The 107,906-nt window shown below is 53.0% G+C and carries 122 protein-coding genes, 3 tRNA genes, 9 pseudogenes and 1 riboswitch (1 of these 135 running past the window's edge); of the genes and pseudogenes, 53 read left to right on the top strand and 81 right to left on the bottom strand.

The genetic code is table 11. The annotated features are described in order from the left end of the window. The 3 genes from Q9I99_RS02930 to Q9I99_RS02940 form a co-directional block, all read left to right on the top strand. On the top strand, positions 1 to 803 hold an 803-nt coding region (locus tag Q9I99_RS02930; protein WP_304666180.1), incomplete at its 5' end, for a glycosyltransferase family 8 protein. A 59-nt stretch (positions 804 to 862) separates the two neighbouring features. Continuing rightward, on the top strand, positions 863 to 1,873 hold the full coding sequence (locus tag Q9I99_RS02935) for a glycosyltransferase family 2 protein (protein WP_301666990.1): 1,011 nt from the start codon (positions 863 to 865) through the stop codon (positions 1,871 to 1,873). Between the two features lie 18 nt (positions 1,874 to 1,891). Beyond that, the gene (locus Q9I99_RS02940) at positions 1,892 to 2,698 is read left to right on the top strand and encodes a glycosyltransferase family 25 protein (RefSeq protein WP_301666989.1); all 807 of its coding nucleotides are present in this window, start codon (positions 1,892 to 1,894) and stop codon (positions 2,696 to 2,698) included. A 779-nt stretch (positions 2,699 to 3,477) separates the two neighbouring features. Here the strand turns inward: Q9I99_RS02940 and Q9I99_RS02945 are convergent. Together Q9I99_RS02945 and Q9I99_RS02950 are read right to left on the bottom strand one after the other, a co-directional pair. Beyond that, a complete protein-coding gene (locus Q9I99_RS02945; protein ID WP_003708978.1) occupies positions 3,478 to 3,636 on the bottom strand; it encodes a hypothetical protein in 159 nt (52 codons plus the stop codon). A gap of 84 nt (positions 3,637 to 3,720) precedes the next feature. Continuing rightward, positions 3,721 to 4,446, bottom strand: a complete 726-nt coding sequence (locus Q9I99_RS02950) for a 16S rRNA (uracil(1498)-N(3))-methyltransferase (RefSeq protein ID WP_301666988.1) — start codon at positions 4,444 to 4,446, stop codon at positions 3,721 to 3,723. Positions 4,447 to 4,549: 103 nt separating this feature from the next. Between Q9I99_RS02950 and Q9I99_RS02955 the strand changes: the two genes are divergently transcribed. Continuing rightward, on the top strand, positions 4,550 to 5,344 hold the full coding sequence (locus tag Q9I99_RS02955) for an inositol monophosphatase family protein (protein ID WP_301666987.1): 795 nt from the start codon (positions 4,550 to 4,552) through the stop codon (positions 5,342 to 5,344). A 216-nt stretch (positions 5,345 to 5,560) separates the two neighbouring features. Here Q9I99_RS02955 and Q9I99_RS02960 read toward each other — a convergent pair whose 3' ends face one another. The 18 genes and pseudogenes from Q9I99_RS02960 to Q9I99_RS03045 form a co-directional block, all read right to left on the bottom strand. Next, positions 5,561 to 6,046: a YchJ family protein gene (locus Q9I99_RS02960; RefSeq protein ID WP_301666986.1), complete on the bottom strand. Its 486-nt coding sequence runs from the start codon at positions 6,044 to 6,046 to the stop codon at positions 5,561 to 5,563. Positions 6,047 to 6,110: 64 nt separating this feature from the next. Next, positions 6,111 to 6,857 (bottom strand): 3-oxoacyl-ACP reductase FabG, encoded by a 747-nt coding sequence (gene fabG / locus Q9I99_RS02965; protein WP_301666985.1) that lies wholly within the window; start codon positions 6,855 to 6,857, stop codon positions 6,111 to 6,113. A 61-nt stretch (positions 6,858 to 6,918) separates the two neighbouring features. Then, complete coding sequence (guaA, locus tag Q9I99_RS02970) at positions 6,919 to 8,484, bottom strand: glutamine-hydrolyzing GMP synthase (protein WP_301666984.1); 1,566 nt, start codon at positions 8,482 to 8,484, stop codon at positions 6,919 to 6,921. Positions 8,485 to 8,583: 99 nt separating this feature from the next. Beyond that, positions 8,584 to 10,449: a lipid A export permease/ATP-binding protein MsbA gene (gene msbA, locus Q9I99_RS02975; RefSeq protein WP_301666983.1), complete on the bottom strand. Its 1,866-nt coding sequence runs from the start codon at positions 10,447 to 10,449 to the stop codon at positions 8,584 to 8,586. A 138-nt stretch (positions 10,450 to 10,587) separates the two neighbouring features. Beyond that, the gene (gene fabD, locus Q9I99_RS02980) at positions 10,588 to 11,514 is read right to left on the bottom strand and encodes an ACP S-malonyltransferase (protein WP_301666982.1); all 927 of its coding nucleotides are present in this window, start codon (positions 11,512 to 11,514) and stop codon (positions 10,588 to 10,590) included. Positions 11,515 to 11,539: 25 nt separating this feature from the next. Next, complete coding sequence (locus Q9I99_RS02985; protein WP_301666981.1) at positions 11,540 to 11,911, bottom strand: DUF1294 domain-containing protein; 372 nt, start codon at positions 11,909 to 11,911, stop codon at positions 11,540 to 11,542. A gap of 46 nt (positions 11,912 to 11,957) precedes the next feature. Then, complete coding sequence (locus tag Q9I99_RS02990) at positions 11,958 to 12,920, bottom strand: beta-ketoacyl-ACP synthase III (RefSeq protein ID WP_301666980.1); 963 nt, start codon at positions 12,918 to 12,920, stop codon at positions 11,958 to 11,960. A gap of 26 nt (positions 12,921 to 12,946) precedes the next feature. After that, positions 12,947 to 13,150, bottom strand: coding sequence for a hypothetical protein (locus Q9I99_RS02995; protein ID WP_301666979.1), 204 nt, complete (start codon positions 13,148 to 13,150; stop codon positions 12,947 to 12,949). Positions 13,151 to 13,169: 19 nt separating this feature from the next. Then, positions 13,170 to 13,587 (bottom strand): annotated as a pseudogene (locus tag Q9I99_RS03000) (DUF6911 family protein). A gap of 27 nt (positions 13,588 to 13,614) precedes the next feature. Further along, a pseudogene (locus tag Q9I99_RS03005) lies at positions 13,615 to 13,749 on the bottom strand (MafI family immunity protein); the annotation flags it as partial. 1 nt (position 13,750) lies between these two features. Beyond that, positions 13,751 to 14,179: pseudogene (locus tag Q9I99_RS03010) on the bottom strand (hemagglutinin repeat-containing protein); the annotation flags it as partial. Further along, the gene (locus Q9I99_RS03015; RefSeq protein ID WP_301666977.1) at positions 14,167 to 14,547 is read right to left on the bottom strand and encodes a hypothetical protein; all 381 of its coding nucleotides are present in this window, start codon (positions 14,545 to 14,547) and stop codon (positions 14,167 to 14,169) included. The pseudogene Q9I99_RS03010 and the gene Q9I99_RS03015, both read right to left, overlap by 13 nt. Before the next feature lie 23 nt (positions 14,548 to 14,570). Continuing rightward, positions 14,571 to 14,771 (bottom strand): hypothetical protein, encoded by a 201-nt coding sequence (locus Q9I99_RS03020; protein WP_301666976.1) that lies wholly within the window; start codon positions 14,769 to 14,771, stop codon positions 14,571 to 14,573. Between the two features lie 44 nt (positions 14,772 to 14,815). Further along, positions 14,816 to 14,932, bottom strand: a pseudogene (locus Q9I99_RS03025) (MafI family immunity protein); the annotation flags it as partial. Positions 14,933 to 15,110: 178 nt separating this feature from the next. Then, on the bottom strand, positions 15,111 to 16,166 hold the full coding sequence (gene plsX / locus Q9I99_RS03030) for a phosphate acyltransferase PlsX (RefSeq protein WP_301667002.1): 1,056 nt from the start codon (positions 16,164 to 16,166) through the stop codon (positions 15,111 to 15,113). Between the two features lie 89 nt (positions 16,167 to 16,255). Further along, positions 16,256 to 16,783, bottom strand: coding sequence for a phosphoribosyltransferase (locus Q9I99_RS03035; RefSeq protein ID WP_301666975.1), 528 nt, complete (start codon positions 16,781 to 16,783; stop codon positions 16,256 to 16,258). Positions 16,784 to 16,957: 174 nt separating this feature from the next. Further along, complete coding sequence (gene rpmF, locus Q9I99_RS03040) at positions 16,958 to 17,137, bottom strand: 50S ribosomal protein L32 (protein WP_002214744.1); 180 nt, start codon at positions 17,135 to 17,137, stop codon at positions 16,958 to 16,960. Between the two features lie 33 nt (positions 17,138 to 17,170). Beyond that, complete coding sequence (locus Q9I99_RS03045) at positions 17,171 to 17,671, bottom strand: YceD family protein (RefSeq protein WP_301666974.1); 501 nt, start codon at positions 17,669 to 17,671, stop codon at positions 17,171 to 17,173. A gap of 147 nt (positions 17,672 to 17,818) precedes the next feature. Between Q9I99_RS03045 and Q9I99_RS03050 the strand changes: the two genes are divergently transcribed. Together Q9I99_RS03050 and Q9I99_RS03055 are read left to right on the top strand one after the other, a co-directional pair. Beyond that, positions 17,819 to 18,409: a Maf family protein gene (locus Q9I99_RS03050; RefSeq protein WP_301666973.1), complete on the top strand. Its 591-nt coding sequence runs from the start codon at positions 17,819 to 17,821 to the stop codon at positions 18,407 to 18,409. A gap of 61 nt (positions 18,410 to 18,470) precedes the next feature. After that, positions 18,471 to 19,181 (top strand): SAM-dependent methyltransferase, encoded by a 711-nt coding sequence (locus tag Q9I99_RS03055; protein WP_301667001.1) that lies wholly within the window; start codon positions 18,471 to 18,473, stop codon positions 19,179 to 19,181. A gap of 80 nt (positions 19,182 to 19,261) precedes the next feature. Here the strand turns inward: Q9I99_RS03055 and yidC are convergent, their stop codons facing one another. The 4 genes from yidC to rpmH form a co-directional block, all read right to left on the bottom strand. Continuing rightward, positions 19,262 to 20,908 carry a membrane protein insertase YidC gene (yidC, locus tag Q9I99_RS03060; protein WP_301666972.1) on the bottom strand — a complete coding sequence of 549 codons (1,647 nt, stop codon included), beginning with the start codon at positions 20,906 to 20,908 and terminating at the stop codon, positions 19,262 to 19,264. A gap of 172 nt (positions 20,909 to 21,080) precedes the next feature. Beyond that, a complete protein-coding gene (yidD, locus tag Q9I99_RS03065; protein ID WP_002214730.1) occupies positions 21,081 to 21,302 on the bottom strand; it encodes a membrane protein insertion efficiency factor YidD in 222 nt (73 codons plus the stop codon). 64 nt (positions 21,303 to 21,366) lie between these two features. Beyond that, on the bottom strand, positions 21,367 to 21,732 hold the full coding sequence (gene rnpA, locus Q9I99_RS03070) for a ribonuclease P protein component (RefSeq protein WP_301666971.1): 366 nt from the start codon (positions 21,730 to 21,732) through the stop codon (positions 21,367 to 21,369). A 2-nt stretch (positions 21,733 to 21,734) separates the two neighbouring features. Then, positions 21,735 to 21,869, bottom strand: a complete 135-nt coding sequence (gene rpmH, locus Q9I99_RS03075) for a 50S ribosomal protein L34 (protein ID WP_002214728.1) — start codon at positions 21,867 to 21,869, stop codon at positions 21,735 to 21,737. A 426-nt stretch (positions 21,870 to 22,295) separates the two neighbouring features. Between rpmH and dnaA the strand changes: the two genes are divergently transcribed. Further along, a complete protein-coding gene (gene dnaA, locus Q9I99_RS03080) occupies positions 22,296 to 23,852 on the top strand; it encodes a chromosomal replication initiator protein DnaA (protein ID WP_118792443.1) in 1,557 nt (518 codons plus the stop codon). Positions 23,853 to 23,931: 79 nt separating this feature from the next. After that, positions 23,932 to 25,035: a DNA polymerase III subunit beta gene (gene dnaN, locus Q9I99_RS03085; protein ID WP_301666959.1), complete on the top strand. Its 1,104-nt coding sequence runs from the start codon at positions 23,932 to 23,934 to the stop codon at positions 25,033 to 25,035. Between the two features lie 203 nt (positions 25,036 to 25,238). Here dnaN and ppk1 read toward each other — a convergent pair whose 3' ends face one another. The 3 genes from ppk1 to Q9I99_RS03100 all read right to left on the bottom strand — a co-directional run bounded on the left by ppk1 (position 25,239) and on the right by Q9I99_RS03100 (position 28,430). Then, on the bottom strand, positions 25,239 to 27,296 hold the full coding sequence (gene ppk1, locus Q9I99_RS03090; RefSeq protein ID WP_301667000.1) for a polyphosphate kinase 1: 2,058 nt from the start codon (positions 27,294 to 27,296) through the stop codon (positions 25,239 to 25,241). 168 nt (positions 27,297 to 27,464) lie between these two features. Beyond that, positions 27,465 to 27,908: a murein L,D-transpeptidase gene (locus Q9I99_RS03095; protein WP_301666958.1), complete on the bottom strand. Its 444-nt coding sequence runs from the start codon at positions 27,906 to 27,908 to the stop codon at positions 27,465 to 27,467. 6 nt (positions 27,909 to 27,914) lie between these two features. Continuing rightward, positions 27,915 to 28,430 carry an outer membrane protein assembly factor BamE gene (locus Q9I99_RS03100; protein ID WP_301666957.1) on the bottom strand — a complete coding sequence of 172 codons (516 nt, stop codon included), beginning with the start codon at positions 28,428 to 28,430 and terminating at the stop codon, positions 27,915 to 27,917. Between the two features lie 266 nt (positions 28,431 to 28,696). Here Q9I99_RS03100 and leuS point away from each other — a divergent pair, with 266 nt between their 5' ends. Further along, on the top strand, positions 28,697 to 31,327 hold the full coding sequence (gene leuS, locus Q9I99_RS03105) for a leucine--tRNA ligase (RefSeq protein ID WP_301666999.1): 2,631 nt from the start codon (positions 28,697 to 28,699) through the stop codon (positions 31,325 to 31,327). Positions 31,328 to 31,423: 96 nt separating this feature from the next. On the opposite strand, the gene Q9I99_RS03110 is transcribed toward leuS, so the two are convergent. After that, positions 31,424 to 31,633 (bottom strand): FliH/SctL family protein, encoded by a 210-nt coding sequence (locus tag Q9I99_RS03110; RefSeq protein WP_301666956.1) that lies wholly within the window; start codon positions 31,631 to 31,633, stop codon positions 31,424 to 31,426. On the opposite strand from Q9I99_RS03110, the gene Q9I99_RS03115 reads away from it, so the two are divergent. Both Q9I99_RS03115 and Q9I99_RS03120 read left to right on the top strand, forming a co-directional pair. Further along, complete coding sequence (locus Q9I99_RS03115) at positions 31,565 to 32,380, top strand: M48 family metallopeptidase (RefSeq protein ID WP_373325189.1); 816 nt, start codon at positions 31,565 to 31,567, stop codon at positions 32,378 to 32,380. The two genes, Q9I99_RS03110 and Q9I99_RS03115, sit on opposite strands and share 69 nt — an antisense overlap. 36 nt (positions 32,381 to 32,416) lie before the next feature. Next, entirely contained in the window at positions 32,417 to 32,731 is a 315-nt protein-coding gene (locus tag Q9I99_RS03120) for a hypothetical protein (RefSeq protein WP_301666954.1), read from the top strand. Here the strand turns inward: Q9I99_RS03120 and Q9I99_RS03125 are convergent. Next, the gene (locus Q9I99_RS03125; protein ID WP_301666953.1) at positions 32,700 to 33,011 is read right to left on the bottom strand and encodes a helix-turn-helix domain-containing protein; all 312 of its coding nucleotides are present in this window, start codon (positions 33,009 to 33,011) and stop codon (positions 32,700 to 32,702) included. The genes Q9I99_RS03120 and Q9I99_RS03125 overlap by 32 nt on opposite strands. After that, the gene (locus Q9I99_RS03130; protein ID WP_301666952.1) at positions 33,008 to 33,376 is read right to left on the bottom strand and encodes a type II toxin-antitoxin system RelE/ParE family toxin; all 369 of its coding nucleotides are present in this window, start codon (positions 33,374 to 33,376) and stop codon (positions 33,008 to 33,010) included. The genes Q9I99_RS03125 and Q9I99_RS03130 overlap by 4 nt, the downstream gene beginning before the upstream one ends. A gap of 78 nt (positions 33,377 to 33,454) precedes the next feature. Between Q9I99_RS03130 and Q9I99_RS03135 the strand changes: the two genes are divergently transcribed. Next, entirely contained in the window at positions 33,455 to 33,775 is a 321-nt protein-coding gene (locus Q9I99_RS03135; RefSeq protein ID WP_301666951.1) for a hypothetical protein, read from the top strand. Between the two features lie 365 nt (positions 33,776 to 34,140). Here the strand turns inward: Q9I99_RS03135 and Q9I99_RS03140 are convergent. The 3 genes from Q9I99_RS03140 to tpiA all read right to left on the bottom strand — a co-directional run bounded on the left by Q9I99_RS03140 (position 34,141) and on the right by tpiA (position 35,370). Further along, positions 34,141 to 34,226: transfer RNA gene (locus tag Q9I99_RS03140), tRNA-Leu, on the bottom strand. Between the two features lie 13 nt (positions 34,227 to 34,239). Then, positions 34,240 to 34,590, bottom strand: a complete 351-nt coding sequence (gene secG, locus Q9I99_RS03145) for a preprotein translocase subunit SecG (protein ID WP_301666950.1) — start codon at positions 34,588 to 34,590, stop codon at positions 34,240 to 34,242. Between the two features lie 6 nt (positions 34,591 to 34,596). Continuing rightward, the gene (tpiA, locus tag Q9I99_RS03150) at positions 34,597 to 35,370 is read right to left on the bottom strand and encodes a triose-phosphate isomerase (protein WP_301666949.1); all 774 of its coding nucleotides are present in this window, start codon (positions 35,368 to 35,370) and stop codon (positions 34,597 to 34,599) included. A 158-nt stretch (positions 35,371 to 35,528) separates the two neighbouring features. Here tpiA and Q9I99_RS03155 point away from each other — a divergent pair, with 158 nt between their 5' ends. The 3 genes from Q9I99_RS03155 (at position 35,529) to Q9I99_RS03165 (ending at position 37,218) form a co-directional block, all read left to right on the top strand. Then, entirely contained in the window at positions 35,529 to 36,056 is a 528-nt protein-coding gene (locus Q9I99_RS03155) for a free L-methionine (R)-S-oxide reductase MsrC (RefSeq protein ID WP_301666948.1), read from the top strand. Positions 36,057 to 36,158: 102 nt separating this feature from the next. Continuing rightward, entirely contained in the window at positions 36,159 to 36,815 is a 657-nt protein-coding gene (locus Q9I99_RS03160; protein WP_188210741.1) for a protein-L-isoaspartate O-methyltransferase family protein, read from the top strand. A 76-nt stretch (positions 36,816 to 36,891) separates the two neighbouring features. Further along, a complete protein-coding gene (locus tag Q9I99_RS03165) occupies positions 36,892 to 37,218 on the top strand; it encodes a rhodanese-like domain-containing protein (protein WP_301666998.1) in 327 nt (108 codons plus the stop codon). 54 nt (positions 37,219 to 37,272) lie between these two features. On the opposite strand, the gene Q9I99_RS03170 is transcribed toward Q9I99_RS03165, so the two are convergent. The 9 genes from Q9I99_RS03170 to fba all read right to left on the bottom strand — a co-directional run bounded on the left by Q9I99_RS03170 (position 37,273) and on the right by fba (position 45,956). Then, positions 37,273 to 39,291 carry a prolyl oligopeptidase family serine peptidase gene (locus tag Q9I99_RS03170; protein ID WP_301666947.1) on the bottom strand — a complete coding sequence of 673 codons (2,019 nt, stop codon included), beginning with the start codon at positions 39,289 to 39,291 and terminating at the stop codon, positions 37,273 to 37,275. Positions 39,292 to 39,387: 96 nt separating this feature from the next. Further along, positions 39,388 to 40,698 carry an amino-acid N-acetyltransferase gene (gene argA / locus Q9I99_RS03175; protein WP_301666946.1) on the bottom strand — a complete coding sequence of 437 codons (1,311 nt, stop codon included), beginning with the start codon at positions 40,696 to 40,698 and terminating at the stop codon, positions 39,388 to 39,390. Then, positions 40,695 to 41,129: an MJ0042-type zinc finger domain-containing protein gene (locus Q9I99_RS03180; protein ID WP_301666945.1), complete on the bottom strand. Its 435-nt coding sequence runs from the start codon at positions 41,127 to 41,129 to the stop codon at positions 40,695 to 40,697. The genes argA and Q9I99_RS03180 overlap by 4 nt, the downstream gene beginning before the upstream one ends. Positions 41,130 to 41,202: 73 nt before the next feature. Further along, entirely contained in the window at positions 41,203 to 41,844 is a 642-nt protein-coding gene (pyrE, locus tag Q9I99_RS03185; protein WP_301666944.1) for an orotate phosphoribosyltransferase, read from the bottom strand. 61 nt (positions 41,845 to 41,905) lie between these two features. Further along, positions 41,906 to 42,649 carry a uracil-DNA glycosylase family protein gene (locus tag Q9I99_RS03190; protein WP_301666943.1) on the bottom strand — a complete coding sequence of 248 codons (744 nt, stop codon included), beginning with the start codon at positions 42,647 to 42,649 and terminating at the stop codon, positions 41,906 to 41,908. Beyond that, positions 42,643 to 43,083, bottom strand: a complete 441-nt coding sequence (rimI, locus tag Q9I99_RS03195) for a ribosomal protein S18-alanine N-acetyltransferase (protein WP_301666942.1) — start codon at positions 43,081 to 43,083, stop codon at positions 42,643 to 42,645. The genes Q9I99_RS03190 and rimI overlap by 7 nt, the downstream gene beginning before the upstream one ends. Continuing rightward, a complete protein-coding gene (tsaB, locus tag Q9I99_RS03200) occupies positions 43,080 to 43,757 on the bottom strand; it encodes a tRNA (adenosine(37)-N6)-threonylcarbamoyltransferase complex dimerization subunit type 1 TsaB (protein WP_301666941.1) in 678 nt (225 codons plus the stop codon). The genes rimI and tsaB overlap by 4 nt, the downstream gene beginning before the upstream one ends. Before the next feature lie 138 nt (positions 43,758 to 43,895). Beyond that, positions 43,896 to 44,735 carry a factor H-binding protein gene (locus Q9I99_RS03205; protein WP_301666940.1) on the bottom strand — a complete coding sequence of 280 codons (840 nt, stop codon included), beginning with the start codon at positions 44,733 to 44,735 and terminating at the stop codon, positions 43,896 to 43,898. Positions 44,736 to 44,891: 156 nt separating this feature from the next. Next, positions 44,892 to 45,956 carry a class II fructose-bisphosphate aldolase gene (gene fba, locus Q9I99_RS03210; protein ID WP_050895686.1) on the bottom strand — a complete coding sequence of 355 codons (1,065 nt, stop codon included), beginning with the start codon at positions 45,954 to 45,956 and terminating at the stop codon, positions 44,892 to 44,894. 196 nt (positions 45,957 to 46,152) lie between these two features. Between fba and xerC the strand changes: the two genes are divergently transcribed. Continuing rightward, complete coding sequence (xerC, locus tag Q9I99_RS03215; protein ID WP_301666939.1) at positions 46,153 to 47,070, top strand: tyrosine recombinase XerC; 918 nt, start codon at positions 46,153 to 46,155, stop codon at positions 47,068 to 47,070. An 84-nt stretch (positions 47,071 to 47,154) separates the two neighbouring features. Beyond that, on the top strand, positions 47,155 to 49,068 hold the full coding sequence (gene dxs / locus Q9I99_RS03220) for a 1-deoxy-D-xylulose-5-phosphate synthase (RefSeq protein ID WP_301666938.1): 1,914 nt from the start codon (positions 47,155 to 47,157) through the stop codon (positions 49,066 to 49,068). 177 nt (positions 49,069 to 49,245) lie between these two features. Here the strand turns inward: dxs and Q9I99_RS03225 are convergent, their stop codons facing one another. Beyond that, positions 49,246 to 50,214, bottom strand: coding sequence for a hypothetical protein (locus tag Q9I99_RS03225; RefSeq protein ID WP_301666937.1), 969 nt, complete (start codon positions 50,212 to 50,214; stop codon positions 49,246 to 49,248). A 79-nt stretch (positions 50,215 to 50,293) separates the two neighbouring features. Here Q9I99_RS03225 and Q9I99_RS03230 point away from each other — a divergent pair, with 79 nt between their 5' ends. After that, complete coding sequence (locus tag Q9I99_RS03230) at positions 50,294 to 51,586, top strand: DD-carboxypeptidase/endopeptidase Mpg (RefSeq protein ID WP_301666936.1); 1,293 nt, start codon at positions 50,294 to 50,296, stop codon at positions 51,584 to 51,586. A gap of 447 nt (positions 51,587 to 52,033) precedes the next feature. Here Q9I99_RS03230 and Q9I99_RS03235 read toward each other — a convergent pair whose 3' ends face one another. Together Q9I99_RS03235 and queF are read right to left on the bottom strand one after the other, a co-directional pair. Then, the gene (locus Q9I99_RS03235; RefSeq protein ID WP_101096927.1) at positions 52,034 to 52,720 is read right to left on the bottom strand and encodes a 7-cyano-7-deazaguanine/7-aminomethyl-7-deazaguanine transporter; all 687 of its coding nucleotides are present in this window, start codon (positions 52,718 to 52,720) and stop codon (positions 52,034 to 52,036) included. A 75-nt stretch (positions 52,721 to 52,795) separates the two neighbouring features. Then, entirely contained in the window at positions 52,796 to 53,269 is a 474-nt protein-coding gene (queF, locus tag Q9I99_RS03240) for a preQ(1) synthase (RefSeq protein WP_301666935.1), read from the bottom strand. A gap of 3 nt (positions 53,270 to 53,272) precedes the next feature. Further along, a riboswitch (PreQ1 riboswitch) is annotated at positions 53,273 to 53,317 on the bottom strand. 313 nt (positions 53,318 to 53,630) lie between these two features. Between queF and Q9I99_RS03245 the strand changes: the two genes are divergently transcribed. From Q9I99_RS03245 to rpmG, 5 genes are all read left to right on the top strand, one after another. Further along, positions 53,631 to 53,840, top strand: a complete 210-nt coding sequence (locus tag Q9I99_RS03245; RefSeq protein WP_118820146.1) for a hypothetical protein — start codon at positions 53,631 to 53,633, stop codon at positions 53,838 to 53,840. Positions 53,841 to 53,985: 145 nt separating this feature from the next. Beyond that, on the top strand, positions 53,986 to 55,140 hold the full coding sequence (gene farA / locus Q9I99_RS03250) for a fatty acid resistance MFS efflux transporter adaptor subunit FarA (protein ID WP_301666934.1): 1,155 nt from the start codon (positions 53,986 to 53,988) through the stop codon (positions 55,138 to 55,140). Positions 55,141 to 55,163: 23 nt separating this feature from the next. Then, positions 55,164 to 56,690 (top strand): fatty acid resistance MFS efflux transporter permease subunit FarB, encoded by a 1,527-nt coding sequence (gene farB, locus Q9I99_RS03255; RefSeq protein ID WP_301666997.1) that lies wholly within the window; start codon positions 55,164 to 55,166, stop codon positions 56,688 to 56,690. A gap of 254 nt (positions 56,691 to 56,944) precedes the next feature. Continuing rightward, positions 56,945 to 57,178, top strand: a complete 234-nt coding sequence (rpmB, locus tag Q9I99_RS03260) for a 50S ribosomal protein L28 (protein WP_002216391.1) — start codon at positions 56,945 to 56,947, stop codon at positions 57,176 to 57,178. Between the two features lie 28 nt (positions 57,179 to 57,206). After that, the gene (gene rpmG / locus Q9I99_RS03265; protein WP_002212306.1) at positions 57,207 to 57,362 is read left to right on the top strand and encodes a 50S ribosomal protein L33; all 156 of its coding nucleotides are present in this window, start codon (positions 57,207 to 57,209) and stop codon (positions 57,360 to 57,362) included. A 211-nt stretch (positions 57,363 to 57,573) separates the two neighbouring features. Here rpmG and ubiM read toward each other — a convergent pair whose 3' ends face one another. The 3 genes from ubiM to rplU form a co-directional block, all read right to left on the bottom strand. Beyond that, positions 57,574 to 58,758: a 5-demethoxyubiquinol-8 5-hydroxylase UbiM gene (gene ubiM, locus Q9I99_RS03270; RefSeq protein ID WP_301666929.1), complete on the bottom strand. Its 1,185-nt coding sequence runs from the start codon at positions 58,756 to 58,758 to the stop codon at positions 57,574 to 57,576. A gap of 235 nt (positions 58,759 to 58,993) precedes the next feature. After that, positions 58,994 to 59,266 carry a 50S ribosomal protein L27 gene (gene rpmA / locus Q9I99_RS03275; protein WP_002212328.1) on the bottom strand — a complete coding sequence of 91 codons (273 nt, stop codon included), beginning with the start codon at positions 59,264 to 59,266 and terminating at the stop codon, positions 58,994 to 58,996. Between the two features lie 24 nt (positions 59,267 to 59,290). Further along, on the bottom strand, positions 59,291 to 59,599 hold the full coding sequence (gene rplU, locus Q9I99_RS03280) for a 50S ribosomal protein L21 (RefSeq protein ID WP_002216394.1): 309 nt from the start codon (positions 59,597 to 59,599) through the stop codon (positions 59,291 to 59,293). A gap of 223 nt (positions 59,600 to 59,822) precedes the next feature. On the opposite strand from rplU, the gene ispB reads away from it, so the two are divergent. From ispB to pilB, 4 genes are all read left to right on the top strand, one after another. After that, on the top strand, positions 59,823 to 60,797 hold the full coding sequence (gene ispB / locus Q9I99_RS03285; protein ID WP_301666925.1) for an octaprenyl diphosphate synthase: 975 nt from the start codon (positions 59,823 to 59,825) through the stop codon (positions 60,795 to 60,797). Positions 60,798 to 60,800: 3 nt separating this feature from the next. Beyond that, on the top strand, positions 60,801 to 61,247 hold the full coding sequence (locus Q9I99_RS03290; protein ID WP_301666924.1) for a DUF441 domain-containing protein: 447 nt from the start codon (positions 60,801 to 60,803) through the stop codon (positions 61,245 to 61,247). A 20-nt stretch (positions 61,248 to 61,267) separates the two neighbouring features. After that, positions 61,268 to 61,339: transfer RNA gene (locus tag Q9I99_RS03295), tRNA-Arg, on the top strand. A gap of 437 nt (positions 61,340 to 61,776) precedes the next feature. Then, positions 61,777 to 63,453 carry a type IV-A pilus assembly ATPase PilB gene (gene pilB, locus Q9I99_RS03300; protein ID WP_301666923.1) on the top strand — a complete coding sequence of 559 codons (1,677 nt, stop codon included), beginning with the start codon at positions 61,777 to 61,779 and terminating at the stop codon, positions 63,451 to 63,453. An 84-nt stretch (positions 63,454 to 63,537) separates the two neighbouring features. Here pilB and Q9I99_RS03305 read toward each other — a convergent pair whose 3' ends face one another. The 5 genes from Q9I99_RS03305 to Q9I99_RS03325 form a co-directional block, all read right to left on the bottom strand. Beyond that, positions 63,538 to 63,747, bottom strand: coding sequence for a DNA gyrase inhibitor YacG (locus tag Q9I99_RS03305; protein WP_301666922.1), 210 nt, complete (start codon positions 63,745 to 63,747; stop codon positions 63,538 to 63,540). After that, entirely contained in the window at positions 63,740 to 64,372 is a 633-nt protein-coding gene (gene coaE, locus Q9I99_RS03310) for a dephospho-CoA kinase (protein WP_301666921.1), read from the bottom strand. Before coaE ends, Q9I99_RS03305 begins: the two co-directional genes overlap by 8 nt. 1 nt (position 64,373) lies before the next feature. Beyond that, positions 64,374 to 65,234: a prepilin peptidase gene (locus Q9I99_RS03315; RefSeq protein ID WP_301666920.1), complete on the bottom strand. Its 861-nt coding sequence runs from the start codon at positions 65,232 to 65,234 to the stop codon at positions 64,374 to 64,376. Positions 65,235 to 65,307: 73 nt separating this feature from the next. Then, on the bottom strand, positions 65,308 to 66,540 hold the full coding sequence (pilG, locus tag Q9I99_RS03320; RefSeq protein ID WP_003710974.1) for a type 4 pilus assembly protein PilG: 1,233 nt from the start codon (positions 66,538 to 66,540) through the stop codon (positions 65,308 to 65,310). A 240-nt stretch (positions 66,541 to 66,780) separates the two neighbouring features. Beyond that, complete coding sequence (locus tag Q9I99_RS03325; protein WP_301666919.1) at positions 66,781 to 68,100, bottom strand: MFS transporter; 1,320 nt, start codon at positions 68,098 to 68,100, stop codon at positions 66,781 to 66,783. Positions 68,101 to 68,417: 317 nt separating this feature from the next. Here Q9I99_RS03325 and pgi point away from each other — a divergent pair, with 317 nt between their 5' ends. The 4 genes from pgi (at position 68,418) to fabI (ending at position 72,032) form a co-directional block, all read left to right on the top strand. After that, on the top strand, positions 68,418 to 70,061 hold the full coding sequence (gene pgi / locus Q9I99_RS03330; protein WP_301666918.1) for a glucose-6-phosphate isomerase: 1,644 nt from the start codon (positions 68,418 to 68,420) through the stop codon (positions 70,059 to 70,061). Next, positions 70,031 to 70,261, top strand: a complete 231-nt coding sequence (locus Q9I99_RS03335; RefSeq protein WP_301666917.1) for a hypothetical protein — start codon at positions 70,031 to 70,033, stop codon at positions 70,259 to 70,261. Before pgi ends, Q9I99_RS03335 begins: the two co-directional genes overlap by 31 nt. Before the next feature lie 9 nt (positions 70,262 to 70,270). After that, complete coding sequence (dapD, locus tag Q9I99_RS03340) at positions 70,271 to 71,092, top strand: 2,3,4,5-tetrahydropyridine-2,6-dicarboxylate N-succinyltransferase (protein ID WP_301666916.1); 822 nt, start codon at positions 70,271 to 70,273, stop codon at positions 71,090 to 71,092. A 154-nt stretch (positions 71,093 to 71,246) separates the two neighbouring features. Continuing rightward, positions 71,247 to 72,032 (top strand): enoyl-ACP reductase FabI, encoded by a 786-nt coding sequence (gene fabI / locus Q9I99_RS03345; RefSeq protein ID WP_002212340.1) that lies wholly within the window; start codon positions 71,247 to 71,249, stop codon positions 72,030 to 72,032. Here the strand turns inward: fabI and Q9I99_RS03350 are convergent. The 6 genes from Q9I99_RS03350 to Q9I99_RS03375 form a co-directional block, all read right to left on the bottom strand. Beyond that, positions 71,999 to 72,229: a hypothetical protein gene (locus Q9I99_RS03350; RefSeq protein ID WP_301666914.1), complete on the bottom strand. Its 231-nt coding sequence runs from the start codon at positions 72,227 to 72,229 to the stop codon at positions 71,999 to 72,001. The genes fabI and Q9I99_RS03350 overlap by 34 nt on opposite strands. After that, positions 72,216 to 73,214 carry a branched-chain-amino-acid transaminase gene (gene ilvE / locus Q9I99_RS03355; RefSeq protein WP_301666913.1) on the bottom strand — a complete coding sequence of 333 codons (999 nt, stop codon included), beginning with the start codon at positions 73,212 to 73,214 and terminating at the stop codon, positions 72,216 to 72,218. Before ilvE ends, Q9I99_RS03350 begins: the two co-directional genes overlap by 14 nt. A gap of 81 nt (positions 73,215 to 73,295) precedes the next feature. Then, positions 73,296 to 74,099, bottom strand: a complete 804-nt coding sequence (locus tag Q9I99_RS03360; protein ID WP_301666912.1) for a LicD family protein — start codon at positions 74,097 to 74,099, stop codon at positions 73,296 to 73,298. Between the two features lie 113 nt (positions 74,100 to 74,212). Continuing rightward, positions 74,213 to 74,941 carry an NTP transferase domain-containing protein gene (locus Q9I99_RS03365; RefSeq protein WP_301666911.1) on the bottom strand — a complete coding sequence of 243 codons (729 nt, stop codon included), beginning with the start codon at positions 74,939 to 74,941 and terminating at the stop codon, positions 74,213 to 74,215. After that, positions 74,938 to 75,816, bottom strand: coding sequence for a DMT family transporter (locus Q9I99_RS03370; RefSeq protein ID WP_301666910.1), 879 nt, complete (start codon positions 75,814 to 75,816; stop codon positions 74,938 to 74,940). Before Q9I99_RS03370 ends, Q9I99_RS03365 begins: the two co-directional genes overlap by 4 nt. Further along, positions 75,816 to 76,724 (bottom strand): choline kinase family protein, encoded by a 909-nt coding sequence (locus Q9I99_RS03375; RefSeq protein ID WP_301666909.1) that lies wholly within the window; start codon positions 76,722 to 76,724, stop codon positions 75,816 to 75,818. Before Q9I99_RS03375 ends, Q9I99_RS03370 begins: the two co-directional genes overlap by 1 nt. A gap of 168 nt (positions 76,725 to 76,892) precedes the next feature. Here Q9I99_RS03375 and Q9I99_RS03380 point away from each other — a divergent pair, with 168 nt between their 5' ends. The 4 genes and pseudogenes from Q9I99_RS03380 to Q9I99_RS03395 form a co-directional block, all read left to right on the top strand. Next, positions 76,893 to 77,207: a LapA family protein gene (locus Q9I99_RS03380; RefSeq protein ID WP_301666908.1), complete on the top strand. Its 315-nt coding sequence runs from the start codon at positions 76,893 to 76,895 to the stop codon at positions 77,205 to 77,207. Between the two features lie 10 nt (positions 77,208 to 77,217). Continuing rightward, positions 77,218 to 78,387, top strand: a complete 1,170-nt coding sequence (gene lapB / locus Q9I99_RS03385) for a lipopolysaccharide assembly protein LapB (RefSeq protein ID WP_301666996.1) — start codon at positions 77,218 to 77,220, stop codon at positions 78,385 to 78,387. A 23-nt stretch (positions 78,388 to 78,410) separates the two neighbouring features. Continuing rightward, positions 78,411 to 78,827 carry a lactoylglutathione lyase gene (gene gloA, locus Q9I99_RS03390; RefSeq protein ID WP_301666907.1) on the top strand — a complete coding sequence of 139 codons (417 nt, stop codon included), beginning with the start codon at positions 78,411 to 78,413 and terminating at the stop codon, positions 78,825 to 78,827. 53 nt (positions 78,828 to 78,880) lie between these two features. Next, positions 78,881 to 78,988: pseudogene (locus tag Q9I99_RS03395) on the top strand (IS5/IS1182 family transposase); the annotation flags it as partial. Between the two features lie 117 nt (positions 78,989 to 79,105). Here the strand turns inward: Q9I99_RS03395 and tspA are convergent. Further along, complete coding sequence (gene tspA, locus Q9I99_RS03400; RefSeq protein WP_301666906.1) at positions 79,106 to 81,934, bottom strand: FimV/HubP family polar landmark-like protein TspA; 2,829 nt, start codon at positions 81,932 to 81,934, stop codon at positions 79,106 to 79,108. A gap of 288 nt (positions 81,935 to 82,222) precedes the next feature. Here tspA and Q9I99_RS03405 point away from each other — a divergent pair, with 288 nt between their 5' ends. The 7 genes from Q9I99_RS03405 to dusA all read left to right on the top strand — a co-directional run bounded on the left by Q9I99_RS03405 (position 82,223) and on the right by dusA (position 86,673). Next, entirely contained in the window at positions 82,223 to 82,753 is a 531-nt protein-coding gene (locus Q9I99_RS03405; RefSeq protein WP_118802056.1) for a septation protein A, read from the top strand. A 2-nt stretch (positions 82,754 to 82,755) separates the two neighbouring features. After that, a complete protein-coding gene (locus tag Q9I99_RS03410; protein WP_301666905.1) occupies positions 82,756 to 83,046 on the top strand; it encodes a YciI family protein in 291 nt (96 codons plus the stop codon). Then, positions 83,046 to 83,324, top strand: coding sequence for a BolA family protein (locus tag Q9I99_RS03415; RefSeq protein WP_002212349.1), 279 nt, complete (start codon positions 83,046 to 83,048; stop codon positions 83,322 to 83,324). The genes Q9I99_RS03410 and Q9I99_RS03415 overlap by 1 nt, the downstream gene beginning before the upstream one ends. Before the next feature lie 48 nt (positions 83,325 to 83,372). Next, positions 83,373 to 84,239, top strand: a complete 867-nt coding sequence (locus Q9I99_RS03420; RefSeq protein WP_301666904.1) for a peptidyl-prolyl cis-trans isomerase — start codon at positions 83,373 to 83,375, stop codon at positions 84,237 to 84,239. 69 nt (positions 84,240 to 84,308) lie between these two features. Beyond that, positions 84,309 to 85,067: a peptidylprolyl isomerase gene (locus tag Q9I99_RS03425; RefSeq protein ID WP_301666903.1), complete on the top strand. Its 759-nt coding sequence runs from the start codon at positions 84,309 to 84,311 to the stop codon at positions 85,065 to 85,067. Positions 85,068 to 85,140: 73 nt separating this feature from the next. Further along, positions 85,141 to 85,632: a D-aminoacyl-tRNA deacylase gene (dtd, locus tag Q9I99_RS03430; protein ID WP_301666902.1), complete on the top strand. Its 492-nt coding sequence runs from the start codon at positions 85,141 to 85,143 to the stop codon at positions 85,630 to 85,632. A gap of 30 nt (positions 85,633 to 85,662) precedes the next feature. Further along, positions 85,663 to 86,673 (top strand): tRNA dihydrouridine(20/20a) synthase DusA, encoded by a 1,011-nt coding sequence (gene dusA, locus Q9I99_RS03435; RefSeq protein WP_301666901.1) that lies wholly within the window; start codon positions 85,663 to 85,665, stop codon positions 86,671 to 86,673. A 69-nt stretch (positions 86,674 to 86,742) separates the two neighbouring features. On the opposite strand, the gene gluQRS is transcribed toward dusA, so the two are convergent. Further along, positions 86,743 to 87,630, bottom strand: a complete 888-nt coding sequence (gluQRS, locus tag Q9I99_RS03440; protein WP_301666900.1) for a tRNA glutamyl-Q(34) synthetase GluQRS — start codon at positions 87,628 to 87,630, stop codon at positions 86,743 to 86,745. 16 nt (positions 87,631 to 87,646) lie between these two features. Further along, positions 87,647 to 87,856 (bottom strand): annotated as a pseudogene (locus Q9I99_RS03445) (hypothetical protein); the annotation flags it as partial. A 196-nt stretch (positions 87,857 to 88,052) separates the two neighbouring features. Here Q9I99_RS03445 and Q9I99_RS03450 point away from each other — a divergent pair. After that, the gene (locus Q9I99_RS03450) at positions 88,053 to 88,514 is read left to right on the top strand and encodes a hypothetical protein (RefSeq protein WP_004467569.1); all 462 of its coding nucleotides are present in this window, start codon (positions 88,053 to 88,055) and stop codon (positions 88,512 to 88,514) included. 358 nt (positions 88,515 to 88,872) lie between these two features. Here the strand turns inward: Q9I99_RS03450 and tal are convergent, their stop codons facing one another. Continuing rightward, entirely contained in the window at positions 88,873 to 89,928 is a 1,056-nt protein-coding gene (gene tal, locus Q9I99_RS03455; RefSeq protein ID WP_301666897.1) for a transaldolase, read from the bottom strand. 96 nt (positions 89,929 to 90,024) lie between these two features. On the opposite strand from tal, the gene Q9I99_RS03460 reads away from it, so the two are divergent. The 6 genes from Q9I99_RS03460 to Q9I99_RS03485 all read left to right on the top strand — a co-directional run bounded on the left by Q9I99_RS03460 (position 90,025) and on the right by Q9I99_RS03485 (position 93,765). Beyond that, complete coding sequence (locus Q9I99_RS03460) at positions 90,025 to 90,999, top strand: KpsF/GutQ family sugar-phosphate isomerase (RefSeq protein ID WP_301666896.1); 975 nt, start codon at positions 90,025 to 90,027, stop codon at positions 90,997 to 90,999. Between the two features lie 64 nt (positions 91,000 to 91,063). Further along, positions 91,064 to 91,600 carry a KdsC family phosphatase gene (locus Q9I99_RS03465; protein ID WP_301666895.1) on the top strand — a complete coding sequence of 179 codons (537 nt, stop codon included), beginning with the start codon at positions 91,064 to 91,066 and terminating at the stop codon, positions 91,598 to 91,600. Next, positions 91,597 to 92,178, top strand: coding sequence for an LPS export ABC transporter periplasmic protein LptC (gene lptC, locus Q9I99_RS03470; protein ID WP_107819055.1), 582 nt, complete (start codon positions 91,597 to 91,599; stop codon positions 92,176 to 92,178). The genes Q9I99_RS03465 and lptC overlap by 4 nt, the downstream gene beginning before the upstream one ends. Continuing rightward, positions 92,159 to 92,689: a lipopolysaccharide transport periplasmic protein LptA gene (lptA, locus tag Q9I99_RS03475; protein WP_301666894.1), complete on the top strand. Its 531-nt coding sequence runs from the start codon at positions 92,159 to 92,161 to the stop codon at positions 92,687 to 92,689. Before lptC ends, lptA begins: the two co-directional genes overlap by 20 nt. A 73-nt stretch (positions 92,690 to 92,762) precedes the next feature. After that, on the top strand, positions 92,763 to 93,497 hold the full coding sequence (gene lptB / locus Q9I99_RS03480) for an LPS export ABC transporter ATP-binding protein (protein ID WP_301666995.1): 735 nt from the start codon (positions 92,763 to 92,765) through the stop codon (positions 93,495 to 93,497). 192 nt (positions 93,498 to 93,689) lie between these two features. Beyond that, positions 93,690 to 93,765: transfer RNA gene (locus Q9I99_RS03485), tRNA-Phe, on the top strand. 18 nt (positions 93,766 to 93,783) lie between these two features. Here Q9I99_RS03485 and Q9I99_RS03490 read toward each other — a convergent pair. Genes Q9I99_RS03490 through aroE form a run of 3 tightly spaced genes read right to left on the bottom strand, consistent with a single transcriptional unit; the run spans position 93,784 to position 95,446 of the window. Beyond that, the gene (locus Q9I99_RS03490) at positions 93,784 to 93,915 is read right to left on the bottom strand and encodes a hypothetical protein (RefSeq protein ID WP_301666893.1); all 132 of its coding nucleotides are present in this window, start codon (positions 93,913 to 93,915) and stop codon (positions 93,784 to 93,786) included. 17 nt (positions 93,916 to 93,932) lie between these two features. Next, entirely contained in the window at positions 93,933 to 94,634 is a 702-nt protein-coding gene (mtgA, locus tag Q9I99_RS03495; protein WP_301666892.1) for a monofunctional biosynthetic peptidoglycan transglycosylase, read from the bottom strand. A gap of 2 nt (positions 94,635 to 94,636) precedes the next feature. Then, a complete protein-coding gene (gene aroE, locus Q9I99_RS03500; RefSeq protein WP_301666891.1) occupies positions 94,637 to 95,446 on the bottom strand; it encodes a shikimate dehydrogenase in 810 nt (269 codons plus the stop codon). Positions 95,447 to 95,749: 303 nt separating this feature from the next. Here aroE and glnA point away from each other — a divergent pair, with 303 nt between their 5' ends. From glnA to Q9I99_RS03515, 3 genes are all read left to right on the top strand, one after another. Further along, a complete protein-coding gene (gene glnA / locus Q9I99_RS03505; protein WP_107862902.1) occupies positions 95,750 to 97,168 on the top strand; it encodes a type I glutamate--ammonia ligase in 1,419 nt (472 codons plus the stop codon). 148 nt (positions 97,169 to 97,316) lie between these two features. Further along, positions 97,317 to 98,600, top strand: a complete 1,284-nt coding sequence (locus tag Q9I99_RS03510) for an MFS transporter (RefSeq protein ID WP_301666890.1) — start codon at positions 97,317 to 97,319, stop codon at positions 98,598 to 98,600. Then, the gene (locus Q9I99_RS03515) at positions 98,597 to 98,872 is read left to right on the top strand and encodes a GIY-YIG nuclease family protein (RefSeq protein WP_301666889.1); all 276 of its coding nucleotides are present in this window, start codon (positions 98,597 to 98,599) and stop codon (positions 98,870 to 98,872) included. The genes Q9I99_RS03510 and Q9I99_RS03515 overlap by 4 nt, the downstream gene beginning before the upstream one ends. A 459-nt stretch (positions 98,873 to 99,331) precedes the next feature. On the opposite strand, the gene Q9I99_RS03520 is transcribed toward Q9I99_RS03515, so the two are convergent. From Q9I99_RS03520 to Q9I99_RS03535, 4 genes are all read right to left on the bottom strand, one after another. Beyond that, on the bottom strand, positions 99,332 to 99,787 hold the full coding sequence (locus tag Q9I99_RS03520) for a hypothetical protein (RefSeq protein WP_301666888.1): 456 nt from the start codon (positions 99,785 to 99,787) through the stop codon (positions 99,332 to 99,334). Positions 99,788 to 99,858: 71 nt separating this feature from the next. After that, the gene (locus Q9I99_RS03525; protein ID WP_275895540.1) at positions 99,859 to 99,987 is read right to left on the bottom strand and encodes a hypothetical protein; all 129 of its coding nucleotides are present in this window, start codon (positions 99,985 to 99,987) and stop codon (positions 99,859 to 99,861) included. 6 nt (positions 99,988 to 99,993) lie between these two features. Next, entirely contained in the window at positions 99,994 to 101,127 is a 1,134-nt protein-coding gene (locus Q9I99_RS03530) for a hypothetical protein (RefSeq protein ID WP_301666887.1), read from the bottom strand. A 119-nt stretch (positions 101,128 to 101,246) separates the two neighbouring features. Next, positions 101,247 to 101,741: a hypothetical protein gene (locus tag Q9I99_RS03535; RefSeq protein ID WP_301666886.1), complete on the bottom strand. Its 495-nt coding sequence runs from the start codon at positions 101,739 to 101,741 to the stop codon at positions 101,247 to 101,249. Between the two features lie 15 nt (positions 101,742 to 101,756). On the opposite strand from Q9I99_RS03535, the pseudogene Q9I99_RS03540 reads away from it, so the two are divergent. Next, a pseudogene (locus Q9I99_RS03540) lies at positions 101,757 to 101,870 on the top strand (IS5/IS1182 family transposase); the annotation flags it as partial. 124 nt (positions 101,871 to 101,994) lie between these two features. On the opposite strand, the gene Q9I99_RS03545 reads toward Q9I99_RS03540, so the two are convergent. The 11 genes and pseudogenes from Q9I99_RS03545 to mafA form a co-directional block, all read right to left on the bottom strand. Continuing rightward, entirely contained in the window at positions 101,995 to 102,330 is a 336-nt protein-coding gene (locus tag Q9I99_RS03545; RefSeq protein WP_301666885.1) for a hypothetical protein, read from the bottom strand. Positions 102,331 to 102,341: 11 nt separating this feature from the next. After that, entirely contained in the window at positions 102,342 to 102,701 is a 360-nt protein-coding gene (locus tag Q9I99_RS03550) for a hypothetical protein (RefSeq protein ID WP_301666884.1), read from the bottom strand. A 2-nt stretch (positions 102,702 to 102,703) separates the two neighbouring features. Further along, positions 102,704 to 102,781: pseudogene (locus Q9I99_RS11540) on the bottom strand (restriction endonuclease fold toxin); the annotation flags it as partial. Between the two features lie 140 nt (positions 102,782 to 102,921). After that, entirely contained in the window at positions 102,922 to 103,377 is a 456-nt protein-coding gene (locus Q9I99_RS03555) for a hypothetical protein (RefSeq protein WP_101132494.1), read from the bottom strand. 187 nt (positions 103,378 to 103,564) lie between these two features. Beyond that, positions 103,565 to 103,843, bottom strand: a pseudogene (locus Q9I99_RS03560) (polymorphic toxin-type HINT domain-containing protein); the annotation flags it as partial. Between the two features lie 35 nt (positions 103,844 to 103,878). Next, positions 103,879 to 104,256, bottom strand: coding sequence for an immunity 41 family protein (locus Q9I99_RS03565; RefSeq protein ID WP_002241088.1), 378 nt, complete (start codon positions 104,254 to 104,256; stop codon positions 103,879 to 103,881). A gap of 30 nt (positions 104,257 to 104,286) precedes the next feature. Next, positions 104,287 to 104,685, bottom strand: coding sequence for an immunity 41 family protein (locus Q9I99_RS03570; RefSeq protein WP_002251920.1), 399 nt, complete (start codon positions 104,683 to 104,685; stop codon positions 104,287 to 104,289). 5 nt (positions 104,686 to 104,690) lie between these two features. Further along, entirely contained in the window at positions 104,691 to 105,368 is a 678-nt protein-coding gene (locus tag Q9I99_RS11425) for a polymorphic toxin-type HINT domain-containing protein (RefSeq protein ID WP_308447938.1), read from the bottom strand. Between the two features lie 144 nt (positions 105,369 to 105,512). Then, entirely contained in the window at positions 105,513 to 105,743 is a 231-nt protein-coding gene (locus Q9I99_RS03585) for a hypothetical protein (protein WP_002259487.1), read from the bottom strand. Beyond that, on the bottom strand, positions 105,731 to 107,005 hold the full coding sequence (locus Q9I99_RS03590) for a MafB family polymorphic toxin (RefSeq protein WP_373325188.1): 1,275 nt from the start codon (positions 107,003 to 107,005) through the stop codon (positions 105,731 to 105,733). The genes Q9I99_RS03585 and Q9I99_RS03590 overlap by 13 nt, the downstream gene beginning before the upstream one ends. A gap of 3 nt (positions 107,006 to 107,008) precedes the next feature. Next, on the bottom strand, positions 107,009 to 107,906 hold the 3' portion of the coding sequence (mafA, locus tag Q9I99_RS03595) for an adhesin MafA (RefSeq protein WP_301666883.1). It continues 44 nt past the right edge of the window; only the last 898 of its 942 coding nucleotides appear in the window; its start codon lies off the right edge, out of view; the stop codon is at positions 107,009 to 107,011.

Here is a 107,906-nt window from a genome sequence, read left to right on the forward strand (position 1 = left end):
CCCGCAAATTGGCCGCCAATTTGCGGGGGGGGGGGGGTAATATCCGCTTTATAGACGTAAACCCCGAAGATTTCGCCGGCTTCCCCTTAAACATCAGACACATTTCCATTACGACTTATGCCCGCCTGAAATTGGGCGAATACATTGCCGATTGCGATAAAGTCCTGTATCTGGATATAGACGTATTGGTCAGGGACAGCCTGAAGCCCTTATGGGATACCGATTTGGGCGGCAACTGGCTTGGCGCGTGTATCGATTTGTTTGTCGAAAGGCAGGAAGGCTACAAACAAAAAATCGGTATGGCGGACGGCGAATATTATTTCAATGCCGGCGTATTGCTGATCAACCTGAAAAAGTGGCGGCAGCACGATATTTTCAAAATGGCCTGCGAATGGGTGGAACAATACAAGGACGTGATGCAATATCAGGATCAGGACATTTTGAACGGGCTGTTTAAAGGCGGGGTGTGTTATGCGAACAGCCGTTTCAACTTTATGCCGACCAATTATGCCTTTATGGCGAACAGGTTTGCGTCCCGCCATACCGACCCGCTTTACCGCGACCGTACCAATACGGCGATGCCCGTCGCCGTCAGCCATTATTGCGGTCCGGCAAAGCCGTGGCACAGGGACTGCACCGCGTGGGGTGCGGAACGTTTCACAGAGTTGGCGGGCAGCCTGACGACCGTTCCCGAAGAATGGCGCGGCAAACTTGCCGTCCCGCACCGTATGTTTCCGACAAAGCGTATGCTTCAAAGATGGCGCAGAAAGCTGTCTGCCAGATTCTTACGCAAGATTTATTGACGGGGCAGGCCGTCTGAAGCCTTCAGACGGCATCGGATGTGTCGGAAAGGAGAAACGGATTGCAACCTTTAGTCAGCGTATTGATTTGCGCCTACAACGCAGAAAAATATTTCGCCCAATCATTAGCCGCCGTCGTGAATCAGACTTGGCGCAACTTGGAGATTTTGATTGTTGATGACGGCTCGACGGACGGCACGCCCGCCATTGCCCGGCGTTTCCAAGAACAGGACGGCAGGATCAGGATAATTTCCAATCCCCGCAATTTGGGCTTTATCGCCTCTTTAAACATCGGGCTGGACGAATTGGCAAAGTCTGGGGGGGAATATATTGCACGCACCGATGCCGACGATATTGCCGCCTCCGATTGGATTGAGAAAATCGTGGGCGAGATGGAAAAAGACCGCAGCATCATCGCAATGGGCGCGTGGCTGGAAGTTTTGTCGGAAGAAAACAATAAAAGCGTGCTTGCCGCCATTGCCCGAAACGGCGAAATTTGGAAAAACCCCCTGACCCATCAGGAAATCGTGTCTGTCTTTCCCTTCCGCAACCCCATACACAACAACACGATGATTATGCGGCGCAGCGTCATTGACGGCGGTTTGCGGTTCGACCCCGCCTATATCCACGCCGAAGACTATAAGTTTTGGTACGAAGCCGGCAAACTGGGCAGGCTGGCGAATTATCCCGAAGCCTTGGTCAAATACCGCTTCCATCAAGACCAGACCTCTTCCAAATACAACCTGCAACAGCGCAGGACGGCGTGGAAAATCAAAGAAGAAATCAGGGCGGGGTATTGGAAGGCGGCAGGCATAGCCGTCGGGGCGGACTGCCTGAATTACGGGCTTTTGAAATCAACGGCATATGCGTTGCACGAAAAAGCCTTGTCCGGACAGGATATCGGATACCTCCGCCTGTTCCTGTACGAATATTTCTTGTCGTTGGAAAAGTATTCTTTGACCGATTTACTGGATTTCTTGACAGACCGTGTGATGAGGAAGCTGTTTGCCGCACCGCAATATAGGAAAATCCTGAAAAAAATGTTACGCCCTTGGAAATACCGGGGCTATTGAAACCGAACAGGGAAAATCATGCAAAACCACGTTATCAGCCTAAGCTCCGCCGCAGAACGCAGGGCGCACATTGCCGATACCTTCGGCAGGCACGACATTCCGTTTCAGTTTTTTGATGCACTAATGCCGTCTGAAAGGCTGGAACAGGCAATGGCGGAACTCGTCCCCGGTTTGTCGGCGCACCCCTATTTGAGCGGAGTGGAAAAAGCCTGCTTTATGAGCCACGCCGTATTGTGGAAACAGGCGTTGGACGAAGGCACGCCGTATATCGCCGTATTTGAAGACGACGTTTTACTCGGCGAAGGCGCGGAGCAGTTCCTTGCCGAAGACGCTTGGCTGGAAGAGCGTTTTGACCCCGATTCCGCCTTTATCGTCCGTTTGGAAACGATGTTTATGCACGTCCTGACCTCGCCCTCCGGCGTGGCGGACTACTGCGGGCGCGCCTTCCCGCTGTTGGAAAGCGAACATTTTGGTATGGCGGGTTATATCATTTCCCGAAAGGCAATGCGTTTCTTCTTGGACAGGTTTGCCGTTTTGCCGTCTGAACGCCTGAAGGCGGTGGATTGGATGCTGTTCAGCAGTTTTCTCGACAAAGGGGGGATGACGGTTTGCCAACTGACCCCTGCCTTGTGCATCCAAAGCGAAACCCTGCCCAGCCAACTGAAAAACGGCAGGCAGGAATCGTACCGCAACCGCCGCTCCCCGAAGGTTTTGTTGAAACGCGCTTTGGGAAAAATCGGCAGGGAAATCGAAAGGGCGAGAGAACGGAAACGTCAGAAAAAATTGGAAAAACAACTTGGGCGGCACGTCGTCCCGTTTGAATAGGTTTTGGCCTTTCCTTATTTGGCGGGTGTGCGCTGTCCCTAAATTTATGTTGGGGAATCCGGTTTGTTCGGTTTCACTTGTTTTCGGGTAAGTCCTAATTCATTATTCCCACGAAAACAGAAAACCAAAAACAGAAATCTAAAATTTCGTCATTCCCGCGCAGGCGGGAATCCAGTCCGTTCGGTTTCGCTTGTTTTAAGTTTCGGGTAACTTCCACTTCGTCATTCCTACGAAAGTGGGAATCCAGTCCGTTGAGTTTCAGTCATTTCCGATAAATCACCGCAACGTTAAATTTCTAGATTCCCGCCTGCGCGGGAATGACGGCAGGGGGATTTCTGTTTTTCCGACAAATTCCTAAAACTTAAAATTTCGTTATTTCCGCGAAAACAGAAAACCAAAAACAGAAACCTAAAATCTCGTCATTCCCGCAAAAACAGAAAACCAAAAAACAGCAACCTAAAATTCGTCATTCCCGCGCAGGCGGGAATCCAGTCCGTTCGGTTTCGCTTGTTTTAAGTTTCGGGTAACTTCTACTTCGTCATTCCCGCGAAAGTGGGAATCCGGTTCGTTGAGTTTCAGTCATTTCCGATAAATCACCGCAACGTTAAATTTCTAGATTCCCGCCTGCGCGGGAATGACGGCACGGGAAATCTTATTTGTATAATCTTGCCCTACTATTCAAACAAGGCATTGCCTTGTGAGTGCAAAGGCGTTGGAACTAAGTTTACCCAAGGTTGCACTTACTCAAATTTAAAGCCCCTGCTTGTTAGCGGGTGCTTTTATAAAATATAAAAGATAAAAGTTAATATAGCACCTAGCAATAATGCACCTAGTATTTTTAATTTACTTTTTGTATCTTTCTCTTGCCACGGTTTTTCATCAAAAAGTTCACTAAAAAAATCAAAGACAGTGTGCCAAATAGCTTTCCATAGTTCCATTTTGTTTCTTCAATAAAATTTTGAACCTACTATCTTAATCGGCTGCAAAATGCCGTCTGAACGGGTTTCAGACGGCATTTCTGTTTATACAAAATCGCCCCAAAGCGTCTGCATGGCGGCGATGGCGGCGAGTGGGGCGGTTTCTGTGCGTAAAATCCGTTTGCCGAGTGTAACCGCCTGAAAGCCGGCTTCAAATGCCTGTTGTTCTTCCTGTTCTGTCCAGCCGCCTTCAGGGCCGACCATAAAGACGATTGTGCCGGACGGGTGGCGGATGTCGCCGAGTTTGCAGGCGCGGTTGATGCTCATAATCAGCTTGGTGCTTTCAGACGGCATTTTGTCGAGTGCTTCACGGTAGCCGATGATGGGCAGTACGGGGGGAACGGTGTTCCTGCCGCTTTGTTCGCACGCGGAGATGACGATTTCCTGCCAGCGTGCGAGGCGTTTGGCGGCGCGTTCTCCGTCGAGGCGGACGATGCAGCGTTCGCTGATGACGGGCTGTATGGCGGTTACGCCGAGTTCGACGCTTTTTTGCAGGGTAAAGTCCATACGTTCGCCGGAGGAGATGGATTGTATCAGTGTGATGTTGAGCGGGGACTCGTTGTCGGTTGTGTCTTCGTGCAGGATTTCGGCTTCGGCGCGGCGTTTTTCCAAAACGGTCAGCTGTGCGGCGTGTGCCTTGCCTTTGCCGTCGAAGAGGGTGATGTTTTCGTTGGGGCGGACGCGCAGGACGTTGAGGTGGCGGACGATGTTGTCGGGCAGGGCGACGGTTTGTCCGACGGAAAGGTTTTCGGGCAGGTAGAATCGGGGCATAGTTTTTGGCGGTTCGGACGGTTATAATCTGTCGCAGCGGCGTGATGGAAACGGACATTATACGTTTGCGCGCCGCAAGTTCAAAATATGAGGACAGTGGGAAGTGTTGCACCGTTTGCAGAAAGTCGTGCGCCATATCGCGCAAACCGAAATTATGCCGCGTTTTTTGAATACGCCGTCCCACCGCAAGGAAGACGGTTCGATGTTGAGCGAGGCGGACATTGCCGCGCAGACGGCTTTTGCCGCCGCGTTGCCGCTTCTGATCGATTGCCCGATGTTGGGCGAGGAAATGTCGCGGCAGGAACAGTCGGCTTTGTGGGAACAATATTCGGGGGAAAAGGGGCTGTGGATTGTCGATCCGATAGACGGGACGAACAATTTTGTCAACGGGCTGCCGCATTTTGCCGTGTCGGTGGCGTTTGTCCGTAACGGGCGTGCCGAGTTGGGCGTAATCTACAACCCGGTCAGCGGCGAATGTTTTTATGCCGAACGGGGGCAGGGGGCGTTTTTAAACGGGACGCGCCTGCCTTTGCGTTTGGTCGAAAAAAAACTCAATGAGGCGATTGCGGGCGTGGAAATCAAATATCTGCGTTCCGGCAAGCTGTCCAGCCGGATGAGCACGCTCGCGCCTTTCGGGACGGTGCGGAGTATGGGCAGCAGTACGCTGGACTGGTGCTATCTGGCGTGCGGGCGTTATGATGTTTATGTCCACGGAGGGCAGAAGCTGTGGGATTATGCCGCCGGCGCGTTGATTTTCGAGGAGGCGGGCGGCAGGCTGACGACTTTGGAAGGCGACGGGTTTTGGAGTGGTGAACACGTGTTCAAACGCTCGGTCGTCGCCGCGCTCGAACCGAAGCTGTTTGAACGCTGGGTCGGGTGGATACGGGAAAACCAATAGGTTCAACAGGTTTGTTAATATATTTTCACGATTAACGTTTCTTAACATTAATTCGGGTACAATCCTTTCCGCTGATTACCGCTGCCGTTTCTCCCTTTTCGGCAGTGCAGCAAGTAAGACGTTTTCCCGCAATGTATTGACCATTCATACTTACCCTTGGTATGAATGGTTTTTTTTGCGCGTTAAAAATGCCGTCTGAACGTTCAGACGGCATTTTTATGCGACAGGTTGCAGATATTTGCCGCAGCAGGCTTTGAATTTTTTGCCCGATCCGCAAATGCAGGGTTGTTTCATCGCAGGATGCGGAACGGTGGGATCGATAAAATACCATTGTCCGCCGATGTTGACGAAGCCGGACAGTTCGTGATGCGCGGATCGGTGTTGTCCGTCTCGGAAGTAGGCTTCAAATTCGACTTGGGCGTGCTGTTTGCCGAAGTTGCGGTGTGCGATGACATTCAAGCCCAGCCATTCGGTTTCGCTGCTCCACTGCATCAGTTCGGCGGCATCGAGGAATGCCTGTTGTGCCGGCACGGTGGTGGCGATGATGTAGTCGATAAGGTGCAGCACATACGCGCTGTACCGCGAACGCATGAGGGCTTCGGCGGTGGGCGGCAGGATTCGGCGAAGGTGCAATGGGCGGCAGCAGCCGGCATAGCTTGTGCCTGAGCCGCAGGGGCAGGGCAGGTGGTGGTGAGTGTTCATTTTGTTTGGGAATGCAAATGCCGTCTGAAAGGGCTTCAGATGGCATTGCCGGTACGGCTGCCCGTCAGGGCATCAACATGCCGCCGTTGACGTGCAGCGTTTGACCGGTAATGTATTTTGCTTGGTCGGAAGCGAGGAACAGAACCGCATCGGCGATGTCTTGCGCGTCGCCGAATCTGCCCAAGGCGGTTTGGGCGGTAAAGGTTTGGCGGGTTTCTTCGGACAGGGCGCGGGTCATGTCGGTGTCGATAAATCCCGGGGCGACGCAGTTGACAGTAATGCCCCGACTGCCGACTTCGCGCGCCATAGATTTGGCAAAACCGATCAAGCCTGCTTTTGCCGCGGCATAGTTGGTTTGCCCGGCATTGCCCATTACGCCGACGACGGAGGTGATGTTGATGATGCGGCCGGAACGTTGTTTCATCATACCGCGCAAGACGGCTTTGGAGGCGCGGAAGACGGATTTTAGGTTGACCTGCATGATGTCGTCCCACTCTTCTTCTTTCATGCGCATCAGGAGGTTGTCGCGGGTGATGCCGGCGTTGTTGACCAGAATATCCAGTTTGCCGAATGCTTTTTCGATGTCGGCAATCAGGTTTTCGATGGTTTCAGGTTCGGCGGAATCCAATGTACGACCTTCGCCGCCCCATTGCGCCAACCGCTCGCTAATCGCCGCAGCCCCGCTTTCGCTAGTCGCCGTACCGATGACTTTGGCACCGGCTGCCGCCAGTGTGTCGGCAATCGCTGCACCGATACCGCGCGATGCGCCTGTTACCAAAGCGATTTTGCCGCTTAAATCTTGTGTGCTCATATTTTTTCCTTTTTTCCGATAATCGAAGGGCTGTACCGTATTGAACAGCACAGTCGGCCGTTTATTCCCATTCAATCGTGGCAGGCGGTTTGCCGCTGACATCGTACACCACGCGGTTGATGCCTTTGACTTCGTTGATGATGCGGTTGGACACGCGTCCGAGCAGTGAGTAAGGCAACTCAGCCCAATGCGCGGTCATAAAGTCGCTGGTAATGACGGCGCGCAGTGCGACGACGTAATCGTAAGTGCGTCCGTCGCCCATCACGCCGACGGATTTCACAGGCAGGAAGACGGCGAAGGCTTGGCTGGTCAGATCGTACCAAGACGTGCCGTTTTCATCGGTGGTGTTGCGTAATTCTTGGATGAAAATATCGTCTGCCTGACGCAATAAGTCGGCGTATTCTTTTTTCACTTCGCCCAAGATACGCACGCCCAAACCGGGACCCGGGAACGGATGGCGGTACACCATTTCGCGCGGCAAGCCCAAAGCAACGCCCAGTTCGCGCACTTCGTCTTTGAACAGGTCGCGCAACGGTTCAAGCAGCTTGAGCTTCATGTTTTCAGGCAGGCCGCCGACGTTGTGGTGCGATTTGATGGCGTGGGCTTTTTTGGTTTTCGCGCCTGCGGATTCGATTACGTCAGGGTAAATCGTGCCTTGCGCCAGCCATTTGGCGTTGGTAAGTTTTTTCTCTTCGGCATCAAATACTTCGATAAATTCCGCGCCGATGATTTTGCGTTTTTTCTCAGGGTCAGTAACGCCGGCGAGTTTCGCCATAAACTGCCCTTCGGCATCGACGTGTATCACTTTCACGCCCAAGTTGCGGGCGAACATATCCATCACCATTTTGCCTTCGTTCAGGCGCAACAAACCGTGATCGACGAACACGCAGGTCAGTTGGTCGCCGATGGCGCGGTGAATCAGCGCGGCAGCTACGGAAGAGTCCACACCGCCCGACAAACCCAAAATCACTTCGTCGCTGCCGACCTGTTCGCGGATTTTGGCAACGGCTTCTTCGATGTAGTTCGGCATTGTCCAGCCCGGTTGCGCGCCGCAGATGTCCAAGACAAAGCGGTTCAACAGGGCGCGGCCTTGTTTGGTGTGGGTAACTTCGGGGTGGAACTGGATGCCGTAGAATTGTTTTTCGGCGTTTTCCATCATGGCAATCGGGCAGGACGGAGTGTCGCCGATGACGGCGAAACCGTCGGGCAGTTTGGACACTTTGTCGCCGTGGCTCATCCAAACGTCGAGCGTATTAGGCGCATCGTCTTGAATACCGCGTGTCAGCTCGCTGTCAATGGTTTTAACTTGCGCATAACCGAATTCGCGTTGGTTGCCCGGGCTAACTTCGCCGCCCAAGTGGTGCGCCATAAATTGCATGCCGTAGCAGATGCCCAAAATCGGAATGCCCAAATCAAAGATACCGGTATCGGCTTGATAGTCGGATTCGTAAACGGAATTAGGGCCGCCGGAAAGGATAATGCCTTTCGGATTGAAGGCTTTGATTTCGTCCAAAGGCATATCGAAGGAATGCAGTTCGCAGTAAACGTGGGCTTCGCGCACGCGGCGGGCGATGAGCTGGGTAACTTGCGAACCGAAGTCGAGGATGAGGATTTTGTCTTGGGTCATAATGGGTTTTACGGTGATTGAAGATAATCGGATGGGGCGGCGGATATGATGCCGTCTGAAGGGGTCGGGGCGATTGTACCATTTCAGACGGCATTTTGTTTATGCCGTCTGGACGGCGGCATCTTTGTTTGAGATATTGCGTAACATCGTGTAGTAGCCGTTTTGGGACATCAGTTGTTCGTGTGTGCCTTGTTCGATGATTTTGCCGTCGTCCATCACGATGATGCGGTCGGCCCCTTCGATGGTGGTCAGGCGATGGGCGACGATGATGCCGGTGCGGTTTTCCATCAGGCGTTCGAGCGCTTGTTGGACGAGGCGTTCGGATTCGTTGTCCAATGCGCTGGTGGCTTCGTCCAATAATAATATCGGCGCGTCTTTCAAAATGGCGCGGGCAATGGCAACGCGTTGCCGCTGTCCGCCGGATAAGTTGCTGCCGTTCGATCCGATGGGCTGGTGCAGCCCGAGCGGGGAGCTGTCGATCAGGCTTTGCAGGTTGGCGGCTTGGAGGGCGGACAGGACTTCGGATTCGCTTGCATCGGGACGGCTGTATCGGACGTTTTCAAAAAGGGTGTCGTCAAACAGGAAGACGTCTTGGGAAACGAGGGCAAATTGGGCGCGCAGGCAGTCGAGTTTGATGTCGGCGATGTCGATACCGTCTATGCAGATGTTGCCGGCAGACGGTTCGACAAAGCGGGGCAGCAGGTTGACGACGGTGGATTTGCCGCTGCCGGAACGTCCGACAAGGGCGACGCGTTCGCCTTGTCTGATGTCGAGGTTGAAGTTGTCGAGGGCTTTGATGCCGTCTGAACGGTATTCGACATCGACGTTTCGGAAGCTGATGCGCCCTTCGACGCGTTGCGGCGCGAGCGTGCCTTTGTCCTGTTCGGGCGGGGTGTCGAGAAATGCACATACGCCGTCGGCGGCGAGGAACATCGTCTGCATAGGGATGCTGATGTTGGCAAGGCTTTTGATGGGGGAGTACATTTGCAGCATCGCGACGATAAATGCCATAAATTCGCCGATGGTGGTGTAGCCGTTTTGGCTTTGCCACAGGGCGATGAAGATGACGACGGCGAGAGCGATCGAGGCAATCAGTTCGCTGAACGGGGAATGCGCCGCCGTTGCCTGCGTGATTTTTTTGCTGAGGCGGACGATGGTGCGGTTGACCGCGTCGAACCGGTTTGCCGCCTGCGCCTGCCCGTTGAACAGCTTGACGACGCGGTGTCCCTGATGGGTTTCGGCAATCACGTTGTTCATCGTGCCTATGCTTTTTTGCGAGTCGGAAATGACGTGTTTCAGACGGTCGCGGTAGTAGCGCGAGAGCAGGGAGAGCAGGGGGAACATCAGGACGACGATGAGGCTGAGCTGCCAGTTGAGGTAAAGCAGGACGATGGTCAGGCCGGTAACGATCATCGTGTCGCGCGTGAGGACGGTGAAGATGTCGCTGGCGTTGCTGACCGACTGTTCGGTCAGGTTGAGCATATTCATCAGTACGGTGCCGGACGGCGTTTCCTGATGGTAGCGGGAGGAAAGGGTCAGCATTTTGGCAAACATATCTTTGCGGATTTTGCTGATGGTCATTACGGAGACCCAAGTCATCAGGTAGGTGCTGGTAAAGCGGCAGATGCCCCGGATGACGACGAGGATGATGAGGAAGAGGGGGACGGTCCAGATTTTGTTTTCCGTCCCCCAAACCATATAGGTAAACTGTTCGCGCCAGTTTTGCAGGGTGGAAATGATGCCGGCGGCGGCAGACAGTTCGGGCGGCGCAGCGGGCGCGGAAAAGCCGTGGTTGATCAGGGGGGAGATGAAGGCGGCAAGATAGCTTTCGGTGGCGGCAACGCCGAAAATGGCAATCAGTGCGGCAACGATGCGGATTTTGTAGGGGCGGACGTATGCCATCAGGCGCATAAAGCTGCGCGCGTCTTCTTTTTTAAACAGTCCGAAAGTCAGTTTTTCTATCATATTGGTGGGGCGGGAACTGCAATGGCAGCCGCTGTCGGTGGTTTGGTCGGGATGGATTATAGCGTAAATATGCGGCTGTTTGCCGTTCGGACGTGAAAAGCAGCCTGAGGCATGCAGGCTGCTTTTTGCGGAACGAAGTCAGTGCGCTTCGATAAAGGCGGCAACCTGTCCGGCATCAGTCAGCGCGCTGCACGCGGCGGCCTTGTTGATGCGTTTTGCCAAGCCCGCCAACACTTTGCCCGGGCCGCATTCGGCGGATTCGGCAATGCCGTCTGAAACAAGGGCGTTGACGGTTTCCGTCCAGCGTACGGGGCTGTAAAGCTGGCGGACGAGTGCGTCTTTGATTTTGTCGGCATCGTCGTAGGCTGCAACGTCGGCGTTGTGGATGACGCGGATTTGCGGCTGCTTGATTTCGACGGTTTTCAGGGCTTCGGCAAGTTTGTCGGCGGCGGGTTTCATCAGGCTGCAATGGGAAGGTACGGATACGGGCAGCGGCAGGGCGCGTTTGGCTCCGGCTTCTTTGGCGGCGGTCATGGCGCGCTCGACGGCGGCGGCGTTGCCTGCAATCACGACTTGCCCGGGCGAGTTGAAGTTGACGGCTTCGACCACTTCATCCTGTGCGGATTCGGTGCAAATCTGCCTTACCTGTTCATCTTCCAAACCCAAAATTGCCGCCATTGCGCCCACGCCTTGCGGTACGGCGGACTGCATCAGTTCGGCGCGCAGGCGCACGAGTTTGACCGCGTCGGCGAAATCCAATGCGCCGGCGGCGACAAGCGCGGTATATTCGCCGAGGCTGTGTCCGGCAACGGCGGCAGGCGTTTTGCCGTCAGCTTCCAAATAGGCGCGGTAAACGGCAATGCCGGCGGCGAGCATAATGGGCTGGGTATTGACGGTTTGACCGATGATTTCGGCATCGCTGCCGTTAATCATCGCCCACAAGTCCTGCACCAATATGGCGGATGCTTCGTCAAAGGTATTTTTGACGATGGCGTGTTCGGCAAAGCCGTTCATCATGCCGAGACTTTGAGAGCCTTGTCCGGGGAAGAAAAATGCGAAAGACATGGTATTCCTTTGTTTGGTTGGATTGTCAGAGATGTTGCCCGAGTTTTACAAAAAGTTCGGGCGGAACGAAATAATCAATCAGGATGCAGGTAGCCAGGACATTGCCCGAAACAGTCAGACGGAACAGCACAACAAAACGCTTTTTCGCGGTTTTATGCCTGAACATCCTGCTGCCCAAGTATGCGCCCGTCCAACCGCCGAACAAGGCAGGCAGGAGCAGGCGGTATTCGGGAATACGGTACTTTCCCTGTACGGCACGCCTTTTGTCTATGCCGTAAAGTACAAACGTGTAGAGGGATAATATTGAGTAACACGCACCTAATATGGGGAAAAACATCGAGACGGCAGGTAAAAATACCGCACACGCAATCGGTTTGAGGAGGGTTGGCTGCTTCATGGTAAGGGAAATGCCGTCTGAAAACCTGCTTCAGACGGCATGGCATTCAATATTGCAGCAATACCGCGCCCCACGCGAAACCGCCGCCGATGCCTTCGAGCAGCAGGTTTTGCCCGCGTTTGATCTGCCCGTTGCGGATGCCCGCGTCCAGAGCCAGCGGAATGGATGCGGCGGAAGTATTGCCGTGGTCTTGGACGGTTAAGATCACTTTGTCCATGCTCAGCCCCAAATGTTTCGCAGTGGATTCGATAATGCGGCGGTTTGCTTGATGGGGAACAATCCAGTCGATTTGTTCGGCGGTATAACCGGCTTCGCTGATGACTTCGTCGGCGATTTTTGCCAGCATTTTGACGGCAAACTTGAACACGCCGGGGCCGTCCATTTTGACGTAAGGAGAGCCGCAGATTTTTCCTTCGGCGATTTTCCCGGGGGCGTTGAGTAGGTTCAGATAATTGCCGTCGGCTTTGAGTTTGGCGTGGATGATGCCTGGTTCGTCCGACGCGCTCAAAACCACCGCGCCTGCGCCGTCGCCGAACAGCACGCAGGTTGTGCGGTCGTTCCAATCCACGATGCGGCTGAAGGTTTCCGCGCCGATGACCAGCGCGTTTTTTGCCATGCCGCTTTTGATGTAGGCGTTTGCCGTAGTCAGCGCGTACATAAAGCCCGCACACACTGCCTGTACGTCAAACGCGGGACAGCCGTTGGTTATACCCAATTTTTGCTGCACGATGGTCGCAGTAGACGGAAACTGCATATCCGGCGTTGCCGTTGCCACAATAATCAAATCGATTTCGCCGCTGTCCAATCCGGCAGCATCCAGGGCACGGCGGGCCGCTTCGGCTGCAAGATCGCTGGTTTTCTCGTTTTCGGCTGCAATATGGCGGAACTTAATGCCCGTGCGCGCGGTAATCCACTCGTCAGAGGTATCTACCTTTTGAGCAAGGTCGTCATTGCTGACGCGGTTGGCAGGAAGATAGCTGCCCGTGCCGGAAATTTTGGCATACTGCATGGGAACGGCCTTTTTAGAGAGTTGGTTCAGATTCGGCTATTGTAAGCGAAAAACCGATGATTGCCCAATACGGGCAGGGTGCAAATGACGGAAACAGGGATGGGGGTGTGGTTTGGGATACAGATGGTTTTCAGATGCAGATTGCCGTGGACAGGCGGGGCGGGGTTGCCGATATGCTGTTTTAAGCGAAGGAAATGCCGTCTGAAAACCCAAGCTGCTTCAGACGGCATTTTGATTGTTGGGTTTCCATCAAATTATTGGTGCCGGTGTTTGTTTTTGTATCATAAATTCAGAAATGATATTTTGAATTGCGGAAATATTTTTAGAGGTATGCTCAATAGGGTAGAAGTCTCCCCAAATTTCCATTGTATTTCCACTATAATTTTCTGTTTTAAGGTTTTTGACTTCAATATCCCCGTCTTCTAAAATTGTTTGAATCATTGGCAAATAACATCCTTCTTCAAAATAGATAGTTAATTCGGTATTGCCAAATTTGGGTTCAGGAATAATTCTGAAAACAAGGACGCCGGCTTTTTTCTCAAAATTTGATACGGAAAAAAAAGTGATTGATTTCCCTAATGTCAGGATTTTCCAAAACGGGGATTTGGATTCGCTCCCCGTTGTCTGCCATAAAAAATCCGCCAAAAACAACCGTCGATGTTTTCATGTTTATCAACCCATTGGCTTTATTTGGTTAATCGGACGTGCTTTCTATCTCAAATTCCTTGTTGATAAAAGAAATTTCCCGGGATTCTTGTTCCGTCAGCCGGACATCGAAATCTTCGATATAAGTACACAGGATTTCAAAAGCCAAAAAACGTTCCGAATGCGGCTTCGTCACTGATTTGGATATTTTGGGTGTTGATGCCGCTGCGGGTGATGCTGTTTTGGCTGTCGTTGTCCTTGCCGTAACCTATGCTGGCAGATAGACCGTCTTTGGCGTTACCCATCCAGCCACCTTTGACATTGCCATCGGTGCCAATACCGAAACTTTCGCCTTCGTAATGGCTGTGGTTTTGGATGTCTCTGAAGCTGAGTGTGTCGGTGGCGAATTGGTTTCTGCCGTTATCTTCCGCGCTTTGGGTGGAGGTGATGAGTCCGCCTTTGAGGTCGGTGTGTCCTTTGATGTTGATTTGATAACCGTCTTCACCCGCAAATATGCCGCTTTGCTCATTCACAGACGCATAATCCGCATTCACTTTGGACTTGCTATAACTCGCACTGCCTGAAACGCCGTAACCCATTATTACCATTTTGTTGAATATCCTTTATTATTAAGCATACATCTTGCATTATCCCCAATACAATTTATCGATTTGACTGCATTATCATTGTATTTATTATCATAATATTTTTTTATAATATATTGATAATTACCCTTTTCATCAGGTAATTGATATAATTTATATATTTCAGGACAAGCAACGGAAAGGCAACTTCTGAAATCATCAATTCGTTGTTCGTTAGTCGTATTATTTTTAACAAAATATTCAATATCGTTGTTTGCTTTTGTCGTCATATCATCAAAAGGATAATGACAAGACGAAGTTGCAAAAAAGCAAGGATTACAAGAAGTTGTCATTACCATTATAAAAACAATAATGACAACTTTAATATAGCATTTCATAACAACCACCAATATATAGATAATCAATGACCAGTAATTTTCATAATCGCTTGGATAAAATCCTGATCGACTATATCAGCAATAGCAAACGGTGCGGCGACAGGAATGGCGACGGCGGCTGTTACTGATGAACTTATTGCGTCTTTTTTGTTAGTAGTTCTTCGGTCAAGAGTGGTATTACCCTGTTCATAGCCTGCGTCTTTTCCACGATAAAAGCCCCACATTTGACCGCCCATAAAATCGTGTGTTCCAGCAAAACCCTCTACAAATGAATATAATCCAATGCGGATTCAATCAGGCGGGCATCAAGCCTGCCTTCAAGGGATTTTCCTAACTTCATCATCCGTTTGTCTAGAGCTTTCATCCGTTTTTCTAATGTCTTCATTTTTCAAATACTCCTTATTTTACAAGGCGATATTTGGGAAGTGCCGGACAGGCGCATCGCCGTCCGCACCCACAGGTTTGGGCAGGTGCCGGATGCGGATGGAAGCGGATGTTTCAATTGGCGAGGCGGGCGGATGCCGTCTGAAAGGGGCGGGGGCGTTCAGACGGCATCGTGCGTGTTACAGACCGCCGGCGGTTTCGTTTTGGACGGCTTTGGCGGCTTCGAGTGCGGCGAGCTGTTCGGCTACGCCCTGTTCGATTTTTGAAGGGCCGGCGGACTTGGCTTCATGGTAGGCTTCTTCAAGCGCGTAGCGGAAACCGGTTTCGTCTGTGCCGCCGTGGCTTTTGATGACGATGCCGCGCAGCCCGAGCAGGATGGCCCCGTTGAATTTGCGCGGGTCGAGTTTGTTTTTCAACCCTTTGAGGGCGGGTAGGGCGGCGATGGCGGCAAGTTTGTTGAATAGGTTGCTTTGGAATTCGCGGCGGATGGCTCCGCTCATGAATTTGACTGCGCCTTCGATGGTTTTAAGCATGACGTTGCCGACAAAGCCGTCGGCGACGACGACATCTGCTTCGCCATACAGGATGCCGTTGCTTTCGATGTTGCCGATAAAGTTGAGTTTGCTGTTTTGCAGCAGTTTGTAGGTTTGTTTGACGGTATCCGTACCTTTGATGTCTTCTGTGCCGACGTTGACCAGCCCGATGCGCGGCTGTCCTTTTTGAGGATGGAGTGCATGGACGAGTTCGCTGCCGATAACGGCAAATTGGGCGAGCTGTTCGGGGGTGCAGTCGACGTTCGCGCCAAGGTCGAGTGCAAGGGTAACATGGTCGGTGTCGGACGGGAGGAATTTGGCGATGGCGGGGCGTTCGATGCCGGGTATGGTCTTGAGGACGAAACGTGCGGTTGCCATGAGCGCGCCCGTGTTGCCTGCGGATACGGCGGCTTGGGCTTTGCCTTCTTTGACCTGGTTGACGGCGACGCGCATGGAGGAGTCTTTTTTGTTTTTCAGGGCGGATTGCGGCGCTTCGTCCATGCCGACGACTTGGGTGGTATGGCAGATGTCGATGCGTTCCATCGGTGCGCCTGCCGCAGTCAGGGCTTGGCGCAGTTGCGCTTCATCGCCGGTCATAATCAGGCGGACATCGGGGTGTGCTTGGAGGAATGCGGTTGCGCCGGGTACGGTAACGGCAAGTCCTTGATCGCCGCCCATGGCATCTACGGCCAATGTAATCATAGGGGTTTCTCCGGTAGTTTTTCGGTCTGCGGCAGGGGTTGTGCGGGCTTCAGACGGCATCGGTTCGGAAAATATGCCGTCTGAAAAGGTCAGCCTCGGCCGGCCTCGGCAAGGCGGTTGTGTTCGTCGATGTCGAGTGCGTCCCACGGATAGTTGATCCACCAGTCTTCTACGGTAATGCCGCTGAAATAGGGAATGCCTTCGGGGATTTTGCCTGCTTTGGCTTTGATTTTTTCGTGCAGGACGGCGACGCCGATGGTGCCGAAGTCTTCCTTGAGCAGTTCTTTCAGGCAGAACTCCATGGTTACGCGGCTGTCGTCCACTTCATCGACGACGAGTACGTTTTTGCCCCGCAGGGCTTCGGGAACGGGGTCGAGCCATTGGACTTTTTTGACTTCTTCGGTAACTTGTCCTTCGTTATCGCTGTCGTAATAGGCGGTGGTTACGGCATAAATCGGAATTTCCAGAAAACAGCGCAGCATACGTGCCGGAATAAAGCCGCCGCCGCCGATGGCGATCATGGCATCGTATTTGATGCCGGAGTTCCGTATTTTTTCTGCCAATGCTTTGATGACGCGGTGGATGTCATCGTAGGTGTACCAGATTTTCTGTTTCATCGGAATTTCCTTGGTGGTTGGGGCTTTTGGAATATTTTCACGGGGTATTATACGGAACGCTTTGCCCCTGTGTGTTGACGTATGGCGAAAGTTTGGACGGATGGTGCGTCCAATGCAAAAAAAGCCAGTAATTGCATGGCAATGTTCTGGCTTTTTCAGTCAGTCGAATAGGGATTATTCGCCTTTGGCTTTGACCACTTTGCGGCCGCGGTACATACCGTTGGGGGAGATGTGGTGCGGGCGGTGCACTTCGCCGGTTGTGCTGTCGACGGACAGTGCGGGCGCGGTCAGTGCGTCGTGCGAACGGTGCATACCGCGTTTGGAAGGGGATTTTTTGTTTTGTTGAACGGCCATTTCAAGCTCCTAGATAAATAAACTGTGTCCTAATTAACTGCTTTTCAAACCTGCCAAAACAGCAAAGGGGTTGGGTTTGTCTTGGTTGGAGGATTCCGGAAGGGTATTGCCGCAGTGTCCGTGTCGCGGCGAAAAGGGCAGGGACATCAGGATTTGGTCTTCTACCAATGCGCGCACGTCGAGTTCTTTTTCAATCAGTATGCCTTCGAGTTCTTCGTCGGCAAGCATGGATTCGTCCAAGGACTCTTCGTCGGAAAACAGGACGATACGGCTGCTTTCATCGAGCATGAACGGCATGGGTTTGATACATCTCTGGCAAATCAGGGGTATATCGGCTTTGACGTTCAGGTCGAGGAACAGGCGTTGCAGCCGGTCGCGGCCGCCGGTCAGTGTAAACGATATTTTGGTCTGCCTGTCGGCGGGATAATCGTGCAAACTGACTCGCTCGTCCAATTCTTCCAGCAGAAAACTGCCTTGCAGGTTCTGCCCTTCGGCGGCAAAAATTTCCGGGTCAATCAAATTAGGGTCTGACATAAACGGGCTATGATATAATTTAGATGTTCTAACGTCAATATTTTTAAGAAAAATGTTGCGGTACGCCGAAGGCGGGTGTCCGTGTTTCGGCGTATGGCTGGATTTTACCGCCCCTTCGGGCGTGTTTTCAACGGTAAGGAGGATGGGATGGGTTTGGAACTGCCTTTGATTTTGGGTACGAGTTCGGTTTTCCGCCGCGAACAGATGGAAAGGCTCGGCATTGCCTTTCAGGCGGCATCCCCCGATTTTGACGAAACGCCGATGTTGGGGGAGTCTGCCCCTCAGACGGCATTACGCCTTGCCGAGGGTAAGGCGAGGTCGTTGGCAGGGCGTTTCCCCGAGGCGTTGATTGTCGGTGCGGACCAGGTGGCGTGGTGCGACGGCAGGCAGTGGGGCAAGCCGATGAACCTTGCCAACGCGCAAAAGATGCTGATGCATTTGAGCGGCAGGGAGATTGAGTTTTACAGCGCGGTCGTGCTGTTGAATACGGTTACGGGCAGGATGCAGCGGCATATCGATAAGACGGTGGTCGTGATGAGGCAGTTGGACGAGCTGCACATCCTCCGCTATTTGGAGCGCGAGCCGGATGCGGTTTATTGTTCGTGTGCGGCGAAAAGCGAGGGTTTGGGCGCGCTGTTGATCGAACGGATTGAAAGCACCGATCCGAATGCTTTAATCGGTTTGCCGGTTTTCCGTCTGGTCGATTTTTTGAAGAATGAGGGCGTGGAGGTTCTGTAACTGCCCGTTTGTGCCGTCTGAAGGGTTCGGACGGCATTTTTAACCGATGAGTGAGGGAATGATGGCTGCTGTTTTGTATTTGATTCCTACGCCTTTGGGTACGCCGGACACGCCGTGCCTGCTGCCGCATGAACAACGGGCGGTTGTCGGGCTGACGGATTTTGTCGTGGAAGCGGAAAAAACGGCGCGTGCGCACTTGAAACATTTGGGCGTGACTACGCCTATCCGCGAACTGAATCTGCAAACGCTGAATGAACACACGGATTTGAAGACTTTGCCGGAATTGCTGAAGCCTTTGCAGGAAGGGCGCAGTATGGGCATCGTCAGCGAGGCGGGTTGTCCGGCCGTTGCCGATCCGGGTGCGAATCTGGTGGCGTTGGCGCATAAACACGGTTTTGAAGTGCGTCCGCTGGTCGGGCCTTCCAGCCTGCTGCTGGCTTTGATGGCTTCGGGTGCGAACGGGCAGAACTTTGCGTTTAAAGGCTATCTGCCGTCTGAAAAAAACGAGCGGATTCGGAGTTTGAAGACTTTGGAACAGCGTTCGCGGCAGTGCGGCGAGACGCAGATTTTTATTGAAACGCCTTACCGCAATGATGCGCTGCTTGCCGATGCGGTGGAAAACCTGCATCCTGAAACGCGCTTGTGCACGGCGACGGATCTGACGTTGCCGACTCAGTCGGTGGTCAGTAAAACGGTTGCGGATTGGCGCAGGATGAAGGAAATGCCCAATCTGAAAAAACGTCCGACGATTTTTGTGATGTATGCGGGTTGAAGATTTCCGCCCCGATAGGGGGTGAACAATAAAAATGCCGTCTGAACAGGTTTCAGACGGCATTTTTCATGCTGCGGCATCTAGGAAACAACTTCGCCTTGGGCGCGTTGTTTTTCGATGCTGCGGTTGATGTGCCACTGCTGGGTGATGGTTAAGAGGTTGTTGACCACCCAGTACAAAACCAAACCGGCAGGGAAGAAGAAGAACATCACGGAGAAAACCAAAGGCATGATTTTCATCATTTTCGCCTGCATCGGGTCGGTCGGCGGCGGGTTGAGGAATGTTTGGGCAAACATGGTTACCGCCATAATCACGGGCAGGATGTAGTAGGGGTCGGAGCGGCTAAGGTCGGTAATCCAGCCCAGCCAAGGTGCCTGACGCAATTCTACGGAGGCGAACAATGCCCAGTACAAGCCGATGAAGACGGGGATTTGCAACAACATAGGCAGACAGCCGCCCAGCGGATTGATTTTTTCGTCTTTGTAAAGCTGCATCATCGCTTGTTGTTGCGCCATACGGTCGTCGCCGTATTTCTCTTTGATGGCTTGCAGTTTGGGTGCGGCGGCGCGCATTTTTGCCATCGAGCGGTAGGATGCGTTGGTCAGTGGGTAGAGGACGGCTTTGACGATGATGGTCAAAACGACGATTGCCCAGCCCCAGTTGCCGATGATGTTGTGCAGTTGGTTCAGGAGCCAGAAGAGTGGGGAAGCGAACCAGTGTACTTTGCCGTAGTCTTTTGCCAGTTGCAGGTTGTCGGCGATGTTTGCGATGACGGATGTGGTCTGCGGGCCGGCGTAGAGGTTGATGGAGGCTTCGGATTTCGCGCCGTTTTGGATAGCGGCTAAAGGCACGCTGACGCTGGTGCTGTACAGGTTGTCGTTGCGGCGTTTGATGTCGATACGGCAGTCGCCAGCGGCGCAAACGCTTTGTCCGCCTTTGGGTTGGAGGATCCAGGTGGACATGAAGTGGTGTTCAATCATGCCGAGCCAGCCGGTTTGGGTTTTGCGGGCGTATTCGGCTTCGTTTTTGCCGGATTTCGCATCGTCGTCCAAGTCGGAGAAGCTGACTTTTTGGAATTTGTCTTCAGGAGTGTACACGACGGGGCCGAGGTAGGAACGTGTGAAGTAGCCTTGGCCTTCGGGTTGGCTGTGGTCGCGTACGATGCGGTAGTCCGCACTCAGGTTGGCGGTTTGACCGCTGCCGTTGGCGATGTCGAAACGGACGTTGACCAAGTAGCTGCCTTTGGTGAAGGTATAAACTTTGTCGATTTTCAGGCCGTTGGTTTCAGGCGCGCTCAGGCGGACTTCGACTGAGTCGCCGTTGAGGGTGTACTGTTTTTGCGGTGCGCTAAAGCCGATGCCTTTCAGAATGTTGTTGCCTTGCGCGTCCAGCAGTTCGGATTGGGCGACGTAGGTGTATTCTTTGCCGTCGTCAAACAGGACGAACGGTTTGTTTTCGTCGCCGGTTGCCTTGTATTTGAGCAGGGTCAGCCGGCGCAGGTCGCCGCTTTTTTCATCAATGACGGCTTGAACCGTGTCGGTCGTTACGGTAATCGGCGTTGCGGGCGCGAGCGCGGCTTCGGCGGAAGCGGTTGCGGCGGTTTGCCGCTGTTGCTGCGCGGCTTGTCCGGGCGCGGGCGCGGTTTGGGGGGCGGGGAACATTTTTTCCCAGCCGATCATAATCGCCAGCGCGATGGCGAAGAACGCCGTGAGTCTTTTAAAATCCATATAGAGTTTCCTGAATGGTCGGAAATGCCGCAGGTTGCGTGTTCCGATAGACGGGGAATAAGGGCGGGCTTCATACCCGACGGTCGTACCGCCTGCCCGAAGCTTCAGACGGCATTATATAGAAACCGATGGGAAATAAAAGGAAAGCGTGCAATTTGAATATTGCGTCGGGTCAGGGAACGGGGTCGTGTCCGTGTCCGCCGAAAGGGTGGCAGCGTGCAATGCGCTTGATGGCGAGCCGGCCGCCTTTGAATGCGCCGTATTTTTTGACCGCTTCGACCGCGTATTGCGAACAGGTCGGCGTATAGCGGCAGCGGGGCGGAATCAGCGGGCTGATGCAGTATTGGTAAAACCGTATCAGTCCCAGCAGGAGTTTGGACAATAGGAAATTCATCGGGATGTTCCTTGTATGGGAAACCCGTTGCCGTCTGAACCTTGCCTGTAGAGTGCCGTTTTAATCATACCCGTTTCCCGCATTCGGTTGCGGGGTTGCCGAACATGAGTTGTGCCAGTTCCGCCCTTGCCTGTTTTGCGGTAGCCCTGTCGAATTTACGGTGGACGCGCACGACGAAATCCTGCGGCGGAAGATTGTTTTTGTTCAATCTGAACCAGTCGCGGATGATGCGTTTCATATAGTTCCGCTCGTTGGCGCGTTTGGCGGTTTTTTTGCCGACCACCAGACCGATGCGGGGATGGCCCAGCCCGTTGCCGTTTGAATGCGAAACTTGCAGCAGGTCGCGGCTGCGGCGGTTTCTGAATGCAAAAACGGATGAAAAATCATCCGTTTTCAACAAGCGGTACTGCCTTCCGAAGCGGTAGTCCAAAATTACACCGCCAGGCGTTTGCGGCCTTTGGCACGGCGTGCTGCCAGTACTGCGCGTCCGCCGCGTGTTTTGGAGCGCACGAGGAAGCCGTGGGTGCGTTTGCGTTTGGTAACGGAAGGTTGATAAGTGCGTTTCATGATGTTTCCTAAAATAGAATGGGTAGATAATTAAACCGTGAATTACACTCCAATTTGCCGCTTTTGTCAATCAATATAGAAACTTTGCAGGAGGATTGCCCGATTGCCTGCGGATTTCTGCCGCCTTTCTGTGGATAAATTTTTGCACGGGTTGTGGATAAAATGTCGGCGAGTCGGTATAATCGGTTCGCTGCATTTTGAACCGATGCGCGTTCAGAAGATTTGTTTTCTTTTTGAAAATATTATATTTTCTTTATTTTCGATTTCATCGTATTTCCTTTTCGGTTGAAACCCCGCCTTTTAGGGCGGTAGAATCAGAATTTATTTGAGAGGGGCGTAACCCCTTCCAAATCAGGGCAACACACAGGGCGACGCTTTATGTGTCGCCCTGTGTGTTGAAACATTTTTACCGATTCGAGCCTATCCATGACATTAGCAGAGTTTTGGCCGCTGTGCCTCCGCCGTCTTCACGATATGTTGCCTCACGGGCAGTTTGCGCAATGGATTGCGCCCCTTACCGTCGGTGAGGAGGGGGGGCTATGGGTGGTGTACGGCAAGAACCAGTTTGCCTGCAATATGCTCAAGAGCCAGTTTGCCGGAAAAATAGAAGCGGTGAGGGAAGAGTTGGCTGCCGGCCGTTCCGCCTTCGTATTCAAACCGGGAGAAGGCGTGCGTTATGAGATGGCGGCGGTTGAAGGTGCTGTCGAACCTGCCGAGCCGTCCTTGCACGCGGTGTCGGAGGGGATGCCCGTGCAGGAGGTTCTGTTGGACGAGCTGCCGTCTGAAGAGCCTGTCAAACCCGCTGCGTCGAAAACGGCGGCGGATATTTTGGCAGAACGTATGAAAAACCTCCCGCATGAGCCGCGCCATACTGCCGAACCTGCTTCCCGTCCGGAATCGGCGGCAGTTGCCAAAGCACGGACGGACGCGCAGGCCGGTGCGGAAGAGGCGCGTTACGAGCAGACCAACCTGTCGCGCGATTACACGTTCGGCACATTGGTCGAAGGCAAGGGCAACCGCCTTGCAGCGGCGGCGGCGCAGGCGATTGCGGAAAGTCCGGGACAGAGTTACAACCCGTTTTTCCTGTACGGCAGCACGGGTTTGGGCAAAACCCACCTGGTGCAAGCCATCGGCAACGAGCTTTTGAAAAACCGTCCCGACGCGAAAGTACGCTATATGCATTCGGACGATTATATCCGCAGCTTCATGAAAGCCGTGCGCAACAACACTTACGACGTGTTCAAACAGCAATACAAGCAATACGACCTGCTGATTATCGACGACATCCAGTTCATCAAAGGCAAAGACCGTACGATGGAAGAGTTTTTCTATCTGTACAACCATTTCCACAACGAGAAAAAACAGCTTATCCTCACTTGCGATGTTTTACCCGCCAAAATCGAAGGTATGGACGACCGCCTCAAATCCCGTTTTTCATGGGGACTGACTTTGGAACTCGAGCCGCCCGAATTGGAAATGCGTATCGCCATTTTGCAGAAAAAGGCGGAAGCGGCGGGCATCAGTATCGAAGACGAAGCCGCGCTGTTCATTGCCAATCTGATCCGTTCCAACGTGCGCGAGCTTGAAGGCGCGTTCAACCGTGTCGGAGCGAGCAGCCGCTTTATGAACCGTCCCGTCATCGACATCGATTTGGCGCGTACCGCTTTGCAGGACATTATTGCCGAGAAGCACAAAGTCATCACCGCCGACATCATCATCGATGCGGTGGCGAAATATTACCGCATCAAAATCAGCGACGTACTCGGCAAAAAACGCACGCGCAACATTGCCCGTCCGCGTCAGGTTGCCATGAGCCTGACCAAAGAACTGACCACTTTGAGCCTGCCGTCTATCGGCGATTCGTTCGGCGGACGCGACCATACGACCGTCATGCACGGCATCAGGGCGGTGGCGAAACTGCGCGAGGAAGACCCCGAGTTGGCGCAGGATTATGAGAAACTGCTGATTCTGATTCAAAACTGACCGGACACGCCTTTCAGACGGCATGACATTGCCCATGCCGTCTGAAAGGTAAGAAATCCAACCGATTTAAGGAGCGAAAATGTTGATTTTACAAGCCGAACGCGACAGCCTGCTCAAGCCGCTGCAAGCCGTTACCGGCATCGTCGAACGCCGCCACACCCTGCCCATCCTGTCCAATGTGCTGATTGAGGGCAAAGGCGGTCAGACCAAACTCTTGGCAACCGATTTGGAAATCCAAATCGACACTGCGGGTCCCGAGGGCGGCGCGGGCGACTTCCGCATAACCACCAATGCCAAGAAATTTCAGGACATTTTGCGCGCGCTGCCTGCCGGTGCGCTGGTGTCGCTGGATTGGGACGACAGCCGTCTGACGCTGAAGGCGGGCAAATCGCGTTTTGCACTTCAGACCCTGCCTGCCGCCGATTTTCCGATGATGAATGTCGGCGAGGACATCAGCGCGACTTTCTCGCTGGAGCAGGAGCGTTTCAAAACCATGCTGTCGCAAGTGCAGTACAGCATGGCGGTGCAGGACATCCGCTATTATCTCAACGGTCTGCTGATGCAGGTTGAGGGCAGCCAGTTGCGTCTGGTGGCGACCGACGGACACCGCCTTGCCTATGCAGCCTGCGCGATTGATGCGGATTTGCCGCGCGCCGAAGTGATTTTGCCGCGCAAAACGGTGCTGGAACTGTTCAAACTGTTGAACAACCCCGACGATCCGATTCAAATCGAGCTGCTGGACAAACAGGTGCGTTTCCAATGCAACGGCACGACCATCGTCAGCAAGGTCATCGACGGCAAATTCCCCGATTTCAACCGCGTGATTCCTTTGGACAACGACAAGATTTTCGTGTTGTCGAGGGCGGAATTGTTGGGCGCACTGGAACGTGCATCGATTCTTGCCAATGAAAAATTCCGCGGTGCGCGATTGTTTTTGCAGCCCGGCCTCTTGAGCGTTGTGTGCAGCAACAACGAACAGGAAGAAGCGCGCGAAGAAATCGAGATTGCCTATCAGGGCGGCGGACTTGAGGTCGGTTTCAATATCGGTTATTTGATGGACGTGTTGCGAAATATTCATTCCGACGATGTGCAGCTTGCTTTCGGCGATGCCAACCGTTCGACCTTGTTTACCGTACCGAACAATCCGAATTTCAAATATATCGTGATGCCGATGCGCATCTGATTGGTTCACCGCAAGTGTGCGTGTGGAAAGAATAACCCCGAAACAGAGGAGACGGTTTCGGGGTTTCCCATATTCGGCGTATATCGGCACATACGGTATCCGGTATGGTTTGCCGTGACAAGGTGGATTGGCCGGTAAAACGGATGCCGTCTGAAATCCTGTTTCAGACGGCATTTTGACGGAGCATGGGTTTGGTAGGACGGTCAGCCTCCGAGCAAATCCCACAAATCGTTTTGCAGGTCGACTTCGGATTCGCCTTCGGCAGGTGTAGCCCTGATATAGCTGCCGTCCGGCTGCATCAGCCATGCATGGGTGTTGTCGTCCAGTGCCATGGTCAGTCCTTCATGTATAACGCGCTTTTTGAGGGTCGGCGTGGTAATGGGCGTTGCTACTTCAATGCGGCGGAAGAAGTTGCGCCCCATCCAGTCTGCGCTGGAAATGAACGTATCGTCCGCGCCGTTGTTGTGGAAGCAGTAAATCCGTGAGTGTTCGAGCTGTCTACCGACGATGGAGCGGACGCGGATGTTTTCGGACAATCCTTTTACACTGGGACGCAGGGTGCACATACCGCGCACAATCAAATCGATTTGCACACCTGCCGCGCTTGCCCGATACAGGGCTTCGATGACGGTCGGTTCGATGAGCGAATTCATCTTGGCGGTAATCCGCGCCGGTTTGCCGGCTTTGGCGTGTTCGGTTTCCTGCTTGATGCGGTCGATGACCATTTTGTGCAGGGTAAACGGACTTTGGTAGAGTTTGTTCAGACGGCCCGGCTTGCCCAAGCCTGTGATTTCCATGAACAATGTGTTCACATCGGCGGTGATTTGTTCGTCGGCGGTAATGAGGCCGAAGTCGGTGTAGATGCGCGATGTGCCTTGGTGGTAGTTGCCCGTGCCGAGGTGGGCGTAACGCTTGAGCACGCCGTCTTCGCGGCGGATGATGAGTGCCATTTTGGCGTGGACTTTGTAGCCGAACACGCCGTACACGACGTGCGCGCCCGCCTCTTCGAGCTGCTTCGCCCAGTTGACGTTGTTGGCTTCGTCAAAACGCGCCATCAGTTCGACGACGACGGTTACTTGTTTGCCGGCGAGTGCCGCCTTCATCAGGGCGCGGACGAGTTCGGAGCGCGTGCCGGTGCGGTAAATCGTCATTTTGACGGCAAGCACGGCGGGGTCGGCGGCGGCTTCGCGTATCATATCGACCACGGGATCGAAGGATTGGTAGGGGTGGTGCAGCAGGATGGGAGATTGGCGCACCAAATTGAAGATCGGGCTGTTTTTGCCCAAGGCTTTCAGACGGCCCGGCGTGTGCGGGGGAAATTTCAAATCGGGGCGGTTGACCAAATCGGGGACGGCGTTGAGGCGCACGAGGTTGACCGGACCTTTGACTTGGTAAAGTTCGGCAGCGGTCAGCCTGAATTGCGCGAGCAGAAAGTCGCGGATGTAGGCGGGACAGGTGTCGGCGACTTCGAGCCGCACGCCGTCGCCGTATTCGCGGTCGTGCAGTTCGTTTTGAATGGCGGCGCGGAGGTTTTGCACGTCTTCTTCATCGACGTTCAAATCGCTGTCGCGCGTGAGGCGGAACTGGTGGCAGCCTTTGACGTTCATGCCCGGGAAAAGTTTGCCGACGTGGGTGTGGAGGATGGACGACAGGAAGACGAAGCCGTGTCCGCCGCCACACAGTTCGGACGGCAGGGGAACAACGCGCGGCAGGATGCGCGGTGCTTGGACAATCGCCATACCCGAAGGTCTGCCGAACGCGTCCGTGCCGTCGAGTTCGACGGCGAAGTTGAGCGATTTGTTCAGTGGGCGCGGGAAGGGGTGGGAAGGGTCGAGTCCGATGGGGGTCAGGATCGGCAGCAGTTCGCGGTCGAAATAGTCTTCGATCCATTTTTTCTGCGCGCCCGTCCAATTGCGGCGGCGGTAAAAATGGATGCCTTCCTGCGCCAGCTCGGGCTGAAGGACGTTGTTGAACAGGTCGTACTGGTGCCGAATCAGCGAACGTGCTGCCTTAGTAACGTCCGCAATGGTTTCAGACGGCATTTTGCCGTTGTCCAGCCTGCGCCGGGGGTGCAGCTTGTTTTCACGCTTGAGCCACGCCATGCGGACTTCGAAAAACTCGTCAAGATTGGACGACACGATGCACAGGAAGCGCAGGCGTTCCAAAAGGGGAACGTTTCTGTCTTCCGCCTGCGCCAACACGCGGCGGTTGAATGCCAGCAGGCTCAGTTCGCGGCAGAGGATGCGGTTTTGTTCGGGCATAAGGTTCTCCCAAAGATGGTTGTTGTTCGGTCGGAGCGGGCGGACAATGCCGTCTGAAGGCTTGGCGGCACCTGCGCCGGTTTCAGACGGCATGACGTGGCGGACAGTCTGTTTCAGGCATCGGGGCAATGTGAAAACGGATACCGGCGCGTGCGGTATCCGTCTGTTTCAAATCACTTCCAACACAAAATAATGACGCAGTTTTTCATACACCGCATCGCTGACATTGATGCAGCCGTTGGTCATAATCCTGTCGGACACAACCGAAGATGCGATACGTTCGTTCCGCCTTTCCGACGGTATCTGATTCCAAACGCGGTGCAGGGCGAAAAGAAAGTCGCCCTCCTGTTTGAAACCGATGACTTCGCCGCCGTAACCGGGCTTGTCGGTACTGTTCAGCGTCAGTCCGAACGTCCCCTTGGGTGTGGCAACACCGATGAGGACGGGGTGGCACTGCCTGTCATCGGCAAAACAGAGTTCCGCTTTGGATGTATCGACGATGACTTTTTTCTTTTGGATATAGGCATTGACCGCATCCGGCTGCCCTTGTGCGAATACGGGGGAAGCCGTCAGCAGGCAGCACAATATCCCTGAAAGCAGGCGGGGCGGCATTGCGTATTATTGGCGGATACGTTTCGGTTTTGCCGGTACGATTTCGCGGATGATGACTTGCGGCTCGGCTTTGGGTGCGGGCGGCGGGCAGACGGCATCTTTCGGGAAGACGGGATTCCAGTAGAAGCTGCGGGCAAATTTGTCCTTATCGAAAATCACTTTGTATTGGCAGGTGGTAACGCCTTCCACGCCGGAAGTGTTTTCAGGGTCGATACCCACGCCCGGGGTATGGAAGTGGAACAGGTAGTCCCATTCGCGCACGCCGTACATACCTTCGTCGTAATGCGGGCGGCCCAGGATTTTGTAGATGTCGTCTTTGCTCAGACCGGGGCGCATCAAGTCCAATTCGTCATAAGTCGGGAATGTGCCGCGCTTGTTGTCGAGCGTTACGGAATAAGGTTTCGGGAAAACCGGATTGTCGGTCGTGCCGTCGGCTTTGACGTTGCTTTTGGTTGCACAAGCAGACAGAATGCCTGCCGCCAATACTGCCAAGCCCGGTTTGACGATTTGTTTGATTTTCATATGCAGAATCCTTTTTTACCTGATGCCCGTCTGCCTTTTGTTCGGAAGAGCCGCATCAGGAGGGTTTTAAACGTTTGATTTTGGTTTGTAATATTAGCATAAAAAACGTGCGTATCAGTAAACGCGGTGTATTTGTACGGCATACGGAATAATGCGCGTGCGAATTTACGCATCCTGCCGGCAATTTGCCGATTCGCCGACATCGGCAACCTGTTATAATTCCTCCTTTAAATTCCTAACGTTTTCAAGCGAAAAACAGAATGACCATGCAAGAACATTACCAGCCCGCCGCCATCGAGCCTGCGGCGCAGAAAAAATGGGACGATGCCCGTATTTTCAACGTCTCCGAAGACGCTTCCAAACCCAAATATTATTGCCTTTCGATGTTCCCCTACCCCAGCGGCAAGCTGCATATGGGGCATGTGCGCAACTACACCATCGGCGACGTATTGAGCCGCTTCAAACGCTTAAACGGCTTCAACGTCATGCAGCCTATGGGTTGGGACGCGTTCGGTATGCCGGCGGAAAACGCGGCGATGAAAAACAACGTCGCCCCCGCCGCATGGACTTACGACAACATCGAATACATGAAAACCCAGCTCAAAAGCCTGGGTTTTGCGATTGACTGGGAACGCGAAGTCGCCACCTGCAAACCCGAATACTACCGCTGGGAACAATGGCTGTTTACCAAGCTGTTTGAAAAAGGCATCGTCTATCGCAAAAACGGCACGGTAAACTGGGACCCTGTCGACCAAACCGTCCTTGCCAACGAGCAAGTCATCGACGGGCGCGGCTGGCGTTCAGGCGCGTTGATCGAAAAACGCGAAATCCCGATGTATTACTTCAAAATCACGGATTACGCCGAAGAGCTGCTCAACGATTTGGACAAGCTGGAACACTGGCCGGAACAAGTCAAAACCATGCAGCGCAACTGGATCGGCAAATCACGCGGTATGACCGTGCGCTTCGCCGTTTCAGACGACAGCAAACAGGGCTTGGAAGGCGATTACGAGAAATTCCTGCAAGTTTATACCACCCGCCCCGACACGCTGATGGGCGCGACTTATGTTGCCGTTGCCGCCGAGCATCCGCTGGCAACCGCCGCAGCCGCCGACAAACCTGAATTGCAGGCATTTATCGCCGAATGCAAAGCGGGCTCTGTTGCCGAAGCCGACATGGCGACGATGGAGAAAAAAGGCGTGCCGACCGGCCGCTACGTCGTCAACCCGCTCAACGGCGACAAGCTGGAAGTGTGGATTGCCAACTATGTATTGTGGGGCTACGGCGACGGCGCAGTGATGGCGGTTCCGGCGCACGACGAACGCGATTTTGAGTTTGCCACCAAATACAACCTGCCGAAAAAACAAGTCATTGCCGTCGGCGACAACGCATTCGACGCAAACCAATGGCAAGAATGGTACGGCGACAAAGAAAACGGTGTATTGGTCAACAGCGGCGACTTGGACGGCTTGGATTTTCAGACGGCATTCGATGCCGTTGCCGCCAAGCTGCAAAGCCAAGGCGCGGGCGAACCGAAAACCCAATACCGCCTGCGCGACTGGGGTATTTCGCGCCAACGCTACTGGGGCTGCCCGATTCCCATCGTCCATTGCGAACAATGCGGCGACGTCCCCGTCCCAGCCGACCAACTGCCGGTCGTCCTGCCTGAAAACGTCGTACCCGACGGTATGGGTTCGCCGCTGGCAAAAATGCCCGAGTTTTACGAAACTGCCTGCCCGTGCTGCGGCGGCGCGGCGAAACGCGAAACCGACACCATGGACACCTTCATGGAATCGAGCTGGTATTTCTTCCGCTACATGTCTCCTCAATTCGCGGAAGGCATGGTATCGGCTGAAGCCGCGAAATACTGGGGCGCGGTCGACCAATACATCGGCGGTATCGAACACGCGATTCTGCACCTCTTGTACGCGCGCTTCTTCACCAAACTGATGCGCGACGAAGGCTTGGTCAGCGTGGACGAACCGTTTGAACGCCTGCTCACGCAAGGCATGGTCGTCTGCGAAACCTACTACCGTGAAAACGACAAAGGCGGCAAAGACTGGATCAACCCTGCCGATGTCGAGCTGACCTTTGACGACAAAGGCCGCCCCGTTTCCGCCGTCCTCAAAGCCGACGGGCAGCCCGTCGTCATCAGCGGTACGGAAAAAATGTCCAAGTCCAAAAACAACGGCGTCGATCCGCAAGAACTGATTAACGCCTACGGCGCAGACACCGCCCGCCTGTTCATGATGTTCGCCGCACCGCCCGAACAGTCCCTCGAATGGAGCGACAGCGGCGTCGAAGGCGCGCACCGCTTCCTGCGTCGTCTGTGGCGTACCGTTTACGAATACCTGAAGCAAGGCGGCGCGGTCAAAGCGTTTGCAGGCAGCCAAGACGGTTTGTCTAAAGAACTCAAAGACCTGCGCCACAAACTGCATTCCACCATCGCCAAAGTCAGCGACGACTACGGCCGCCGCCAGCAGTTCAACACCGCCATCGCCGCCGTGATGGAATTGCTCAACCAATACGACAAAACCGACACCGGCGGCGAACAAGGACGCGCCGTCGCCCAAGAAGTATTGGAAACCGCCGTACGCCTGCTGTGGCCCATCGTGCCGCACATCTGCGAAACCCTGTGGAGCGAATTGAACGGCGCGAAACTGTGGGAAGCAGGCTGGCCGACAGTCGACGAAGCCGCCTTGGTCAAATCCGAAATCGAAGTGATGGTTCAAGTCAACGGCAAACTGCGCGGCAAAATCACCGTCGCCGCCGACGCATCCAAAGCCGACCTCGAAGCCGCCGCACTCGCCACCGAAGGCGCAGTGAAATTCATGGAAGGCAAACCGGCCAAGAAAATCATCGTCGTACCGGGCAGACTGGTGAACATCGTGGTGTAAATCTTTTTAAAAACATTAAACAATGTTAAGATGCCGTCCGAAATCCGTTTTGGATTCAGACGGCATTTTTTGAATTTAATTTTTTAAGGGATAAGCCTAATATGAAATTTCCTTCCTTCCTTCCTTCCTTCCTTCCTTCCTTCCTTCCTTCCTTCCTTCCTTCCTTCCTTCCTTCCTTCCTTCCTTCCTTCCTTCCTTCCTTCCTTCCTTCCTTCCTTCCTTCCTTCCTTTAAACGGATAGTCTGTCTGTCGGCAGCAATCTCGATATTGGGAGGTTGTGCGGTCGTTGCTGATGTTTACGGTCATGATTCCGCCACAATGAACGCTACGGCTGCCAAAGATTATATGAAAACGGTTGAATTGAACAAGTCTGCCGGCAATGTCGATACCACATCCAAAACAGCCCGCAGGGTGCAGGCAGTATTTCGACGTATGCTGCCTTATGCCGATGCGGCAAATAATACCGGCCATAGGTTTGACTGGAAAATGACGGTTTTCAAAAACGATGAGCTGAACGCGTGGGCGATGCCCGGCGGGAAAATGGCGTTTTATACGGGGATAGTCGACAAACTCAAGCTGACCGATGACGAAATTGCCGCCATTATGGGGCATGAAATGACGCACGCCCTGCATGAACACGGTAAAAATAAGGTCGGGCAGCAAATCTTGACCAATACGGCGGCGCAGATAGGCACGCAGATTATATTAGACAAAAAACCGGACACTAATCCGGAATTGGTCGGATTGGGTATGGATATTTTGGGAACGTACGGTCTTACTTTGCCTTATAGCCGTAGCTTGGAAGAAGAAGCCGATGAGGGGGGAATGATGTTGATGGCGCAGGCAGGCTATCATCCGGCGGCCGCTGTCAGGGTTTGGGAAAAAATGAATCAGGAAAACGACCAAAACGGCTTTATTTATGCTATTACCTCTACCCATCCGACAAACAATGCCCGTATAGAAAATCTAAAACGGTTGTTGCCGACCGTTATGCCGGTTTATGAGCAAAGTGTCAGAAATAAGGGGCGCGTTAATAAAAAACGTCGGCGGTAAGGGAAGGAAATCGAGAATTTGAGCTGTTGTTTCAAAATGCCGTCTGAAATCCGTTTGAGATTCAGACGGCATTTAAACAGTTCTGCGCCCCGCCCGTTTTGCCTTCAAGCCCGCGCCTCCGATGCGGGCGCAAAAAAATCCCCGTGCCTCGCGGTCGGGCTATGCCGTCTGCACCGCCGCCGTTTCGGCTTGGTTTGTGCGGTCGGGCATTTGTGCGGCTATGCCCTGATATTCGGTTCGGCGGTCTTGCCTGTCTTGGCAGGCATATTCAGCAGCGCGTCTATTGTGAACTTGCTGATTTTGCCGTTTGCCAAGTCAGTTACGCAATGGCTTCGATGCCCTTGTTTTTGACGATGGTCAGCAGCTTCAACGCCGCGCCGCTGGGCTTTTTAACGCCCCGCTCCCAAGCCGAAACGTGATTTTTTCCTACGTTGAGATAGATGGCGAAAGCGGCTTGCGATAGTGCCTCCTTCTCCCTGATTGCCTTGATGTCTTCGCCACTCAAGGGTCTGATTTCAGTCAGGCAGGACTTGTCAAAGTCGCGCATAGTCTTTTTGTCGATTGCGCCGATGTCGTGCAGCCCCTGCATGGTTTCGTGTATTGCTGCGAAAATCTCGCTTTTATATTTCATGGCTGTATCTCCGTAAAAGTGCCGTTTGATTTGGCTTGCTCTATGTCGGTTTCTGTCATTGCCAAGATGATGGCGGCGGCTTTCTTTAATTCTGCAAGTTCTTTGTCCGTGATGTTTTCGCGGTCGTTCTTGGCAAAGGCGGTCATGAAAAACGCCCGTTTTCCCTGCCTGAAAAATATCAGGCTGCGATAGCCGCCGCTTCTGCCTTGTCCTTGCCTTGCTATGCGCTGCTTAATCACACCGCCGCCAAGGTCTGCATCTGTCAGCCCCTTATCCGCCCGCTCTGCCGCCTCTATCAGCTCGGAATCGCTGATTTTATGTTTCTTGGCAAATTTCGCCATCCATCGGTTTTTGAATATCCGCATCGTGCCGCCGTCGGTTTAGTGATACTTGGAATTATACCAAAGACAGATAAGACGGCAAGCCGCCTGATTCCCCGGCTTATGCCGTCTGAAGTACCGGCGGTCAATCTGCCTGTTTTTTTAATCAATCAATGCCAATGGCTCAAATTTCCGTTTTTAGCGCGTTTCGCCGTTTGCCTATGCCGTAATATTCCCAAACGGTTTAGCCATCTTTCCTACCAAAAATTGGTGCATTTCCGTGCGTTTCGGCTTTCTGTCCCACTGCGCTCCCACCGCCAAGACGGCAAAAAAACGGAAACGCGCAAAACCTGTTACCGATTTGTTACTACTTATTACCGTAATCGTTACCGATTTTTTTATTATTTTATTTCATATACTTATTTTTATAATATCTTTCAGTAACGGCGGTAACGTGTAAGGGTAGTGCATTTCTATATAGGGGTTTCCCGAGAACCAAAAAAACCGCTCTGCATCTTGGACGGTTTTCCCCTTATTACTTACGGTTCGTCAGTATTCACCGCAAGCTCTTTTCCGCTTGGCATTTCTGATTTGGCGGTCGTTCAGCTTTATTTTTGCGGTATTTTTCGGATACCGTAAAAAATCAGGTTAGTTCAATTAGGGCGGATTGGACGGGATTGCACCGTCAGGAAGGGGGACGGCAGGATAACAATCAGTCTGAAAGCCTTGTATTTATTAGGCTTGGTTGACGGTATTAGACAGGATTAAACGAAAAAAAACGCTTAGAATTTCTAAGCGTTTTTGTATGTTGGTGCCGACAGCGAGATTTGAACTCGCACAGCCTACGGCCACTACCCCCTCAAGATAGCGTGTCTACCAATTTCACCATGTCGGCATTTGAAAAACTGTTATTTCTGCTGTTGAGGAACAGGGGCAGAAGGTTCGGTATTGTTTACGGGTTTGGGTGCTTGCTGTGTTTGCCGCACGTTGCTGAAGTCCAAACCGTGTTTTGTCGTGTGGGTGTGAATATACACCATAGCCATACAGCTTGCAAAGAAAAATGTTGCTGCAACGGCGGTCGAACGGCTGAGGAAGTTGGCGTTGCCCGCCGAGCCGAATACGCCTTGCGCGCTGCCGCTTCCCGATCCGAAGGTCGCGCCTGCATCCGCGCCTTTGCCGTGTTGGAGCAATACTAACACGATGACGGCCAAGGCGGAAATGATATTAATAATCCAAATAAGGGTTTTGAAGGCTTCCATATTTTTCTACGCATTTTGTGCGGCACTGATGATGGCGGTAAAGGAGTCGTACGACAATGACGCGCCGCCGACGAGTGCGCCGTCCACATAAGGTACTGCGAAGATGTCGGCTGCGTTGTTCGCCTTCACACTTCCGCCGTAAAGGACGCGGATTTTAACATCGCTTCCGCACAAAGACAAGATTTCTTTGTAGATGAATGCGTGCATGTCGGCAATCTGTTCGACGGTGGCGACTTTGCCTGTACCAATCGCCCAAACCGGCTCGTAGGCAACAGCGATGTTTTTGGTATTCAAACCTTGCAGGATGGAAAGCTGGTGGGCGATGACTTCGTGTTCTTTGCCGGCTTCGCGCTCTTCGAGGCTTTCACCGACGCACAATAATGGAATCAATCCGACGTTGAGGACGTTTTCCATTTTGCGGCGTTGGATTTCGTTTTTTTCGCCGAAATAAAGGCTGCGTTCGGAGTGTCCGATGAGGACGATGTCTGTGCCGATGTCGGCGAGCATTTCGGCGGACACTTCGCCGGTGTATGCGCCGTTGTTGGGGAAGCGGCTCACGTCTTGGGCGCAGGTGAGGATGCGGTTGTTTAAGACGATTTGCATGGCGTTGTGCAGTTGCAGCAGGTAAACGGTTGGGGCGGCGAGTCCGATGAGGACGCGTTCGGCGGTGGGGAGGATGCGGAAGCGGTGCATGAGTGCGTTGTTGTTTTGGAGCCGGCCGTTCATTTTCCAGTTGCCGATGACCCATTTTTGATCCCACATTCCGATTTGGTGATACATCTTTTTTGCTCCGTGTCGTGTTTTTTCTGTCTGCCGCGTGTGGCGCGTTGCAATGTGAAGTTTAGTGGATATGCGGCGGGTTCGCAACTTGGGGCGGGCGGCTGAGGGGCGGTTTGGAATGCTGTTTCGGGCAGGCTGTTTTATAATGGCTGCCTGATATGTATGCAAATATGGGAGATGTGATGCACGCGCTTCATTTTTCGGCTTCGGACAAGGCCGCGCTTTATCGTGAGGTGTTGCCGCAGATTGAGTCTGTGGTGGCGGACGAGGCGGATTGGGTGGCGAATTTGGCGAACACGGCGGCGGTTTTGAAGGAGGCGTTCGGCTGGTTTTGGGTGGGTTTTTATTTGGTCGATACGCGTTCGGACGAATTGGTTTTGGCACCGTTTCAGGGGCCTTTGGCGTGTACGCGGATTCCGTTCGGACGCGGGGTGTGCGGCCAGGCTTGGGCGAAGGGCGAGACGGTGGTTGTTAAGGATGTGAACGCGCATCCCGACCATATTGCCTGTTCGTCTTTGTCGCGTTCGGAGATTGTCGTGCCGCTGTTTTCAGACGGCCGCTGTATCGGCGTGTTGGACGCGGACAGCGAACATTTGGCGCAGTTTGATGAGGCGGATGCGTTGTATTTGGGAAAACTGGCGAAGATTTTGGAGAAGCGGTTTGAGGCTTCGCGTCAGGCGGTTTGAGACTGGCAAAACGGGCGGGCTTCGCGTACCGAAGTTGGCGCGGCGGTAGTGTGGTTTTATAATGCCTGCCATTGATAAAACAATTATTTGACGGAGCATAAAATGGATTTTGATAAAGCGCGCTTCAACATGGTCGAGCAGCAGGTTAGGCCTTGGGATGTATTGGATTTTGATGTGTTGGACGCATTGGAGGAGATTCCGCGCGAACTTTTCGTCAATGAGGCCTTGCAGGGTTTGGCGTATGCGGATATGGAACTGCCGCTTGCCAACGGTCACAAGATGCTGGAGCCGAAAGTCGTGGCCCGGTTGGCGCAAGGCTTGAAGCTGACGAAAAACGATACGGTTCTGGAAATCGGTACGGGCTCGGGCTATGCGACCGCGCTTTTAGCAAAATTGGCGGGCAAAGTGGTTTCGGACGACCTCGATGCCGAACAGCAAAAGCGCGCCAAAGCGGTTTTGGACGGCTTGTCTTTGGAAAACATTGATTATGTGCAAAATAACGGGTTGACCGAACTTTCCGCAGGTGCGCCGTTTGATGCGGTTTACGTCGGCGGTGCGGTCAATATTGTGCCTGATGTGTTGAAACAACAGTTAAAAGATGGCGGACGCATGGTGGTTATCGTAGGACGCAAGCCTGTTCAACGCGCGCTTTTGATTACGCGTCAAGGCGATACGTTTGAAGAGAAGGCACTGTTCGATACTTTGGTGGCCAATTTGACCGATAAGGATGCCCATCCTTTCGACAGTTTTAATTTTTGATGTTCGGATTGTGATGCCGTCTGAAAGCAGATTGCGTTTCAGACGGCATTTTGTTCGATTGGGGAAAGGAAACCCGATGGATATTGTGCAACTCTCGCCGTTGGCACTGAAAATTTGGATGGATGAGGGACGGGCGTTCCGACTGTTGGACGTGCGAACGGATGAAGAAGCGGCGATTTGTTCGCTGCCCGATGCGGTACATATCCCGATGAATCTGATTCCGCTACGGCAGAACGAGCTGCCGGACGACGGCGTGCCGCTTGTGGTGTATTGCCATCACGGTATCCGCAGCCTGCATACGGCGATATATTTGGCCGATGCGGGATTTGAAAACCTGTACAACCTTCAGGGCGGCATCGACGTGTGGGCGGTTGAGGTTGACGCGGAAATGGCGCGGTATTGAAGGCGGCTTCAGACGGCATTCCTTATCGGATACGGTACGGAATGCCGTCTTGATTTATGATGCCAAAAATTCTTTAAGAAACAATAAGACGCACGCCATTTCATCGGCGGATTCGCGTTGCGTGCCGTTGCCGGTATGGCCGCCGCCGTCCGGAGCGTAGAGCCACGATTGCGCGGAGATTTCGCGCAGTTTGGCGTAGAACTTGAGCGCGTGGGCGGGATGGACGCGGTCGTCGCTGAGGCTGGTAGTGATGAGTGCGGGCGGGTATGGCACGTCGTCTGAAAGATTGTGATACGGCGACAATTCACCCAGCCAGCGTTTGCAGACTTCGTATTTTTGCGGATTGCCGTATTCGTCCGTCCAGCTTGCGCCGGCGGAGAGCAGTGGATAGCGGATCATGTCGGTCAGCGGCACTTCACACACCAGCGCGCCGATGCTTTGCGGCTCGCGCACGAAGGCGGCGGCGGTAATCAGGCCGCCGTTGCTGCCGCCCTGCAAGCCGATGTGTTTGGGCGAACTCATGCCGCGTTCGGACAAATCGCGCACAACTGCCAATAAATCATCAACGCTTTTGTGTTTGCTGATGCCCTGCGCTGCTTGATGCCAACGCGGGCCAAATTCGCCGCCGCCGCGGATGTTTGCCAACACAAAAGCATTGCCCTCTTCCAGCCAATATTTGCCGACACTGCCCAGATAATGAGGCAATTCGGGAATGCCAAAACCGCCGTAGGCATAGACCAAAGTCGACGTGTCGGGTGTGGCGTTTTTGCCGACGTGGAAATAAGGAATGCGCTCGCCGTCGGCTGAAGTCGTCCAAAACTGCTGCACGTTGATGCCGTCTGAATCAAACTGCTGCGGCTGGCGGCGCATGACGGTCAGTTCCATCACGTTCAAATCCAGTGCAAACAGCGTCAGCGGCGTGGTGAAATCGCTGGCGGCAAGGTAAACCACGTCGCCGCCCCAAGGCTGGTCGGTCATTTCCAGCGCGCCCGACGGCAGGCGCGGCAACTCGGCTTCCTGCCATTTCCCGTCGGCAAAACGCCACGCTTTCAGACGGCCTTGTACGTTTTCCAGCAGGCTCGCCACCACGAAACGCTTGGTCGTTTCCACGCTTTCCAATGCCTGCGTTTCATCAGGAGCAAACAAAAGCTGCGCCGCACCCAATTCGCCCCGATTCAGTTTCACCGCCACCAGCGCGCCGCTCGGATAGCTTTGGTTCGCGCGGTTCCAGTCCTTGCGCAGCGTCAGCAAAAGATGCCCCGCCAGATAGCCGACCACGTCGCAATCGGCGGGCAGGTTCAACGGCTTCACCTCGCCTTCAGACGACACTTGCAAATATGTCTTAGTATAAAAACCGTCCGACGCTTCAATCAAATCAATCGGCGAACCCTGCGGATCGAGGTAACGCCACGCATTCACCATCATTCCGTCTTCGCCGATTTGGTACACCGGCAGGCTTTCCTCAAAACTCTTGCCGCGCTCCACCAGCCACACCTCTCGCGGATAGCCCGATTCGGTCAACTGCCGTTCGTCCCAAGCCGGACACACCCACACGCTGTTTTCATCGCGCCAAGACACATGGTTTTTCCCCGCCGGAAAATGAAAGCCGCCCTCGACCAGCCCGCCCGCTTCCAAATCCACTTCCAGCGTATAAGCCGTATCGCCGCCCGACTTACTCAAAGTCAACAGCGCGCGGTTGGGCTGCTCCACCAAGTGCGACACCCCGCCCAGATACACATCGTCGCCGAGCAGCCCGTCGAAATCCGCCACCGAAAACAAGATTTTCCACTCAGGATAGCCCGAACGGTAGGTCGCCGCCGTACACACGCGGTACACGCCCTTCGGATACTCCGCGTCCTGATGGAAATGGTACATCCGCGCGCGGTGTTCCTGACAAAACGGAATCTGCCGCGTATCCTGCATCTGCGCCAAAATCCCGTCCGACAGCGCACGCGCCTTATCGTTGTCCAAAAAGCGTGCACGCGTTTCGGCATGCGCTTCAGCGGCGAAGTTTTGCGTTTCGGCGGAATCGAGGTTTTCAAAATGGCGGTAGGGGTCGGGGTAGGATTTCATCGGAGTCCTTGAGGGTCGGGCAGGTCTTTAATAATCGGGGAAATGCCGTCTGAAACGGGGTTCGGACGGCATTTCTGCGGCGGCTTTCCGTTGCGGTCAGCGGTGCAGGCGACGCACCAGAATATGCGAGTTCCGTCCGTTGTTGCGGTAGGCTTTGCGCCGCGTTTCGGGCAACTCGTCTTCCGATGCCGTCTGAAAGCCGCGTTCGGCAAACCATTCGCCGGTATTTGTGGAGAGGGCGAACAGCCTGCTTATGCCCATACTGCGCGCCTTATCGATGATGTGGGCAAGCAGGCGTTCGCCGTAGCCGCCGTCCTGTGCCTGCGGCGAGACGGCAAGGCAGGCGATTTCGCCGCAATCGGCTTCGGCAAAGGTTTTGAGTGCGGCACAGCCGTACAGGTTGCCGTCGTGTTCGAGGATGGAAAATTCGGAAATGTGGTTTTCGAGGTATTCGCGGCTGCGGTGCAGCAGGATGCCCTGTTCTTCCAGCGGGCGGATGAGGGCGGCGATGTGCGGAATGTCGCCGCTGTGCGCCCGACGGATGGAGACGAAGGCTTCTTTGGCAATGGACGTGCCGATGCCGTTGCGGGTGAAGAGTTCTTGCAGCAGGCTGCCGTCGGCGGCCCCGTTGAGGATTTGGACGCGGTGCACGCCGCCTTCGAGCGCGGCAACGGCGGACGAAATCAGCCGTCGCGTTTCGCCGCCGGCGTGTTCCGCCAGCGATTGCGCTTCCTGTGCCGAGAGGGTTTCGGCGAGTGTGCCGTCGGGGCGGGAAATGCCGTCTGAAAGGGTCAGGTAAACGAGTTTTTCGGCCTGAAGCGAGACGGCGACGGAAGCGGCGGTTTGAAGCATATCGAGATGGAAGGTTTTGCCGCCGTAGGAATGCCCGAGAGGCGGCAGCCAGACGATATTGCCCGCTTCGAGTTGGAAGCGGAGGGCGGCGGTGTCGGTTTTGCGGATAACGCCCGCGTATTCCATATCGGTTCCGTCAATCACGCCTATTGGACGGGCGGTCAGGAAGTTGCCCGATACGAGCGGGACGGAAGGCGCGCGCGCAAACCCGGAAACGCTGCCGCACAATGCGGCTTCAAAACGGCTGCGGACGGTGCCGGCAAACTGCTGCGCCTGTCCGAGCGAGGTTTCGCCGGTAACGCGCAAACCCCGGCAATAATGCGGCGTGCGGCCTTGCGCGGCGGCGAGGCGGTCGAGGAAGTGGCGTGCGCCGTGGATGAGGACGAGGCGGATGCCCAGTTGCGACAACAGCCCGATGTCGGCGGCGAGCTTGTTTAAGGTATCGCCTTCGAGCAGGCGGTCGTCTATGCCGGCGACCAGTGTCGTGCCGCGCATTTGGCGGATGTAGGGGGCGGCTTCGCGGAAGTGGGCGACAAAGCTGTCGGGCGCGTTCATAGGATGACGAGGTAGGAAAGCTGCATAATGAGGACGATAAGCGCGAACAGGGTTGCAATAGTCCAGTTGAACCCTTCCTGACGGGCGGGCGCGGCGGGCGGTACGGAAACCTGCGGTGCGGCGGCAGGGGCAGCGGCAGGCGCAGGCGGCGTATCGTGTAGGGTTGTGCCGCCGTTGAGGATACCGGCGATTTCGTCGCGGGAAATCTGTTTTTTGCCGATGGCGTGCGTGCCGATGCGGTGGACGAGTTTGACATCCGAAACAGCTTCGGGCAAATCGTTGAATATGGGTTCTTTCGTGCTTGCCAGATGGTCTTTGGCTTTAAACAGCCCTTCGCATTTTTGGCAGACGACGAAGCCTTGGGCGACATTGAGCTGGGTTTCTTTGACCCAGAGGCGGGTTTTGCAGTGCGGACAGAAGCAGGCGGGCATGATGTTTTCTCGGTGTGTGTCGGTTTGATGCCGTCTGAAGCGGCAGGCGGTTCGGACGGCATGGGTTTTGTTTTTATCCTACGCCGTACTGCCGGCGGTAGGTGCGGACGGGTTCGAGGAACTGTCCGAATTCGGGGTTGTTTTGCAGCAGTGTGAAGAGGTCGTTCAGGTTGGCGATGGGAACGACGGGCAGTCCGTATTGTTTTTTCACTTCCTGAACGGCGGACAATTCACCCGTGCCTTTTTCCATACGGTCGAGCGCGATGGCGACGCCGGCGGGGGTTGCGCCCTCCGCTTCAATCAGCTTGATCGATTCGCGTACGGATGTGCCGGCGGAAATCACATCGTCGATAATCAGCACGCGCCCTTTAAGCGGCGCACCAACCAACACGCCGCCTTCGCCGTGGTCTTTGGCTTCTTTGCGGTTATAGGCAAACGGGACGTTCACGCCTTTTTCCGCCAGCATCATCGCGGTTGCCGCCGCCAAAATAATGCCTTTGTAGGCGGGGCCGAACAGCATATCGAATCGGATGCCGCTTTCAATGATGGATTGTGCGTAAAATTTTGCCAGTTGCAGCGTGGATGCGCCGTCGTTGAAGAGTCCGGCGTTGAAGAAATAGGGCGACCGCCGTCCGGCTTTGGTGGTAAATTCGCCGAATTTCAAAACATTTTGGGCGAGGGAGAATTTGAGGAAATCTTGGCGGAAATCGGTCATTTTGTGCTTTCTGTCAGATATTGGGACGCAGTTGCGATTCTACCGCCCCGTGCGGCGCGCTTCAACTGCCGCCGCCTTGCGCCAAGACACGTTTGAGCTGCTTGAGCGTCTGCCAGGCGCGGGCTTTGAGTTCGGGTTGGCGCAACAGCCGGGCGGGATGGTCGATGATGAAGAAGGGGCGGCCGGCGCACAGGGTCTTAATCATCGCCTGCCGTTCCGGTTTGACAAACGCCTGTCCGAGGAACAGGACGGCGGGTGCGCGGCAGCCGTCGAGTTCGCGGGCGGTTTGTTCCAGCGCATTTGCGATTGCCGCTTCAGACGGCATCGGGTTGCCGACGGAGGCGGTTTTCACCCAACAGGTTTTGTGGACATAGGCGGCATCGATCCCTGCGGCCTTGAGGATATTGTCGAGTAGGACACCCGCTTTGCCGTGGAACAGTTGCCCGTAAACCATATCCTCGGTCGGCGGACACAGGCTGACGACGGCGAGTCTGGTGATGCCCGAAGCGGCAGGAACGGGGGCAATGCCGTCTGAAAGGTCGGGCAGCAGGTCGGCTTCGGGTGCGGGAACGGGTTTACGATCGTGTTCGGGTGCGGCGGCTTTCAGTGCCGCCATCGTTTCGAGCCGCGCCTGACCGTTATGGGGCTGGGAAGGGCGAATCGGCGCGGTGCGGACGGTTTGGGGACGTGCCTGTGTCGGGGTTGCGGGTGTGTTTTTGGGCGGCAGGACGGCGGCGGTCTGTTTCAGCCACATCGGGCCCAAGCCCAAAGCCTCGTGCAGGTGGAGGTAGCGCGCGCTTAACATATTTTCTCCATCAAGACGGCATCTTCGGTTTGCCCGTCGGTGGCGCGGTAATAGTTTTTCCGCCTGCCCGCAATGCTGAAGCCGTGCGCCGTGTACAGTGCCTGTGCGGCGGTGTTGCCTGCACGGACTTCGAGCAGCAGGCGTTGCGTGCCTTCGGGCAGATGTGCGTACCAATATTCGAGCAGGGCGGACGCAATCCCTTGGCGGCGGCATTCAGGCGCGGTGGCAATCAGGTGCAGTTCGGATTCGTCGGGCAGGTTCTGCCAAACGATAAAGGCGGCAATCCCGCCGTCTTTTTCCGCAAGGAAAACCTGTTCGGACGGCGAAACCAGTGCGGACTCAAATTGGCGTTGCGTCCACGCGGACGGGTTGCAGACGGCATCGAGCGCGGCGAGTGCCGCGCAATCGGCATAAACGGCACGGCGGATGTTCACGGGCGCGCTCTCCGTTCCGCCTGTTCTTTGGCAGTCAGGGCAATTTTGTCGCGGACGTAGAGCAGTTCGGCGTGTGCCACAGTGACGGCGGGAAAACCGCCTTCCGCCGCCAGATTGAGGAAGTCGGCGGCGGTCGGCATATCGGGTTTGCCTGCGAAGGGCGGACGGTTTTCCAGTGCGAACGCGCTGCCTATGCCGTCTGAAAAGACGTGTCCCTCGGGGAGGGCGATGTCTGCCGCCTTACCGACCTGATAACCGCTCAAACGGCGGCAGTTCAGCGTATCGAACCATGCATAAAACACTTCGCCCATACGAGCGTCCGCAGCGGCAAGGATGCAGCTTTGCGGCGGCGGCAGCGAGGCGGCGGCATCGAGCGTGGGGATGCCGATTAAAGGCGTATCGAACGGCGTTGCCAAACCTTGCGCCACGCCGATGCCGATACGCAGTCCCGTAAACGCGCCGGGGCCTTTCGCATAAACAATCGCCCCCAAATCGGCGGCGGTAATGTCCGCATTTCGGAACAGGGTGCGGATTTCCGACAGGATCAGTTCGGATTGGCGGCTGCCGGCCTCCTGATGGAACAGGCGGGTTTCGCCGTCGGCGCGCAGCGCGAGCGACAAATAGGAAGTTCCGGTATCGACGGCGAGGACGGGGCGGTTGAAATCGGCTTGCATGGTGTGGTTCTCGTTGGTTCAGACGGCATTATATAGTGAAATCGGCTTGCCTGCCGTGCCGTCGTGTCCTAGGGCGGCATGGCGCAAAAATGCCGTCCGAACGGTAAATTATCGTGTTCGGACGGCATTTTTCAAATGCTACTGTTTGCCGGCGATGCCGATTTCGTGAACCTTTTCCCCTATCTTCACGGTTGCCGAGCCGGCGATTTCTTGGGCGCGGTCGCCGAAAAGGGCGAGGTGGTAAGTGCCTTTTTCTTCGCTGCCGTAGCGCGTGTCGCCCAAAATGACGGCGTGTGATTTTTCATCTGCTTTGAGTTCGGCGGAGGCAAGCTCGACATTCTGCTCGGGTGTTTTCAGGTGTTCGATTCTGCCGTAACCCTGTTTGTTGGTAAAATCGATGGTGTAGTGCAGCCTGCCGTTCGGGTCGTCGGAGCTGAATGCTTTGCCGTGATACTCGGCTTTGCCGCCGGGCAGTTGGTTGAAGGCGGTATGTTCTCCGCCCAAACCGCTGACAAGGAAGGAGCGTTGGTTTATCAGGCTGTCGATTTTGTCGGGGTTGTTGATTTTTTCAATCTGTAGGGCAACGACGGCGGAGTGGTCCTGTTTGTATATTTGAAATTCGCCGCTTGCCAGCGTGATGGTTTGTCCGTCCACTTCGATTTTTTGCACGAAGTCGAAGCGGCTGATTTTGTCGTTCTTCAGTTTGCCCGTGTTGAGGCTGTTGTCTTTACCGCCGGCTTTGAAAGTTTTTTCCGCACCTTGTGCCGACAGGGTCAGTGTTCCGTTTTGGGGAATGGAGTCTTCCAATGTCAGGGATTTCAAACCTTTGTCTTTATGGTCGAGCGGCGCGGTTAATGCATCGGCAAGCCCCGTGCCGATGTCGGCGGCGACACCTCCACTTCCGCCGCCTCCGCTGCTGCAGGCGGTCAGAATCAGGGCGGCGGTCAGGGAAAGGCAGCAGAAGGCAGTTCGGTTCACAGGTTTACTCCCAGTCATACACAGAATAGATAATATATAAACGTTTTGGTTGCGGTATCTTTTTTGCATACTGCATCAATGAGGCAGGTCAAAGAAGTAAAAATCAAATACCGTCCGAACAACGGTTCAGACGGTATTTTGTTTACAGGCAACCTGTTATTTGACGATTTGGTTCAATTCGCCCTTGGCATAACGGTTTGCCATTTTTTCCAAGGAAACCGGTTTGATTTTGCCTGCCTGACCTTCGCAGCCGAACGCGAGGTAGCGGTCGAGGCAGATTTGTTTCATGGCCTCAATGGTTTTGCTCAGGTATTTGCGCGGGTCAAAGTCGGACGGGTTTTCGGCAAGGTAGCGGCGTACCGCGCCGGTGGAAGCAAGACGCAAGTCGGTATCGATGTTGACTTTGCGCACGCCGTGTTTGATGCCTTCGACGATTTCTTCAACCGGCACGCCGTAGGTTTCGCCGATATTGCCGCCGTATTCGTTGATGACTTTCAGCCATTCTTGCGGAACGGAGCTGGAGCCGTGCATCACGATGTGGGTATTGGGCAGGGCTTGGTGGATTTCCTTGATGCGGTCGATACGCAATACGTCGCCTGTGGGCGGACGGGTGAATTTGTATGCGCCGTGGCTGGTGCCGACGGCGATGGCGAGCGCATCCACGCCGGTGTCTTTAACGAAGCGTACGGCATCTTCGACGCTGGTCAGCATTTGATCGTGCGAAAGTTTGCCCACTGCGCCTACACCGTCTTCTTCGCCTGCTTCGCCGGTTTCGAGGTTGCCCAATACGCCGATTTCGCCTTCAACGGACACGCCGCAGGCGTGGGAGAAGTTGACCACGGTACGGGTGGCGTTGACGTTGTATTCGTAAGAAGAAGGGGTTTTGCCGTCTTCGAGCAGCGAGCCGTCCATCATTACGGAGGAGAAGCCCAGTTGGATGGAGCGTTGGCACACGTCGGGCGATGCGCCGTGGTCTTGGTGCATCACGACGGGGATGTGCGGAAATTCTTCGACTGCCGCCAGAATCAGGTGGCGCAAAAACGGCGCGCCCGCGTATTTGCGCGCACCTGCGCTCGCCTGTACGATGACGGGCGCGTTGACTTGGTCGGCGGCTTCCATAATGGCGCGCATTTGTTCGAGGTTGTTGACGTTGAACGCGGGCAGGCCGTAGCTGTTTTCGGCGGCGTGGTCGAGCAGTTGGCGCATGGATACGAGTGCCATTTTTGTCTCCTTGGGCAGTGGGGGTAAATAAGTTGGATTATAATGTTTTTTGCGGCAAAAAACTACAAACCGCTACATTGATTTTATGTTAACGATAACGGCGGGCGGACGGGTCGGATTTTGGGTGGTTCGGGGTTTTGGTGTGTCGTTTATGATAATGTTTTCACTGGTTTTTTGATATTTGTGTGGGACGGTTATGGTTTTGGACGGGTTTGCGGCGCATTTTGACGCTTATTTGGAAAACATCGTGCGCGAGGGTAAGTCGGAGCACACGGTGGCGGCATACCGGCGCGATTTGGAAGAACTGTTTGCGCTGTTGGCACAAATGCCGTCTGAAGCTGAAGGCGGCGTGCCGCAGGATTTGTCGCGGCGCGATTTTACGGCGGCGTTGCGGCGGCTGTCGCAGCGCGGTTTGAATGCGCGGACGCTGGCGCGCAAGCTGTCGGCGTGGCGGCAGTATTGTGTCTGGCTGGTCAAACGAGGTCTGCTGCATACCGACCCGACCGCCGACATCAAACCGCCGAAGCAGCCCGAGCGCGTACCCAAAGCCCTGCCTCAGGAATGGCTGAACCGGATGCTGGATTTGCCCGTGGACGGCGGCGACCCGCTGGCGGTGCGCGATCACGCGCTGTTCGAGCTGATGTACGGCAGCGGTTTGCGCGTGAGCGAGATACACGGCTTGAATGCAGATGATGTATATTTGGACGAGGCGTGGATACACGTTACCGGCAAAGGAAGAAAACAACGTCAGGTGCCGCTGACCGGAAAAAGCGTGGAAGCCCTAAAAAACTATCTGCCGCTGCGTCAGACGGCATCGGACGGCAAAGCCCTGTTTACCGGCAGGAACGGCACGCGCCTGAGCCAACGCCAAATCCAAAAACGCCTCGAATCGTGGGCGGCGCAATACGGCGACGGCAGGCACGTTTCGCCGCATATGATGCGCCACAGCTACGCCGGACACCTGTTGCAGGCTTCGCGCGACATCAGGGCGGTGCAGGAGCTGCTCGGACACAGCAGCCTTTCGACCACGCAGATTTATACCAAGCTCGATTTCGACCACATTGCCCGCCTCTATGACGAAGCCCACCCGCGCGCCAAGCGGCAGGACGAATGACATACGGCAAAATCAGCCGTCAGCCGCACGCTCTTGATATATAATTGACCGTTGCACCCGGACGACACATAAAAAAGACACACCATGAACCCAAGCCCCCTACTCGACCTGATTGACAGCCCGCAAGACCTGCGCCGTCTGGACAAAAAACAGCTGCCGCGCCTTGCCGGCGAGCTGCGCGCCTTTCTGTTGGAATCCGTCGGGCAGACCGGCGGACATTTCGCCAGCAATTTGGGCGCGGTCGAACTGACGGTTGCGCTGCACTACGTTTACAACACGCCCGAAGACAAGCTGGTGTGGGATGTCGGACACCAAAGCTATCCGCACAAAATCCTGACCGGCAGAAAAAACCAGATGCACACGATGCGCCAATATGGCGGTTTGGCGGGTTTTCCGAAACGTTGCGAGTCGGAATACGATGCGTTCGGCGTGGGGCATTCCTCCACCTCCATCGGCGCGGCATTGGGTATGGCGGCGGCGGACAAACAGTTGGGCAGTGACCGCCGCAGCGTCGCCATTATCGGCGACGGCGCGATGACGGCGGGGCAGGCGTTTGAAGCCCTGAATTGCGCGGGCGATATGGATGTGGATTTGCTGGTCGTCCTTAACGACAACGAAATGTCGATTTCCCCCAACGTCGGCGCGCTGCCGAAATACCTCGCCAGCAACGTCGTGCGCGATATGCGCGGCCTGTTGAGTACCATCAAAGCCCAATCGAGCAAGGTTTTAGACAAGCTGCCCGGCGCGATGGAGCTCGCCCAAAAAGTCGAGCACAAAATCAAAACGCTGGCGGGCGAGGCCGAACACGCAAGGCAGTCGCTGTCTTTGTTTGAAAACTTCGGCTTCCGCTACACCGGCCCCGTGGACGGTCATAACGTCGAGCATCTGGTTGACGTATTGAAAGACTTGCGCAGCCGCAAAGGCCCGCAACTGCTGCACGTCATCACCAAAAAAGGCAACGGCTACAAACTCGCCGAAAACGACCCCGTCAAATACCACGCCGTTGCCAACCTGCCCAAAGACAGTACTGCGGAAACCCCTATGCCGTCTGAAAACAAACCCGCAGCCAAACCTACCTATACGCAAGTGTTCGGCAAATGGCTGTGCGACCAGGCGGCGGCAGATTCCCGATTGGCGGCGATTACCCCCGCCATGCGCGAGGGCAGCGGACTGGTTGAATTCGAACAACAATTTCCCGACCGCTATTTCGACGTCGGCATCGCCGAGCAGCACGCCGTTACCTTTGCCGGTGGTTTGGCTTGCGAAGGCATGAAGCCTATCGTGGCGATTTATTCCACCTTCCTCCAGCGCGCCTACGACCAACTGGTGCACGACATCGCCCTGCAAAACCTGCCCGTTTTGTTTGCCGTTGACCGCGCTGGCATCGTCGGCGCGGACGGCCCGACCCATGCCGGTTTGTACGATTTGAGCTTCTTGCGCTGCGTGCCGAACATGATTGTTGCCGCGCCGAGCGATGAAAACGAATGTCGCCTGCTGCTTTCGACCTGCTATCAGGCAGACGCGCCCGCTGCCGTCCGCTATCCGCGCGGCACGGGTACGGGCGCGCCCGTTTCAGACGGCATGGAAACCGTGGAAATCGGCAAGGGCATTATCCGCCGCGAAGGTGAGAAAACCGCCTTCATTGCCTTTGGCAGCATGGTCGCCCCCGCATTGGCGGTTGCCGGAAAACTGAACGCCACCGTCGCCGATATGCGCTTCGTCAAACCGATAGACGAGGAACTCATCGTCCGCCTTGCCCGAAGCCACGACCGCATCGTTACCCTTGAAGAAAATGCCGAACAGGGCGGCGCAGGCAGCGCGGTGCTGGAAGTATTGGCGAAACACGGCATCTGCAAACCCGTTTTGCTTTTAGGCGTTGCCGATACCGTAACCGAACACGGCGACCCGAAAAAACTTTTGGACGATTTGGGCTTGAGTGCCGAAGCGGTTGAACGCCGCGTGCGTGCATGGCTGCCAGACCAATATGCGGCAAACTAAGCCACCCGTTATCGGCAGATGAAACCCTTGCGTTTTTTTACCGACGGTTTCTGTGCCGGCTTGTTCGTCCTAACAGTAGGAAACATGATTGTCCGGCCGGATATCATGCAAGACAAAATGCCGTCTGAAACCATAACGCGGTTTCAGACGGCATTGTTGCGGTTTTGTTCGGCAAGCTTACCAGATTCCGTCAAAGTTCCTCGTGCTGCGCCAGAATTTCCACCTGTCCGCGGCGGTAAACGTCAGCGTGCCGCCGTTTAATCCGTCTGTGGAGATGTCCAGCCGTTTGATTTTGCCGGTGCGGACGGCATCATAAAGCGGCGCGAACCAGCGTTCTTCCCACTGCTGTAAAACCGATGCATACCGCTCCCTGTCTCCCGTCAGTCCGGACAGGCGCAAATCGTCCATAAACAAGATGTGGTGCGTATCGGGCAGGTGTGCCGCCGTTTCCGCATAAGCTCGGAAGCTGTCGGGCAATGCTCGGCGGTTCGGATGAAAACGGTTCCAAACCGTATCGGCGAAAAGCGTGCCGCCCTGCCCGCCACCGTTCAGACCGTCCCAAAGCCAAAGCCCGTTCAACTCGGGCAGCCCGCGTTTCCTGCGGTCATGATTGACGGGATGCGTGGCCAGCCACATTTGGATTTCGGTTTGGACGCGCAACCACGTTACCGCATCTTCTCCGTCCGGCTGATCGTCCGCACCCAACAATCCGCCCAAATCTAAAACAGGCTTCGCCCCCCAACGGTATGGCCGTTGCATGGAAATCAGCCATAATTCAGGCAGGATGGGCGTAAAATGCCAGGAAATGTCGCGGTAAAATTCAGACAGGTCAAAACAAAGGCGTTCGGCCTCGCCTTTTCCGATGTCCAAATATTCCGCCGTCAGTACATTTGCCTGATGCATCCCCATCTTTTGCCAGACGGGAGAGGCAAGCGCGACGGCTTCAGACGGCATATTCAGGTCTTTCGCCGCATTTTCCGCCAACTCCCCGCACCACAAATAACGTGCGTAAAATGACGATGGTGCGCAGCGTTGCCGGTGCAGCGTGCCGTATCTCAGCATAGTATTGAATGCCGGCAGGTTCAACGGAATACGGGCTTCGTCTTCATCCAAATTAAGCGAAGGGATGGCGAGTGTGAGTTTCATTGTTGAAATGTTTTCAAAAGACAGTTTTAGACGCAACATTATAGAGGATTCGGCACAAACGCCGTAGAAAAGGAGCAGCATGGCAATCTTTCCGCTTTCGGAAAAGCATCGGAAATACGCGCTTCGTACGCTTGCCGTTTCGATTATTTTGGTGTCGGCGGCATACATTGCTTCGACAGAGAGGACGGAGCGCGTCAGACCGCAGCGCGTGGAACAAAATCTGCCGCCGCTGTCTTGGGGCGGCAGCGGTGTTCAGACGGCATATTGGGTGCAGGAGGCGGTGCAGCCGGGCGACTCGCTGGCGGACGTGCTGGCGCGTTCGGGTATGGCGCGGGACGAGATTGCCCGAATCACGGAAAAATATGGCGGCGAAGCCGATTTGCGGCATTTGCGTGCCGACCAGTCGGTTCATGTTTTGGTCGGCGGCGACGGCGGCGCGCGCGAAGTGCAGTTTTTTACCGACGAAGACGGCGAGCGCAATTTGGTCGCTTTGGAAAAGAAAGGCGGCATATGGCGGCGGTCGGCTTCTGAGGCGGATATGAAGGTTTTGCCGACGCTGCGTTCGGTCGTGGTCAAAACGTCGGCGCGCGGCGCGTTGGCGCAGGCGGAAGTACCCGTCGAAATCCGCGAATCCTTAAGCGGGATTTTTGCCGGCCGCTTCAGCCTTGACGGTTTGAAGGAAGGCGATGCCGTGCGCCTGCTTTACGACAGCCTGTATTTCCACGGACAGCAGATGGCGACGGGCGATATTCTGGCGGCGGAAGTCGTCAAGGGCGGTACAAGGCATCAGGCGTTCTATTACCGTTCGGACAAGGAAGGCGGAGGGGGCGGCAATTATTACGATGAAGACGGCAGGGTGTTGCAGGAAAAAGGCGGCTTCAACATCGAGCCGCTGGCCTATACGCGCATTTCTTCGCCGTTCGGCTACCGTATGCACCCCATCCTGCACACTTGGCGGCTGCACACGGGCATCGATTATGCCGCACCGCAGGGAACACCGGTCAGGGCTTCCGCCGACGGCGTGATTACCTTTAAAGGCCGGAAGAGCGGCTACGGCAACGCGGTGATGATACGCCACGCCAACGGTGTGGAAACGCTGTATGCGCACTTGAGCGCGTTTTCGCAGGCACAAGGCAATGTGCGCGGCGGCGAGGTCATCGGTTTTGTCGGTTCGACAGGGCGTTCGACCGGGCCGCACCTGCATTACGAGGCGCGCATCAACGGGCAGCCCGTCAATCCTGTTTCGGTCGCATTGCCGACACCCGAATTGACGCAGGCGGACAAGGCGGCGTTTGCCGCGCAGAAACAGAAGGCGGACGCGCTGCTTGCGCGCTTGCGCGGCATATCGGTTACTGTGTCGCAATCGGATTGAAGTTTGAACCGGCAACGAAAACAATGCCGTCTGAAAATCTGCAAACAGGTTTTCAGACGGCATTTGCAGTTGATTAAAATAAAATTAAGCCAAGGAAGCACTGCCGTCATTCCCGCGAAAGCGGGAATCTAGAAATACAACGCGGCAGGAGTTTATCGGAAATGACTGAAACTCAATGCACCGGATTCCCGCTTTCGCGGGAATGACGAAGTGGCGGGAATCCGGATTTATCCGTTCCGGCAGTGTTTGCAAATATAGTGGATTAACAAAAACCAGTACAGCGTTGCCTCGCCTTAGCTCAAAGAGAACGATTCTCTAAGGTGCTGAAGCACCAAGTGAATCGGTTCCGTACTATTTGTACTGTCTGCGGCTTCGTCGCCTTGTCCTGATTTTTGTTAATCCACTATAAAAGAAAACCCAACCGTCCCGATTCCCGGCAGGGCTGTTTTACGGATTTTGCAGCGAGGGCGCGGGGCGGTCTTGCGCCTGTTTGGTTTGTAGGGTTGTCAGTTTTTTCGTCAGCAGATTCAGAATCACGCCGTAGGCGGGCAGGAAAAACAGACCGCAGACGGTGAGTTTGAACAGGTAATCGACAAAAGCGATGCCCTGCCAGTTTGCCGCCATAAATCCATCGCTGCTTGCGTAGAAGGCAACGGCGAAAAATACCAACGTATCTAAGGCGTTGCCGATGACGGTTGATGCAGTCGGGGCAACCCACCACGCTTTCAGACGGCGTAATTTGTTGAACACAAAAATATCAAGGATTTGTCCGAGCGCGTAGGCGGCAAAGCTGGCCAGCGCGATGCGTCCGACAAAGGTGTTGAACTCGGACAGCGCGCCCAAGCCCGTCCAACTGCCGTTGTGGAACAAAACGGAAAAGACGTAGGAAAGCAAAAGGGCGGGGAACATGACCCAAAAGATAATCCGCCGTGCCAAGTGCGAACCGAAAATGCGGACGGTCAAGTCGGTGGCGAGGAAGATGAAGGGAAAGGAAAATGCGCCCCAAGTGGTGTGGATGCCGAAAATTTGGAAAGGGAACTGCACCAGATAGTTGCTGGCGGCGATGATGAGGATATGAAAAAGCACCAGCCGGAAGAGTGCCTTCTGTTGCTGTGCGGCGGTAAATGCGTACATAAAAATCTTTCGGAAAGGCGTTCAGACGGCATACCGTATCGAAAGAATGCCGTCTGAAAGTGGGAATAGGGAAGTTTATTGCGCATCGTGCTCGAACAGGCGTTTGCGTGCCAATGCTTCAAACTCTGTGCCTGCTTTGCCGTAGTTGGCGAACGGATGAATGGCGATGCCGCCGCGCGGTGTGAACTCGCCGAATACTTCGATGTATTTCGGATCCATCAGGGCGATGAGGTCTTTCATAATGATGTTGACGCAGTCTTCATGAAAATCGCCGTGGTTGCGGAAGCTGAAGAGGTAGAGTTTCAGGGATTTGCTTTCCACCATTTTGATGTGCGGGATGTAGCGGATGATGATGGTGGCGAAGTCGGGCTGCCCGGTCATGGGGCAGAGGCTGGTGAATTCGGGGCAGACGAATTTGACGAAATAGTCGTTGTCGGGATGTTTGTTGTCGAACGCTTCCAAAATTTCAGGTGCGTATTCGGCCGGATATTGGGTTTTTTGATTGCCCAAAAGCGAGATGCCTTGCAGCTCTTCGTTGTTGCGGGACATAGGGTTTCCTTAGTTTTTTAGTGTGGGAGGTTTTCGAACCACGGGCGGTGATTGTAATATAAGTGGCGGTATCTGTGTAGTTTTCTTCAGACGGCATGGTTTGGACGGCGGCGTTTTCCGTGTCATATATAGTGGATTAACAAAAACCAGTACAGCGTTGCCTCGCCTCAGCTCAAAGAGAACGATTCTTTAAGGTGCTGAAGCACCAAGTGAATCGGTTCCGTACTATTTGTACTGTCTGCGGCTTCGTCGCCTTGTCCTGATTTTTGTTAATCCACTATATAAACGAAATATATTTGGCGAGCAGGAAACTGTTCAAAAGCCAAAAATCAACAAACCCAAACTATAAGGACATTTAAAAATGGCAGTTTTGAAATTTCATGTAAACGAGAGAGCCTTAACTTCAACAGATAAAAAAATCATTGCCGATTTTATCAATGCAAACATGGGACAGTTTTTGTATTACTGTGGGCAGCAAGGCTGTTCAGACGAGCAAATGGATAGGCTCATTTATTTTACGGAAAACAACGCCGCGCCATTTAAAAATAATGTAGTGGACGTTGATTTTTAGCAATCAGTTTTGCCGCCTGAAGCGTTGTTTTTTGAATATTGCATCTAAAATACTGACTTGATTGCGTTATTGCGCGGATATAGAATCTGCCTCCTATTGAAAGAACATTGTTTATATGAAATCAGGAAATTCGGAACCCAATCTTATGGATACGCACACGGACGAAACAAAACTTCAAAACACGCAAGCCAAACGCAAACGCCGCCTGACGGCATTGACGCTGCTGTTCGCGCTTGCCGCCGCAGCCGCCGGGTCGGCGTTTTTTTTATGGTGGCAGCACGAAGAGGAAACGGAAGACGCTTATGTTGCCGGACGCGTGGTTCAGGTTACGCCGCAAACGGGCGGTACGGTGCGGAAGGTGTTGCATGATGATACGGATGTTGTGAAGAAAGGCGATGTGTTGGCCGTATTGGACGACGGCAATTATGTGTTGGCGTATGAACGGGCAAAAAACGAGCTGATTCAGGCGGTGCGGCAAAACCGCCAGCAAAATGCCGCCACTTCGCAGGCGGGGGCGCAGGTTGCTTTGCGCCGAGCGGATTTGGCACGTGCGCAGGATGATTTACGCCGCCGGTCTGCTTTGGCGGAATCGGGAGCGGTGTCCTCCGAAGAGCTGGCACATGCCCGTGCGGCAGTGTCTCAGGCTCAGGCGGCAGTTAAGGCGGCTTTGGCGGAAGAATCTTCGGCGCGTGCGGCTTTGGGTGGTCAGGTCGCTTTGCGCGAACAGCCGGCGGTTCAGACGGCAATCGGCAGGTTGAAAGATGCGTGGTTGAACCTTCAGCGGACGCAAATCCGCGCGCCGGCGGACGGTCAGGTGGCAAAGCGTTCGGTACATGTCGGGCAGCAGGTGGCGGCCGGTGCGCCGCTGATGGCGGTGGTGCCGTTGTCGGATGTGTGGGTGGATGCCAATTTTAAAGAGACGCAGTTGCGGCATATGAAAATCGGACAGCCTGCCGAGCTGGTGTCCGATTTGTACGGCAAACAAATTGTTTATCGCGGCAGGGTGGCAGGGTTTTCGGCAGGTACGGGCAGCGCGTTTTCGCTGATTCCGGCGCAAAACGCAACGGGCAACTGGATTAAAGTCGTCCAACGCGTCCCCGTCCGTATCGTGCTGAACCGCGAAGATGTGGACAGGCATCCGTTGCGCATCGGTTTGTCGATGATGGTTAAAGTGGATACTTCCGCCGCAGGCGCGCCTGTTTCAAAAACGCCGGGTGCGGCATTGCCGGAAATGGAAAGTACCGACTGGTCGGAAGTCGATCGGACGGTCGATGAAATCCTTGGGCAATCCGCGCCTTGATGCCGTCTGAAACGGAGGACACAATGGATTATCCACCGCTTAAGGGTGCGGCATTGGTATGGATTACGCTGTCTTTGGGGCTTGCCGTATTTATGGAAGTTTTAGATACGACTATCGCCAATGTCGCCGTTCCCGTTATCGCCGGCAACCTCGGTGCGGCAACCACTCAGGGGACGTGGGTCATTACTTCTTTTGCTGTGGCAAACGCCGTTTCCGTGCCGTTAACGGGATTTTTGGCAAAACGTATCGGCGAGGTCAAACTGTTTACCGCCGCCGCCGTCGGTTTCGTCATCACATCGTGGTTGTGCGGTATTGCCCCCAACCTTCAGTCGCTGGTTGTTTTCCGCATTTTGCAGGGCTTTATCGCCGGGCCGCTGATTCCCTTGTCGCAAAGCCTGTTAATGGCATCCTATCCGCCCGCAAAACGGACGCTGGCACTGGCATTGTGGGCAATGACCGTCGTTGTCGCCCCTGTTCTCGGGCCGATACTCGGCGGTTGGATTTCCGGAAACTGGCATTGGGGTTGGATTTTCTTCATCAATATCCCCATCGGTATCATATCGGCATGGATTACATGGAAACATTTGAAATATCGGGAAACGGAAACCGTTAAAATGCCGACCGACTATGTCGGGCTGACATTGATGGTAGTCGGTATCGGCGCGTTACAGATGATGCTGGACAGGGGTAAGGAACTCGACTGGTTCGCCTCTGGAGAAATCATTACCTTGGGCGTAGTCGCACTGGTGTGCTTATCGTATTTTATTGTTTGGGAATTGGGAGAAAAATATCCGATTGTCGATTTATCGCTGTTTAAAGATCGGAATTTTACCGTCGGCGTAATTGCCACATCATTGGGTTTTATGGTGTATATGGGGACGCTGACCCTGCTGCCGTTAGTGTTGCAGACCAACCTGGGCTATACCTCCACGTGGGCAGGGCTTGCCGCCGCACCTGTCGGCATCCTGCCTGTTTTCCTGTCACCCATTATCGGCAGATTCGGCAACAAGGCCGATATGCGCCTGCTCGTAACCGCCAGCTTCCTGACCTTTGCCTTTACTTTCCACTGGCGCACCGATTTTTATGCCGATATGGATATCGGCAACGTCATCTGGCCGCAGTTTTGGCAGGGGGTCGGCGTTGCCATGTTTTTTCTGCCGCTGACCACCATCACATTGTCGCACATGAAGGGAGGGCAGATTGCCGCTGCCGGCAGCTTGTCGAATTTCTTGCGCGTGCTGATGGGCGGTGTCGGCGTATCATTTGTCAGTACCCTGTGGGAACGGCGTGAAGCGTTGCACCACACACGCTTTGCCGAACATATCACGCCATATTCCGCGACATTGCATGAAACGGCCGCTCATTTGTCCCAACAAGGCATTTCCGACAGTCAAACCCTAGGCATCATCAACAACACCATCACGCAACAGGGCTTCATCATCGGATCGAACGAAATCTTTATGGCGGGCAGCTTGTTATTCATTATCATGATACCCGTCATATGGCTGGCAAAACCGCCGTTCCACAATAATGGAGGGGGAGGGCATTAATACTCCCTGCCTCGACTAAAATGCCGTCTGAAAACACATGTGGAAACATGTTCGGACAGTATTTAGAATGCAGGTATCTGTGAAATCCGCTATAATCGCATTCCGTCTGTTTCGTATCGGCAAACGTTTCCCGAATGCAACAATCGGCAGGATAATTCGCGTAAAACAGCCGTTTTTATCTAAAACACTTGAACTAACACTGTTTTTCGTGGTATAAATCACGTTTTACTATTTTAGAAGTTTGGAGACTGACCATGGCACGAGTTTGCAAAGTGACCGGTAAGCGCCCGATGTCTGGCAACAACGTATCACACGCCAACAACAAAACCAAACGTCGTTTTTTGCCTAACTTGCAATCACGTCGTTTTTGGGTAGAAAGTGAAAACCGCTGGGTTCGCCTGCGCGTTTCTAACGCCGCTCTGCGTACCATCGACAAAGTAGGCATTGATGTCGTATTGGCTGATTTGCGTGCTCGCGGTGAAGCTTAATTTAAACCCTTAGTTAAGGATTACTGCAATGCGCGATAAAATCAAACTGGAATCCAGTGCAGGTACTGGTCATTTCTATACCACTACCAAAAACAAACGCACTATGCCTGGCAAATTGGAAATCAAAAAATTTGATCCAGTTGCCCGCAAACACGTAGTGTATAAAGAAACTAAACTGAAATAATTTCCGTTTGGCAAACAAAGCCTCCGATTGTTCGGAGGCTTTGTTTTTAAGTATTGTAAATTTCTTATTTTCAGTCGGTGTCAGATGATATTGTGTAATCAGTCAATTTATACAGGGTAATGGATTTGTTTGTTGAACTTGAACGGCAATATAGCAGGCAGTCAAATAAAATGCCGTCTGAACATGTTTCAGACGGCATTTTTATATGATTTTAACCGGTCAGTTGTTTGGTGATCAGTCTCTTCAGCGGTGGGAAATTGTTGCTGGCACGCAATACCAAGCCGCGCAACAGTTTTGCCGGTGCGGTTTCGTTGGTAAACAGCTTCAGCATCATATTGGTGCCGTGATAAAGCGGATGGGCGTGCAGCATATGTTTGCTGCTGTATCTTTCCAACAAGGAAGCCGCGCCGATGTCCTGACCGCGCTGTTCGGCTTCGAGTATCAGTTTGGCCAGAATATCCGCGCTGGACAGACCCAAGTTGAAACCGTGTGCGGTAACGGGGTGCATACCGACGGCGGCATCGCCAATCAGCGCGCTGCGTTTGCCGTAGAAACGTTTGGCAATCATACCGACAAGTGGGTAATGGTGGATGTTGCTGACCAGTTCCATATTGCCGAGCCTGCCTTTGAGCTGTTCTTTTACGCTTGCGGCCAATTCTTCGGGCGAAAGGTTTTGAACGCTGTTGATTTTATCGGTATCGACGGTAATGACGGTATTGGTCAGGTGTTCTTCCAAGGGCAGCAGGGCAATGGTGCGCCCGTAATGGAAGCATTCGTAAGCGGTATGTTGGTTGGAAAGAGTATGTTTCATGCGGCAGACAAACATGGTTCGGCTGTAATCGTGCATATCTGAAGAAATACCGAGTTGTCGGCGGGTTTGTGAGAAACGGCTGTCTGCTGCCAAAAGCAGGCGTGCAGTCAGGATTTTGCCGTTTTCCAAAATGACTTGTGCTTCGTTGTCAGATGTTTTGACTTCTTTGACAACCGTATCGGTCAGAATGCTGACATTGTCGAGTTGTGATACGACTTCATAGGCGGCACGGCGGATATTGTGGTTGGAAATCAGATAGCCCAAACAGTCGGCAGGTTCGCCGCGCGCTTCAGTCGGTTGGGGAAAGTGGAGCTGGTAATCGGAATGTCCGTTCAGCACTTTGGCATCGCGCAAAGGGTAGATTTCGTTTTCGGGAATTTTGTCCCACATACCCAAACGCTGCATGATTTCGCGGGAAAAATGGGTCAGGGCGATTTCGCGTCCGTCATAGGGAGGATTTTGCAGAACAGTCAGTGGGCTGCGTTCGATCAGGGTAACTTTCAAACCGCTGCCGGCAAGTTCGGCTGCAAAACTTAAACCCGCCGGACCTGCGCCGACGACGAGGATGTCGCTGTGTAAACTCATAAAATATCCTTTGCATAGGCGGATGCCGATGATTTCAGACGGCATTTGTAAGGGTTTGAATGCCGTTTGAACTATCTGTAACAGATAGGCGATTATATCAAAACCCACTGTTGAAGAAATAATGCAGGGGAGGGTGTATGCGGATTTTTACTTTCAGCTTAATGTGTATCAAATCGGGTGTGGGGTATGTAAAAAGCCGCATCGTGAAAAGATGCGGCTTCAGGTATCGGTTGGATTATTCTTCAGAACCGGTGTAAGGACGGATGCTGACAGTTTTACGGTTCAGCGCGCCTTTGGTTTTGAATTCGACATAACCGTCAACTTTGGCGAACAAAGTGTGGTCTTTACCCATGCCTACGTTGTCGCCTGCGTGGAATTTGGTACCGCGTTGGCGTACGATGATGGAACCTGCGGGAATCAGCTCGTTGCCGTAGGCTTTAACGCCCAAGCGTTTGGCTTCTGAATCGCGACCGTTGCGGGTGCTGCCGCCTGCTTTTTTACTTGCCATTTGTAATGCTCCTAAGTTTTAAGGTTAGGCGATTGCCACGATTTCGATTTGGGTGAAATTTTGGCGGTGGCCTTGGCGTTTTTGGTAGTGTTTGCGGCGGCGCATTTTGAAGATGCGGACTTTTTCGCCACGACCGTGTGCCACTACTTTAGCCGTTACTTTTGCACCTTCGATAAAAGGTGCGCCAACTTTTACAGATTCGCCGTCAGCAATCATCAAAACTTCGGTCAGTTCGATTTGGCTGTCGAGTTCGGCTGGTATCTGTTCTACTTTCAATTTTTCGCCGACGGAAACTTTATACTGTTTGCCGCCGGTTTTTACGACCGCGTACATACTCAACTCCATAAGGGTTATGGTTAATATCCGCACACCATTGTGCGAAGCTTGGCATTGTATTGTTATTTGCCTGTTTTGTCAAAGTTTGCGCGGTTCGGATAACCATATGCCGTCTGAAAAGATGTACCCTGATGGCTTTGCTGATATAATTGCCCGCTATTTGAATAAGCTTTCAAGCGGTATCTGCCGTTTGACGGAAACGTAAACCTGAGAGTCTGCCATGCTCGAGAATCTGCCTTATTTCCAGAAACACCTGCCTGAAGACCTTGCCAAAGTCAATGAAGTCATCAACCGTGCGGTGCAATCCGATGTCGCACTGATTTCGCAAATCGGTACATATATCATCAGCGCGGGCGGCAAACGCCTGCGTCCAATTATGACGATTTTGGCGGGTAAGGCGGTCGGTTATGATGACGAGAAACTATATTCGCTGGCGGCGATGGTCGAGTTTATCCACACTTCCACCCTCCTGCACGACGATGTCGTCGATGAAAGCGATTTGCGCCGTGGGCGGGCAACGGCAAACAATCTGTTCGGCAATGCGGCGGCAGTGTTGGTTGGCGACTTTTTATACACGCGCGCCTTTCAACTGATGGTTGCCTCGGGCAGTATGCGCGTTTTGGAAGTGATGGCGGATGCGACCAACATTATTGCCGAGGGCGAAGTCATGCAGCTGATGAACATCGGCAATACGGACATTACCGAAGAGCAATACGTCCAAGTTATCCAATATAAAACGGCAAAATTGTTTGAAGCGGCGGCGCAGGTCGGTGCAATTTTGGGCAATGCCCCTCCCGAATACGAGCAGGCGTTGAAAGATTACGGTATGTATGTCGGTACGGCATTCCAAATTATTGACGATGTGCTGGATTATTCTGGCGAAACCGAAGAAACCGGCAAAAACGTCGGCGACGATTTGGCAGAAGGAAAACCGACTTTGCCTTTGATTTATCTGATGCGTCAGGGTTCCGAACAGGTTGCGAATGATGTGCGTACTGCTTTGGAAAATGCAGATCGCAGCTATTTTGAAAAAATCCACGATTATGTCGTCCGTTCGGATGCGTTGGCATATTCGATAGGCGAGGCGCGCAAAGCAGTCGATTGTGCCGTTACCGCGTTGGATGCCCTGCCCGACAGCGAAGTGAAGGATGCCATGATTCAGCTGGCGAAGGAATCTTTGGTCAGGGTGTCGTAACCGATGAATTTCAGTTTTGTTCCCCTGTTTCTGGTTACGCTGATTCTGTTGGGGGTGGTCAGCAACAACAATTCGATTACCATCTCGGCAACCATATTACTGCTGATGCAGCAGACGGCATTGGTACAGTTTGTCCCGTTGGTCGAGAAGCACGGGTTGAACCTCGGTATCATTCTTTTGACCATAGGGGTTTTGAGTCCGTTGGTTTCAGGAAAGGCGCAGGTTCCTCCTGTTGCCGAATTTTTGAATTTTAAAATGATATCCGCCGTTTTTATCGGTATTTTCGTGGCTTGGCTGGCGGGACGCGGCGTGCCTTTGATGGGGCAGCAGCCGGTATTGGTAACGGGCTTGCTGATCGGTACGGTCATCGGGGTGGCATTTATGGGCGGTATCCCTGTCGGGCCGTTGATTGCTGCCGGCATCTTGTCTTTTGTTGCCGGAAAGGTTTAAAATCTCCCTTTTCATTTCGGCTCGCCATAGTTCAACGGATAGAACGTATGCCTCCTAAGCGTAAAATACAGGTTCGATTCCTGTTGGCGAGGCAGAATCCCTAAAAACGGGGTTTTCAAGCCGATGCAATGCAAAACAATCAGCAATAACAATCCAAAGTAAAACAAGCCTTTCAGCGATATGAAAGGCTTTTTTGCGTCGTATGGAAACTTTTCTGCACGGAAACGGGGTATGTTTTTTGGGACGCATTTTTTAATGTGGATGATATGGCAGAAGAAAATATTAATTTTGATGATGGTATAAAAACCTTTTTACTTGACTGTCAACGGGGATGGTTAAAAAAGTAATGCCCCCTTTGATGGGGCGCAATATATAAGGGAGGAGAGGCGTATGCCGCCCGTTTGCCGGAATATATGGAAATATGCCGAATTTGCAAGGCGGTTGTTTTTTTGATAATCTGTTCGCCGATAATATTCAATGACAAAAGTCATATTGGTATAACAATGAATAAATTTGGGGATAAGGTCGTATGAGCGTAGGTTTGCTGAGGATTCTGGTTCAAAACCAGGTGGTTACTGTTGAGCAGGCCGAACACTATTATAAGGAGTCGCAGGCGGGTAAAGAAGTGTTGCCGATGCTGTTTTCAGACGGTGTCATTTCGCCCAAATCCCTTGCGGCATTGATTGCGAGGGTGTTCAGTTATTCGGTTCTTGATTTGCGCTATTATCCGCGCCACAGGGTGCTGATGGGGGTGTTGACGGAGGAGCAGATGGTGGAGTTCCACTGTGTGCCGGTTTTCCGTCGGGACAACAAAGTATTTTTTGCGGTTTCCGATCCGACCCAGATGCCGCAAATTCAGAAAACCGTTTCTGCCGCAGGGATTGCGGTTGAGTTGGTCATTGTCGAGGATGACCAGTTGGCGGGTTTGCTCGATTGGGTGGGTTCGAGATCGACATCGCTGCTTCAGGAGCTTGGAGAGGAGCAGGAGGAAGAGGAAAGCCACACCCTGTATATCGACAATGAGGAGGCTGAGGACGGTCCTGTTCCGAGGTTTATCCATAAAACTTTGTCTGATGCCTTGCGCAGTGGGGCATCGGACATTCATTTTGAGTTTTACGAACACAATGCCCGTATCCGCTTCCGTGTGGACGGGCAGCTCCGCGAGGTGGTTCAGCCGCCCATTGCGGTAAGGGGGCAGCTTGCTTCCCGGATTAAGGTGATGTCGCGTTTGGACATTTCCGAAAAACGGATACCGCAGGACGGCAGGATGCAGCTGACCTTTCAAAAGGGCGGCAAGCCTATCGATTTCCGTGTCAGCACATTGCCGACGCTGTTTGGCGAAAAGGTCGTGATGCGGATTTTGAATTCCGATGCCGCGTCTTTGAACATCGACCAGCTCGGTTTTGAGCCGTTCCAGAAAAAATTGTTGTTGGAAGCGATTCACCGTCCTTACGGGATGGTGCTGGTAACCGGTCCGACGGGTTCGGGTAAGACGGTATCGCTCTATACCTGTTTGAATATTTTGAATACGGAGTCGGTAAATATTGCAACGGCGGAAGACCCTGCCGAGATTAACCTGCCGGGCATCAATCAGGTTAACGTCAATGAGAAGCAGGGGTTGACTTTTGCCGCTGCTTTGAAGTCTTTCCTGCGTCAGGATCCGGACATCATTATGGTCGGTGAGATTCGTGATTTGGAAACTGCCGATATTGCGATTAAGGCGGCACAAACAGGGCATATGGTGTTTTCCACCCTACACACCAATAATGCGCCGGCGACGTTGTCGCGTATGCTGAATATGGGTGTCGCTCCGTTTAATATTGCCAGTTCGGTCAGCCTGATTATGGCGCAGCGTCTTTTACGCAGGCTGTGTTCGAGCTGCAAACAGGAAGTGGAACGCCCGTCTGCCTCTGCTTTGAAGGAAGTCGGCTTCACCGATGAGGACCTTGCAAAAGATTGGAAACTTTACCGCGCCGTCGGTTGCGACCGTTGCCGGGGACAGGGTTATAAGGGGCGTGCGGGCGTGTATGAGGTTATGCCCATCAGCGAAGAAATGCAGCGTGTGATTATGAACAACGGTACGGAAGTGGATATTTTGGACGTTGCCTATAAGGAGGGTATGGTGGATTTGCGCCGGGCCGGTTTGTTGAAAGTTATGCAGGGCATTACTTCATTGGAAGAGGTAACGGCAAATACCAACGATTAGGTTTGAGAATGAAAATGCCGTCTGAAGCGTGTTTGTTTCAGACGGCATTTGACTTTCAGGGTGTTTGCTGGGAAGGCGGGGCGGTCAGCGGTATGCCCCGTCGGGTTCGGATATTTCCGGCAAACTTTCCGTTTGGTCGGAAACCGTATATTTCCCGTCTGCCCATCCGCCCAAGTCGATCAGTTTGCAGCGTTGCGAACAGAAGGGGCGGAATGCGTTTTCCGGTTTCCATATTACTGCCGTTTGACAGGTCGGACATTTGACTTGAAGGCGTGTTTGCCGCGATTCAGCCATTGTGTTTTCCTTGTGTTGGTTTTGAGGCGAAAATCCCTGAATAAAACGCGTGCAGGCGCATTGTTTTCTCACGCAGGCTTTTGAGGCTGCCGTTATTGAGCAGCACATCGTCTGCAAGCAGCAGGCGTTCGGATTCGGATGCCTGATGGCTGATGATGTCCGCCACCTCGCCGCGCGTCAGCCCGCTGCGTGCCATCACCCTGCCGATACGTTTTTCCAAAGGTGCGCTTATGGTCAGGACACGCCGTATCAGGCTGATAAATTGACGCTTCTCCGTCAGCAGCGGGATTTCGACAATGCCGTAGGCCGCATCGGTAAAGGTTTCTTGCTGTTTTTTGATTTCTGAGAAAATCAGCGGCAACATCACGGATTCGAGCAAGGCTTTGCGCGATGGGGAGGCAAAGATTTCTTTACGCAAGATGTCGCGCCGCAACAAACCCTGTGTGTCGAAAACGGTGTCGCCGAACAGCCGCCTGATTTCCGGCAGGGCGATGCCGTCTGAAGCCGTCAGCGAGTGCGCCGCCGCGTCCGCATCGATGCGCGGCACGCCCAAATCGGCAAAACATTGCGCGGCTGCCGATTTGCCGCTGCCGATTCCGCCGGTCAGCCCGACCCATGCCGTCATCTTACAGCACCGGATGGGTCAGCCACCAGTTGACCGCCCGCCATACGGAATCGTTTGCCGCAAAAATTATCCAGCCCGAAACTGTCAGTGCGGGGCCGAAGGCAAAATGCTGCCCCTTGGCGATGCGCATAACGATTGCCGCAATCAAACCGATCAGTGAGGAAACAAAAATCAGCATGGGCAATGCGGATATGCCGAGCCACGCGCCCAATGCGGCAATCAGTTTGAAATCTCCGTTGCCCATACCGGTTTCGCCTTTAATCAGTTTATATACCGCGCATAAAAGCCATATTGAACCATAGCCGGCAACCGCACCTAAAACGGCAGACTGCAAAGGCACGAAGCCGCCGTCCAAATTAAATATCAGCCCCAGCCAAATCAAGGGTAATGTCATCGAGTCGGGCAGGTATTGGGTGTCCGCATCGATAAAGGTCAGGGAAATCAGAAACGCGGTCAGCACCAATCCGCCCAGCGTAATCCAAGACCAGCCGTATTGCCAGGCGACCAGCCCGAACAATACGCCGGTCAGCAGCTCGATTAAGGGATAACGTATGCTGATTTTGGTGCGGCAGGAAGCGCATTTGCCGCGCAGGAGCAGGTAGCTGACAATCGGGATGTTCTGCCACGCGCGTATCGGTGTGCGACATTTCGGACAGCAGGAATCCGGCTTCATCAGGTTGAAGGTACGGCTTTCCTCGTCGGTCAGCGGCAGGTTTAAATGTTCTTTGGCAAATACCGTCCAGCCACGTTCCATCATAACGGGCACGCGGTAAATGACGACATTCAGGAAGCTGCCGACCAGCAGCCCCAAAACCGCCGCCAAAGGTACGGCAAACGGAGGCAGTACAGATAAAGCAAACATATTTTGCCCTCGATATATTCAAAGCAAAAACAAACCGGCGCAGAACCAATCCGCGCCGGATCCGTATGACGGGTCAGCCGACCACGTTGCCCAAGTTGAACAACGGCAGATACATAGCGACCAGAAGCGTACCGATGACCAAGCCCAAAATCACAATAATAATCGGCTCCATCATAGCGGACAGCCTGCCGACCGCATTGTCCACCTCGTCTTCATAAAATTCGGCGGCTTTGTTGAGCATATCGTCCAAAGAACCCGATTCCTCGCCGATGGAGGACATCTGCACCATCATATTGGGGAACAGTTCCGTCGCACGCATCCCGGAAGTCATGGACAGGCCTTGGATGACGCGCGTACGGATTTCCCGGGTGGCTTCTTCATAGATTAAATTGCCCGCTGCACCGGCGGTGGAGTCCAAGACATCGACCAAAGGCACGCCTGCCGCAATCAGTGTCGCCGTCGTCCTGCCCCAGCGGGCAATCGTCCCTTTGCGGACGATGTCTCCGAAAATCGGCATACGCAGCAGCAGGGCATCCATACGCCGTTGGATTTTAATCGAACGCGCCTTCAATTTGAGGAAGCCGTATATGGCAAAGCCGAGTGCGATCAGCACCATCCAGCCGTATGAGACGAAAAAGTCGGACATATCCATCACTGTTTGGGTCAGTGCGGGAAGCTCCGCGCCCATATTGGCGTAAACCTCTTTAAAGGCGGGCAGCACGAAAATCATCATCACGAATACCAAACCGATGGCGACGGCGATGACGGATACCGGATAGGTCAGCGCGGTTTTTACCTTTTTGCGGATGGCCTGGGTTTTTTCCTTGTAAACCGCCAATTTGTCCAACAGGCTTTCCAACACGCCGCCCGTTTCGCCCGCCGCAACCAGGTTGCAGTAGAAGCGGTCGAAATATTTCGGGTGGTTTGAGAATGCGCGGCTCAATGTGCTGCCCTGTTCCACATTGCTGCGGATTTCCATCAGCATTTCCGTCATAGACGGGTTGCCGTGTCCGCGCGCCACGATTTCAAATGCCTGCATCAGCGGCAGGCCTGCCTTGATCATAGTGGACAGCTGGCGGGTGAAGACGGTGATGTCTTCTTGTGTGATTTTGCGCTTGGAGCTTGTTTTCACACGGGTAACCTGCAGCGGGCGGATGCCGCGTTTGGCGAGTTTTTTGCGCGCCTCTTCTTCGGTAAACGCGGATACTTCGCCGTTGACCAGTTTGTCGGAGGCGGAATGCCTGCCTTCAAAGATAAAGCGTTTTTCTTTCTTTGCGAACAAAGAAAATCCCCCATTTTTAGCCATATTCTAGCCCCGTAAAGTAATTGGAATAAAATGTAAGAAATATCGTTAAAAAACAGTATCGGCGTGTTCCCGGCAAGATGGAAACCGCCGACATCCCGCCTGCGGGCGGCAAACGGGACGGAATCGGGTGCGATTATACCTTATTAGGCGGCTGTCCGGCATTTATCCGCCTGTAATTAATCCGGCCGGCTGCCGTTTGCAGGGCACTGCCTTCAGACGGCACGGCAGGGGCGGGATTTGTCAGGATTCGGACAGTTTGCCTTTGGTTTTGATGCCCAGCGTCAGGACGGCGGCGACGGCGAGGAAAATGCCGGCGAAGGTCATGGCGTTGGCAGGGTTTGCGCCGAGGAAGGTGTCGTAAACCCAGCCGAAGGTTACGGTTTCAATCAGCATGGGGATGACGATCATCATGTTGACGATGCCCATGTACACGCCGTAACGCGCTTTGGGGATGGAGTTGACGACAATCATGAACGGCACGCCCATCATACTTGCCCAACCTGCGCCGAAACCGATCATGGGTGCGAACATGAGGTATTTGTCAGAAATATGGGGAATTGCCAACAGTGCGGCGGCAGCAAGGGAAACGGCGAAGGCGTGGACGTATTTGGCGGCGTATTTGCGTGCGAGCCACATCAGTCCGAACGCGGAAACGAAGGTTACGATGTTGTAGAAACCGTTGACCAGGCCCGTCCAGGCGACTGCCTGTTCGTAGGCGGCTTTGTCGGCGGCGGTCGAGTACCAGACGGATTGGACGATGCTGTGGGAGATGTATTGCCAGTAGATGAAGAGGGCGTACCACTGGAAGAGGTACACAAGGGCGAGCTGCCACAGGGTTTGGGGCATTTCTTTGATGGCGGCGAAGATGTCTTTGACCGCGCCCAAGGGATTGCCCGTTTTGGCTTTCAACTCGGCGGCTTCTTTGCCTGTGGGCATTTTTTCCTGCGTGGAGAGGATGGTAATGAGCACCGAGCCGATGGAACAGACTGCGCCGATGTAGAAAGAGCCGAATACCCAGTAGGGAATGCCTGCTTCGGAGGTCTGCTTGAGCCAGCCGATTTGTTGGAAGATGTAGAGGGAGACGTTTGCCAGCGTGATGCCCAAGCCGGTAAACACGGACTGCATCAGAAAGCCGGTAGGCTGCTGTTTCTCGGGAACGGTGTCGGCAACGAAGGCGCGGAAGGGTTCCATGGCGGTGTTGTTGCTGATGTCCAAAAGCCAAAGCAGCATCACGGCGACCCACAGTGCGGTAACGTGCGGATAGATGAAGAGGCAGAGGCTGCACCCGATTGCGCCGATGAGGAAATACGGACGGCGGCGGCCGAGTCCGGGTATCCAAGTGCGGTCGGACATCGCGCCGATAAGCGGTTGCACCAAAAGCCCGGTAATCGGCCCCGCCATATTGAGGACGGGCAGTTGCGCGGGGTCGGCCTGAAGAAAGCTGAAGATGGGGTTGATGGCGGTCTGCTGCAAACCGAAACTGTATTGGATGCCGAAAAAACCAAAGTTCATCAGCATGATTTGGCGAAGCGTCATTGCCGTTTGTGGGGAAACCTTCATATCGACCTGCTCCTGATGAAAATGGGAAGAAACAACAATTTGCGAAGCGGTGTGCCGCTTTCTTTTGCTAACCGTGCCGTCGTGCGGCATCTTGTAGGTATCTTACAGACGATAACCCCCGTCTTTCATTCGATTACAAAGAATAGCACAAGTCTTTTGCATCCTGCACCCCCATCGGTATCCTGCTTGATAAAAATCAATTCTGCCGCCGTCTGAAAGCAGGGCGTAGTGTTTCCGTGATTCGCCAAAGCCGCTGCCGTTTGTTAAACTACATTCTGCTACATTTTAATCCGGTTCTGAAAAATCAAGGAAAACAGATGGATGCTTTTACCCGTGCATGGCATGCGCTCGAACGCCACAATCAGGATACGCGCCACATTCTTTTGCGCGACCGCTTTGCTGCCGACCCCGGCCGTTTTGAGCGTATGCACGAGCGTTTGGACGGTATGTTGTTCGATTACAGCAAAAACCGTTTGGGCGAAGATACGCTGCAACTGCTCTGCAATCTTGCCGACGCGGCGGATTTGGAAGGGAAAATGCATGCTTTGCGGACGGGTGCGAAAGTCAACGGCAGCGAGGGGCGTGCTGCGCTGCATACGGCTTTGCGCCTGCCCGACGGTGCGGATGCCGTTTATGTGGATGGCAGGGACGTGTTGCCCGAAATCCGCCGCGAACTTGACCGCGCTTTGGATTTTGCACACAGTTTGGACGACGGTTCGTATCAGGGGATAACTGGGAAACGGATTACGGATTTTGTCCACATCGGCATAGGCGGATCCGACCTCGGGCCGGCAATGTGCGTTCAGGCACTCGAGCCGTTCAGACGGCATATCGCCGTCCATTTTGTTTCTAATTCTGATCCTGCCTGCCTGGATGCGGTTTTATGCCGTCTGAACCCCGAAACAACAATGTTTTGCGTTGCCAGCAAGTCCTTTAAAACACCCGAAACCCTGCTCAATGCAGAGGCAGTCAAGGCGTGGTATCGCGGTGCGGGGTTCTCGGAATCCGAAACGGCGCGCCATTTTTGCGCGGTGTCTGCCGATACGGAAGCGGCGCAAAGTTTCGGCATTGCGGCGGAACGCGTGTTTGCGATGTACGACTGGGTGGGCGGACGCTATTCCGTCTGGTCGCCCGTCGGTTTGCCCGTGATGGTTGCGGTCGGCGGGGCGCGTTTCCGCGAGTTGTTGGCGGGGGCGCACGCGATGGACAGCCATTTTTTTCACACGCCGCTGCGCCGCAACATTCCCGTTCTGATGGCGCTGATTGCCGTGTGGTACAACAATTTCCAGCACGCGGACGGGCAGACCGCCGTTCCGTACAGCCACAACCTGCGCCTGCTGCCGGCGTGGCTGAACCAGCTCGATATGGAGAGTTTGGGCAAAAGCCGCGCTTCAGACGGCAGTCCCGCCGCGTGCAAAACGGGCGGCATCGTGTTCGGCGGTGAAGGGGTCAACTGCCAGCACGCCTATTTCCAACTGCTCCACCAAGGCACGCGCCTGATTCCCTGCGATTTTATCGTCCCGATGACGGCGCAGGGCGTGGAGGACGGACGCAGCCGTTTTACCGTTGCCAACGCCTTTGCCCAAGCGGAAGCCCTGATGAAGGGTAAAACCTTGGACGAAGCACGCGCCGAGTTGGCAGATTTGCCCGAAGCGGAACGCGAACGCCTCGCGCCGCACAAAGAGTTCCCCGGCAACCGCCCCAGCAACAGCATCCTACTCGACCGCCTCACGCCCTACAATCTGGGTATGCTGATGGCGGCTTACGAACACAAAACCTTCGTCCAAGGCGCGATATGGAACGTCAACCCCTTCGATCAGTGGGGTGTGGAATACGGCAAACAGTTGGCAAAAACCATCATCGGCGAACTGGAAGACGGCACGTCCGTACACGATGCCTCGACCGAAGGGCTGATGGCGTTTTACCGCGAATGCCGTCTGAAAGGCGGCGGTGCGGCATAAAGGAACTGCCGTTGTCCTGTATTGATTCGGGCGCGGAAAAGGCAATGCCTGCCGCCCACCCGATTCCGAAACGCCAATGTTCGGCAACCGCCCGCGTATTGCTGACGAATATGCGTTTGCGTGGCACAATAGCGCATTCATTTCAAATGAACATACTGCCTGAAAATACCGGCAAACGTCCCACGAAACATCTCACATAAGGAAACATTATGTCTTTGCAAAACATTATCGAAACCGCCTTTGAAAACCGCGCGGACATCACCCCGTCCACCGTTACCCCCGAAGTCAAAGAAGCCGTGTTGGAAACCATCCGCCAACTCGATTCAGGCAAACTGCGCGTCGCCGAACGCTTGGGTGTGGGCGAGTGGAAAGTCAACGAATGGGCGAAAAAAGCCGTATTGCTGTCCTTCCGCATTCAGGACAATGAAATCCTCAACGACGGCGTGAACAAATACTTCGACAAAGTGCCGACTAAATTTGCCGATTGGTCTGAAGACGAATTCCGCAGCGCAGGTTTCCGCGCAGTTCCGGGTGCGGTTGCCCGCCGCGGCAGCTTTGTGGCGAAAAATGTCGTGTTGATGCCTTCTTATGTCAACATCGGCGCATACGTTGACGAAGGTGCGATGGTCGATACTTGGGCAACCGTCGGCTCTTGCGCGCAAATCGGCAAAAACGTCCACTTGAGCGGCGGTGTCGGCATCGGCGGCGTACTCGAACCCCTGCAGGCCGCACCCACCATCATTGAAGACAACTGCTTCATCGGTGCGCGTTCTGAAATCGTTGAGGGCGTGATTGTCGAAGAAGGCAGCGTGATTTCTATGGGCGTATTCATCGGTCAATCCACCAAAATCTTCGACCGCACCACAGGCGAAATCTATCAAGGCCGCGTACCGGCAGGTTCGGTCGTCGTGTCCGGCAGTATGCCTTCCAAAGACGGCAGCCACAGCCTCTACTGCGCCGTCATCGTCAAACGCGTGGACGCGCAAACCCGTGCGAAAACCAGCGTGAACGAATTGTTGCGCGGCATCTGATGCCTTAAACCGTATTTGAAATGTCCAATGCCGTCTGAAATCCGCTTCAGACGGCATTGCCGTCTGCACGCTGCAACGTGAAAACACAGAAACAGGGACAATTTGCTATAATCAACGGTTTAGAACGAACCGAACACTATTTGAAGGATACAAAATGGGTTTTCTGCAAGGCAAAAAAATTCTGATTACCGGCATGATTTCCGAGCGTTCCATCGCTTACGGCATCGCCAAAGCCTGCCGCGAACAGGGTGCGGATTTGGCGTTTACCTACGTTGTGGACAAACTGGAAGAGCGCGTCCGCAAAATGGCGGCGGAATTGGATTCCGAACTCGTGTTCCGCTGCGATGTCGCCAGCGACGACGAAATCAACCAAGTTTTCGCCGACTTGGGCAAACATTGGGACGGCTTGGACGGTTTGGTGCATTCCATCGGCTTCGCGCCGAAAGAAGCCTTGAGCGGCGACTTCCTCGACAGCATCAGCCGCGAAGCGTTTAATACCGCACACGAAATTTCCGCATACAGCCTGCCCGCGTTGGCAAAAGCCGCCCGTCCGATGATGCGCGGCAGAAACTCCGCCATCGTCGCCCTGAGCTACTTGGGCGCGGTGCGCGCGATTCCGAACTACAACGTGATGGGTATGGCAAAAGCCAGCCTTGAGGCAGGCATCCGCTTTACCGCCGCCTGCTTGGGCAAAGAAGGCATCCGCTGCAACGGCATTTCCGCCGGCCCGATTAAAACGCTCGCCGCCTCCGGCATCGCCGATTTCGGCAAACTTTTGGGACACGTCGCCGCCCACAATCCCCTCCGCCGCAACGTTACCATCGAAGAAGTCGGCAATACCGCCGCCTTCCTGCTGTCCGACCTGTCGTCCGGCATTACCGGCGAAATCACTTACGTTGACGGCGGTTACAGCATCAATGCCTTGAGCACCGAGGGATAATCCGCCGTTTTCAAATCCGTGCGTCGTCCGTGCCGCATATCGGTTTCGGGTGGCGGTTTGCCGTCTGAAGCGTATTTCCAGGGAAATGCCTGACTTGCGGCAGGTGCGGCGGAAACGGTCCGGACGAAAAAATGCCGTCTGAAACGCCAAACGGGTTTCAGACGGCATTTTTTATTTAAAGCATCAGCACACTTCAACCAGCCAGCCGTATTTGTCTTCCGCCAAACCATACTGGATGTCGGTAATCGCCTTACGGATGGCATAGCCGCGTTCTTGGCTTTTCACTTCGATTTCTTTGCTGCCGATGACGAAGGAAGTAACGGGCGAGATGACGGCTGCCGTACCGGTCAAAATGGCTTCCGCACCGTTTTCCACCGCAGCTTTCAGTTCATCAACCGTGAAATTACGTTCGCTGACGGTATAGCCCAAATCTTTGGCAACCGTCAGTACGGAATCGCGGGTTACGCCGTGCAAAAACTCGTCGGTCAGCGGTTTGGTAATGATTTCATCGCCGTTAATCAGGATAAAGTTGGACGCGCCAGTTTCCTGCACGTCGCCGTTCGGGCAGAACAGGACTTGATTTGCGCCATATTCGGCTTTCGCCTTCAGCACCCAGTGCATGGCGGAAGCGTAGTTGCCGCCGCATTTGACGCGGCCCATGTGCGGGGCGCAGCGGATGTGTTCGGTTTCCACCAAAATTTTAACGGGCGATCCGACTTTGAAATAGTCGCCGACGGGAGAAGCCAAAATATACAGCAGAGCGGTTTCGGAAGGAGAGCCGGCCTTGCCGATAACGGGATCGGTACCGATTAAGGTCGGGCGCAGGTACAGCGCGGCAGGCGCATCGGGAATTTCATCGGCGGCGCGTTTGACCAATTCAACCAGCGCGTCTAGATAAGCTTGGGTTTCGGGACGCGGCAGGTGCAAGATGTCCGCACTTTGCCGCATACGCGCGATGTTGGCGGTCGGACGGAACAGTACGATTTTACCGTCTGCCTGACGGAAGGCTTTCAAGCCTTCAAAGCATTCGCTGCCGTAGTGCAGGGCGTGCGCGCCGGGTGCGAGGGAGAGGTCTTGCGAAGATTGCCATTCGGTCAGCTGCCATTTGCCTTCGCGGTAGGCGAGGACGGGCATTTGACTGTGAAAAACGCTGCCGAATACGGCGGGTACGGGTCTGCTCATAATGTAAAGCCTTTCTTGTTCGGATATGTACTCGGACATTTTAATCCGTATCGGGGACGGATGACAATCTGTCGGCCGCGCTCATTCGGACAACAGGTATGCTTCGGACGTATGGTGCGGTTTCTGTTCTTCTTCGGGCGGCAGCCGCATATAGTCGCCGTAATATTGCGTCAGGTGTTCGTGGTAGCCGTTCATCACTTGAAACTGCCTGCCCTCGAATGTTTTATAGACGACGCTGTCGAAATATTTTTTGGGCATATAGGATTTCCGCCAGCCGCCGTAGTCGGACAAAACCAAACCGATGAAACCGCATTCCCGAATCGGGTAGGCGGTTTGGAACTGTTGCAGGTTGCGCGTCATTTTGTCGAACAGGAAACGGCTCAGGCTGCCGAGGATTTTGTGTTTCAGGCTGCCTTCTTTTGCCTTCAGCCACCTTTTTTTGCAGGAAGAAAAGCGCAGCTTGATGCGGCGGTGTTTTTTCATCATACGGAAAATGGTTTTTGGCTCGTCCGGCACGCCGTCATAAATGAAAATGTCGATAAATAAAGGACTTTTTTTGCCGTATGCGTCGATGAGTTCTGCACGGGGATCGAAGATTTTTGCCATTTCCCCGGTATGTCGGGCGCGGATGTCTTCGGCGGTTTCCAAAAAATAGTGCGGGTGCGCGGTTTTTTGCCAAACGCCGACAAATTTTTGGTATTCGTCGCGGTGCATATAAACGTCGATGTCGTCGTCCCAAGGGATGAAGCCTTGGTGGCGTATCGCGCCGATCAGTGTGCCGCCGCCGAGCGAATAGCGGATGCCGTGCCGTTCGCACAGGGCGTGGAAATCGTCCAAAATGTCGAGGCAGACAAGCTGTTGTTCCCTGAGTGTCAGTTTTTTCATTTAAATTCCTTATATATTGCACCCCGTCAAGGGGGCGCATTGCTTTTCTTTACGGTTGGAACGCCGTCATCCGCAGCGGCAAACCTGTTCGGGCAATACGGCAGGGTCGCGCTTTATGTGCCGCCTTGCGCGTCGGGACATTGCCGCTGCCGAAGGGGGGCGAGCTGCCGCAAGATGGCGCGGTAGTCTTCTTGGTCGTCCATTTCAAATATGTCGCCGCTGCCGAGCAGCTCGGTGCGGATGTCCAGTTTGCCGAGGTGTTCCATCGGGATGTTGTCCCAATAGAGTTTGGGGTTTTCCAAGCGTTCCGCGCCGGCGTATGCCCCGATCAGGCTTAAGATGGTGCGGCAGTCTTCCGCCGTCCAATAAGACACGCCCGACAGGCTGGGGCGGGATTGGGAACCGATGTCGATGCGGACGACCCGTCCGATGCCGTCTGAAACGGGCAGCCATTCGTTGTGCGTGCGGGCGCGGACGACGGTGAAATAGGTGCTGTGCCGCGGGCGGTTTAAAAAAATATTGCGTCCGAGCACCACGTCGGCATCGACGACGTAGCAGCCGTTGAAAAAATCACGCGCCAGCGAAAAGGAATAGATGCTGTTGTATTCCCGATATTTTTCGTTGTGAATCAAAATACAGCCGTATTTTTCTTGAAGATAATCGAATTGCTGGTGCAAATGGCCGGTTACGACGGCGATATTGCTTATGCCGGCTTCGCGCAGGAAGGATAGCGTCCTTTCGAGGTTGGGCGTGCCGCAGATGTCCAAAAGGGCTTTGTGGACGGTTTGCGTCATTTCTTTAAATCGGCTGCCCAGCCCCGCCGCTAAAATAATGGCATTCATATTTCACCTTCCCGCCCATACAGGCTCAATGCCGCGCCGGCTCCCAACAAAACCGCCCATATTATGGAGGACGGCGGAACCGGGTGGCGGTAAACGAAAAACCCCAAAGCCATCGCCCAAACAGGGTAGGTGATGTTCAAAGCCATCGCCTTGAGGGGTTTCAACAGATAAATCGCCTGATAATAACAGGCATAAGACAACGCGCCGAAGGCAATGATGCCGATGATGCGCGCGTCGTGAAAATCGGAGGGGTTTAAAGAAAACCCCCGGGCAGACAGGAAAACGAGAATCAGCAGGTAGCCGCATACCGATCCGCACAGGCGCAAACAATAAACCTGAAGGCCGGAGAGCGTACGCATCGTCCGGGCAGACAAAACAACCTCGAGCGACCAGCCCGAAACACACACCGCGATACAAACCAGCCCCAAAGCGTTCAGTCCGCCCCGACCGCCAGCATCCGCCGCCAAGCCAGCCGAAGCGAGTACCGCCAGCGCGAAACCGGCACGCGCCGCCGCTCCCGTGCGTTCCTTTAAAAACCAAGCCGACAAAGCCGCCGCCAATACGGGGAACAGGGACGATAAAGGCGCGGCATAATATACCGTCAGGTAATGGATGCCCAAGAGGTATGCCGACATACCGACCGGCCCGCCGAGCAGCCCCGACAACACGGGCCGCCAAAAACAGCCGCGAAACCCCGGCCGCCCGCCGCGCCCCAATCCCGCCCATACTGCCGACAAAGAACACAAATCAATCAAAAACAGCAAAAAAACCATCTGTCCGAATGCCGCGCCGCGCGCAAACGGCAAACGGTCGAACAATAGGCCGGAAGCCGCCCAAAATACCGCCGAGGCCGCTCCGAACAGATAGCCGCGCATCACGGCAGCACCGCCGACAGTTCAAACGCAGCAGCCAGCCGCCGTGCCGCATAACCGCCGAAATCTTCGCCCTGTTCCTCTTTAACCTTCGTCCACAAAAACCACAGCACGTTTTGGCAAAACCGGTGGATGGTCAGGCGCGCCGCCGCGTCCCGCGCCGAAATGCCGTCTGAAGCCCCGCCGGCAAAATAGGCTTCCAGCAGGCAGTCTGCCGCTTCAGACGGCATCCTCCCCTCCTCGATAACGGCGGCAAGGTCGAACAAGGGGTCGTTCATACCCGAATACTCCCAATCGATAAAAAACAGCCCCTCCCCCTGCAGCAGCATATTTTCCGGTACCAAATCATTGTGGCACGGGCGCCGGGGCAGTTTCCGGCATACGCCTTCCAGCCGCCAAAAAGCATCCGCGAGCCTGTCCATACGCGCGTCTGCCTTCAGGAACAAATCCTTGTCCTGCAATAAGGAGAAATACCGGCGGAATGCGTCAAAGGCATTGAATGTGTTGCGGAAGGCGAAGTTTCCGCCGTGCAGCCGGCGCAGGTTGCCCGCAATCAGGCGCAGGCAGCGTCCGTCCTGCAGTTGCGTTTGATTTAAGGGTGCGCCGTTTTCCAGATAACGCGTCAGCTTCACGCCGCTTCGCACATCCAAAACAGGCGTTTCCACATTCAAACCAGCGCGGTACGCTAAATCATTGTTGAATGCCTCGTGCTTCCGGTTGATTAAGGCGGCGCGGGCGGGATGGGGCAGGCGCAGGACGAATTTCCCGCCGGGCAGGTCCAGCAGGATATTTTGGTTGGTCATCCCCCCGATGGGGGAGAAGGGGACGGCGTGGCGCGTGAGAAAATCAAATACTTCGTCAGGCTTGCGGCAGGTTCGGGCAAAGCCTACAATTTTATTGATTGATTGCATGGCATTTCTGTATCGGTGCGGGGAGTTTGTCTTTGCATATTTTAGCATTGCGGCCTGTCCGTGTCAGCGGCTTCCCTATCCGGAAGCGTTCAAATCGTTTAAACTTGCACAATCCGGCTGCCGCACCGTTTGGGTGTGCCGCCAGTCTGTCCTACCTGCGGAACACATATGAAACTTATCTATACCTTCATCAAAATCATTATCCTGCTGCTCTTTCTGCTGCTTGCCGTCCTCAATACCGATACTGTTTCCTTTTCCTACCTGCCGGGGCAGAAATTCGATTTGCCGCTGATTGCCGCCCTGTTCTGCGCGTTTGTCGTCGGCATCGTGTTCGGAATGTTTGCCTTGTTCGGGCGGCTGCTGTCTTTGCGCGGCGAAAACAGCCGCCTGCGTGCGGAAGTGAAGAAAAGTGCGCGCTTGAGCGGACAGGAATTGACCGCACCACCGGCGCAAAATGCGCCCGAATCTGCCAAACAGCCTTGAGAAAGCCGATATGGACAATGAATTGTGGATTATCCTGCTGCCGATTATCCTTTTGCCTGTTTTCTTCGCGATGGGCTGGTTTGCCGCCCGCGTGGATATGAAGACTGTATTAAAGCAGGCAAAAAGCATACCGTCGGGATTTTATAAAAGTCTGGATGCCTTGGTTGACCGCAACAGCGGACGTGCCGCCAGGGAATTGGCAGAGGTCATCGATCAGCAGCCTCAGTCATACGACCTGAACCTCACCCTAGGCAAGCTTTACCGTCAGCGTGGCGAAAACGACAAAGCTATCAATATGCACCAAACATTGCTTGACTCTCCCGATACAACCGGAGCCAAGCGTGCGCGCGTGTTGTTTGAATTGGCGCAAAACTATCAAAGTGCGGGGTTGGTTGACCGTGCCGAACAGATTTTCCTCAGTCTGCAAGACGGTGAAATGGCGCACGAGGCCCGCCAGCACCTGCTCAACATCTACCAACAGGACAGGGATTGGGAAAAAGCGGTTGAAACTGCCCGGCTGCTCAGCTATGACGAGCAGACCTATCAGTTTGAGATTGCACAGTTCTATTGCGAACTTGCCCAAGCCGCGCTGTTCAAGTCCAATTTCGATGCCGCGCGTTTCAATGTCGGCAAGGCACTCGAAGCCAACAAAAAATGCACCCGCGCCAACATGATTTTGGGCGACATCGAATACCACCAAGGCAATTTCCCTGCCGCCGTCGAAGCCTATGCCGCCATCGAGCAGCAAAACCATGCATACTTGAGCATGGTCGGCGAGAAGCTTTACGAAGCCTATGCCGCGCAGGGAAAATCTGAAGAGGGCTTGAACCGCCTGACGGGATATATGCAGACGTTTCCCGAACTTGACTTGATCAATGTCGTGTATGAAAAATCCCTGCTGCTCAAGGGCGAGAAAGAAGCCGCGCAAACCGCCGTCGAACTTGTCCGCCGCAAACCCGACCTCAACGGCGTGTACCGCCTGCTCGGTTTGAAAATCAGCGATATGAATCCGGCCTGGAAAGCCGATGCCGACATGATGCGTTCGGTTATCGGACGGCAGCTCCAGCGCAGCGTGATGTACCGTTGCCGCAACTGCCATTTCAAATCACAAGTCTTTTTTTGGCATTGTCCTGCCTGCAGTAAATGGCAGACGTTTACGCCAAACAAAATCGAGGTTTAACCACTACCGAGAGGAACACAAAAATGCGTTTACTCCATACCATGCTCCGTGTGGGCAATCTTGAAAAATCCCTTGATTTTTACCAAAACGTTTTGGGCATGAAACTGCTCCGCCGAAAAGATTATCCCGAGGGCAGATTTACCCTTGCCTTCGTCGGTTACGGCGATGAGGCAGACAGCACGGTTTTGGAGCTGACCCACAATTGGGATACGGAGCAATATGATTTGGGTAATGCCTACGGACATATTGCCATTGAAGTCGACAACGCCTACGAGTCTTGTGAACGTGTGAAGCGGCAGGGCGGAAACGTCGTCCGCGAAGCCGGCCCGATGAAACACGGCACAACTGTGATAGCCTTCGTCGAAGACCCCGACGGCTACAAAATCGAGTTTATTCAAAAGAAAAGCGGCGACGATTCGGTTGCCTATCAAACTGCCTGATACCGCCGCCGCCAATGCCGTCTGAAGCCTTTAGGGGTTCAGACGGCATTTTTTATAGTGGATTAAATTTAAATCAGGACAAGGCGACGAAGCCGCAGACAGTACAAATAGTACGGCAAGGCGAGGTAACGCCGTACCGGTTTAAATTTAATCCACTATATTGCCGGCGGTTTGCTGTTTGAGCCTGTGCCGGGTCAAACTTTATCCGTTACACCGATAAGGCAAAAAAAGATGCCGTCTGAAACGGCATCCTTGATTTGCGAAAGGGCAGTTGGGAATCAAATACCCAATTCCTGCGCCAACGCTTGGGCACGTTTGAGTACGTCGCCTTCCGCTTCTTCCAGCAATTCCTGCACTGTCTCGGTAGCGGCATCGCGGTCGCCGATTTCGAGATACATTTTGGCAAGGTCGTATTTCGCTTCGGACGGTGCGTCAGAACCCACAGATTCCGAAGTGAGACCGGTATCTGCATTATTTGGGATATTTTCTTCCGAGAGGGAGATGCTCCAATCTACCGTTTCCTTCTCGCCGTCTTTCAGGAAGTCGGGCAAAGCGTCTGCCTCAGAGGTGTTGGAATCAGGCGTTTCCAAAGTGATTTCCGCTGTTTCTTCCTCAACGGCCGGTGCTTCAGAAGGCTGAAGCAATGCGGATAAATCGTCTGCGGTGGCGTTGAAATCAGCTATTTCGGCAACGGTTTCTGCTGCGGTTTCCCCAACGTCAGGCGTTTCAAACGGTTGCAGCAGCGCGGACAAATCGTCTGCGGCGGTGTGGAAGTCGGACGTTTCGGCAACAGTTTCCGTTACATTTTCCTCAACAGCCGGTGCTTCAGAAGGCTGAAGCAGTGCGGACAAATCGTCTGCGGCGGTGTGGAAGTCGGACGTTTCGGCAACAGTTTCCGCCGCTTTTTCCTCAACGACCGGTGCTTCGGTAGGTTGAAGTAATGCGGACAAATCGTCTGCGGCGGCGTTGAAATCAGGTATTTCGGCAACGGTTTCTGCTGCGGTTTCCCCAACATCAGGCGTTTCAAACGGTTGCAGCAGCGCGGACAAATCGTCGGCAACGGTGTGGAAGTCGGACGTTTCGGCAACGGTTTCCGTTACATTTTCCTCAACAGCCGGTGCTTCAGCAGGTTGCAACAGTGCGGACAAATCGTCTGCGGTGGTGTTGAAATCGGGCGTTTCAGGCGCAGTTTCCGCGACGGCATCGGTTTCGTACACTTTCAGGAAATCGTGCAACTCTTCCGGTGTTTGGACTTCGGCAACTGTTTTTTCCAAGATGGTTTCGGGCGAGGAAGCCTTCAGGAAGCCTGCCAGTCCGGAGGGTGCGGCAGGTTTTGCGGAAGCTGTTTCTTCTGTTCCGATATGGTTGTTTGAGAACAGGTTGTTGTAGAAATCGGTATCGACGGTTTCCGGTTTGTTTTCGGCAGTTTGGGCGACAGATTCTGGTTTGGGCGTGTCGATGACGATTTTGACAGGGTTGTACGGGTTGAAGGTTTCGGGCTCGTACACGCTGTCTGTGGATTCGATTTTGTTCCAATCGGCATCCGCGCGTTTTTGGGTTTCTTCATCCTGCGTAAGTGCGCCGGACAAAATGCCGTTTTGTGCGGCTGCCAGGCTGTCGAAATCCAAGTCGATGCGGTTGGAAGGTGTATCGGTTTCGACATCGAACGTTTGTTTTGCCGATAACTCTTCTTCAGATTCCCCACCTAAGGCAAGTGTGTCGTTTACATCGTTTTTCGGAGCGGGTTCGGGCGTTGCCGGAGTTTCGACTTCGGCAAAGGTGATTTCTATGCCGTCGTCTGCCGCGTCGTCAAGGTCAGGCTCTTCTTCAGGGACGGATTCTTCGGTACGGCGCGCGCGTTTGGATTGGGCAAGGCGCAAAAGCAGCAGCAGGGCAATCAATGCCGCGCCTCCGCCGGCAAGCAGCAAGGTGTACGAACCGTCGAACAGACCGTCAAACAGTCCGCTTTCGGTTTCTTCTTCGGCAGGAACCTGTTCGACAGGTTCGGCAACGGGTTCGGCAGCAACTTCACTGGCTGTTTCCGCAACAGGTTCGGAAACGGCGTTGCCGATTTCGTCGGTCGGCGTGTCGATGGCAGAAGCGGCGGCTTCTTGGGGGGCGGATTCGGCAGCAGTTTCCGATGCGGCAGTATTTGCAGCGGGTACAGGTTCGGGTTGGCGTTCTGTCGCCGAAGCCGGAGTTTCGGACACTGTGGGTTTGGGTTCGGGTCGAACGGCCGGTTTTTCCGCTTTTGCTTCGGGCGCGGCAACTTTTGCTTCAGGTTTTTCAACCGGTTTTTCGACAGGTTTCTCTATCGGTTTCTCTACCGTTGCCTGTTTGGACGGTTCAGACGGCATGGATGCGGTTTCGGCTTTGGGTTTCGCCGTTTGCGGTTTGGGTTGTTCCGCTTTGATTTTTTTGGGTGCTGCCGCTTTGATCCTATTCAGATTCGGAATGTGAAGCACGCTGCCCGCACGCAGTCTGCCGTGTGCGGAAACATTTGGGTTTGCCTTCAGTAGCGCATCGGCAACCTGTTCGAGCGTCAGGTGTTTCGGACGGATGGCGGCGGCAATCTGTTTGAGCGTTTCGCCTTTGCGGACGGTATGGGTTTTGCCGTTATGCGCCGGTTTGACGGCTGCGTTCGCGCTGTCTTTTTTATCGGTTTTGCGGAGGGCTTTGGTGTTTTGATTTTCTTGGGACTCTGCTTTCGGAGCGGTTTTGCGGTGTGTCTTGCCGTCTGAAAGTGCAGATTTGGTTTTGGGCGAGTAGCCGACAGGATCGAGGATGGCGGTGTATTCGCGTACCTGCGCGCCTGCACCGATGCGGAACACCAGGACGGGATCGCGGACTGCCTGCGCGGAAGAAACGGCAATGACGGCTTTGTCGCCCAACTTGTGGACTTTGGCGGTCAGGCCTTTTTCGGAAACGGTAACGCTGCCGCCGCCTAGCAGGGCTTTGGCTTCTTCGCCGGTTACGGTAATGCTGCCGGAAAAGGGTTCGTCAAGGTTGGACTGGATATTCAGCCCGCCCAGTCCCGCATGTGCTTGAAAGGATGCGGCAAGTGCGACGGAGGCGGCAATCAGTTTGATTTGTCTGTTGTTTTTCAAGATGTATCCCCTGTGGGTTGGCGGCTGAATACGGTTTGACCGCGTACAGTCTGTAAATTTCGTCATCAGGCATCGGCAATACGGACGATAGGGTGCGGATAGGCAGAGGTCCCAGCCGAAGCTGTATTTTAAAGCCAATTTTACAAATTATGACATATCTCCATCTTTTTTCAAAAACATCTGTGCATATTTTCATTAATCAAAACAAAATTTGTTGGCTTTGCAGGTGCAAAAATAGGGTTCTGCCTGTATGATTAGCGTTTATTTGATTTGCTTTCTCATTTGGATATGAAATTTGTCAGCGACCTTTTATCCGTCATCCTGTTTTTCGCCACTTATACCGTTACCAAAAACATGATTACCGCAACGGCGGTTGCCTTGGTTGCCGGTGTGGTTCAGGCGACTTTTCTGTATTGGAAATATAAAAAGCTGGATACGATGCAGTGGGTCGGACTGGTGCTGATTGTCGTATTCGGCGGCGCAACCATTGTTTTGGGCGACAGCCGCTTCATCATGTGGAAGCCGACAGTATTGTTCTGGTGCGGGGCGTTATTCCTGCTGGGCAGCCACCTTGCGGGTAAAAACGGTTTAAAGGCGAGTATCGGCAGGGAGATTCAGCTTCCGGATGCCGTATGGGCGAAATTGACTTATATGTGGGTCGGTTTTCTGATTTTTATGGGTATTGCCAACTGGTTTGTGTTTACTAGGTTTGAAGCGCAATGGGTTAACTATAAGATGTTCGGTTCGACTGCGCTGATGCTTGTTTTCTTTATTATTCAGGGTATTTATCTGAGTACCTATCTGAAAAAGGAGGATTGACTGTGGAATATTTTATGTTGCTGGCAACAGACGGGGAGAATGTGCATGAAGCGCGTATGGCGGCACGTCCCGAACACCTCAAACGCTTGGAGGTGCTGAAATCGGAAGGGCGGTTGCTGACCGCAGGTCCGAATCCTTTGCCGGAGGATCCGAACCGCGTTTCGGGCAGCCTGATTGTGGCGCAGTTCGCGTCTTTGGATGCGGCAGAGGCGTGGGCGGAAGACGATCCCTATGTTCACGCCGGCGTGTATAGCGAAGTGCTGATTAAACCGTTTAAAGCGGTGTTCAAATAATGCCGGCCGTCGATTTGATCCGCGAACGCCTGCAGACGCTCGATCCTCTGGTGTTGGAAATCGGCGATGAGAGTCATCTGCACAAAGGACACGCGGGCAATACCGGCGGCGGACATTATGCTGTTTTGGTCGTCAGCGGCCGTTTTGAAGGCGTAAGCCGCCTGAACCGTCAGAAAACGGTCAAATCGCTGCTCAAAGATTTGTTTTCAGACGGCATCATCCACGCGCTCGGCATCCGGGCGGCTGCCCCTGACGAGTATTTCCATACGGCGGACTGAATGAAGTCTGCCCGAACATTTCAATTTAAAATTTAAAGAGAGAAGATTATGAAAGCAAAAATCCTGACTTCCGTTGCACTGCTTGCCTGTTCAGGCAGCCTGTTTGCCCAAACACTGGCAACCGTCAACGGTCAAAAAATCGACAGTTCCGTCATTGACGCACAGGTTGCCGCATTCCGTGCGGAAAACAGCCGTGCCGAAGACACGCCGCAACTGCGCCAATCCCTGCTGGAAAACGAAGTGGTCAACACCGTGGTCGCGCAGGAAGTCAAACGTTTGAAACTCGACCAGTCGGCAGAGTTTAAAGACACGTTGGCCAAATTGCGTGCCGAGGCGAAGAAGTCGGGCGACGACAAGAAACCGTCCTTCAAAACCCTCTGGTCGGCTCTAGAATACGAATTGAACGGTAGGGCATACGCGCTGCACGTTGCGAAAACCCAACCGGTTTCCGAGCAGGAAGTAAAAGCCGTTTACGACAATATCAGCGGTTTTTATAAAGGTACGCAGGAAGTCCAGTTAGGCGAAATCCTGACCGACAAGGAAGAAAATGCGAAAAAAGCCGTTGCCGATCTGAAGGCGAAAAAAGGTTTTGATGCCGTTTTGAAACAATACTCGCTCAACGACCGCACCAAACAGACCGGCGCGCCGGACGGATATGTGCCGCTGAAAGATTTGGAACAGGGTGTTCCGCCGCTTTATCAAGCAATTAAGGACTTGAAAAAAGGCGAATTTACAGCAACGCCGCTGAAAAACGGCGATTTCTACGGCGTTTATTATGTCAACGACCGCCGCGAGGTGAAAGTGCCTTCTTTTGACGAAATGAAAGGACAGATTGCCGGCGATTTGCAGGCGGAACAAATCGACCGTGCCGTCGGCGCGCTGTTGGGCAAGGCAGACATCAAACCTGCAAAATAATCTGAAAACGGGATACGGCGGCAAGACGTTCAGACAGGCGTTTTGCCGCCGCACAGGACAGGGAATACCATGAAACAGAAAAAAACCGCTGCCGCAGTTATTGCTGCAATGTTGGCAGGTTTTGTGGCAGCCAAAGTACCCGAAATCGACCCGGCTTTGGTGGATACGCTGGTGGCGCAGATCATGCAGCAGGCAGACCGGCATGCGGAGCAGTCCCAAAAACCGGACGGGCAGGCAATCCGAAACGATGCCGTCCGTCAACTGCAAACTTTGGAAGTTTTGAAAAACGGGGCATTGCAGGCGGGATTGGATAAGGATCAAGGCGTTCAAAACCGCTTTAAAATCGCCGAAGCGTCTTTTTACGCCCAAGAATACGTCCGCTTTTTGGAACGTTCGGAAACGGTTTCCGAAAGCGAACTGCGTCAGTTTTATGAGCGGCAAATCCGCATGATCAAATTGCAGCAGGTCGGTTTTGCCACGGAGGATGAGGCGCGTCAGGCGCAGCAGCTTCTGCTCAAAGGGCTGTCTTTTGAAGGGCTGATGAAGCGTTATCCGAACGACGAACAGGCGTTTGACAGTTTCATTATGGCGCAGCAGCTTCCCGAGCCGCTGGCTTCCCGGTTTGCCGCGATGAATCGGGGCGACGTTACCCGCGATCCGGTCAAATTGGGCGAACGCTATTATCTGTTCAAACTCAGCGAGGTTGGGAAAAACCCCGACGCACAGCCTTTCGAGTTGGTCAGAAACCAATTGGAACAAGGTTTGAAACAGGAAAAAGCCCGCTTGAAAATCGATGCCCTTTTGGAAGAAAACGGTGTCAAACCGTAATGGCATTTCCAATACCGATGCCGTCTGAAGCCTTTTCAGACGGCATTGCACGTTCAGGTAAGGAGGACGGCCGATGCGTGCGGTCATACAGAAAACGGTAGGTGCAAAGGTGGATGTCGTGTCTGAAAACGGCACGGAAACCTGCGGCAAAATCGACGGCGGGTTTGTCGTGCTGCTCGGTGTAACGCATAGCGACACAGAAAAAGACGCACGTTATATCGCCGACAAAATCGCCCATTTGCGCGTGTTTGAAGACGGTGAGGGCAAGTTGAACCTGTCTTTGAAAGATGTCGGCGGCGCGGTGCTGCTGGTGTCGCAGTTTACGCTTTATGCCGATGCGGCAAGCGGGCGGCGGCCTTCGTTTTCCCAAGCCGCACCTGCAGAACAGGCGCAGCAGCTTTACCTGCGAACGGCGGAACTGTTGCGCGGACACGGGATTCATGTCGAAACAGGGCGTTTCCGCACGCATATGCAGGTGTCGCTCTGCAACGACGGGCCGGTAACCATACTGCTGGACTCTTTCATGACGCGGATTTCCCCAAAAATGAAGGTTGTTCCGGATTGAAATTGAATCCGCAATGATGAAATATCGACAATGAACGACAATACACACACCCTTCCCCCGCGCCGCCTTTCCGTTGCGCCGATGTTGGACTGGACGGACAGGCACTACCGTTACCTTGCCCGCCAGATTACCCGAAATGCTTGGCTTTACAGCGAAATGGTCAATGCCGGTGCGATTGTTTACGGCGACAAAGACCGCTTTTTGATGTTCAATGAAGGCGAGCAGCCCGTCGCCCTGCAACTGGGCGGCAGCGATCCGTCCGATTTGGCGAAAGCCGCCAAAGCCGCCGAAGCATACGGTTACAACGAGATCAACCTCAACTGCGGCTGCCCCAGTCCGCGCGTGCAGAAAGGTTCGTTCGGCGCGTGTCTGATGAACGAAGTCGGGCTGGTTGCCGACTGCCTTAACGCGATGCAGGACGCGGTCGGTATTCCCGTTACCGTCAAACACCGAATCGGCGTGGACAGGCAGACCGAATACCAAACCGTTGCCGATTTCGTCGGCACGCTGCGCGACAAAACCGCCTGCAAAACCTTTATTGTCCACGCCCGCAACGCATGGCTGGACGGTCTTTCACCCAAAGAAAATCGCGATGTTCCGCCCTTGAAATACGATTACGTTTACCGCCTGAAGCAGGAGTTTCCCGAGCTGGAAATCATCATCAACGGCGGCATCACCACCAATGAGGAAATCGCGCAACACCTGCAACACGTTGACGGCGTGATGGTCGGGCGCGAGGCGTACCACAACCCGATGGTGATGCGCGAATGGGACAGATTGTTTTACGGCGACAACCACGCCCCGATCGAATACGCTGATTTGGTGCAGCGTCTCTACACATACAGCCAAGCCCAAATCCAAGCCGGACGCGGCACAATCCTGCGCCATATCGTCCGCCACAGCCTCGGACTGATGCACGGTTTGAAAGGCGCGCGGACTTGGCGGCGTATGCTTTCCGACGCGGCGTTGTTGAAAGGCAACGACGGCGGTCTGATTCTTGAAGCATGGAAAGAGGTCGAGCGGGCAAATACGCGCGAATAGGGCGGGGCTGTATGTGTGAAATGCCGTCTGAAGGTTTCAGACGGCATTTGTGCGTTTGTCGGGCGGTGTTTAGGGGGCGGTAATGGCGTGTTTCGGCACTTTGTCCATATCCCAGTGCGCTACCGCCCAGTCGAGCAGTTCGGCAGGGCGGTCGGTTTCGGGGGCTTCGGGCAGCTTGAGGTAGCGGAATACTTGGCGGAGGAGTTGTTCGCGGCGGTTTAAATCCAATGCGGGGGCGAGCGTCTGTTTCGACCATTTCTGCCCTTGTGCGTTGGTCAGTAGCGGCAGGTGGGCATATTGCGGTGTCGGAACGCCCAAACACTGCTGCAAATAGATTTGGCGCGGCGTGGAAACGAGCAGGTCTTGTCCGCGGACGATGTGGGTAACGCCCTGTTCGGCATCGTCGGCAACGACGGCGAGCTGGTATGCCCAGTAACCGTCTGCACGAAGCAGGACGAAATCGCCGATGTCGCGGGCGAGGTTTTGGGCGTAACCGCCGACGATGCCGTCTGAAAAGCCGATGTCGCGGTCGGGGACGCGGATGCGCCACGCCGGCTGTTTGCCTTGCGGTGCAGGGCGTTGGCCGGGGTGGCGGCAACGTCCGTTATAGACGAACCCGTCTGCGCCGTGGGCTGCCCCGGCCTGCCAGTCTTTGCGGCTGCAATGGCAGGGATAGACCAGTCCGGCGGTTTGCAGACGGCATAGGGTTTCTTCATACAGGGCGTAACGGCGGCTCTGATAGGCGACTTCTCCGTCCCACTCGAATCCGAATGCCTCAAGCGTGTGCAGGATATGGCTTGCCGCCCCCGGCATTTCGCGCGGCGGATCGAGGTCTTCCATGCGGACCAGCCATTTGCCGCCGTTTGAGCGTGCATCGGTATAGGAAGCGACGGCGGTCAGCAGCGAGCCGATGTGGAGCAGCCCGGTCGGGCTGGGGGCGAAACGTCCTGTGTACATATCTGGTACAGCCCCTTTATTTAAGACTATTAATCAAAGCCATTATCTCATCTTTATTCAGTTCCATCCTAGGCTCTTCAAGCAAGGTTAAATCATATAGGGCATTATATTGCTCTTTGGTAGCTGAATCATCCATAAGAGCAGGCGAAAAAAAATCGAAGGCTCTATCTGCAACTCTCTCATTACCTGCATTTCTATCAACCAGTTTCATCAATTCTGTATATATTGCTTTGCCAATATTACAATCCCCTGTTCATAAAGCAGATTGGAGAATTGGTGCAACAAATGGTATAGCTCATTTAGGTAAATCAAATGGGAAATATGTTGTTATTGTTGTTGCAAAAGATGGGCCGTATAAGGATAAAGTCATTGCAAGCTTTATACCAGATAATAATCAATTAAACCTAATTAGGGGTAACTAAATGAAAATAATAGATTTTTTAAAAAATTGTGGTACTGACCAGTTTTCTATATTGTGTTATGGTATTTTTTTAAAAGAAGACAGAAATCATGAAAATATAAAGCAATGGGAATCTAGATCACGTTGCATTAAATCTGAAAAATATATTCTTGAAAATAATGAGTGGAAATATGATATTTTTTTAACAGAATCTTATTTTTTATATTCCAAAAATATTGATTTATTTAATGTAATTAAAGATGAAATACTAAATATCAATCAGCTTAATCCAATAGCTATAATATGCATGTTTGATGGTGCTTTCTCAGATTTTAATTATCTGAAGAATATAGATATAATTCAACAAACTTATGCATTCTGGTCAAAAGATATTGGTTTGTATATTGCTGAAGATACAGATACCCTACAATCAAATGAATGGAGTGAAAAAATTATATATCTATATAACCATATAGATATATAACAAGCATAGCCAGTCTGTCTGATAGCAAGCGTGGGTGCTCGCACTCACGCGTTCTCTTTTTCGCTGTTAATCCGCTTTCAGGCAGCCTTAAAACCACTTACACTTACCTTTTTTGTTTTACCCCCCCTCTAAACATAGTATGGGGAGGTACCGGATCCTTAAAAATCAGATCTGAATAAATTTCATTGGGTGAAATGATTTCGAGTGCTTTTGCCATGATTCTATTTCCTTTTGTGTTGGTGGGTAATGTCGTGTATTAACTTCTTGTTGATTAATATTTTTAGGGTGAATCCACTGTGTCCGGTCAAAAGGGCGATGCCGTCTGAAAGCCTTTCAGACGGCATCGGGGATGAAAAGTTTAAACCAACGGTGCGAGCAGTTTTTCAAACGCTTCTTCAAATTGTTTCAAACCGTCTTCCTGTAAACGCGCCGCCAAGGTTTCGACATCGATGCCGAGCGCGGCGGTTTCGGCAAGCTGCGCTTGTGCTTCTTCCGCGCCTTCGGTCAGCGTCGCTTTTGCTGTGCCGTGGTCGATGAAGGCTTTGAGCGTGGCATCGGGAACGGTGTTGACGGTGTGCGCGCCGATCAGGCTGTCAACGTAGAGCGTGTCGGGATAGGCAGGGTTTTTCACGCCGGTGGATGCCCACAAAAGCTGCACGCGGTTTGCGCCTTGGGCTTCCAGCGCGGCAAATTCCGGGCTGCCGAAGTATTGCGCCCAGTCTTGGTAGGCGGCTTTGGCAAGAGCGATGGCGATTTTGCCTTTGAGCCGGTCGGGCAGTGTTGCGTCCAGCGCGCCATCTATACGGGAGATGAAGAAGCTGGCGACGGCTTGGATATGGGCAACGCTTTGTCCGGCTGCCAAGCGTTTGGCAATGCCGCGCGTGTAGGCGGCGTAGGCTTTGAGGGTTTGGGCGCGTGAGAACAGCAGGGTCAGGTTCACGCTGATGCCGTCTGAAACGAGGATTTCGAGCGCATCGATGCCTGCGTCGGTGGCGGGGACTTTAATCATGGCGTTTTTGCACCCGATGGCGGCGTAGAGGCGGCGCGCTTCTTCTACCGTGCCTTGAGCGTCTTTGGCAAGTTCGGGGGAAACTTCGAGGCTGACGAAACCGGTTTTACCGCCGGTGGATTCGTGTTCGGCAAGGCAAACGTCGCAGGCTGCCCGTACGTCGGCAACCGCCATGGTTTCGTAGCGTTGTTTGGGGTTGAGGTTTTGCTGCTTGAGTGCGGCGATTTCATCGGCGTAAAGCGCGTCGCCGGCGAAGGCTTTTTGGAAGATGGCGGGATTGGAAGTTACGCCGCACACGCCTTGTTTCAGCATTTGCGCCAATTCGCCGCTTTGCACGAGCGAGCGGGAAAGGTTGTCCAGCCAGATTTGTTGTCCTAATGCTTTAACGTCCGATAAAATAGTCATTTCTGATTCCTTTGGATGGATGTGTATGTTTCAAAGGCTTATGCTACCCCGATTCGGAAATTTTGGGTAGTTTTATTACAGCAAAGGCGGATGGCGATGGCAGGAAACGAAAAATATCTTGATTGGGCACGAGAAGTGTTGCACACCGAAGCGGAAGGCTTGCGCGAAATTGCGGCGGATTTGGACGAAAACTTCGTCCTTGGGGCAGACGCGTTGTTGCACTGCAAGGGCAGGGTTGTTATTACCGGCATGGGCAAGTCGGGACATATCGGGCGCAAAATGGCGGCAACCATGGCTTCGACCGGCACGCCTGCGTTTTTCGTCCACCCTGCGGAAGCGGCACACGGCGATTTGGGTATGATTGTGGACAACGACGTCGTCGTCGCGATTTCCAATTCCGGCGAAAGCGACGAAATCGCTGCCATCATCCCCGCACTCAAACGCAAAGACATTACCCTCGTCTGCATCACCGCCCGCCCCGATTCAACCATGGCGCGCCATGCCGACATTCACATCACGGCGTCGGTTTCCAAAGAAGCCTGCCCGCTGGGGCTTGCCCCGACCACCAGCACCACCGCCGTCATGGCTTTGGGCGATGCGTTGGCGGTTGTCCTGCTGCGCGCACGCGCGTTCACGCCCGACGATTTCGCCTTGAGCCATCCTGCCGGCAGTCTCGGCAAACGCCTGCTTTTACGCGTTGCCGACATTATGCACAAAAGCGGCGGCCTGCCTGCCGTCCGACTCGGCACGCCCTTGAAAGAAGCCATCGTCAGTATGAGCGAGAAAGGTTTGGGCATGTTGGCGGTAACGGACGGGCAATGCCGTCTGAAAGGCGTATTCACCGACGGCGATTTGCGCCGCCTGTTTCAAGAATGCGACAATTTTACCGGTCTTTCGATAGACGAAGTCATGCATACGCATCCTAAAACCATCTCCGCCGAACGTCTCGCCACCGAAGCTCTGAAAGTCATGCAGGCAAACCATGTGAACGGGCTTCTGGTTACCGATGCAGACGGCGTGCTGACAGGTGCGCTGAATATGCACGACCTGCTGGCGGCACGGATTGTATAAGGCGTTGCAGCCGTTTCAGACGGCATTTGTGGTAAGATATGCCGTCTGAAAACAAGGAAATCCCATGCAGGCAATTTCTCCCGAATTACAGGCGCGCGCCGCCAAAATCAAACTGCTGATATTGGATGTGGACGGCGTTTTGACCGACGGGCGCATCTTCATCCGCGACGACGGCGAAGAAATCAAATCGTTTCACACACTGGACGGACACGGCCTGAAAATGCTTCAGGCAAGCGGCGTGCAGACTGCGATTATCACAGGTCGGGACGCGCCCTCCGTCGGCATCCGCGTCAAACAGTTGGGCATAAATTACTACTTCAAAGGCATTTCGGACAAACGCGCCGCGTATGAAGAACTGCGCGCGCAGGCAGGCGTGGAAGAAGCCGAGTGCGCCTTTGTCGGCGACGACGTGGTCGATTTGCCGGTGATGGTGCGCTGCGGATTGCCGGTTGCCGTCCCCGACGCGCATTGGTTTACGCTGCAACACGCCGCCTATATTGCCAAACGCCCCGGCGGTGCGGGCGCGGTGCGCGAAGTGTGCGACCTGATTATGCAGGCGCAAGGGACTTTGGGCGCGGCTTTGAACGAGTACATCAAATGAAAGTAAGATGGCGGTACGGAATTGCGTTCCCATTGATATTGGCGGTTGCCTTGGGCGGTCTGTCGGCATGGTTGGGTCGTATCAGCGAAGTCGAAATCGAGGAGGTCAGGCTCAATCCCGACGAACCCCAATACACAATGGACGGCTTGGACGGCAGGCGGTTTGACGAACAGGGATACTTGAAAGAACATTTGAGCTCAAAGGGCGCGAAACAGTTTCCGGAAAGCAGCGATATACATTTCGAGTCGCCGCACCTTTCCTTCTTCCAAGAAGGCAGGTTGTTGTACGAAGTCGGCAGCGACGAAGCCGTCTACCATACCGAAACCAAACAAGTTCTCTTTAAAAACCATGTCGTCCTGAACAAAACCGGCGACGGCAGGCGGCAGGCGGGTACGGTAAAAACCGACAAGCTTCATGTTGATACCGAATCGCAATATGCTCAAACTGACACGCCCGTCAGCTTTCAATACGGTGCGTCGCACGGGCAGGCGGGCGGCATGACTTACGACCACAAAACAGGCCTGTTGAACTTCTCATCTAAAGTGAAAGCCACGATTTATGATACAAAAAATATGTAAAATTTTTGTTTTAATAGCATTTTTTTCGGCATCCCCCGCTTTTGCCCTTCAGAGCGACAGCAGGCAGCCTATTCAGATTGAGGCCGACCAAGGTTTGCTCGATCAAGCCAACCAAAGCACCACATTCAGCGGAAACGTCGTCATCAGACAGGGTACGCTCAATATTTCCGCCGTCCGCGTCAACGTAACGCGTAATGATAAAGGCGAACAGTTTATGAAGGCCGACGGCTCGCCCGTGCGCTTCAGCCAAACGTTGGACGGGGGCAAAGGGACGGTGCGCGGTCAGGCAAACAACGTTGCTTATTCGTCTGCAGGCAGCACCGTAGTCTTAACCGGTAATGCCAGAGTACAGCGCGGCGGCGATGTCGCCGAAGGCGCGGTGATTACATACAACACTAAAACCGAAGTCTATACCATCAGCGGCAGCACAAAATCCGGCGCAAAATCCGCTTCCAAATCCGGCAGGGTCAGCGTCATCATCCAGCCTTCGAGTACGCAAAAATCCGAATAATCTCAAAATGCCGTCTGAAACATAAACCCGGTTCGGACGGCATATGCCGACCGAAGATATTGAAGAGATATTTATGAGCGCAAACGTCAGCCGCCTTGTTGTTCAAAACCTGCAAAAAAGTTTCAAAAAACGCCAAGTCGTTAAAAGCTTCTCCCTCGAAATCGAAAGCGGGGAAGTCGTCGGTCTGCTCGGGCCCAACGGTGCGGGTAAAACCACCAGCTTCTACATGATTGTCGGACTCATTGCCGCCGATGCGGGCAGCGTGATGCTGGACGGGCAGGAATTGCGCCACCTGCCCATACACGAACGCGCCCGCCTGGGTGTCGGCTACCTGCCGCAGGAAGCCTCGATATTCCGCAAAATGACAGTTGAACAGAATATCCGCGCCATTTTAGAAATCAGTACCAAAGACAAAAGCCTCATCGACGGCGAAGTTGAAAAACTGCTTGCCGACCTGAATATCGAGCGTTTGCGCAATAATCCTGCCCCATCTTTGTCGGGCGGCGAACGCCGACGCGTCGAAATCGCCCGCGTACTCGCCATGAAACCGCATTTTATTTTGTTGGACGAGCCTTTTGCCGGCGTCGATCCCATCGCCGTCATCGACATCCAGAAAATCATCGGTTTCCTCAAATCGCGCGGCATCGGCGTACTGATTACCGACCACAACGTACGCGAAACCCTCAGCATTTGCGACCGCGCCTACATTATTTCGGACGGTGCGGTGCTGGCATCCGGCAAGCCCGACGACTTGGTCGGCAATGAAAAAGTCCGCTCCGTCTATTTGGGCGAGAACTTCAAATATTGAAGCGTTTTGCCGTCTGAAAAGCAGAACATCGCCGAATAAACGGCAAAAAAACCGATTTGCACCATTTTTCTGTGAAATTAATTTAAACTTAAAACATTGACTTAGTCGGTTGGGTAAAAAATATCGACAAATCCGCTTGCGTGTTGTCCCGAAATTTGGTTTAATACGCATCTCTTAACGAGACAGATTAAAGGCCAGATAGCTCAGTTGGTAGAGCAACGGATTGAAAATCCGTGTGTCGGCGGTTCGATTCCGCCTCTGGCCACCAAAAACCGCTTTTAAGCGGTTATTTTTTTGCCTGCCGTTTTCGGCAGCAGTCCCGCACCGCATGCCTGCTATGCACGATACGGTCTTTACGGTTGTCGGGCAGGTAAAAACCAGAAAACATATGCCGTCCGAACCGCAGTTCAGACGGCATTTCCATATCTGAAACAATCAGTCCGTATCGCTTTCGGGCAATTCTGCCGAACCCATGCGTTTGAGTACGATATTGGTTTTGTTGCGCAGCCGTTTGCTTTTCGGATGGTCGGCGTAGTAGAGCGGGGCTGGGACGCGGGCAGTCAGTTTCGCCGCCTGCTGTTTGCTCAGTTTGGCGGCGGGTATCTTATAAAAATACCGGGACGCGGCTTCCGCACCAAACACCCCGTAGTGCCACTCGATTGAATTCAGATACAGTTCGAAAATCCTGTCTTTGTCGGTAACGGCTTCCATCATCGCCGTAATGGCCGCCTCTTCCCCTTTGCGCAGATAGCTGCGGCTTTCATTGAGGAAGAGGTTTTTGGCAAGCTGCTGGCTGATGGTCGATCCGCCCGCCTTCACTTCGCCGCTGTTCCGGTTGCGCCTGATGGCGTTTTGAATGCCGCCCCAATCGAAGCCGCCGTGTCCGGCAAAATGGGCATCTTCGGAAGCAATCAGGGCTTTTTTCAGGTTGGTGGAAATGCGGTCGTAGGGAACCCAGCGGTAATCCAGGGCGACATTGCGTCCTTCTTGTTCAAACTGCTTCATCCGCATCGACATAAAGGCGGTTTGATGCGGCGCGACGGCACGGTAGGTGATGATGTTGCCGTACACATAGGCATTGAAAAAGATAAAGATGCCGATGGGCAGGGCAATCAGCCATTTGATGATGCGGAACATGGTTACAGGGCTTTCATGTGTTCGATAACGGGGCGGATATCGGGCGTAAACCCGCGCCAGAGGGAGTAGGAAGCCGCCGCCTGACCGACCAGCATACCCAGGCCGTCTGAAACTTCAGCCGCACCGTTGCTTTGGGCAAAGTTCAAAAATGCCTGCGCCGCGTTGCCGTAAACCATATCGTAGGCAAGGCGGCAGTTGCGGAAAATTTCAGGGCTGACGGCAGGAAGCTGACCACTCAAGCCGCCGGACGTGCCGTTGATGATGATATCGAAACCGCCGTTCAAATCTGCCATCGGGACGGCTTCAATGCCGAAAAGCCGCGCCAATTCCTTAGCTTTGGCATGGGTACGGTTGGCAATGACGATACGGGCAGGGTGATGTTCTTTCAATACCGGAATCACGCCGCGCACCGCGCCGCCTGCACCCAAAAGTAAAATAGTTTTGCCCTCGATGGTAATGTTTTTGACCTGCGTAATGTCATTGGCCAAACCGATACCGTCGGTGTTGTCGCCACGCAGCTTACCGTTTTTCAACAGAATCAGCGTATTGACCGCACCTGCTGCCAAAGCGCGGTCTGAATGCTCGTCCGCCAGATGAAACGCTTCCTGTTTGAACGGTACGGTAACGTTTGCCCCGCAACCGCCTGTTCCAAAAAATGTCGAAACCGCCTGCTCGAAACCGTCGATGTCAGCGCAAATGCGCCCATATTCGATGGCCGCGCCTTCTTGCAGCGCAAACTGCTGATGGATTTGCGGCGACTTGCTGTGTGCGACGGGGTTGCCGAAAACGGCGTAGCGGGGGAGGGCGGTCATGGTCGTGTTCCAAAAGACGGGAAGGCTATTTTATAACGGCGGCGTACAGATGGGAACGATGCCGTCTGAAACGGTTGTCAGGCGGTACGGTTTTTCCCTGTATAAGCTGGGGAGAAATCCGGACATGATATGCAATTTTATCCATATTGTTGACAATCTTGCCGTCTGAAACTATATTTTACAGCTTGAAATTTGACGCAGGGCGAGTTTCAGACGGCATGGACGTGGTAGAATCGTGCCGACTTTGCGTCAAGCCGCCGCGTTCCGCATATTTTGCTATTTCCCTTTTCCAGGAGCTGAAAAATGTCTATTAAAAACGTCGTAAAATTGATTGAAGAAAGCGAAGCCCGCTTTGTCGATTTGCGCTTTACCGATACCAAAGGCAAGCAGCACCACTTTACCGTGCCTGCGCGCATCGTGTTGGAAGACCCCGAAGAGTGGTTTGAAAACGGTCAGGCGTTTGACGGTTCGTCCATCGGCGGCTGGAAAGGCATTCAGGCTTCCGATATGCAGCTGCGTCCCGATGCGTCCACAGCCTTCGTCGATCCTTTTTATGATGATGTTACCGTCGTTATTACCTGCGACGTCATCGACCCTGCCGACGGTCAGGGTTACGACCGCGACCCGCGCTCCATCGCACGCCGCGCCGAGGCCTATTTGAAATCTTCCGGTATCGGCGACACGGCATACTTCGGCCCCGAACCCGAATTCTTCGTCTTCGACGGCGTAGAATTTGAAACCGATATGCACAAAACCCGTTACGAAATCACGTCCGAAAGCGGCGCATGGGCCAGCGGTCTGCATATGGACGGTCAAAACACCGGCCACCGCCCTGCCGTCAAAGGCGGTTACGCGCCCGTTGCGCCGATTGACTGCGGTCAGGATTTGCGTTCCGCGATGGTAAACATTTTGGAAGGACTCGGCATCGAAGTCGAAGTCCACCACAGCGAAGTCGGTACCGGCAGCCAAATGGAAATCGGCACGCGCTTCGCCACTCTGGTCAAACGCGCCGACCAAACCCAAGACATGAAATACGTGATTCAAAACGTTGCCCACAACTTCGGCAAAACCGCCACCTTCATGCCCAAACCGATTATGGGCGACAACGGCAGCGGTATGCACGTCCACCAATCCATCTGGAAAGACGGTCAAAACCTGTTCGCCGGCGACGGCTATGCCGGCTTGAGCGACACCGCCCTTTATTACATCGGCGGCATCATCAAACACGCCAAAGCCCTGAACGCAATTACCAATCCGTCCACCAACTCCTACAAACGCCTCGTGCCGCACTTTGAAGCACCGACTAAACTGGCATACTCCGCCAAAAACCGTTCCGCGTCCATCCGCATTCCGTCTGTAAACAGCAGCAAGGCACGCCGCATCGAAGCACGTTTCCCCGATCCGACTGCCAACCCATACTTGGCGTTCGCCGCTTTGTTGATGGCCGGTTTGGACGGTATTCAAAACAAAATCCATCCGGGCGACCCAGCCGATAAAAACCTGTACGACCTGCCGCCGGAAGAAGATGCATTGGTGCCGACCGTTTGCGCTTCTTTGGAAGAAGCACTGGCCGCCCTCAAAGCCGACCACGAATTCCTGCTGCGCGGCGGCGTGTTCAGCAAAGACTGGATCGACAGCTACATCGCCTTTAAAGAGGAAGATGTCCGCCGCATCCGCATGGCACCTCATCCGCTGGAATTTGAAATGTATTACAGCCTGTAAACTCTCAGGTTTCAGTAGAAATGCCGTCTGAACACAGTTTCAGACGGCATTTTGCATTTGAACGGCAAACTGGCGGCGCGGGGCGGCGTTTTTCAGCGGTTGGGCGATATTTGCTACAATAGGCTTTTATTTCTTGGCTGTTTGAACCATGACTGTATCGAAATCAGGTTTTATCGGGCAAATCTTTTCCCGCAATATGCTCGTCTGTATTTTTACGGGGTTTGCCTCGGGGCTGCCGCTGTATTTTCTGATTAACCTGATTCCGGCATGGTTGCGCAGCGAGCAGGTGGATTTGAAGAGCATCGGGCTGATGGCGCTGATCGGTCTGCCGTTTACTTGGAAATTTTTGTGGTCCCCGCTGATGGACGCGGTCAGGGTTCCCGTTTTGGGCCGGCGGCGCGGGTGGATGCTGCTGACGCAGGCAGGTTTGCTGGCGGCTTTGGCGGCATATGCCTTTTTAAACCCCCGTAATCATCTGCCGTTGATTGCCGGCTTGTCGGTGCTTGTTGCTTTTTTTTCCGCCAGTCAGGACATTGTATTGGATGCGTTCAGGCGCGAGATTTTGTCGGACGAAGAATTGGGTTTGGGCAACTCTGTTCATGTGAACGCCTACCGGGTTGCCGCTTTGGTTCCGGGTTCATTGAGTTTGGTGTTGGCAGACAGGATGCCGTGGTCGGAGGTGTTTGTCATCACTTCGCTGTTTATGCTGCCCGGTCTTCTGATGACGCTGTTTCTCGCGCGCGAACCCGTGTTGCCGCCTTCCGTTCCTAAAACGTTGAAGCAGACCGTGGTAGAGCCGTTTAAAGAATTTTTTACACGTAAAGGCATCGCTTCGGCGGTGTGCGTGCTGCTGTTTATCTTCCTTTACAAACTCGGCGACAGTATGGCAACCGCGTTGGCAACGCCGTTTTATCTGGATATGGGTTTCAGCAAGACCGACATCGGTTTGATTGCGAAAAATGCAGGACTGTGGCCGGCAGTGGCGGCAGGTATCTTGGGCGGCGTGTGGATGCTGAAAATCGGCGTAAACAAAGCCTTGTGGATATTCGGCGCGGTGCAGGCTGTAACCGTTTTGGGGTTTGTATGGCTGGCAGGGTTCGGACATTTCGATACGGTCGGTACAAGCGAGAGGCTGATGCTGGCGGCAGTTATCGGCGCAGAGGCAGTCGGCGTGGGTTTGGGGACGGCGGCGTTTGTATCGTATATGGCGCGTGAAACCAATCCCGCATTTACCGCAACGCAGCTTGCGCTGTTTACCAGCCTGTCCGCTGTTCCCCGTACGGTCATCAATTCCTTTGCCGGTTATCTGATTGAATGGCTCGGTTATGTACCGTTTTTCCAGCTGTGTTTCATACTTGCCCTGCCGGGTATGCTGTTGTTGCTGAAAGTTTCGCCTTGGAACGGGGAAAAAACTCAGGATACAGGCAGATGAACGCGTCAAACTGGAGCGTTTACCTGATATTGTGTGAAAACAGTGCGTTTTATTGCGGCATCAGCAAGAATCCGCAACAGCGGCTTGACGCCCACACGGCCGGAAAAGGCGCGAAATATACCCGCGTATTTAAACCGGTGGCGATGCGTATCGTTGCAGGCGGGATGGATAAAGGCACTGCGCTCAAACAGGAAATCGCCGTCAAAAAACTGACCGCCGCACAAAAACGGCAATTGTGGGAACAGGCGGAAAAAATGCCGTCTGAAACCTGACGGTTCAGGTTCGGACGGCAGTTGGCAGCAATCAGGGAAAAGCGGGGCAGGCGGTAAGGAAAACCGATGTTTCAACGCACAGGACGGCACATAAAGCGTCGCCCTATGAAAGTGAAGGCATATATCGGTATTTTTTATACGTCAACAGAAAAGAATACGATGAACTGTTTGTTGGATTTGTATTGATTAATCAGTATATTTTTTATGCCGAGGTATTTTTCCTTATCGGTATCCCTTCTTTTATGAGGATGCCTGCCGCTCATATAAAGAACGGGAAAATACGATGGGAAAATACGGTACAGCCCTCGACATCGCACAATATGTCAACTTATTTGTTTGTTTTATTGGGCAGCAAAAAGGGAATTTTTTGTGTTCAAAACTTTCGACTCCGCTTAAAGTCTTGCAGGATAAGGCTTGCAGGGGTTTCTAGCCCCCTTTTTTGTCTTATATGCCGCTTATTCAATATTTAAAAGATATAATGGGGAATAGTGGATTATTCTCATCCCATGCTACCTCATAATTAACAAATATATTTTTTAATGTTTTAATGAAAGGAATGTTTAATTCAAATTTCTTTCCATTCCACTCTTCAAACGCCTCTGGAATATATTCCTTTATTAAATCTATCCCTTTTTTTGTTAATACAATTTCCCCCTGATACCACACCTCATTATCATTATTAAAAGGACTTTGTTTTGCTAAATTATGGCAAAAGTCTAAAATATCATTTTTCGTTTCAAAGTTGATAGGTTCAAGAGTTGCTAATTGACATATTAATAATCTATATATGAATTCAACTGCAAATTGCCAATCGTTGTTTCCTTGACCATGCGATGCAAAATGCATTGGAAAATAACCATCTAATGCTAAATACTCAAATTCGCATTGAATATTTTCTGCTGTCTCTAAATTCATTAAAACATCCTTATCTAGCAGGGAATTTAAATTTTAACTCTGTTGGCTTGCCTTTTAAATTAATATTTAAGTTATTTAATGTGTATTTCCGTTTTTTGGATTGTGGTTTTCAATTTGTAGCGAATCGGATTCGGCATATACGGCATTGCAAAAAGCGTTTGACTCTCCAATGCCGTCTGAAAACCGGTTTCAGACGGCATTTGCGTTCAGTAAGAAAGGCCGCGCCTGCCGCCCGAACGTCTCGCCGCAGCCTCTGCATAACGGCTCACCTCTTTTTCCAAATTTTCCAAGTTCAAAGGAAAATCAGGCAGTCTGTCCCCCTGTTTCTCTTCGCGGATAATCCGCCCGCCATCCAAATACCACGTCTGTTGCGCATGATAGGTCTGTATATCCGCCGTTACGCCATCCGCTTTCAATGCTACCGTCGAAGATTGTGCAATAAAAAGATTTCCGTTTTTCAAATAATATTCGAAACTCTGGCGTTTTTTTCCATTGTCAAAACTCCAATAGACTTTTTGCGGCAGACCGTCCGCATCATAGCCGACCACAAGACTGTTTGCCTTCATCCCCCGTGGCATCAATTCCCGCATATTCTGATAAAACACAGAATCGCGCGAGTCCGACGCAATCCGGTTGCTCTCTTCGCGGAAGTCCCAAACCTTCTGCTCATCATTCGCGACATCCCGATATTTCGCCAAATATACCTGAGCCATCTGATAACACCCGAGACAATGCTCATAAACATCTTCCCCGATTTTCCCGTACCCCGCCGCATCAAATACCGAACTGTCCGGTTGCCAAACAACCCGATATTCTCCTGTCGTTTCATAATTTTCTCCGTGAGCCGTTCCGCCGTACACATTTACAGAAAACGGACGATCGTTCCGATACAGATATTCGGCATTAACAAACGCTTCCGGCGAGCGTTGCGAAAGCGAAACCGCAACCAAACCGCCCTCGCCGATATAGTAATCCAGCCAAACCTCTTCCCCATGTTCCTGCTCCGTTACGTGAAACCATTTCGCCTTTTCTTTCAAACGACTGAGCCGGATAGCGAGCGCGAGATAATCCTTCTCCGACTGCAACGGACCGTCATCCGCAGTTTCGGCAAGACTTTCCTCCGTCCTCATCGATTCCTTCACGATGACAACCGCCCTGTCGGCATTTCGGAACAGGCGGGCAAGTTTCGCCACAAAAGCATTCGGATTTTCAGGTATTTCAGTTGCCGTATCGCTCAAAAACCAACGCGGATTAATCTCATAGGCAATACCCTTCCCCAGCCAAAAGGCAAATACAAGTGCAAAAAATGACAACAATACCGGTTTGAATTTTTTAAACATATTTATTTTCCGTTTAACAGGATATATCGATTATATCAGACGAGCTTTAATTGTTTGATTTTTAATCTAATCTACGGTTGCTGCCGTACTTTAAAAACCCCTATGCAGGCTGCGGCTTGTTACTCTTGTTTGCTTTGATTCAATTTTTTGACTAATTCAAATGCTTCGGATTGATATTGCCTTTGCCATTTTTCCCAATCTAACGGTTTTCCCGAGCGTTCCCAATCTTCTAAAACCGACATTTTGAACGTTTCCATTTCCCACCAATATTCGGTATATAAACGTGATTGATTGGGAATGTCGGCTTCTGCCCAATCGGCAAAATGCAAAAAATGAGAAATATCGCAAACTATATTATTTTCAGGAACTTCTTCGGCAAATAGATTCTTGACCAACTGTAACGCTTCGGTCTGATATTTTTCTGTCCATTTATCCCATTTTTCAGGCTTTTCCGATATTTCCCAATCTTCCAATGCGGAAGCATTCAAGACTTCCAATTCCCACCAGCAGTCGTAATAACGAGAGGATTGGTTAGGAATCTTATTTTCCGCTTCGGAAACAAATTGGGTAAAACTAAAAATATCCTTAACGATTTTTTCAAATCTATTTTCCATAAATTGCTGCCTCTTCCAAATTATAGTGGATTAAATTTAAATCAGGACAAGGCGACGAAGCCGCAGACAGTACAGATAGTACGGCAAGGCGAGGCAACGCTGTACTGGTTTAAATTTAATCCACTATACGAGCCAACAACTTCGGTAAAATCAAGCCGGCAAGCCCCTGCATCCTGTGCTAATCGGAGAAAATGCCGTCTGAAAGCCGAATACCGCTTCAGACGGCATTTGCCAGATTTGACCTTGCCGGTGCTTACGGATGCTTTTTAAATATAAAGAAGGAAATATCGTCTAACGCATCTTCGGCAAAACCTTGCAAATCCGGATTACCTTGTTTTGAGCGCAATAAAGCAATCACTTTATCGCAATCGCCGATATTTTCATGCATCCTGGCAAGATGTCCGAAACAGGTTAATGACAATCTGGCAATATCCAAGTCTTTATGCTTCGACAACTCCGTCAATTTCTCAGAAATCCAAGGGATTTCATCCTCCTCCGAGCTGAAGGTCATACCGAGCATACCGTCAATAACACTCTGTTTATTCTCAGAATAAATCATCTTTTCTACTTGTTCCTTATCAGCCATCATTTTTTGTCCATTTAATTAGTCGTTTGTATTAAATTGACATTATTTATTTTCCAATTTACTTTATAACTATCTTCATAATAATCTAATTCAAAAAAACCTGATATTTCAATATCCAATTCCATTATTGTTTTAATACATTTTTCAAAATAAATAATGAAATAAGATTTCACGCATGCGCCAAAAAAAATATAGCTGCTCCAATTAAAACTATTTGTCGGGAAAACCCACCCATTTTTATATATTTTTGCAGATTCTTTCTCTTCGATATTGAAGGGACAATTATTCCAAAAATTATTAATGTTTTCTTGGATGATTTTTATATCATCGTCAGCGCATTCAATCCATCCTTTTATGGAAACATATGATGCCATGTTTAATCTCCTAAACCTGTTTTAACAATGCCACCTTTTGATTCAATATATGACTTAACTTGTGAATGAACACCGTGCCTGTTCCGTACAGCAAGCACAGGTTGGATTAAGATTCGACAATCTGTTTGGATTGACAGAAAGGTCGTCTGAAAAATCGATTACGGTTTCAGACGACCTTTTGTTGTTGAGTTCTCAACCCAACCTATGCCTGCCATTAATGTTATTCATCGTAGTAAGGTTCTGTTGAATAATTGTCTTTGCCCCCGGTAATGATAGTAACAATTTTCCCTTTTGCTTCCCAAGCTTGTACTCCTATTTCATCAAACTCATAGACATATGTCGGATAAGATTCATTTGATAAATAATATTTATCAACACCGTATGATTTAGGGTGATGGAAAAGCTGTTTAAAATCTTCAAAATTTAGACCTATTATATTAACGCCCATAAAATATAGCTCCTGATAACAAAATATCGAAATAATTTTGTTTTTCTTGACGGCAATTAGTAAATTTGAGTCGGGAGATTCATAATATTCTGTTCTAAACTCATCAGGAGGTTCATACATAAAAGTTTCCAGTATGTTTTTGTACTGTGTTATATCCGCACCAAAACGGAATATTCCTACAGAAGTAAAAGGTAAAAATTCGGGAGTTTTAACGACCGCGTCGACCATGCTCTTCTCCTTTTGCTTTTCGATTGGCATTTTTTGCAATATTTCTGATTGTTTTCTCAATCTTTAAGCGTTCATTTTTGGACATTCCGGGAATAATTTTATTTTTTAATTCAGCAATTCTTGATTCCGCTGATATTTGACTTCGACCGCCATCTCCATGTTTTTCATTCTTGGAGCTTCCTGTTCTTTTAGGCGAACACGCATTATGAACCCAAACCCCTTCCGTTTCCGCCTGATTGCCCTTGACGAAGTAAGTATGCCAGTCGGCAACGGTCAGATTGTAGGCTTTGAGTGGTTTTGGTTTGACAATGATGTTGCGGACAGTTTGGGTTTTGCCGCTTTCGGAATACAGCCTGCTTCCCGCTTTCAAATCTTCCGCTTTAACCCATTTGCCGTCCGAATAAAACGGATGGATGAGGTTGGAAATCAGGGTTTGGCTGTTGCCGATGCCGTCTGAAAGCCGGATATCGCTTCAGACGGCATTTTGATTGCCGGGTTTTGCTATTTTTTGTTGTAATAATCAAATTGCACGTTGACTATGTCTTTCTCGGTAAAAATATAACGGAGCATTGTTTTAAGCCTTTCATAACGTTCATTAATTCCTACGCTATCAGGTAGCCAAGGGGAAGCTTTAATTTCAAAAAGTTTCCAATTTGGAACCATTAAGAAATCAATAATGGTACCGATTCCAATGACAACATATCTTGGTATATCCATCGGATAAGGATATTTTTTTCTAACCTCAATTAAATCATTCTCCAACTTCCAATATTCTTCATCATCCCACACCCCGTCATCATACCATTTGCCAATAAATGAATTTTCGTCATACCCCTCAAAATAAGGAACGTTTCTTATAATATCCTTGAACTCACACATAATAATGTATCTCCAATATAATTAAACTTTTCATCTCAATCTACCTTTACTATGTTGTATTGGAAAGTAAAAAAATTTCCAGTCCTCTACATCTAGATCAGTAAAAATATAACGAAGCATTACTCTGAACCTTTCATAACGCTCATTAATTTTGACACTTTTAGGCAACCAAGGAGAAGCTTTAATTTCAAAAAGTTTCCAATTTTGAACCATTAAAAAATCAATAATGCTACCGATTCCAATCACGATGTCCCTTGGTATATCCATCGGATAAGGATATTTTCTCCTAACCTCGATTAAATCATTCTCCAATTTCCAATATTCTTCATCATCCCACACCCCGTCATCATACCATTTGCCAATAAATGAATTTTCGTCATACTCCTTAAAACAAGGGATGTTTCTTCTAAAATCCTTGAACTCGCACATAATAATTAATCTCCAATACGATTTAGGTTTTTATCAAATGTACCGTTTCTTGTTTCTTTTCTGTTCAGCTTCTTGGGTGAAGATGCTTCTTTCCAAGCCCCTCCATTATGTGAATCTACATCGCGTGATATATAACTCTTTCCTTTTTTAAAAATAGCAGCATCATTTCTCGTTCTTTCTTTTATTTTTCTATATCCCAATTTCTTTGCTGCTGCATATGCTTCTGAATCATTCTCATATACGGGGGTAGATGGTGTTTTTCTTGGCGGACAAGAATTATGAACCCAAACCCCTTCCGTTTCCGCCTGATTGCCCTTGACAAAGTAAGTATGCCAGTCGGCAACGGTCAGATTGTAGGCTTTGAGCGGTGTTGGTTTGACAATGGTGTTGCGGACGGTTTGGGTTCTGCCGCTTTCGGAATACAGCCTGCTTCCCGCTTTCAAATCTTCCGCTTTAACCCATTTGCCGTCCGAATAAAACGGATGGATGAGGTTGGAAATCAGGGTTTGGCTGTTGCCGATGCCGTCTGAAACTTCAATGTAAACGGTTTCCTGGTACGGATTGCCGTATTGGGCGGTAACGGGTTTGTATCCTGTTTTTCCGCTTGCCTCGTCCTTGGCAAAGACGCGGTCGCCGGCTCGGATACGGGCGATGGCTTTGTAGCCGTCTGCCGTTTTGACCAAGGTGCTGCCGTGGAAAGGGCAGGTGTAGGATTTTTGAAGAACTTAGTTCTCAATATCCTGTTTCAAATGAGGGGAAGGTCGCCTGAAAATCAAAAACGGTTTCAGACAACCTTTTGATTGTGGGATTTTCAGCCCAACCTATGCTTATTCAACTAAACTGTCAATCAATTCTTTTATGTCATTACGGGTCAGTTCCATACCCGGTTCACCGATAAGTGCTAAATCATATATTATATTACGCGATTCTGGAGAATTATCTTTTGACCAAGCATACAGAAAATCAAAAGCAAGATTCGCAATTTTTTCATCCGAAGCGTTTTGATTGAACAATCTGAGCAGTTCAGAATATGCGTATTGTTGAGTTATTTTTTCCACGAATCTAATTCCTGTTTTGTTGGTGGATAATGCTGAGAGGTTACACTTTGTCCGTTAATTGATTTAGGATGAACCATAGTTACGTTCCCGCTATGATCATAACTTTCCATCCATTGTCGGGTACTGCCTGTTTTAGGATTATATTCTGTAACAAAGCTATTACCCCTCGTTTTTCCCTCGGTTCTAGCAAATCGCTCAGCTTCATAATACCTGATTCTCCCATCAGGTAAAGTTTTTGTCCTAGATGCACTATTTTGAGCACCTTCCAAACCTGACAATTTCTTAGCTAATGCCGATTGGGCATTGGCAGAATGCGCATCCCCATATTGCTTGTATTTGGCTTGTGTGGCAACGGCAAAATCCCCGCTGACCTTCGCCTTCCCCGGTTTTGCCGCCTTTGCCAACTTCGCGGCTTTGGCTGCTTTTGCCGCCTTTGTCAGGTTTTTGACTTTGGCAAACGGCAGGACGTTGACCAGGGCTTCGACGGTTTCGGCGGCATTGGGGTTTTCCTGCATCCACTGGTCAACGGCTTCGCCCGCGCTGATAAAGGGGTTAAGCGCGCCGGCGGCGACGCCGTTGATAAACTCCATGCTGTTGCCCCAGCGGTCGAGCTTGGCATTGTGCTCGAACATTTTTCTGTTGGCTTCATCGGCGCGGTCGGAGAAATTGCTGCCGAGGTTGCTGTAGTTGTCGGATATGCGTTGCCGGATGCTGCGGGTGTCGGTCGGATTGAGTTTGATACTGCGGGCTGTGCCGTTGACGTGATAGGTGTATTCGTCTCGTGCGCCCGTAGGTTTGGGGTAATTGATGCCTTTGGGCCCGTCGTAGGCATCGGCGGGATGGTGCTCGTGTCCTTCCCAGTTGAGCCGGTACACGGTAAAGCCTTCGTCAACGTTGCCTTTTTCTTTGCTTGCGCTGTGGCCGGCGTGGTTGTCGAAGGGGGCGTGTTCTTCGTATCCGTGTCCGGAAAAGCGGACGGTGTAACCAAGATTGCCTTGGATTGCCGCCTGCTGGATGAGCAGGTTGCCCATCTGGTGGGTATAGTCTTGGATGACGTTGATTTGACCGGTGCGGTCGGAAACGCTGCCGCGCGGGTCGCCGAAGAGGTGGTATTTGCCGCCGGGTTCGTAGTGCTGCCGTTGGGTGTTATCGGTAATGAACGGGTCTTGCGCCAAGTCCGCCGCGAGGGCGGGCTGTCCGAAGGCAGCCGCCGCTACGGCGCAGGCGGCAAGTAGGTTTGTTAGTCTTCGCAGCGGTTTCACGGTTTATCCTCCTTTGCGGCGGCGGATGACTTCGTTGCCGACATCGGGGTTTTTGCCGTTGTTTTGTTTGAAGTCGGGACGGTTTTGGGCGGTCGTGTCGCCGTAGGGGGTGATGTCGGAGAAATCGACCATCAGGCGGTCTGAGGCTTTGACGGTTTTGCCGACGCTGTAAGGTCCCATCCAGAGGGTGTATTGTTCTTGGTATTGGGATTCGTAGGCGGCGGTTTTAGGGGCAATCAGCAGTTTCCGGCTGTCGCGGTCGACGGCGAAATATTCGAGCTTGGTTTGGGCTTTAAGGGTTTCGGCGTTGTAGAGGTGTAGTTCGGTACGGCTGCGGACGGTGCCGAATACGTCGACGGTTACGAATACGTCGGTGTCGGCGTATTCGGGCGGTACGACTTCGATGCCGCGCAGATAGAAGACGGTTTGGATGAGGTTGGTCAGGAAGGAAACGTCGCGGGGATTGGCGAGCAGGGTTTCGTTGCGGTAGTCGCCCGTGCCGTTGACGGACAGTCCGGCGGAGCGTTCGCCTTTGCGTCCGCTGTTTTTCGTCAGAGCGGCGGCGGGGGCGTTTAAGACCGATGTGGAAGTGGTTACGCTGGAGAGCGCGTCGGATTTGGTGGTGGCGGTAGTGTCGTAGGCGGGGTAGCTGTATTGGGTGGCACTTTCGGGGTTGTTGTGGTAGCCGCCGCGTATCAGTGCGTCGATAGAGTAGCGTCCGCCGCTTATGTTGCCCGAACCTTGGTCGCCCATAACGGAGACGTAAAGGGCGGCTTTGCGTCCTTTCAGGGCGGACAAGTCCATTTCTTTGACGGCGGCGCGGGACGATGCGGCGACGAGTTCCTGTTCGACGGCAAAGCGTTTGCCGCCGCCGTGAGCGGGAATGCCGGTCAGTGTGCCG

This window comes from Neisseria basseii (assembly GCF_962707005.1).
Lineage (GTDB): Bacteria > Pseudomonadota > Gammaproteobacteria > Burkholderiales > Neisseriaceae > Neisseria > Neisseria bergeri.

Excerpts from the sequence above, each read along its gene's own strand:
- Q9I99_RS02940 (WP_301666989.1), top strand. The coding sequence starts at position 1,892 with ATGCAAAACCACGTTATCAGCCTAAGCTCCGCCGCAGAACGCAGGGCG.
- Q9I99_RS02945 (WP_003708978.1), bottom strand. The coding sequence starts at position 3,636 with ATGGAACTATGGAAAGCTATTTGGCACACTGTCTTTGATTTTTTTAGT.
- Q9I99_RS02950 (WP_301666988.1), bottom strand. The coding sequence starts at position 4,446 with ATGCCCCGATTCTACCTGCCCGAAAACCTTTCCGTCGGACAAACCGTC.
- Q9I99_RS02960 (WP_301666986.1), bottom strand. The coding sequence starts at position 6,046 with ATGAACACTCACCACCACCTGCCCTGCCCCTGCGGCTCAGGCACAAGC.
- fabG (WP_301666985.1), bottom strand. The coding sequence starts at position 6,857 with ATGAGCACACAAGATTTAAGCGGCAAAATCGCTTTGGTAACAGGCGCA.
- guaA (WP_301666984.1), bottom strand. The coding sequence starts at position 8,484 with ATGACCCAAGACAAAATCCTCATCCTCGACTTCGGTTCGCAAGTTACC.
- msbA (WP_301666983.1), bottom strand. The coding sequence starts at position 10,449 with ATGATAGAAAAACTGACTTTCGGACTGTTTAAAAAAGAAGACGCGCGC.
- fabD (WP_301666982.1), bottom strand. The coding sequence starts at position 11,514 with ATGTCTTTCGCATTTTTCTTCCCCGGACAAGGCTCTCAAAGTCTCGGC.
- Q9I99_RS02985 (WP_301666981.1), bottom strand. The coding sequence starts at position 11,911 with ATGAAGCAGCCAACCCTCCTCAAACCGATTGCGTGTGCGGTATTTTTA.
- Q9I99_RS02990 (WP_301666980.1), bottom strand. The coding sequence starts at position 12,920 with ATGCAGTATGCCAAAATTTCCGGCACGGGCAGCTATCTTCCTGCCAAC.
- Q9I99_RS02995 (WP_301666979.1), bottom strand. The coding sequence starts at position 13,150 with ATGCCGTCTGAAGCAGCTTGGGTTTTCAGACGGCATTTCCTTCGCTTA.
- Q9I99_RS03015 (WP_301666977.1), bottom strand. The coding sequence starts at position 14,547 with ATGAAATGCTATATTAAAGTTGTCATTATTGTTTTTATAATGGTAATG.
- Q9I99_RS03020 (WP_301666976.1), bottom strand. The coding sequence starts at position 14,771 with ATGTGGGGCTTTTATCGTGGAAAAGACGCAGGCTATGAACAGGGTAAT.
- plsX (WP_301667002.1), bottom strand. The coding sequence starts at position 16,166 with ATGATTACATTGGCCGTAGATGCCATGGGCGGCGATCAAGGACTTGCC.
- Q9I99_RS03035 (WP_301666975.1), bottom strand. The coding sequence starts at position 16,783 with ATGAAACAGAAAATCTGGTACACCTACGATGACATCCACCGCGTCATC.
- rpmF (WP_002214744.1), bottom strand. The coding sequence starts at position 17,137 with ATGGCCGTTCAACAAAACAAAAAATCCCCTTCCAAACGCGGTATGCAC.
- Q9I99_RS03045 (WP_301666974.1), bottom strand. The coding sequence starts at position 17,671 with ATGTCAGACCCTAATTTGATTGACCCGGAAATTTTTGCCGCCGAAGGG.
- Q9I99_RS03050 (WP_301666973.1), top strand. The coding sequence starts at position 17,819 with ATGGGTTTGGAACTGCCTTTGATTTTGGGTACGAGTTCGGTTTTCCGC.
- Q9I99_RS03055 (WP_301667001.1), top strand. The coding sequence starts at position 18,471 with ATGGCTGCTGTTTTGTATTTGATTCCTACGCCTTTGGGTACGCCGGAC.
- yidC (WP_301666972.1), bottom strand. The coding sequence starts at position 20,908 with ATGGATTTTAAAAGACTCACGGCGTTCTTCGCCATCGCGCTGGCGATT.
- yidD (WP_002214730.1), bottom strand. The coding sequence starts at position 21,302 with ATGAATTTCCTATTGTCCAAACTCCTGCTGGGACTGATACGGTTTTAC.
- rpmH (WP_002214728.1), bottom strand. The coding sequence starts at position 21,869 with ATGAAACGCACTTATCAACCTTCCGTTACCAAACGCAAACGCACCCAC.
- dnaA (WP_118792443.1), top strand. The coding sequence starts at position 22,296 with ATGACATTAGCAGAGTTTTGGCCGCTGTGCCTCCGCCGTCTTCACGAT.
- dnaN (WP_301666959.1), top strand. The coding sequence starts at position 23,932 with ATGTTGATTTTACAAGCCGAACGCGACAGCCTGCTCAAGCCGCTGCAA.
- ppk1 (WP_301667000.1), bottom strand. The coding sequence starts at position 27,296 with ATGCCCGAACAAAACCGCATCCTCTGCCGCGAACTGAGCCTGCTGGCA.
- Q9I99_RS03095 (WP_301666958.1), bottom strand. The coding sequence starts at position 27,908 with ATGCCGCCCCGCCTGCTTTCAGGGATATTGTGCTGCCTGCTGACGGCT.
- Q9I99_RS03100 (WP_301666957.1), bottom strand. The coding sequence starts at position 28,430 with ATGAAAATCAAACAAATCGTCAAACCGGGCTTGGCAGTATTGGCGGCA.
- leuS (WP_301666999.1), top strand. The coding sequence starts at position 28,697 with ATGCAAGAACATTACCAGCCCGCCGCCATCGAGCCTGCGGCGCAGAAA.
- Q9I99_RS03110 (WP_301666956.1), bottom strand. The coding sequence starts at position 31,633 with ATGACCGTAAACATCAGCAACGACCGCACAACCTCCCAATATCGAGAT.
- Q9I99_RS03120 (WP_301666954.1), top strand. The coding sequence starts at position 32,417 with ATGCCGTCTGAAATCCGTTTGAGATTCAGACGGCATTTAAACAGTTCT.
- Q9I99_RS03125 (WP_301666953.1), bottom strand. The coding sequence starts at position 33,011 with ATGAAATATAAAAGCGAGATTTTCGCAGCAATACACGAAACCATGCAG.
- Q9I99_RS03130 (WP_301666952.1), bottom strand. The coding sequence starts at position 33,376 with ATGCGGATATTCAAAAACCGATGGATGGCGAAATTTGCCAAGAAACAT.
- Q9I99_RS03135 (WP_301666951.1), top strand. The coding sequence starts at position 33,455 with ATGCCGTCTGAAGTACCGGCGGTCAATCTGCCTGTTTTTTTAATCAAT.
- secG (WP_301666950.1), bottom strand. The coding sequence starts at position 34,590 with ATGGAAGCCTTCAAAACCCTTATTTGGATTATTAATATCATTTCCGCC.
- tpiA (WP_301666949.1), bottom strand. The coding sequence starts at position 35,370 with ATGTATCACCAAATCGGAATGTGGGATCAAAAATGGGTCATCGGCAAC.
- Q9I99_RS03155 (WP_301666948.1), top strand. The coding sequence starts at position 35,529 with ATGTATGCAAATATGGGAGATGTGATGCACGCGCTTCATTTTTCGGCT.
- Q9I99_RS03160 (WP_188210741.1), top strand. The coding sequence starts at position 36,159 with ATGGATTTTGATAAAGCGCGCTTCAACATGGTCGAGCAGCAGGTTAGG.
- Q9I99_RS03165 (WP_301666998.1), top strand. The coding sequence starts at position 36,892 with ATGGATATTGTGCAACTCTCGCCGTTGGCACTGAAAATTTGGATGGAT.
- Q9I99_RS03170 (WP_301666947.1), bottom strand. The coding sequence starts at position 39,291 with ATGAAATCCTACCCCGACCCCTACCGCCATTTTGAAAACCTCGATTCC.
- argA (WP_301666946.1), bottom strand. The coding sequence starts at position 40,698 with ATGAACGCGCCCGACAGCTTTGTCGCCCACTTCCGCGAAGCCGCCCCC.
- Q9I99_RS03180 (WP_301666945.1), bottom strand. The coding sequence starts at position 41,129 with ATGCCCGCCTGCTTCTGTCCGCACTGCAAAACCCGCCTCTGGGTCAAA.
- pyrE (WP_301666944.1), bottom strand. The coding sequence starts at position 41,844 with ATGACCGATTTCCGCCAAGATTTCCTCAAATTCTCCCTCGCCCAAAAT.
- Q9I99_RS03190 (WP_301666943.1), bottom strand. The coding sequence starts at position 42,649 with ATGTTAAGCGCGCGCTACCTCCACCTGCACGAGGCTTTGGGCTTGGGC.
- tsaB (WP_301666941.1), bottom strand. The coding sequence starts at position 43,757 with ATGCAAGCCGATTTCAACCGCCCCGTCCTCGCCGTCGATACCGGAACT.
- fba (WP_050895686.1), bottom strand. The coding sequence starts at position 45,956 with ATGGCACTCGTATCCATGCGCCAACTGCTCGACCACGCCGCCGAAAAC.
- xerC (WP_301666939.1), top strand. The coding sequence starts at position 46,153 with ATGGTTTTGGACGGGTTTGCGGCGCATTTTGACGCTTATTTGGAAAAC.
- dxs (WP_301666938.1), top strand. The coding sequence starts at position 47,155 with ATGAACCCAAGCCCCCTACTCGACCTGATTGACAGCCCGCAAGACCTG.
- Q9I99_RS03225 (WP_301666937.1), bottom strand. The coding sequence starts at position 50,214 with ATGAAACTCACACTCGCCATCCCTTCGCTTAATTTGGATGAAGACGAA.
- Q9I99_RS03230 (WP_301666936.1), top strand. The coding sequence starts at position 50,294 with ATGGCAATCTTTCCGCTTTCGGAAAAGCATCGGAAATACGCGCTTCGT.
- Q9I99_RS03235 (WP_101096927.1), bottom strand. The coding sequence starts at position 52,720 with ATGTACGCATTTACCGCCGCACAGCAACAGAAGGCACTCTTCCGGCTG.
- queF (WP_301666935.1), bottom strand. The coding sequence starts at position 53,269 with ATGTCCCGCAACAACGAAGAGCTGCAAGGCATCTCGCTTTTGGGCAAT.
- Q9I99_RS03245 (WP_118820146.1), top strand. The coding sequence starts at position 53,631 with ATGGCAGTTTTGAAATTTCATGTAAACGAGAGAGCCTTAACTTCAACA.
- farA (WP_301666934.1), top strand. The coding sequence starts at position 53,986 with ATGGATACGCACACGGACGAAACAAAACTTCAAAACACGCAAGCCAAA.
- farB (WP_301666997.1), top strand. The coding sequence starts at position 55,164 with ATGGATTATCCACCGCTTAAGGGTGCGGCATTGGTATGGATTACGCTG.
- rpmB (WP_002216391.1), top strand. The coding sequence starts at position 56,945 with ATGGCACGAGTTTGCAAAGTGACCGGTAAGCGCCCGATGTCTGGCAAC.
- rpmG (WP_002212306.1), top strand. The coding sequence starts at position 57,207 with ATGCGCGATAAAATCAAACTGGAATCCAGTGCAGGTACTGGTCATTTC.
- ubiM (WP_301666929.1), bottom strand. The coding sequence starts at position 58,758 with ATGAGTTTACACAGCGACATCCTCGTCGTCGGCGCAGGTCCGGCGGGT.
- rpmA (WP_002212328.1), bottom strand. The coding sequence starts at position 59,266 with ATGGCAAGTAAAAAAGCAGGCGGCAGCACCCGCAACGGTCGCGATTCA.
- rplU (WP_002216394.1), bottom strand. The coding sequence starts at position 59,599 with ATGTACGCGGTCGTAAAAACCGGCGGCAAACAGTATAAAGTTTCCGTC.
- ispB (WP_301666925.1), top strand. The coding sequence starts at position 59,823 with ATGCTCGAGAATCTGCCTTATTTCCAGAAACACCTGCCTGAAGACCTT.
- Q9I99_RS03290 (WP_301666924.1), top strand. The coding sequence starts at position 60,801 with ATGAATTTCAGTTTTGTTCCCCTGTTTCTGGTTACGCTGATTCTGTTG.
- pilB (WP_301666923.1), top strand. The coding sequence starts at position 61,777 with ATGAGCGTAGGTTTGCTGAGGATTCTGGTTCAAAACCAGGTGGTTACT.
- Q9I99_RS03305 (WP_301666922.1), bottom strand. The coding sequence starts at position 63,747 with ATGGCTGAATCGCGGCAAACACGCCTTCAAGTCAAATGTCCGACCTGT.
- coaE (WP_301666921.1), bottom strand. The coding sequence starts at position 64,372 with ATGACGGCATGGGTCGGGCTGACCGGCGGAATCGGCAGCGGCAAATCG.
- Q9I99_RS03315 (WP_301666920.1), bottom strand. The coding sequence starts at position 65,234 with ATGTTTGCTTTATCTGTACTGCCTCCGTTTGCCGTACCTTTGGCGGCG.
- pilG (WP_003710974.1), bottom strand. The coding sequence starts at position 66,540 with ATGGCTAAAAATGGGGGATTTTCTTTGTTCGCAAAGAAAGAAAAACGC.
- Q9I99_RS03325 (WP_301666919.1), bottom strand. The coding sequence starts at position 68,100 with ATGAAGGTTTCCCCACAAACGGCAATGACGCTTCGCCAAATCATGCTG.
- pgi (WP_301666918.1), top strand. The coding sequence starts at position 68,418 with ATGGATGCTTTTACCCGTGCATGGCATGCGCTCGAACGCCACAATCAG.
- Q9I99_RS03335 (WP_301666917.1), top strand. The coding sequence starts at position 70,031 with ATGCCGTCTGAAAGGCGGCGGTGCGGCATAAAGGAACTGCCGTTGTCC.
- dapD (WP_301666916.1), top strand. The coding sequence starts at position 70,271 with ATGTCTTTGCAAAACATTATCGAAACCGCCTTTGAAAACCGCGCGGAC.
- fabI (WP_002212340.1), top strand. The coding sequence starts at position 71,247 with ATGGGTTTTCTGCAAGGCAAAAAAATTCTGATTACCGGCATGATTTCC.
- ilvE (WP_301666913.1), bottom strand. The coding sequence starts at position 73,214 with ATGAGCAGACCCGTACCCGCCGTATTCGGCAGCGTTTTTCACAGTCAA.
- Q9I99_RS03360 (WP_301666912.1), bottom strand. The coding sequence starts at position 74,099 with ATGAAAAAACTGACACTCAGGGAACAACAGCTTGTCTGCCTCGACATT.
- Q9I99_RS03365 (WP_301666911.1), bottom strand. The coding sequence starts at position 74,941 with ATGAATGCCATTATTTTAGCGGCGGGGCTGGGCAGCCGATTTAAAGAA.
- Q9I99_RS03370 (WP_301666910.1), bottom strand. The coding sequence starts at position 75,816 with ATGCGCGGCTATCTGTTCGGAGCGGCCTCGGCGGTATTTTGGGCGGCT.
- Q9I99_RS03375 (WP_301666909.1), bottom strand. The coding sequence starts at position 76,724 with ATGCAATCAATCAATAAAATTGTAGGCTTTGCCCGAACCTGCCGCAAG.
- Q9I99_RS03380 (WP_301666908.1), top strand. The coding sequence starts at position 76,893 with ATGAAACTTATCTATACCTTCATCAAAATCATTATCCTGCTGCTCTTT.
- lapB (WP_301666996.1), top strand. The coding sequence starts at position 77,218 with ATGGACAATGAATTGTGGATTATCCTGCTGCCGATTATCCTTTTGCCT.
- gloA (WP_301666907.1), top strand. The coding sequence starts at position 78,411 with ATGCGTTTACTCCATACCATGCTCCGTGTGGGCAATCTTGAAAAATCC.
- Q9I99_RS03405 (WP_118802056.1), top strand. The coding sequence starts at position 82,223 with ATGAAATTTGTCAGCGACCTTTTATCCGTCATCCTGTTTTTCGCCACT.
- Q9I99_RS03415 (WP_002212349.1), top strand. The coding sequence starts at position 83,046 with ATGCCGGCCGTCGATTTGATCCGCGAACGCCTGCAGACGCTCGATCCT.
- Q9I99_RS03420 (WP_301666904.1), top strand. The coding sequence starts at position 83,373 with ATGAAAGCAAAAATCCTGACTTCCGTTGCACTGCTTGCCTGTTCAGGC.
- Q9I99_RS03425 (WP_301666903.1), top strand. The coding sequence starts at position 84,309 with ATGAAACAGAAAAAAACCGCTGCCGCAGTTATTGCTGCAATGTTGGCA.
- dtd (WP_301666902.1), top strand. The coding sequence starts at position 85,141 with ATGCGTGCGGTCATACAGAAAACGGTAGGTGCAAAGGTGGATGTCGTG.
- dusA (WP_301666901.1), top strand. The coding sequence starts at position 85,663 with ATGAACGACAATACACACACCCTTCCCCCGCGCCGCCTTTCCGTTGCG.
- gluQRS (WP_301666900.1), bottom strand. The coding sequence starts at position 87,630 with ATGTACACAGGACGTTTCGCCCCCAGCCCGACCGGGCTGCTCCACATC.
- Q9I99_RS03450 (WP_004467569.1), top strand. The coding sequence starts at position 88,053 with ATGAAAATAATAGATTTTTTAAAAAATTGTGGTACTGACCAGTTTTCT.
- tal (WP_301666897.1), bottom strand. The coding sequence starts at position 89,928 with ATGACTATTTTATCGGACGTTAAAGCATTAGGACAACAAATCTGGCTG.
- Q9I99_RS03460 (WP_301666896.1), top strand. The coding sequence starts at position 90,025 with ATGGCAGGAAACGAAAAATATCTTGATTGGGCACGAGAAGTGTTGCAC.
- Q9I99_RS03465 (WP_301666895.1), top strand. The coding sequence starts at position 91,064 with ATGCAGGCAATTTCTCCCGAATTACAGGCGCGCGCCGCCAAAATCAAA.
- lptC (WP_107819055.1), top strand. The coding sequence starts at position 91,597 with ATGAAAGTAAGATGGCGGTACGGAATTGCGTTCCCATTGATATTGGCG.
- lptA (WP_301666894.1), top strand. The coding sequence starts at position 92,159 with ATGATACAAAAAATATGTAAAATTTTTGTTTTAATAGCATTTTTTTCG.
- lptB (WP_301666995.1), top strand. The coding sequence starts at position 92,763 with ATGAGCGCAAACGTCAGCCGCCTTGTTGTTCAAAACCTGCAAAAAAGT.
- Q9I99_RS03490 (WP_301666893.1), bottom strand. The coding sequence starts at position 93,915 with ATGCCGTCTGAACTGCGGTTCGGACGGCATATGTTTTCTGGTTTTTAC.
- mtgA (WP_301666892.1), bottom strand. The coding sequence starts at position 94,634 with ATGTTCCGCATCATCAAATGGCTGATTGCCCTGCCCATCGGCATCTTT.
- aroE (WP_301666891.1), bottom strand. The coding sequence starts at position 95,446 with ATGACCGCCCTCCCCCGCTACGCCGTTTTCGGCAACCCCGTCGCACAC.
- glnA (WP_107862902.1), top strand. The coding sequence starts at position 95,750 with ATGTCTATTAAAAACGTCGTAAAATTGATTGAAGAAAGCGAAGCCCGC.
- Q9I99_RS03510 (WP_301666890.1), top strand. The coding sequence starts at position 97,317 with ATGACTGTATCGAAATCAGGTTTTATCGGGCAAATCTTTTCCCGCAAT.
- Q9I99_RS03515 (WP_301666889.1), top strand. The coding sequence starts at position 98,597 with ATGAACGCGTCAAACTGGAGCGTTTACCTGATATTGTGTGAAAACAGT.
- Q9I99_RS03520 (WP_301666888.1), bottom strand. The coding sequence starts at position 99,787 with ATGAATTTAGAGACAGCAGAAAATATTCAATGCGAATTTGAGTATTTA.
- Q9I99_RS03525 (WP_275895540.1), bottom strand. The coding sequence starts at position 99,987 with ATGCCGTCTGAAACCGGTTTTCAGACGGCATTGGAGAGTCAAACGCTT.
- Q9I99_RS03530 (WP_301666887.1), bottom strand. The coding sequence starts at position 101,127 with ATGTTTAAAAAATTCAAACCGGTATTGTTGTCATTTTTTGCACTTGTA.
- Q9I99_RS03535 (WP_301666886.1), bottom strand. The coding sequence starts at position 101,741 with ATGGAAAATAGATTTGAAAAAATCGTTAAGGATATTTTTAGTTTTACC.
- Q9I99_RS03545 (WP_301666885.1), bottom strand. The coding sequence starts at position 102,330 with ATGATGGCTGATAAGGAACAAGTAGAAAAGATGATTTATTCTGAGAAT.
- Q9I99_RS03550 (WP_301666884.1), bottom strand. The coding sequence starts at position 102,701 with ATGGCATCATATGTTTCCATAAAAGGATGGATTGAATGCGCTGACGAT.
- Q9I99_RS03555 (WP_101132494.1), bottom strand. The coding sequence starts at position 103,377 with ATGGTCGACGCGGTCGTTAAAACTCCCGAATTTTTACCTTTTACTTCT.
- Q9I99_RS03565 (WP_002241088.1), bottom strand. The coding sequence starts at position 104,256 with ATGTGTGAGTTCAAGGATATTATAAGAAACGTTCCTTATTTTGAGGGG.
- Q9I99_RS03570 (WP_002251920.1), bottom strand. The coding sequence starts at position 104,685 with ATGTGCGAGTTCAAGGATTTTAGAAGAAACATCCCTTGTTTTAAGGAG.